Source organism: Sphingomonas sp. (assembly GCF_036388215.1).
In the GTDB taxonomy this organism is placed as follows: Bacteria; Pseudomonadota; Alphaproteobacteria; order Sphingomonadales; family Sphingomonadaceae; genus Sphingomonas.
Map to the genome: position 1 here is coordinate 1 of NZ_DASVSH010000017.1, position 111,453 is coordinate 111,453.

Sequence of the window (111,453 nt, forward strand, 5' to 3'; positions counted from 1 at the left end):
TGCGACGCCGCTGTTCCTCGCCCTCGTCGGCGCGCGCGCCATCGCGCTCCCTATCTCACCCGAGACGGGCCAGACGACGCGCGGAGTCGGAATCCTCCTGATCGTTCTCAGCGCGATCGTGCTCGTGCTCGCCATTTTCAATTCACAAGGAGCCCCCTGATGCCCCTCCTCCAGGCCCGCAAACAGTATAAGCCGTTCGAATATCCGTGGGCGTTCGAATATTGGAAGCGGCAGCAGCAGATCCACTGGATGCCGGAGGAAGTGCCCTTGGGCGAGGATTGCCGCGACTGGGCGCAGAAGCTCACCGATCACGAGCGCTCCTTGCTCACCCAGATCTTCCGCTTCTTCACCCAGGCCGACGTCGAGGTGCAGGATTGCTACCACGACAAATATGGCCGCGTGTTCAAGCCGACCGAAGTCAAGATGATGCTGACCGCGTTCAGCAACATGGAGACGGTGCACATCGCGGCCTACAGCCACCTGCTCGACACCATCGGCATGCCCGAGAGCGAATACAGCGCCTTCCTCCAGTACAAGGAGATGAAGGACAAGCACGACTATCTCGCGACCTTCGGAGTCGACACGGACGAGGACATCGCCAAGACGCTGGCCATGTTCGGCGGCTTCACCGAAGGGCTGCAGCTGTTCGCCTCCTTCGCCATGCTGATGAACTTCCCGCGCTTCAACAAGATGAAGGGCATGGGCCAGATCGTCAGCTGGTCGGTCCGCGACGAGACGCTGCATTGCGAGGGGATCATCAAGCTCTTCCACACCTTCTGCAAGGAGCGCGACTGCCTGACCAAGGCGGTGCGCGAAGACATCATGGACGTCTGCCAGACGACCGTCCGGCTGGAAGACGCGTTCATCGATCTGGCGTTCGAGCAGGGCCCCGTCCCCGGCATGACGCCCAAGGAGATCAAGAAATACATCCGCTACATCGCCGATTGGCGACTGGGCCAATTGGGCTTCAAGCCGATCTACATGATCGACGAACACCCGTTGCCGTGGCTCGCCCCCCTGCTCAACGGCGTGGAACACGCCAATTTCTTCGAACAGCGCGCGACGGAATATTCGAAGGGCGCGACGCGGGGGGCGTGGAACGAGGTGTGGGACTCGTTCGACAAACGGCAAAAGGCGAAGGCGGGGCCTGTGGCGAATGAGGATGTCGCCGGGGATGGGGTGGATATGTTCGCGAAGGCGGGGATTGCGGCGGAGTGAGCGCGCTCGGCTTCGGATTATTCGGCGGTTCGTTGATAGCCGCCGTCGCGGTTGGGCCCCGCGCATTCCGACAGCCGGGCACCTTCAGCATAATTGTGCTTCTAGCGGGGGTAGCGGGTTGGATCGGCATGCCCGCAAGTATTCCGGGATTTTTTGGTTTTCTCGTGGGACTCGCCGTCATTCCAGCAATCTCGGAACTGACGTTTCAATCACGAATCAGGGAAAAAAACGAGCAGTTCCGCGCAGAACAAGAAAGTCGACAGAATGAGCAGAAGGCGTTGGAAGAGCGGCGAGCTTCAGCACAAGCCGATGTGAACGCTTGGCCTTCCAGTCAGCCAGCTTGGACTCACATTTCCAAAGGCCGCCTTATGCACGTCAAAGGCCAGCCAAAATGCTTCTTCATGCTTTCGGAAAGCAAGGCGCTCCTGCGTATTGTGGAATATAGCGATGATCCGGATTTTGACGTCGCGAGTGAGTTCGGGCTTCCGCTGCAAGCCGTGATCTCGCTTAACACCGCGCAACCTACCGTTACGAAAAAGCGGTCGAAGCAAGTACCTATCACTGCAATTGAGACAAAGAACAAAAGCCCTGTGGCTCGGGGCTTGGTTGGGGGCGCGCTTCTGGGTCCAGCTGGCTTGGTCCTCGGCGCAGCGTCCGGGTTGAACAGCAAGGTCAGCAGTTCCGTGCATTATGAAACAGTGTCCGAAGAATACGACACGCTCGGGGATCCGCAGCTGATTATCGGCACTTCGAACGCAGATCGACCGGTCGTGAAAATTAAGTTCGATCCGCCAAATTTGGCGGACGAATGGCTCTTTCGAATTCAGGGCGCACAGCGGCGCTGATTCCCTCGAATCTAGAAAGACATCTCCGCAAACCCAACCCGTCACCCCGGCCCCGTGCCGGGGCCACCGCGCCGTCCGCCACCATCTCCAGCCCGAACCCCACCGCGAGGTCGATCCACGCAGAGTTCTCCCACTCGATCAAAATTACGCTTCCACTCGCGGCGATGGCGCTTGAGTTGCTTCTCGCGCGCGATGGCCACGTCCATCGTCTCGGCGACTTCGAAATAGACGAGGCGCTTGACGCCGTAACGCTTCGTGAAGCCGCCTAGGCTACCGTCACGGTGCTGCATCACACGGCCGATCCCGAGGTTCGATGTGACGCCGACGTACAGCGTGCCGTTATAGGCGCTGGCGAGGATAGACGCGGGGCGTTATGTCGCTCATTGGGACCATATTTTGCCGCCGGTTGGACCGGCACAAGGCCGGGGTGACGAAGTGAGAGTCACACCGCATTCGCTTCAGGCGTGAAAACACTCCCGCCGGTGCCACTCCAGATACCGCGCATCGGGCCTGCTCACGCCGCCCGGCAGCCGTGCCCGGCCATTGGGATAGATCAGCTTCGACACGCCTTCGATGTCGTTGATTTTGCGCGAAAGCAGGATCGCGCCCTCATCGCTCAGTGAGATCAGGCCTCTGTCGAACATCCAGTGCACCGTGCCCGACAGGGCGATCCCGTTAGTTACCCTGTCGGGGCCGCCCGCCGCCACGCTCTTGATATGCGCCGCCTGGGCTTCGGCCCGCCCCCCGCCGTTGATCAACTTCATTCCCGTCAACGCGCACCGACAATCGTAAACGTCGAGCACGCGCTTGCGGAACTGCCGGTCGCGCACTGTACGGCTGACCAGCATCGTCGCGCGATCGACCGGCCCCTCCCAAGGAATGTGCTCCTCCTGCACCCGCGCCGGCATCGGATCGTCCACCCTTGGCAGAAGGTCCTCGTCCTCGATCAGCCCCAGCCCGACAATGCGATTGAAGTCCTCGTCCGAGATCGTCCGGATTGACTGCACGGCCCGGCCATTGTTGAGCCGTCCGTCCGGGTTGAGCAGTCCGCGCTCGACCGCCTTGCCGTCGAACTGGAAAGCCACGTCGCGCCCAAGCTCCAAATACGAACCCGGCTCGATCACCGCGAGGTACATGCCCTCTGTCGCAGGATCGGGGACGATCCGCTCGACCTTGGCCACGGCGTAATAGCCGCGCGGTCCCGCGCGGCGTGGTTCCTGATAGATGATCCAGTTTCCCGCGATCCGGGACGCATTCGGCAGCCATTGCGGCCCGAACCGATAAAAGCGTTCAGGTTCGTCCTGATAGATCGAATGCGAGCCGACGACGAAAACGCCCTTGCTCGTCCCCGCACGCATCGGCTCGTCGAGCGAACCCGCCCAGCGATAAACGCCGGGCGCGAAAAATTCGAGCAGACCCATATCGCGAAGGTGCTGCAATTCACGGCTCAGTGTCTGGTGCGGCGTCGCGCCTGCCGAGCCGACATCCGCCACGATCGCGTCGAGCTCGGCATCGATCAGCGCCTGACGCGTGAAGGGAGAGCCGGCGGCCGCCACGTGCCGCCGCACGGCGGCTTCCACAGCTTCAGACCAGCTCGCCAACTACGTCTCCATAATCGCGACAATCTTCTCCGAACTGGAGGATTCAGGCCGCCGCCGGTATTGATGCCCATTCACCGATAGCGGACCGTTCCGCCGGATCGGAGACCGGAATGCATATCACCTTTATATGCGAAACCTGCGGGAGCAAGCTGGTCACACGCGATGCTTGGGCCGCATGGGACGAGGGCTCGCAAGATTGGGTGCTCGGCGCCGCCTTCGATTACGCCTTTTGCCACACTTGCGAAGCCGAGACGCACCTTGAAGAAGTCATCCTAGCAAAAGCATAGCCAGCGCGTTCGCCCGAAAGGCGGCCCCCCCTCACTTCCCCGGCACCACCACCATCGTCCAGTCCTTTTCCGGCCGCAGATATTTCACCGCCAGCGCCTGGATTTCGGCGGGCGTGGTCAGCGCGATATCCTGCGCCAGCGTGTTGATCGCTTCGATCCGCGCGGGATCGCGCGTGCCGCCTTCCACCATCCGCATCCAGAACATGTTGCCGCTCGATTGGCGCAGTAGCTGCTGCTTGAGCGGGGTCAGCGCGCGGTCCAGTTCGTCGGCTTCGATGGGCTTTGCCGCCAGGTCCGCCGCGATGCCGCGGGCGAGCTGGAAGAAGAATGCGGTCTTTTCCGGCGGCACCATGCCGAGCGCGATCAGCTTGCCGCCCGATGCCAGGCCGACGGGCCAATCGCTGGCGACGTTGGGCGAATAGCTGATCCCGGCCTGGCTGCGGAGCTGATCGATCAGCCGATCGCGGAAGACCGCGGCGAGCACGTCGAGCTTGCGGCTCTCGGTGATCCCGGCGCTGCCCCCGCCCGTGGGCCATGCGATCGCGGCCGCCGCCTGATCCTTCTTGCCGCTATGCGTGCGCACCACCGGCGCCTTCACGTGCGCGGGGAATTTCACCGGCGGCGCGGGCCGCGCCGAAACGGGCCTGGGAGCCAGCGCGCCGAACGTCGCGGTCACGGCATCGACGGTGGCGTTGGCGTCCATGTCGCCGAAGATCGAGATTTCGATCGGCCCGCTGGCGAGAAGGGGCTCCCAGAACTTGCGGAACGATGCCGGCGTGATCGCCTCGATCGCGGCGCGCGGCGGGATGCCCCAGCGCGGATCGCCCGAATGCGTCAGCGCCTCCAGGTCGCGCGACAGCACTGCATCGGGCGATGCGGAAAGCCCGGCATAAGCCGAAAGCGTGGCGGCGCGGGCGCGGATCACCGGATTGGGGTCCCATCCCGGCGCGGCCAGCTTCGCGGCGAACAGCTTGAGCTGGTCGGCAAGGTCCGCCTTGGTCGTCTGCGCGCCGAGCACGAAGGCGTCCTCGTCGATGCTGAAGTCCAGCCCGATCTGGCGGCGGCCGGTAAGCGCGTCGAGCTCCTCCTGGCCATAATTGCCGACTCCGCTCGCCATCAGCGCGGGCTCGGCCGCCCAGGCGGGAGTCTGCCGATCGGCGGGCAGCGCGTTGATGCCGCCGCCAAAGCGCACGCGCACATAGACCTTGCCGGTCTCCGCCTGGTCCTGCCGCATCAGCAGCTTCACGCCATTGGCAAAGGTGACCTGCTCGATCTGCGCGGCTTCCAGCACCGTCTGGCGCAGCGCCACCACGCCGGGCGCGCCCAGCTTGGGCAGCGCGTCGAAGCTTACGTCACCGACCAGCTTGCGATTGCCCGCCGCGACGACATTGGCCGATAGCGCGGCTGCGACCTTGGTCGTCACCGCGGGATCGGGCTTGTGGATATTGACCAGCGCGCGCGTCGCCGTGCCCTCGAAAACCTTCCTAGATGCGGCGAGGACCGACTCGGGCGTGAAGAATTTCGCGTCCACCGCGGTCTTGAAGATATCGTAGCTCGCCTCGGGCGTGGTCACTGTCTCGTTGATGTCCACGGCCTCGACCAGATCCTCGGCGATCTTGGCGCCGGCCTCGACAGGAGCGGTGTTGATCCGCTGTTTCATCGAGGATTCGATCTCGGCGAGTTCGCGGTCGATCTCGGCCTGGGTCGGCGGAGTCGTCTGCGCGTCGGCGATCACGGCGCGAACGTCGCGCAGCGCGGTTTCCCAATCGTCGCCCGCCGGCAGCACCTGCACCGTGGTCACATTGGCGGAGCGCGCTGTGTCCGAAATATCGGCCCCGGCTGCGAGGAAGGTGCCGCCCGATCGCGCGCGCGTCTCCAGCCGGCGGTTCATGATGCGGATCGCGACCAGATCGACCATGCGCTTCTGATTGAAGATCACCGTGTCCGAAAAGACCGTCCAGGGGCGAACGGTGGTCATCAGCACCAGCGGCGGGATGGCGGGCTCGACGATGCTGGAAGCGACCGGGTGGCCGGTGCTCGGCTTGCCGAAATCGGGCGTCACAGGCGCTGGGCCGGCGCCCTTCCACGCCGAGAAATGCTTGGTTACCATTTCTTCGAGCACAGCCGGCTCCATGTCGCCGATCACGATCACGGTGGCCCGCTCGGGCCGATACCAGCGGTCGTGGAACGCCTTGACGCTGTCGGCGGTCGCGCCGGTGAGCGTCTCGAGCGTGCCGATTGGCTCGCGCTGGGCCACCGGCTGGCCGGCAAAGGTCATGTCGAGCATCGCATCCTGCAACCGCACCTGCGGCCCCGGCTGCTCGCGCTGCTCGGCGAGCACCACCGGGCGCTCGGCGGTGAGCGCCGCGCTGGTGATCGCGGGGCCGGTCATCATACCCGACAGGATCTTGAAGCTCTCATCCAGGCCGGCGCGCGTCGCCATCGGCAGATCGAGCTTGTAAGTGGTGGCGGTGAAGGTGGTCGTCGCGTTCGAATCCGATCCGAAGGTCACCCCCAGCCGCTGCCAGATGCGCTTGGATTCGCCATCGGGAACATGCACAGAGCCGCGAAAGGAAAGATGCTCCAGCAGATGCGCGAAGCCGCGCTCGCTGTCCTGCTCCATCAGCGAGCCCGCATCGATCCGCACGCGCACCGAGACCTGGCCCGGCGGCACGCCATTCTTGCGCACGGCATAGCGCACGCCGTTCGGCAGCCGGCCGAATTTCCACGCGTCGTCATGAACGAGATCGCTGCCCTTGTAGAGCCAGGGATCGTCGGCGGTCTGGACCGGCCGTGATGCGGCGGCGGTCTGCGCCTGGACCGGCGAAAGCGTGGCGAAAGCAAGCGAGGCGAGAAGCGGCAAGCGCAAAAAAGAAAGCATGAAACCCCATCTAGTGGCGATCCCCCGCCCATGCCAGCGCATACCTGTCTGTCAGGTGTACGCGCTGTCAGGTGTACACGCGCGCTTGATCCGCATGCTCCCAAGCGCCACATGCACTTCATGCTGATCGAGACCGAACCCACGCCCAATCCGGCGACGCTAAAATTCCTGCCCGGCCGCGCCGTGATGGAAGCGGGCACGCGCGACTTCGCCACTCCCGAGGACGCCGAGGCCTCGCCGCTCGCCGATGCATTGTTCGGCCTTGGCGACGTTACGGGCGTGTTCTTCGGGCGCGACTTCATTTCGGTGACCGCGGCGCCCGGCGTCGAGTGGCCAGGGCTCAAGCCCGATGTGCTGGGCATCCTGCTCGATCATTTCAGTGCGAACATGCCGCTCTTTCGTCCGGGCTCCGCCGCGGGCATTTCGGTGCCGGCCGAGGCCGCGGACTATGGCGACAATCCCGAGGACGCCGAGATCGTGGAGCAGATCAAGGAGCTGATCGAGACCCGCATCCGCCCCGCGGTCGCCAATGACGGGGGCGATATCGTCTATCGCGGCTTCGATGCGGGAAAGGTCTATCTCCAGATGCAGGGTGCCTGCGCCGGTTGCCCGTCGTCGAGCGCTACGCTCAAGAACGGCATCGAGCAGTTGCTTAAATATTATGTCCCCGAAGTCACCGAAGTAAGGGCGGTCTGATGGCTGCTCCGCTCAACGACGAGGCGCTCGACCGCCTGTTCCGCACCGCGCGCACCGCCAATGGCTATAGCGACGAGCCGGTAACCGAGGCAGATATCCGCGCCATCTACGATCTGCTCAAGATGGGGCCTACGTCGGCCAACCAGCAGCCCGCGCGCTTCATGTGGCTGATCAGCCAGGATAACAGGGAGAAGCTGGCCGAGCTTTCGAGTGGCACGAACGGAGCCAAGATCCGCAAGGCGCCGGCCGCGGTGATCATCGGCATGGACCTAGCCTTCAACGAGCAGCTGCCCTGGCTATTCCCGCACGCTCCGACCGCAAAGGACTGGTTCCCCACCGAAGAGGCGCGCTACACGCACGCCTTCCGCAACTCCTCGCTTCAAGGCGGTTATTTCATCATGGCCGCGCGCGCGCTGGGCCTCGATACCGGTCCGATGTCGGGCTTCGACAACGCCAAGGTTGACGCGGCCTTCTTTGCCGACCAGCCCAACGTCCGGTCCAACTTCATCTCGACGATCGGGCATGCCGACCCATCCACTATCTTCGAGCGCCTTCCCCGGCCGGAGTTCGAGCGCTTTAATCGCGTTCTCTAGCCGCTTGCGCACACTCGTCATCGAAACCGCCACCGCCGCCTGCTCGGTCGCGCTGATCGAGGACGGGCGCGTGGTGGCCAATGCGCACGAGTTGGTGGAGCGGGGGCATGCCGAGCGGCTGATTCCGATGATCGGCGCCTTGCCCGATCAGGGCCGCAGCCCGCATATCCTGGTCGATGTCGGCCCGGGCAGCTTTACCGGCGTGCGAGTTGGGCTGGCCGCCGCGATCGGGCTCTCGATCGGGTGGGGCGCGGAGGTGCGCGGCTATTCCTCGCTTGCGCTGCTTGCGGCCGCCGGCTTCGCCGCTGACGCCGATCTCGCGAACCTTGCCGTCGTCCTCGAAGGCGGGCACGGTGAGGTCTTCATGCAGGCCTTTCATGCAGCCCCTTTCGGAGAGGACGCCCCCCTGCGTTCGCTCTCCCCCGCCGCGGCGCTGGAGGCGCTGGCCGGAATGCCGGCGATTGGCAGCGGAGTGCGTCGTCTGGCCGCGCTCGCTCCCAGTCACACGCTTGCCGAGGCCCTGCCCGACGCCGCAGATGCCAGGTTGCTGCCCAGCGCGTTCACCGCGCTTCCGCCCCGCCCGATCTACGGCCGCGCACCCGACGCCAGGACCCTTGCCGAGCGGGGGCTGGCGTGAGCGGCACGCTCAACCTGACCGAACTGCGTGAAGGCGGCATCCATGATCTGCCGCGCGTCGCCGCGATCATGCAGGAAGCATTCGATGCACGTTTCGGAGAGGCATGGACCAGCGCGCAGTGCATGGGGATGCTGTCGCTGCCTGGCGTCTGGCTGGTGATCGCGAGCCTGGCCGGCGCGGACACGGGCTTCGCGCTCGCCCGATCCACGGCCGACGAATCCGAATTGCTGCTGCTGGCGAACCGCCCTGCCGCCCGCCGTCGCGGCATCGGCGGGGCATTGCTGCGGGCCGTGATGGCCGAGGCGCGGGAGCGCGGAGCGGTGCGGATTCATCTGGAAGTGCGATCCGGAAACGACGCCGCCCAACTGTATCGTCGCGAAGGTTTCGACAAGGTCGGCGAGAGACGAGACTATTACCGGGGCAAGGCCGGCCAGTTGTTCGACGCGCATACTTATGCTCGCGACCTGCCCTGAATTAGGGCTATTCGTAATATTCCTTCCAACTGAGCCTTAAGCGCTTGCCATTTGTGGGCAACGGATCGATAGGGCGTCGCCAGACGACAGCCATAGTCGCTCAAATTGGGTCGAAAGGAATAGCATGGATACGATGTCCGACATTCAGGAAACACTGGTCACGCTCACCGCGGATATTGTTGCGGCGCATGTCAGCAACAATAGCGTCGCGGTTTCCGATCTTCCGGTTCTCATTCAGAACGTTCACGGCGCGCTGGCGGGTCTTGGCGTCGCTGCCGCCCCCCCCGAAGTGAAGCAGGAGCCGGCGGTCTCGATCCGTTCGTCGATCAAGCCAGATTTCATCGTCTGCCTCGAAGACGGCAAGAAGCTCAAGATGCTTAAGCGCCACTTGATGACGCATTATCAGATGACGCCTGACCAGTACCGCGCGAAATGGGGCCTGGCCGCCGACTATCCGATGGTGGCGCCCAATTATGCCGAGCAGCGCCGCACGCTGGCCAAGAAGATCGGCCTGGGCACCAAGCGCCGCAAGCGCTGAGCAAGCCATCAAGCTGAGCTGACAAGCGCCGGCCCGGGCAAATGCCAGGGCCGGCGTTTTGCATTTCAGTGCCCTTCCCCCTTGCGGGCAATGGCGTTACATCGGCCGGCATGGCACGCAAGATAGACCTCGAAGCCCTTTGCCACGAAAAGGGCCTGCGCATTACCGAGCAGCGCAAGGTGATCGCGCGCGTGCTTTCCGACGCCGAGGATCATCCCGATGTCGAGAAAGTCTATGAGCGCGCCTCCGCCATCGATCCGGGCATTTCGATCGCCACGGTCTACCGCACCGTCCGGCTGTTCGAAGAGGCCGGCATCCTAGATCGCCACGATTTTGGCGACGGCCGCGCCCGATACGAACCCGCTCCCGAAGCGCATCACGATCACTTGATCGATGTCGAGACCGGCCGCGTGATCGAGTTCGTCGATCCCGAACTCGAACTGCTCCAGAAGCAGATCGCCGAACGCCTCGGCTTCCGCCTCGTCGACCACCGCATGGAGCTGTACGGGGTTGCCCTCGATCGGAAGTCGTAGCGCTGTTGCGCGGAGACTCACAAAAATTGGCTGACCGGCGCGAAGAAGCGGCTGCGGGCCAGCCTTATAAGCTGACCTTCATAGAGCGCCTGCGCGTCACAGGCCGCGTGTTCCTGCTCTTGCTGCTGATCCTTACGCACGTGCCGATGCACTACCTCTGGCGGCTGCTGCATTTGCCGTCCGCCTGGCCGCGCTGGTTTCTCGGACGCGTCGGCTGGGCCGCGGGCGCCCGGGTCGAGAAGATCGGCGTGCCGCTGCGCCGGGACGTCTTCTACGTATCCAATCATTTGAGCTGGATCGACATCCTTGCTCTGGGCGGCGCGAGCGGCACGGCGTTCATCGCCAAGGCCGAACTCGCCACCGCGCCGCTCGTGGGCTGGCTCGCGGGTCTGAACCGCACCGTCTATGTCAAGCGCGAGAACCGGCTGGGCGTGGCCGAGCAGATAAACGACCTGCGCCTGGCGCTCGAAGACAATTGGGCGGTCACGATCTTCCCCGAAGGCACCACCACCGACGGACACTCGCTCCTTCCGTTCAAGACCCCGATGCTGCGCGTGCTGGAGCCGCCCCCCGCGGGGGTGATGGTCCAGCCGGTGCTCCTCGATTACGGCGCGGCGGCCGAGGAGATCGGCTGGATCGGCGATGAAAGCGGCCTGACCAATGCCAAGCGCATCATGGCGCGCAAGGGACATTTCCCGCTGCGCATCCACTTCCTCGAACCCTTCCTGCCGGCCGACTTTCCGGGCCGCAAGGCGATCGCGGCCGAGAGCCGGCGGCGGATCGAGGAGGCCTTGATCGAGGCGCTGGGCAAGCCGCTGAGGCCGTTTACTTATGCGGTCGAGGCCGTGCGCTATGAAGCCAAGCCCGCCGATCCTATCCAACCCTGATCGGGCATCCCGGGGAAAGCGGGCGTCCAGGTTACTCCGCGATGTCATCCTGGCTCTGGGCCCCGGCTTTCGCCGGTGTGACGGCTGGTGTAGAGGCCCGCCCATCATGAACGCTCAAAAAAATCCCAGGACCTTCCACGTCAAATCGTTCGGCTGCCAGATGAACGTCTATGACGGGGAGCGCATGGCCGAACTGATGGCAGCGCAGGGCATGACCGCGACCGAGGATGCCAATGCCGCCGATCTCGTCGTGCTCAACACCTGCCACATCCGCGAGCGCGCGACTGAAAAGGTCTATTCGGACATCGGCCGCATCCGGAAACACGCCTTGCGTGATCATGATAACGCCCCGATGATCGCCATCGCCGGCTGCGTCGCCCAGGCGGAGGGCGAGGAAATCGTGCGCCGCGCGAAGGTCGATGTCGTGGTCGGCCCGCAGGCCTATCACAATCTCCCAGCGCTGGTTGCGCAGGCCGCGCGCGGCGAATCCGCGCTCGATACGGATATGCCGCTCGCCAGCAAGTTCGGCGCACTCCCCTCTCGGCGAAAGGTCGGCCCCTCGGCCTTCCTCACCGTGCAGGAAGGTTGCGACAAATTCTGCACCTATTGCGTCGTGCCCTATACGCGCGGCGCCGAAGTCAGCCGGCCGTTCGACGCGATCGTCGACGAGGCCAAGGCGCTGGTCGACGCCGGCGCGCGCGAGATCACGCTGCTCGGCCAGAACGTCAACGCCTGGGACGACGAGACAGGCACCGGCCTGCATGGCCTGATCGCCGCGCTCGACAAGATCGATGGCCTTGCCCGCATCCGCTATACCACCAGCCACCCCAACGACATGCGCGAGGGCCTGATCCGCGCGCATGCCGAAGTCGAGAAACTGATGCCGTTCCTGCATTTGCCCGTGCAATCGGGCAGCGACCGTGTGCTCAAGGCGATGAATCGCAGCCACAGCCGCGATTCCTATCTGCGCATTCTCGACCGGGTCCGTGCGGCGCGGCCGGATATCGCGCTATCGGGCGATTTCATTGTCGGATTCCCGCACGAAACCGAAGCCGAATTTGCCGAGACGCTGAGCCTGGTCGATGCGGTCGGCTATTCGCAGTGCTTCAGCTTCAAATATTCGCCCCGCCCGGGGACGCCGGCGGCCGAGATGATCGAAGGCTTCGTCCCCGGCCAGGTGATGGACGACCGTCTCCAGCGCCTGCAGACCGCGCTCAACCGCCACCAGGCCGCGTTCAACGCGGGGACCCTCGGGCGAACCTGCCAGGTGCTGATCGAGCGCAAGGGCAAGCTTCACGGCCAGATGCTGGGCAAATCGCCCTGGCTGCAATCGGTGCATGTGATCACCGATGCGGCGATCGGAGAAATGGTGGAGGTCGAGATCGTCCGCGCCGATCCTAATTCCCTTGCCGGCGTTGAACGGGTGCGCGCAGCCGCCTGAGAAAAAATCACGCGAAGCGCTGAAAGGGCGTGGAATCGTTCCTATCTGATGCGAAACGCCGTTCCTTGGGGGCGACGCCCTAGCCAGATGAATTGAGATCCGATGTCCACCACCGCCAAAGCCTTTGCCGCGCTCGCCGCGGACGCACCCTTTGAACCCTTCGATTTCGAGCGGCGCGATCCCGGGCCGCGCGACGTCGCGATCGATATCCTGTTCTGCGGAGTCTGCCATTCGGACTTGCATACTGCGCGCGGCGAATGGGGCGGCACGCTCTATCCTTGCGTGCCCGGGCACGAGATCGTGGGCCGGGTGCGCGCGATCGGCAGCGAAGTGGCCGACTTGGCAGTAGGCGACCTGGCTGGGGTCGGCTGCATGGTCGATAGCTGCCGCACTTGCCCGGCGTGCCGGGAAGGCGAAGAGCAATATTGCGAAGGCGCCGGCTTCGTCGGCACCTATAATGCGCCGGACAAGCATCTCGGCGGCCACACCTTCGGCGGCTATTCGGACCACATCGTGGTCGACAGGGATTTCGTGCTTCGCATCGGGCACGACGAGAAGGACCTGGCCGCGGTCGCGCCTTTGCTGTGCGCCGGCATCACCACTTATTCCCCGCTCAGGCACTGGAAGGTCGGGCCGGACCAGAAGGTCGGCGTCGTCGGCCTTGGCGGGCTCGGCCATATGGGCGTCAAGATCGCCGCGGCGATGGGCGCAGACGTTTATGTCTTCTCGACATCGCCGGGCAAGCGCGAGGATGCCAAGCGGCTGGGCGCTAAGGACCTGATCGTATCGAAGGACGCCGAAGCGATGGCCGGCCATGTCGGCAGCTTCGATTTCATCCTCAATACGGTCGCGGCCAGCCACGACCTCGATGCGTTTCTGGCGCTGCTCAAGCGCGACGGCACGATGACGCTGGTGGGCGTGCCCGAGGACCCGCATCCCTCACCGAACGTGGCCAACCTGATCTTCCGTCGCCGCGCGCTCGCGGGCTCGCTGATCGGCGGCATCCGCGAGACGCAGGAAATGCTCGATTTCTGCCGCGATCACGGCCTGGTCTCCGATATCGAGATGATCGACGCACGGGAGATCGACGCCGCTTATGACCGGATGGTGAGGAGCGACGTGAAGTATCGCTTCGTGATCGACATGCAATCGCTGAAGCGACCTGCCTGACACGCTGCGGGGCGGGGCTTGCCGGCCCGCCCTCGCCATTTCGGCACCGACCGTGTGCCCTGAAATCCTCACTCCGTAGCCTTTCGCGCGTCGCCGCGAATTGCGCTGTCATTGCACGATTGCGTCTGCCAATCTGCGCTTCGCACATGCGCCACGGAACCACCCGCTTCGCTTCCGGTTACGCCTTGGCGGGCCGCGCACGCACTTCGCTTCACCGCATTCCTCCGCCCGAAAGGATCGCATGAGCCGCAAGCCTGTCCAGGCCCAGTCCAGGGAACGCTCCCGCACCGAGGTGACGTTCGACAAGCCCCAGCTCCTGCCGCAGCTTTTCGGCGAGTTCGACAGCAACCTGCTCGCGCTGGAAGAACGCCTGGGCGTCTACATCCACGCGCGCGGCCAGCGCGTGCAGATCGAGGGCTCGGCCGAGGCCGTCGCGCATGCCCGCGAAGTGCTACAGGAATTGCACAGCCGGGTGATCCGCGGTGAGGATATCGACACCGGGCTGATCGAAGCGGTCATCGCAATGTCGAGCGAGCCGATGTTCACGGGGATCGCCAAGGCGGAGGCAAGCAACGGCGGCAGCCCTCCGGGAATCATGATCCGCACCCGCAAGAAGACGATCGTCCCCCGCTCGGCGATGCAGACGCATTACATGCGCGAGCTGGTCTCGAACGACATGATCTTCGCGCTGGGCCCCGCAGGCACCGGCAAGACCTATCTCGCCGTGGCACAGGCCGTCGCCCAGCTCATCACCGGGAGCGTCCAGCGGCTGATCCTGTCGCGCCCCGCGGTAGAGGCTGGCGAACGGCTGGGTTTCCTGCCCGGTGATATGAAGGAGAAGGTCGATCCCTATCTTCGCCCGATCTACGACGCGCTGTATGATTGCCTGCCCGCCGAGCAGGTCGAGCGGCGTATCGCTAGCGGAGAGATCGAAATTGCGCCGATCGCCTTCATGCGCGGCCGCACGCTGGCCGATGCCTTCGTCATCCTCGACGAGGCGCAGAACACCACGCCGGCGCAGATGAAGATGTTCCTCACTCGCTTTGGCCAGAACAGCCGCATGGTGATCTGCGGCGATCCAAACCAGACCGATCTTCCCGGCGGCCCGGCCGCCAGCGGCCTCAACGACGCTGTGAACAAGCTGGAGGGGATCGAAGGAATCTCCACCGTGCGCTTCTCCACTGCGGATGTGGTGCGTCATCCGATCGTGGGGCGCATCGTCATGGCCTATGAGGGGGCCAATGCTTGATCTGCTTTTTGCTCCCCTCCCTGCAAGGGAGGGGCTGCGGGTGGGTACGCGCCCCGTAGGGACGCGCTTTACCGCAGCCGGTAAAGGCTCGCTTCGCTCGCACCCACCCCTAACCCCTCCCTTGCAGGGAGGGGAATAGTAGGATGCTTGACGTTGCCGCGCTTCACGAAGCACCTTGGCCCGATCATGACTGGGAAAACCTCGCGATCCGCGCGGCGGAGGCCGCAGTGCGCCAGACGCCGTATCTCGAGTGGATCGACCACGACGCGGTGATCGAGATCGCGGTTCGCTTGACGAGCGACGCCGAAGTCCATCTTCTCAACAAGCAATATCGCGACAAGGACAAGCCGACCAACGTCCTCTCCTTTCCGATGGTCCAGCCAGATCTGCTCGAAACCGTCACGCAGAACAGCGATGATGGCGAAGTGCTGCTGGGCGATATCGTCCTGGCGCACGGCGTGTGCGCGGCAGAAGCATTGGAGCGACAGGTCAGCATCGAGGATCATGCCACGCATCTGATTGTTCACGGCGTGCTGCATTTGCTAGGCTATGACCATCAGGGAGACACAGATGCCGAGGCGATGGAGGAAATGGAGCGCGCCGCGCTCGCCTCGCTCGGGCTGCACGACCCCTATTCGATACGCGAGGACTGAACGACACTCATGCCCGAGGGCCAAAGTAGCACCGCCGCCGCCGACACCGCGGAGGAGTCCAGCAACAGCGGCGGGATATGGCGATCTCTCCGCACGCTCTTGTTCGGCGATGCCGAAGAGGAGACGCTGCGCGACAGACTCGAAGACGCCATCGACGAGCATGAGGAAGATGGCGGCAAGGCCCCTGCAGGCGACCTCGCGCCTATCGAGCGCCAGATGCTGCGCAACCTGCTCCATTTCGGCGAGCGCGACGCGGGCGACGTGGGCGTGCCCCGCGCGGACATCACCGCGGTGGACGAGACCACCAGCTTCGCCGACCTGGTCAGGCTCTTCGCCGAGGCCGGGCACAGCCGTCTGCCAGTTTACCAGGGCGCGCTCGATACCGTCATCGGGATGATTCACATCAAGGACGTATTCGCGATCCTGGCGACGGGCGCGACGCACCCGCCGACGCTCGCCGGGCTGATACGCCAGCCGCTCTATGTGCCCCAATCGATGGGCGCGCTCGATCTGTTGGCGCAGATGCGCTCGAGCCGCACGCATCTGGCGATGGTGCTCGACGAATATTCGGGCACCGACGGCCTGATCACGATCGAGGACCTGATCGAGGAGATCGTCGGCGAGATCGAGGACGAGCATGACGAAGCGCCGACCGCGTTGCTGATTCCGATCGACGGCGGCGGCTGGGATGCCGATGCCCGCGCCGAACTCGAGGATGTCGGCACGACGGTCGACCCCCGGCTCGCCGAAGTCGAGGAGGATGTCGAGACGATCGGGGGGCTCGCTTTCGTTCTGGCGGGGCATGTGCCGCGCCCGGGGGAGTGTCTCATGCACGATAGCGGGTGGATGCTGGAGATCGTCGCGGCGGATGCGCGCCGCGTGACTCGCCTGCGCCTTCATCCGCCCGAGGAATTCGCGGAGATCGAAGAATGAAACACTGGCTCAGGATCACACTGATCGCGCTCGCCTTGCTGATCGTCGTCGGCGGAGGGCTGTTATATTGGGCGAGCCGGCCCGATATCGCACAAGTCAGCGAGCTCGACGGCACTGGCCGGGCGCCCAAATTCACCCAGACCCGCACCCAGAATTTCCCGACCATAGCCGTCGCCAAGGCAGTGGGCTGGGCCGGCGGAGCGAAGCCCGTCGCGGCTGCGGGACTCCAGGTCACGGCCTTCGCCGACAGGCTGGATCATCCGCGCTCGCTCTATCGCCTGCCGAATGGCGACGTGCTGGTCGCCGAGGCGAATTCGCCGCCGCGCGAAGGCGGCGGGATCACCGGCTGGGTGATGGGCATGATGATGAAGAAAGCCGGAGCGGGCGTGCCCTCCGCCAATCGCATCACGCTGCTGCGCGACACAAATGGGGACGGCGTGGCCGATCTGCGCTCGGTCTTGCTCGCCAATCTAAATTCGCCCACCGGAATGGCGCTGGTCGGCGACTGGCTTTACGTCGCCAATACCGATGCAGTGGTCCGTTATCCGTTCAAGCCGGGCGAGACGCAAATTACCGCCAAGCCCGAAAAGATCTTCGCTCTGGCCGGTGGTGGCAATCACTGGGCGCGCAACCTGGTCGCGGCGGCGGATGGCAAGAGCCTGTACGTCGCAGTCGGTTCGGCGTCGAACATCGCGGAGAACGGCATCGAGGCCGAAGGCGAAGCGCTCTACGCGACCCGAGGAAGGCCTTCGGAAATGGCCAGCCTTGGCGGCGGCACCAAGGGCGCGCGCGCGGCGATTCTCCAGATATACCCCGATACAAAGAGCGGCCGCGTCTTCGCCTGGGGCCTGCGCAATCCGAACGCGATGGCCTTCGAACCCAGCTCAGGCGCCTTGTGGACCGTCGTCAACGAGCGCGACATGCTCGGATCGGATATGCCTCCCGATTATCTCACCCAGGTCGACCTGGGCGCCTTTTACGGGTGGCCGTGGAATTATTGGGGCGGCCATGTCGATAAGCGCGTGACTCCCGAGCGGCCCGATCTGCGTCAATATACCAAGCGCCCCGATTTCGGGCTGGGCGCGCACACCGCGCCCTTGGGATTGACCTTCGCCTCCGAGGCCAAGCTTGGCGCGAACTATGCCAGGGGCGCATTCATCAGCCTGCACGGCTCATGGAATCGCGAGCCCCCCTCGGGTTACAAGATCGTCTTTGTTCCCTTCGGCGACAACGGCTTCCCGGCGGCGAACGCCAGGCCTGTCGATTTGCTCACCGGCTTCCTCGGCAAGGACGGCAAGACCGCGCAGGGGCGGCCGGTCGGGGTGATCACCGATGCGACGGGGGCGCTGCTGGTGGCCGACGATGTCGGCAACACGATCTGGCGGGTGAGCGCGGCCACGAAATGAGGGTCGCCCGTCCCGGTTATTTGAGCAGCTTGGTCGCCCCGCTCGCCAGCTTTTCGCGAATCTTGCTTGCGAAAAGCGCAAGCATGGGCGGAAGGTCGATTTCAGCGTGCACCTTGTCCTCGAACACGTCGAGCCGGCAGCCCACCTTCTGGCCCATAGCGGCCACTCCAAAATGGAGCGTATCGCCTTCCCATCGTTGATCTACGGTCCCCCCGCCCGGGATCATTTCGGCGAGCTTGCCGACCCCTCCCGCGATCCGCGCCCGCGCCGCATCGCGGCCCAGCTTGTGGGGAATGTCTACCTTGACCGGCTCAGCCATCAGCTTGCGAACAAATTTGCATCATCGGCAAACGCCTTGAACTCCAATGCGTTGCCGCTGGGGTCCTGAAAGAACATCGTCGCCTGCTCGCCGATCTGCCCCTTGAACCGCACATGGGGCGCGATGCCGAAGGGAACCCCGGCCGCCTCGACGCGGGCGGCCAGAGCCTCCCAGTCGGGCATCGTCAGCACCACGCCGAAATGCGGGACGGGCACATCATGGCCGTCCACGTCGTTCGCGACTGCAAGCGGCTTCGCCGCCGGATCGAGATGCGCCACGATCTGGTGGCCGAACAAGTCGAAGTCGATCCAATGATCGGACGAGCGCCCCTCGGGGCAGCCAAGCACGCCGCCGTAAAAGGTTCGCGCCGCCGCCAGGTCATGGACCGGAAAAGCTAAATGGAAGGGTCTCAGTGTCATAGCCTCGCCTTAGCCGATCGGCTAAGCGCCGGCCATGCTCCGCTACCCCCTCGCCATCGCCCTCGCAGCCGGCCTGATCTCGGCGACCGGCTTCGCGCCGCTGTCGCTCTGGCCGCTCGCGCTGATCTGCTTCGCGCTATTGCTCTGGCTCACCCACGAAGCGCCCAGCCTGAAGAGCGCTATGCTCCGCGGCTGGGTGTTCGGCGTCGGGCATTTCACGATCGGCAATAACTGGATTCAGCACGCCTTCGACTTTCAGGACAAGATGCCGCCGGCTCTGGGCTATCTGGCGGTCGTCCTGCTTGCATTGTACCTGGCCATCTATCCGGCGATGGCATGCGGGCTGGCGTGGCGATTCAAGGGTGCGGCACCGGACCTGCCCTTCATCCTCGCCGCCGCCGCCGCCTGGATCGCCACCGAGTATCTGCGCGCCACGATGTTCACCGGCTATCCGTGGAATCCGCTCGGCGTAGTCTGGGTGGCTGTGCCCGGAGTGGCGCAATTGGCGGCGTGGATCGGCACTTATGCGCTTTCGGGCGTCACTATCGCGATTGGCGGTGCGCTGTATCTCGCCGGCTTGCGTCGCTTCCGCCCGTTGGCCGGTGTGACCCTTGCGTTCGGCGCACTGGCGCTGTTCCTCCACCCACGCACGCTCGATGCCGATCCCAGCCGGCCCCATGTCCGCGTCGTCCAGCCAAATATCGGCCAGGAAGGCGTCGGCGCTCTCGACTATCCGCAGCGCGCACTCACCAGGCTGATCCAGCTCAGCGGCGCGCCGGGCCCAGCCCCCCGGCTGATCGTCTGGCCAGAGGGGATGGTGAATTACTATGTCGAGGATAATTACCCGGACGCCCACTTCTATTTCGCCGGCGATCCGCGCTGGGTGCGCGGCAACATCGCGGCGACGCTCGGGCCGAAGGACATGGCGCTGATCGGCGGCAACGCATTGTTCTTCGACAGTGCCGGCAAACTCAGCGGCGCGGGCAATTCGGTGTGGCCGATCGACCCCTCGGGCACGCTCGGCAAGCGCTACGACAAGGCGCATCTGGTGCCGTACGGCGAATATCTGCCGATGCGAACATTGCTGGCCCCGCTCGGGCTCGCGCGCCTAGTGATGGGCGATGTGGATTACGTCCCCGGCCCCGGGCCCGCCGCGATTCCCGTGGCCGGCTTCGGCAATGTCGGCGTAACAATCTGCTACGAGATCATCTTCTCGGGCTCGATCGTGGATCGCGCGCATCGCCCCGATCTGCTGTTCAATCCTTCCAACGATGCGTGGTTCGGCAAATGGGGCCCGCCCCAGCACCTCGCCCAGGCGCGAATGCGCGCGATCGAGGAAGGGCTGCCGATCCTTCGCGCCACCCCCACCGGCATCTCGGCGGTGATCGACGCGAAGGGTCAATTGCTCGGCACGATCCCTCTTGGCCAGCAGGGTGCGATCCAGGTTCCTCTGCCCGCGCCGCTGCCGCCGACGCTGTTCGCACGGTTGGGGAACTGGCTCGCGCTTGGGCTGGCTCTGCTGTTCGTCGCTTCCGCCGTTGCGCTGCGCCGCCGCAACCGCTAGGGCACATATAAGGAAAGCTTTATATGGCATGGCAACGGCCGGCTTTCCCCCGCCTATCTTAAAGGAATATCATGCGTTCCAATTATCTCTTCACGTCCGAATCGGTCTCCGAAGGCCATCCCGACAAGGTTTCGGACCAGATTTCCGACGCTATCGTCGATCTGTTCCTGTCCAAGGATCCGGAGGCACGCATCGCCTGTGAGACGCTGACCACTACGCAGTTGGTCGTTCTCGCCGGTGAGATTCGCGGCAAGGGCATCATGGACGAAGCCGGCAACTGGGCTCCCGGCGTGCGCGACGAAGTCGAGAAGACCGTCCGCGATACCGTCAAGCGCATCGGCTATGAGCAGGAAGGCTTCCACTGGAAGACGCTCCGCTTCGAGAACAATCTGCATCCGCAGTCGGCGCATATCGCGCAAGGCGTGGACGCAGGCGGCAACAAGGACGAAGGCGCCGGCGATCAGGGCATCATGTTCGGCTATGCGGCCAACGACACGCCCGACCTTATGCCGGCGACGCTCTATTACAGCCACAAGATCCTCGAGCAGATGGCGGCCGACCGCCATTCGGGCGCAGCGCCGTTCCTCGAGCCTGACGCCAAGAGCCAGGTGACCTTGCGCTACGAAGGCAGCAAGCCCGTCGCAGCCACCGCGATCGTCGTCTCGACCCAGCACGGCAAGGGCTATGACGAAGGCGACAAGGAAGCCGAGCTCCACGCTTATGTGAAGAAGGTCGTTGCCGGCATTCTCCCCGCCGAATTGCTCTCGGACGCGACCGAGTACCACATCAATCCGACCGGCAGCTTCGAGATCGGCGGCCCGGACGGCGACGCCGGCCTCACCGGCCGCAAGATCATCGTCGACACCTATGGCGGCGCGGCCCCGCACGGCGGCGGCGCGTTCAGCGGCAAGGACCCGACCAAGGTCGATCGGTCGGCGGCATACATCACGCGCTATCTGGCGAAGAACATCGTCGCGGCCGGCCTCGCCCAGCGCTGCACGATCCAGCTGGCCTATGCGATCGGCGTCTCCAAGCCGCTGTCGCTCTATGTCGATACGCACGAGACCGGCACCGTGGGCGACGACAAGATCGAGGAGGCGATCATGGGAATCGCGAAGCTGGGCGGGCTCACTCCTCGCGGCATCCGCACTCATCTGGCGCTCAACAAGCCGATCTATGAGCGGACCGCCGCTTATGGCCATTTTGGCCGCAAGGCCGAGGGCGACTTTTTCCCTTGGGAAAAGACCGACTTGGTCGAGGATCTGAAGGCCGCGCTAGCCTGAACCTGACTGCGACGAGAACGACGGGCCGGGAGAGCAATCTTCCAGCCCGTCGTTCAGCGCTTGCCGCGTCTTCCGGTGTTCGCGGTCATCGCGCTCGGCTTGCGCGGGGGCTTCCACCCCGCGGGACGCGCCGGTGTCGGGTCCCGATCCCCATCGCGCCCGGTTGCTGCCGCGTGAGGCCCGAATAATCCGCGCCAGCAGCGCCTTCGCCACCGGCTTGCCGCAGGACAAGCCATTCGTTGCGCAGTGCGGCCGCAGCCTCGAAATCGCCGCGCTCGGCGGCAGTGAGCATCGCCCGCTCGACCGCTTCAATAGCTTTCTGACTCACGTGAGCGCCTTCACTACGCCGTTCACAACGGCTTCACTCGCCAGCCCGATCGCTGCGCCCGCAGCGACATCGCTCGGGAAATGTGCGCCAGTCAAAGGCTGGGCCAGCGCAATCAGAGCTACCGCCCCGCCAACCACTGGCGTTGCGGCGGGATATTCGCGCGCCAATGCCCGGCCGACCGCGAAGGCCCCCGCGGTGTGCCCGGAGGGAAAGCTGTTCCATGGGCCCCGATCCTTGTCGCCATTCCGGTCACGCTGCCGCGAATAGCGCCCGTCCGCGAGCATTTTCCCGGGCCGCTTTCGCGCGACATGATGCTTGACCAGCGCCTTGGCCCCGGTCGCCACGATTTCGCTCGCCAGCATGCGCAGTCCGGTGCGGAGGAGTCGGGGCTTGCGCAATGCCGCCCCGACCACGGCGGTTACGGCACCGATCGCGATGAGCGGTGGCTGATCGGCGATCTCGGCCAATCTGCCGAATCCGCCAACCAGCCGCGTGTTCCGGTATTGGGCCGCCGCCGCACCCAGCGCCGCGTCGGCCCGCTCCAGGCGCCCTGCGCGCTTTGCTCCGCGCGGTGCCGTCATTTCAGCCGTCATTGCCCTGACAAACTCGTACCAAGTGCGAAATTACCGCACCCGGATCGCTTCGATCCGGTCGATGTGGCGCTGGATGATCGGCACCGCGGTGGCTGCCGCGCGGCGCAAGGCCTGCGCGTTCCCGCGCTCGGAAAAGTTCATGTGCAGCTGCAGTGCTTCCTGGTGCGCGGTACGCTGCTGGTCCAGAAATGCCCGGTCGAAGCCGCCCCGTCCGGTGCGGTTGAGTTCGTTGATCATCGCGCGCTGGTGCGGCTCCAGCATCGGGGGCATCGGACGCAGGCGGTCGCGTCGCGCGGCGGCGGTCACGTCGCGCGTCGTCATCTGGTGGTGGCTGATCAGCATGGTGGCTAGGGCCCGCACTTCCCTGTTGCGCGACTTCTGCAGCGCAATTCGCGACGACCGTATCTCATACAGGTCGCTGGCGCCGGCCTTCATCACATATGCCCTCGCGTGCTCGGGAGTGGGGTCCATGGCGCGGCTAGGCGCGTGATGAGTCTGCGCCGCCACGGGGGCGGCGAGCACGGGCGCGGCAAATGTCGCAAGAATCGCAAGTGCAATCTTCATGATTTTCCTCCTCTGTTTCAGCCTCAACCCCGCTCCACAGCTTCCGTTCCCCGGCTTAACTATTGTTAGGAAAGAACAAATTCCGGCGGTTCACAGCCGATCCGCGCTCGGCTACCGCTCCGCCGCATGAGCGATCCGACCACCATTCGCCGCCTTTATGGTCGCAGCATCGGCCGCAAATTGCGCATTGGCCAATCCGCGCTCGTGGAGGACTTGTTGCCCCTGGTCAGCGTGCCGGAGATCGGCCCGATCCACAGTCAGGCGCTGTTCGGCAGGGATTGCCCGCTCGAACTCGAAATCGGCTTCGGCGCGGGCGAGCATCTCGCCGGGCAGGCCGCAATGCGGCCGGATCACGGCTTTATCGGATGCGAGCCTTTCCTCAACGGGGTTGTCGGCGCGCTCATGCATATCCGCGAGCAGGGGCTGGAGAATGTACGGCTCCATATGGGCGACGCGCTCAATGTTCTCGAGCGGCTGCCCGATCAAAGCCTCGAACGGCTTTATCTTCTGCACCCCGATCCCTGGCGCAAGGTGCGTCACGCCAAGCGGCGGATGGTCAATCACGGCCCGCTCGACCTGATCCACGCCAAGTTGAAGCCCGGCGCGGAGTTCCGCCTGGGCACCGACGACCCGACCTATTGCCGCTGGACGATGATGGTCATGAACCAGCGCCGCGATTTCGACTGGCAGGCACAGGCGGCGGTCGATTTCCTCACGCGCCCCGCCGATTGGCCCGAAACCCGCTACGAGCGCAAGGCGCGCGCCGCCGGGCGCGAGGTTTGGTATTTTCGCTACTTGCGGGTCTGATCGGCGAGTTCGATCCACACCGGGGCGTGATCGCTTGTCTTTTCCCAGCCGCGCACGAAGCTGTCGACCTGCGCGTTCTTCAGCCGCTTCGCTGCTGGCTTGTTGAGCAGCAGATGATCGATCCGCAGCCCCGCGTTGCGGGCATAGGCATTCCGGAAATAGTCCCAGAAGGTGTAGATCGTCTCGCCCGGATTCAGGTGTCGCAGGGCATCGGTCCAGCCCTGATCCAGCAGCCGGAAGTACGCCGCCTTCGCCTCAGGCGCGAACAGCGCGTCCTCCAGCCAGCGCTCGGGTTTGTAAACGTCCAGATCGGTCGGCATTACGTTATAGTCGCCGGCCAGAACCACCGGCGCGTCCATGCCGATCAGGCCCTGGCCATGCTCGATCAGCCGCTCCATCCATTCCAGCTTGTATTCGAACTTGGGCCCCGGCTTGGGGTTCCCGTTGGGCAGATAGAGCCCGCCGACCAGAACGCCGTTCACCGCGGCTTCGATATAGCGGCTCTGCGCATCGTCCAGATCGCCGGGCAGACCCCGCCGCGTCTCCACCGGCTCGCAGCCCCGCGCGAGGATCGCGACTCCGTTCCAGCTCTTCTGCCCATGCCATATCGCGCCATAGCCCGCATCGCGAAGCGCGGTTTCGGGGAATTTCTCCTGCGGGGCCTTGAGCTCCTGCAGGCAGACGATGTCGGGCTGCGTTTCGGCCAGCCAGCGCAGCAGCACCGGCAGTCGGCCATTGACGCCGTTCACATTATAGGTCGCGATGCGCATGGGGCTTGATGCTCGGGCGGGGCTTTCGGTTCCGCCGGACATCCCGATTGGTTAGGCAATTCTCAAGCCTTGGCCGCTAACCCATTGGGTCAGGTGAGATGACAGGGTTTTGATGAGCGCTTTCGGACGACGCAGCGGAATGGGGGGCGGCGGCAATGGCGGCCGGCCCGCTTTCGGCGTAGCGCGCCCCATGCAGGGAGGCGGCAGCGGCCCGCGTCCGGCCGATTCGTCCCCGCTGGGCGGCGAGCAATTCCCTCCGATCAACGTGCCCCTTCCCGGTGCGGGGCCCGCCCCCGATCCGATGGAGCAGCGCGATCCCGCCAGCGGAAGCCTCGCCAATTCCGACGCGCTTCAGCGCCTCGCGGACCGCCAGGCGACTTCGGGCGAGGCCGGCAACAGCCGCAGCGAAGGCTTCGAGGCATCGATTCACCGCATCAAGGAACAAGTGCTTCCGCGCCTCCTCGAACGCGTCGATCCCGAAGCTGCGTCGACGCTCACCAAGGACGAGCTGGCCGAGGAATTCCGTCCCATCATCGGCGAAGTGCTCGCCGAGCTGAAGCTCACGCTCAATCGCCGCGAGCAGTTCGCGCTCGAAAAGGTCCTGGTCGATGAGTTGCTCGGCCTCGGGCCGCTGGAAGAATTGCTCTCCGATCCGGCTATCTCGGACATCATGGTCAATGGCCCCGAGCAAACCTATATCGAGCGCAAGGGGAAGCTCGAGCTCGCCAACATCCAGTTTCGCGACGAGGAGCATCTGTTCCAGATCGCGCAGCGCATTTGCAACTCGGTCGGCCGCCGCGTCGATCAGACCACGCCGCTCGCCGACGCCCGCCTCAAGGACGGCAGCCGCGTCAATGTGATCGTGCCGCCGCTCAGCTTGCGCGGCACCGCCATTTCGATTCGTAAGTTTTCGGCCAAGCCGATCACCCTCGACATGATGGCGCAGGGCGGATCGATGTCGACCAAGATGGCGACGATGCTCAAGATCGCCGGCGCCAGCCGCTTCAACATCGTCATCTCGGGCGGCACCGGCTCGGGCAAGACGACGATGCTCAATGCGATCTCGAAGATGATCGACCCAGGCGAGCGCGTGCTGACGATCGAGGACGCCGCCGAGCTTCGCCTGCAGCAGCCGCACTGGCTGCCGCTCGAAACCCGCCCGCCCAATCTCGAAGGCCAAGGCGAGATCAGCATCCGCGATCTCGTCAAGAACGCGCTGCGCATGCGCCCCGATCGCATCATCCTCGGCGAAATCCGCGGTTCCGAGTGCTTCGACATGCTCTCGGCAATGAACACCGGCCACGACGGCTCGATGTGTACGCTTCACTCCAACAGCCCGCGCGAGGCGCTGGCGCGCATGGAGAACATGGTGATGATGTCGGACATCAAGGTGCCCAAGGAGGCGATCTCGCGCCAGATCGCCGATTCGGTCGATCTGATCATCCAGGTGAAACGCCTGCGCGACGGCTCGCGCCGCATCACCAACATCACCGAAGTGATCGGCATGGAAGGCCCCGTCATCGTGACGCAGGAGCTGTTCAAGTTCGAATATCTCGACGAGAGCGCCGATGGCAAGATCATCGGCGAATACCGCTCGATGGGCCTGCGCCCCTATACGCTTGACAAGGCCAAGCAATATGGCTTCGACCAGGCAATGCTCGAGGCCTGCCTGTAATCGCCGAAATTCGCTAGGCTGGCGGCATGTTCGCGCTGCTGGCCCTCGTCCTCGCCCCCCAGGAACCGGTCCTCACGCCCGACGCCGAGGCGCGTTGGGTGCCGTTCGAGCTGACCGCATACAACCAGATTCGCTTCACGATGCAGGCAGGCGGGCGCGACGCAACTGCGATCCTCGATACGGGCATCAGCCACACCGTGATCGCGCGGCCCTTCGCCTCCGTCCTCGGCCTCAAGCGTCAGGGTAGCGGACGCGCGTCGGCAATCGGCGGCACGATCGCCATGCGATGGGCCGCTGCCCCGCAATTGGTCGTGGGCGGGCTCAGCCGCAGCGGAGGTCGGGTCGCGGTGGCCGAGATGCCCGCCCGTCCGGGCCAATCCGCCGATATCTATGTGGGAGCGGATCTGCTCGGCTGCTGCGCACTCGATATCGATTATGCCGCGCGCCGCTTTCGCATCCTGCCGAGCGGACGCATGCCCTTCACGGGCGACCGCGCGCCGCTCTCCCGGATGCGCGGATCGGGGGTTTTCGTCACCGAGCTGACGATCGGCGGGCACAGGCTGCGCCCCGTCCTCGTCGATACCGGAGACGGATCGTGGCTGACGCTGACTCGCGAGGCCTGGGCAGCGGCGAGGCCGCCGGCTGCGCGCGTGACCACCACGCTCGGCTATGGGGCGGGCGGCGCACTGATAAGCGAGGCGGCGATCCTCCCTTCGGTAATGCTGGGCAATAGCGCCGGCGTGGAGGCCGAAGTCAGGATCGAGGCCGCAAACGGTTTTTCGGCCGGCACCGGCACGGCCGGGCGCATCGGTTCCGGATTGTTGATGCGCTATCGCGTGCTGCTCGATCCCCGCGCCGGCCGCATGATGCTCCGCGCAGGGGAAAGCGCAGATGCGCCGGTGCTGCGTTCCACCAGCGGGCTGCTCCTCGATTACGACCAGGGCGCGCTCAAGGTTCTCCATGTCATGCGCGGCTCCCCTGCCGAGGAGGCCGGATGGAAGGCGGATGACCGAATCTGCTCGGCGGACGGGGTCTCCGCGCGCGACGATGTCGAGAGTGACGGAAAGGTCGACTGGGCGGTGGGCGCCCCCGGCCGCACCGTACGTCTCGGCGCCTGCGACGGCCGTGAAATGCCGATTACCCTCCGGAAATTCTATTAGCGCAGGTTCAGCGCGACGCTCGCCAGCACCAGCGCCATCAGGATAGCGAGCACCTGTACCAGCGGCCATGGCATCAGCCCGATCCGGTCCATGTCGGCACGGCGCTTGCGCCGGCGTTCCCCGAGCCCGGCGATCAAGACCACGAGCAGCGCCACGCCCACGCTGGTCCACAATTCCTGTTGCATCTTCCGCCCGTTTCCCCGCACCTTGCGGACAATATCTAGGGAGAGAAAATCGATGCGCCAGCCTTTCGCCCTGATGGTGCTCGCCAGCCTCGCCGCCTGCACGACTTCTGACTACCGCCCCGCGCTCGATGCCAGCGTCGCCGCCCCGAGCCGGTCGGCGGCGAATATCGCGCGAGATCGCTATCGTCACCCGGCTGAAACGCTGGCCTTTTTCGGCGTGAAGCCCAGCGATACGGTGGTGGAAATCTGGCCCGGCGGCGGTTGGTACACCGAGATCCTGGCGCCCCTCACTAGGGCGAGGGGCAAATATTATGCCGCCGCGCTCTGGCCGGAGGGGCTGAAGGCGGTGCAGGCGCTCCAGGCCAAGGACAACGCCACTTATGGCCATGTGCAGGTCGCGGCCTTCCCCGCTGGGCAGGGGCAGCCGCGCGTAGCCGACGGATCAGCCGATGTCGTGCTCACGTTCCGCAATGTCCATAACTGGCGAATGGGCTCCCGGCGCCAGGGAGTGGATTACTCGCTGGAGGCATTCACCCAGATGTTCGCCATGCTCAAAAAGGGCGGCGTGCTCGGGATAGAGGACCACCGGCTGCCCGAGAATGCCAGCAGTGAGCGCGAAAAAACCAGCGGCTATATGAAGGTTTCCACCGTGCGCGCGCTGGCCGAGGCCGCCGGGTTTCGCTTTGTCGCTTCCTCCGAAATCAACGCCAATCCGAAGGATACCGCCGATTGGCCCGATGGCGTGTGGACACTCCCGCCCACCTACCGCCTCAAGGATGTGGACCGCGCGAAATATTCGGAGATCGGCGAAAGCGACCGGATGACGCTCAAATTCGTCAAACCCTGACGCCAAGCGCCTGACCTGACGCGGCTCTCCACGCGGCGTTAACCATTTTCCGCCTAGCTTGCCGAATGCCGCGCCGCATCCGCTCCCTGCTGTCCGTCCTCCGCGAGGAAGTCGACAGCTATGCGGCCCGGAGCGAGGAAATCGCAACGCGCACCAATTTGCTTGCGCTCAACGCCGCCATCGAAGCTGCCCGCTCGGGCGAGGCCGGACGCGGCTTTTCGGTGGTGGCGCAGGAAGTGAAGGCCCTAGCCCAACAGGCGCGCGGCGCATCGCATGCCTTCCGCTCCGAAGTCGGGGAACGCCTCGCAATGGGCGCCGGCATCGCCGATGAGATGGTGGATGAGATCGAGGGCAGCCGTCTGGTCGAGCTCGCCCAGGCACTGATCCAGAACGTCACGCGCCAGCTTTATGGCCGCAGCCTCGATCTGCGCCTGATCGCCTCGGACGCCGAAGTCGTGGCCGCCACGCTCGATCCAACGTCGGAGAATGTCGCGGCTGCACAGGGCCGCGTCGAATTGCTGACCGATATCTCCCCTTATTATGTGACGGCTTTCGTCGTCGATGCTTCGGGGCGGATCATCCTTTGCTCGAATCCGAACGCACGCGTCCGTCAGACCAATCTTTCCGATGCGCCGCAATTCAGGAAAGCCATGGCGAGCCAGTATCGCGAGCAATGGTTCACCGATGAGGTGTGGCAGAATCCCTGGTCCGATCACCGCGCCGTATTGGTGTTCGTAACCGGCGTCCGGGCGCGCGGATCCGAAGGCGCGCCCGCCGGCGCTTTCTATCTGGAATTCGACTGGGAAAGCCACGTCCAGGCCATGATCTCGGACAAGTCGCTATTCGGAGACCGCGACTGGGCCCGCACCCGCATCAGCATAGTGGATCAGTCGGATCGCGTCGTCGCGGATTCGTCCGGGTCGCGCTATGGCGAGATGGTGCCATTGCCCGCAAAGGCTGTGCGAGGCGCGGAAGTACGTGGCGACGCCACGATCGCCTTCGCCACCGCACAGGATTATCTGGGTTTCGACGGCCTTGGGCTGCGCTGCGTGATTGAGCAGAAGATGCTCAGCGCCAATGAGATCGAGGCGGCATTGGGTGGCCTGCGGGTGCGGACTGCCCGAGGATAACGCTCTTACTTCGCGAGCTTCTCGATCTTGTCCTGAAGCCTTGCAAGCTCGGCCTTCAGGGCCGCAACGTCGTCCCCGCTCTCCGCGTCAGGAGCTGCATTCGCCGGCGTGCCGGCTGCACCCGTTTCGCCCGGCTTGAATGCACTGGCGGCGGCTTCGAACATCGCCAGGTTGCGCTTCGTCATTTCGGCGAAGGGCGAATTGGCGAATGCGCCCTCCACTGCTGTCTTGAACTGTTCCTGGTTGCGCCGGAAGCTTTCCATCGAAGCTTCGAGATAACCCGGCACCATTGCCTGCATCGAATCGCCATACAGCGAGATGAGCTGGCGCAGGAAGTTGACCGGCAGCATCGAAGAGCCGCGCGATTCCTCTTCCATGATGATCTGCGTCAGCACATTGTGCGTGATGTCGTCGTCGGTCTTTGCGTCGACGACCTTGAAATCGCGGCCCTCGCGCGTCATCGCCGCCAGATGGTCAAGCGTGATGTAAGACGAGGTTTCGGTGTTGTAGAGGCGACGGTTCGCATATTTCTTGATGATGACCGGACCGCTGCCTGGTGCTGCTTTCTTCATGGGACCCCGCCAAGTGACTGAAGGCCATCTAGCATCGTTTCATGCCGCATCGCAACACGGCCCGCGCCCCCTGCCGCTGTTTCTTTCCTTGCTGCGCAGCGAAACCGCAGCATCGCCGGAGCAAAGGCATGCCGCCCTCGCCGGCCTGAAGGCATATCAGGAGGCGGAGCGCCCGCCCGCGCGCGAATTGGCGCCCGCCATTGCCCGATCTGGACGCGCCCGGCTGCTCGATTATGGGGGGGCAGGTCCCCCCGTCGTCTTCGTCCCCTCGCTCATCAATCCGCCGTTCGTGCTGGACCTGGAGGAGGGAAATTCCCTGCTGCGCTGGCTCGCTACCCAAGGCCTCCGCCCGCTGCTGGTCGACTGGGGAACGCCGGGGCGGGAGGCGCGCCACGAGGGCCTGGATTACCATATCGAGCAACTCATGCTGCCCCTGATCGACTCGCTCGGCGAGCCGCCGCTGCTCACCGGCTATTGCTTGGGCGGCACGCTCGCGCTGGCTGCGGCCATGCTTCACCCGGTGCGCGGAGTGGCGACGATTGCTGCGCCGTGGCGCTTCTCGCGGTACGGGCATCTCGCACGTGCAGCCATTGCGGCGCAGTGGAATGCGGCGCGGCGGGGGTGCGAGTCGCTGGGACTGGTCCCCATGGAAGTGCTCCAGGCAGGCTTTTGGCAAATCGATCCCGCGCGCACGGTCTCCAAATATGAGAAATTCGCGAGCACTGAGCCGGGAAGCGCCGCTGCACGAGCGTTCATCGCGCTGGAGGATTGGGCCAATAGCGGCGCGCCGCTTACCTTTGCAGCCGGGCAGGAGATGTTCGACAGCTTCTTCGCGGGCGACCGGCCGGGCGCGGGCCGGTGGTGGGTCGGCGGCAAGCGCATCCTGCCCGCCCGCCTCACATGCCCCGCAGTCGAGTTCATATCGGCGACCGACCGAATCGTCCCCGCCGCCAGCGCCGCGGGCCTGACCGAACAGCGGGTGTTGCATTCGGGCCATGTCGGCATGGTCGTGGGCGGACGCGCACAGGCCCAATTATGGGAGCCGCTGCGCGACTGGCTAATTGCCGCAGCGCACATTAGATAACCGCCAACTATCTCTGGAGCCTCAATCTCATGACCGATATCGTCATCACCGCGGCTAAGCGCACCCCCGTAGGCAGCTTCCTCGGCGCCTTCGCCTCCACCCCCGCGCACGAGCTGGGCCGCATCGCGATCGAGGCCGCGCTTAAGCAGGCGGGCGTGAGCGGCGAGGAGGTTAGCGAAGTGATCCTGGGCCAGGTGCTCACCGCCGCGCAGGGCCAGAACCCCGCGCGCCAGGCCTCGATGGCGGCCGGCGTCCCCAAGGAAGTGCCCGCATGGGGCGTCCAGCAGGTCTGCGGCTCGGGTCTTCGCGCGGTCGCCCTTGCCTATCAGGCGGTCAAGACCGGCGACGCGACGATCGTCGTCGCCGGCGGGCAGGAGAGCATGTCGATGAGCACCCACGCACAGTCGCTGCGCCCGGGCACCAAGATGGGCGATCTCAGCCTGGTCGATACGATGATCAAGGACGGCCTGACCGACGTGTTCAACGGCTATCACATGGGCATCACCGCCGAGAATCTCGCCGAGCAATATCAGGTCACCCGCGGCGAGCAGGACGATTTCGCGGTGGCCAGCCAGAACAAGGCCGAAGCCGCCCGCGCCGCCGGGCGCTTCAAGGACGAGATCGCACCGGTGACGATCAAGGGCCGCAAGGGCGACACTATCGTCGAGGATGACGAATATATCCGCGCGGGTGCCACAGTGGACGGCGTCTCGGGCCTTCGCCCCGCTTTCAAGAAGGACGGCACCGTCACCGCCGCCAACGCATCCGGCCTCAACGACGGCGCCGCCGCTTTGGTCGTAATGAGCCGCGAAGAGGCCGAGCGGCGCGGCAGCCCGATCCTCGCCGTGATCAAGAGCTGGGCCAGCGCGGGCGTCGATCCCTCGATCATGGGCATCGGCCCTGTTCCCGCGTCCAAGGCGGCTCTGGCCAAGGCCGGCTGGACCGTGGCGGATCTCGACCTGATCGAAGCCAACGAAGCCTTCGCCGCACAGGCACTGTCGGTCGGCAAGGAACTCGGCTGGGACGCCGACAAGGTGAACGTGAACGGCGGCGCGATCGCCATCGGCCATCCGATCGGCGCTAGTGGCGCGCGTGTGCTGACCACCCTCATCTACGAAATGCAGAAGCGCGACTCGAAGAAGGGCCTCGCCACCCTCTGCATCGGCGGTGGAATGGGCATCGCCATGTGCCTTGAGCGGGATTGATCCCTGATCCCCTTCCTCTCGCGGAAGGGGACTATCGACTCCGAGCTCCCCTGTCGGCCTGCCCCTTCGCTATCCGAAACCTGCCGCTCGTTCGGCGCCCGCTTCAGCTTGTAGGAGCCGAAAGCAGAATCGCTCCCACCCGGGCGTCGGCTTGACAGTCATTGTGGACCCTTCCACCACCGTCGCTGGGCCTCCCCTTTTCTTTTGGGACGACGAGACATCCCGAAGGATTAGCGATGGCGACTTCTGACCCGGCACCTATCGTCCTGATTGTCGAAGACGAGATGATCCTGCGAATTCGCGCCGTGGATATCGTCGAAGACGCCGGGTTCGTACCGATCGAAGCCGTGAGCGCCGATGAGGCCATCCGCATTCTCGAATCGCGCGATGACATATCCCTGTTGTTCACCGATATTCAGATGCCGGGAAGCATGGACGGACTGATGCTTGCGCACGCGGTGCACACGCGCTGGCCGCATATCAAAATCGTCCTGGTCTCCGGGCAAATCGCGGTCACGGATGCCGACAAACCCGCCAATAGTCGCTTCTTCCCCAAGCCGCTCGAAATCCAGCAGATGATTGTCGAGCTCCAGGCAATGATCGGCAAGGGTTCGCTGAAGGTCATGCCCTCACTGATTGCTGCGGACGATTCGCTGACCGCAGAGAATGAAGACCTCCGCCACCGGCTTCAGCAAGCGGGAATCGATGCCAAGGCCCTGCTGCTGAAGACTGTGCTCGAGACGGAGAAGCAGCAGCTCATCATCAATGAGAACCAGCCCCTTCAAGACGCCCTCACGACCGAGAACGACAGTCTCAAATTGGCGCTGGAGCAGGCAGGCATCGACGCCACCGCGCTCCTGGTCCAGGCTGGGATCGAGGCCGACGAACGCGAGGCTGCCGACAAGTTGCAGCTTCTTATCCATGCGGAGTTGCACCACCGGATCAAGAACATACTGGCCACGGTCGGTGCGATTACCCATCAGAGCCTGCGCACCGCGACTAGCGTGGCCCATGCAAGCGCCGCCATCGATGGGCGGTTCGCGGCGCTGGGGCGCGCCCATGATCTCATTACGCGGGCGAGCTGGGAAAACGCAACGATCGACAGCACCATTCGCGATGCGATCGAGCCGTTCGACCAGGGAGGTGGCCATTTCATCATTTCCGGCGAGAATATCCGGATCACGGCGAGTTCGGTAATCGCATTCGCAATGACCCTGAACGAGCTTTGCACCAACGCGACCAAGTTCGGAGCCCTGTCACTTCCCGAGGGTCAGGTTCGCCTTACCTGGCGAGTGAACGATGAGCTTTTTCACTTTGAGTGGGTCGAAACCGGTGGCCCCATCGTGGGCGAGCCGTCGCGCAAGAGTTTCGGGACGCGCATGATGTCATCGCTAGGTCAGCAATTGAAGGGCAAGGTTGAGCTTGACTATCAGCCTAACGGATTTGTCTACACGCTGGATGTGCCGCTCGAGGCCCTGACCATCAAGCCGAAGAGCGGCGGGATCGAAGGCCCTGGCCTGGCCTAGGTTCCGGACCCAGTATCGTCAGAGCCCCGAAGTTGCCGCCCGGGAAAACCGCCAGTAGCGGACCCTCACCACCATTGCGGCGGCTTACTCCCAAACCCGGTCGAACCGCGGCCCCAGCCCGGTAATCAGCTCGTATTGCGATAGCCCGCTCAGCGCCGAAGTGTCGGGCAACGCATAATCCAACGATACCCAATCGCCCTCCCCTAGCCCCGGCATCGCATCCACATCGATGGCGACGAGATCCATCGACACCCGCCCGATCACGGGCAACGCGATGCCGTCCACCCGCGCGATGCCCTTGCCGGAGAAGCACCGCAGATACCCGTCGGCATAGCCCAGATTGAGTACCGCCACTTCCATGTCCCGCGGCGCAGTGAAGCTGGCGTTATAGCCTACGATCTCCCCGGCCGGCACACCGCGCCGCTGCACGATCTGCGCCTCGGGCGTGACCACTTGGGCGATGCCCTCATGCTCCGCCCGCTGCCGCCCGCCATAGATCGAAATCCCCGGCCGGGTCAGATCGAAAGCATAGTCCGCCCCGAGCCCGATCCCTCCCGAATTGGCGAGGCTCATCCGCCGCGCATTCGTCCGGCCCCTCAGCCCCGCAAAGGCGTCGCGCTGCCGCGCATTGAGCGGAACATCCTCATCGGCGCAGGCGAGGTGGCTCATCAGCGTATCGATCGCGAGCCCGCCGAGTGAACCCACGTCCGCCAGCGCGATCCCCAGCCGGTTCATGCCGGTATCGACCATCGCATCGCAAGGCGCTCCGTTCCCGCCCGCCAGCCACAGCCGTATCTGCGTCTGCGAATTGAGCACCGGCCGTGCATTGGGCGGGCGCTCGCCGGCCATGTCCTCCTTGCGCACTCCGTGCAGAACCGAGATCGAAACCCCCAGGTCCGCGATCGCCCGCGCCTCGGCCCAGCTCGCGACGAAGAAATCGCGGCACCCCGCCGCCGCCAGCCGCGCCACTACCTCACGCGCGCCCAGCCCATAGCCATCGGCCTTCACCGCCGCCCCGCAAGCCGCACCGCGGCCCATGCCGGCAAGCAGCTTCCAATTGGCGACGAGCGCGCCGCCATTCAGGCGAAGGCGGAGGGGGGAGGGGGACGTCACCATCGCGCCCCTATGCCGGGCCATGGGGGATCGCAACCCGCTTCAATAGCAGTCCCAGCTATAGGCGATACGGGTCCAGTCGCGTCGCCGCAGGTCTTCCGCGCGGATAAGGAACACTGCCTCTCCCACATTGCCCCATTGCAGAAATTCGTCCGAAGTCAGCCGCAACAGGCAATGGTCATAGTCGCGATATTCGCCGCGCCGGAAGTCTTGCTGCGTGAACACCGGGTGGCCGCCGCTATGGTGGACCGGGCGCGGCGCATCCGGTCCTTCTGCCAGCCTGTCCTCCAGCGCGCGGAAACCCGGACGCTTGTAGATGGCGCCGGTGCGCGCCTCGACGCGTGCGTCGCTCCACGAAGGGTGCTGGACTGCCGCCCTCCCCACCAGCGCCACGCCCGCGGCGCGGGCATCGTCCTTCATCCACGGCGAATGGCGCGATTCATCTCCTAGCTCCGGAGGCGCGACCAACTGGCCTGCGCCCTCGATCGTCTCGCGCCAGCGCGCTGCGAAGTCGCTTGCGGAGGGGTCGTCAAAGTCGGCTCCGAACCCATCATCGGTGCCGATGAAGAACTGCAGGATCCCCCTCGTCGGAAAATCGGGCAAAGCGGGCAATGTCGCGAAGTCGATCTGCGCCAGGAATTCCATCGGCCTGCCCTGGCGGTCATTCGGCCAATCCTCACCCCCGACAAGCCATACCGGCCCGCCCAGTCGCGTTCCGCCGGGGTAGATCGTCGCATCCGGATCCGGGTGAAGCTCGACCGCGGGCAGCGCCAGGCTGACCAGGAATTTCTCGAACTCGCGGACTTCTCCTTCGGTCAGCGGCGGCCCTTCTTCCTCCAGCCCCCATGCCGGGGCTTCCATTGCCTGCCGCTCGCGCCGCCGGACGACGCCCTTCCAATAAAAATACAATAGCCACGGCACCACCGCGAACGCGGCAAGCAGCGCGAGCGCGAAATCGGTCACGAAGTGCCTGAGGGCTCGCGCAGCCCCCACATCGTCACCACCAGCGCCATCGCCACCACCGCCATCGTATACCAGAGCCCTGCATAGGGATCGCCCGTCCCCACTACGATCGATTGGCTGATGAAGGGCAGGAAACCGCCGAAATAACCGGTGCCGATATGATAGGGGATCGACATCGAACTGTAGCGGATGCGCGGCGGAAACATCTCGGAGAGCAAAGCCGCGACCGGGCCATAGGTTGCGCCCGAAAGCGCCATCAGCACGATGATCGCAGCCATGATGATCGCGATGCTCGATGCGGGGGGCGTTATCGGCTTGAGGTTGTATCCCGCCGCCGCCAGCGCCGCGTCGAGCCCGGCCGGGCTTGTGTCGCCCACATGTCCGCCGCCTACCGACACGTCGATCGCGGAAGCCTCGGCCTTGGTATAAGGGACGCCCTTCTTCGCGAAATATTCGAGCACGCGCCCGCATTCGTCCTTTTGCCTGGCGGCAAACGGATCATAGGCGCATTGCGGGCCCGATACAACCACCGGGGCCCGCTTGGCGGCCGCCGCCAGCGCCGGATTCGCCTGGCTTCCGATCACCCAGAACATCGGGAAGAGCAGCAACAGCGTGAGCGCATAGCCCCAGACGATCGGCTTCTTGCGACCGATCCGATCCGACAGCGATCCGAAATAGATGAAGAACACAAGGCCGGCGAGCGCCGATCCTCCGGTGATCAGCTGCGCCGAGGTGGCGTCCACATGCATCTGGCCCTGGAGGAACGACAGCACGGAGAACATCGCCGTATACCAGATCACCGTGAGCCCCGCGGCAATGCCGAACAAGGCGACGAGCAGCCGCTTCCAGTTGCCGGGATAGGTGAAGCTCTCGGTGAACGGGTTCTTCGCGGTCTCCCCGGCTTCCTTCATCGCCTTGAACACCGGGCTCTCGGAAAGCTTCAGTCGCATCCACAGCGAAATGGCGAGCAGCACGACGGAGAAGAGGAAAGGCGCACGCCATCCCCAGGCGTCCCACACGTCCGCAAGCGCCATCTTGAAGAGCAGCACCACGGCCAGGCTGAGGATGAATCCGCCCACTACGCTCGCCTGGATGAAGCTGGTGTGAAAGCCCGATCGCCCCTGGGGCGAATGTTCGGCGACATAGATCGCCGCCCCGCCATATTCGCCGCCCAGCGCCAGGCCCTGCGCGATGCGGAGCAGCAGGATCAGGATCGGCGCGGCGACTCCGATCGCGGCATAGCTCGGCACCAGCCCGATGCCCGCGGTCGCCAAGCCCATCAGCGTGATAGTCACCAGGAATGTATATTTGCGCCCCAGCCTGTCGCCCAGAAAGCCGAACAGCACTGCGCCGAGCGGGCGGAAGCCGAACCCGATCGCGAAGGTCGCCCAGGCGAGCAGATCGCCCAGCACCGGATTGTCCGCCGGAAAGAAGGTCCGCCCGAGGATACCGGTGGTGGTCAGCGTTCCCCAGATGAAGAAATCATACCATTCGAAGATCGTGCCGAGCGACGACGCGCCGATCACCAGGCGCATTTCTTTTCCGCTCGGTTCGGCTGCATGCGACGCCATATCTGCCCTCCCCTTGGCATTTCGGGACCTTAGCGCCTCGGCGCGGGGCGGCAAGACTGACAATCCGTTCAGCATTGGTGCAGCAAATCACCAGCACACCTGCCAAAGATCGGACACAAGCCGGCCAAGGGGAAATCAGGGAATGAACCGCGCGCTCGCATTGGCAGGCACCGCAATCGCCATCTGGCCCTCGCTCGCCTTCGCGCAGGACGTGGCGGCTCCCGAAACTGGCCCCGTGCCGGCCAGCGCCGACTCCACGCAGACCGGCGTGCTTGTCTACCCCACCGAATTCTTCGCCAGCTCGCGCCCCAACACCGCGTTCGAGATGATCCAGCGCGTCCCCGGCTTCGGGCTGGAGACCGGCAATTCCGAATCGCGCGGCTTGGCGGGCGCGGCCGGCAATGTGCTGATCGACGGCAGCCGCCCTTCGTCGAAGACCGACAATCTCTTCGAGATCCTGCGCCGCATCCCTGCCGCGAGCGTCGAGCGGATCGAACTGATCCGCGGCGGCGCGCCGGGCATCGACATGCAGGGCCGCTCGGTGATCGCCAATGTCGTGCTCAGGCGCACCGCGACCACGCAAATGGTGCTCGAGACCAATATCTATTTCTACCGCGACGATTATGTGGGGCCCCTGCTCAAGGCCCAATATTCGCGCCGCGAAGGCGAAAGCCAGACCGAAGTCGCCTTCTCGGCTACGACCGACCGCACCGGAGGCACGGCGTCGGGCCACCGCACCCGCAGCGATGCCGCGGGCCTCCCGTTTCAGGAAGCGGACCTCGATCTGTGGGATCGCTACCGCAACGCCAGCCTTCGCGGCTCGATCCAGCGTCCCGTCGGCGGGGGCAAGCTGCGGCTCAACGCGCTGCTCGATTACACCAATTTCAACAACTCGCAGGATATCACGATCCGGTCCGGCGCCGGGATGAACGATCACAATCAGGATGTGTCGCACGCCTGGAGCGGCGAATTCGGCGTCAATTGGACCCGAGCCCTCGGCCCGCGTACCGAGCTCAACCTGATCGCGCTCCAGCGCGGCTCGCGCAACCGCTACGATTCCTCCACCCTCAACGGCGGCGGCGCCGCCTCGGAGTTCGACATTGCCTCTACCGGGGGCGAAAGCGTGTTGCGCGGCACGCTTAAATATCGCGACAGCGACCGCTGGGCGTTCGAAGGCGGCGGCGAAGTGGCGTACAACTTCCTCGATACCGCCACGCGCTACAGTCAGAACGGCACCGCGGTCGCCCTCCCTAATGCCGAAGTGCTGGTCAGCGAACTACGTGGCGAGGCTTTCGGCCAGGCCACCTTCCGGCCCGGCCCAAAGCTCACTTTGGAGGCAGGGCTGCGCATCGAGAAATCGACGATCAGCCAGTCGGGCGATACCGACGCGTCCAAGTCGTTCGTCTATCCCAAGCCGCGCTTCCAGCTTACCTGGGCGCCCGGCGCCGGCCATCAGATCCGGCTGCGCGCCGAAAAAACGGTCGGTCAGCTCAATTTCGGCGACTTCGCCGCATCGACCGAGATCAACCTGGGCACGGTCGCGGGCGGAAACGCAGATCTCGAGCCGCAAAAGTCGCTCACGTTCGAAGCCGTCTATGAGCGCCGCTTCTGGGGCAAGGGCGCGCTGGAGCTGTCGGTGGCGCATTCCCGGCTGGACGATGTGATCGATATCATTCCGCTGGTCGGCGGGTTCGATGCGGTGGGCAATATCGGCAAGGGGATTGTGAATTCGGCCCAGGCCCGGCTGACCCTGCCCTTCGACAGGATCGGCCTCAGCAACGCGCTGCTCCAGTTCCGCGCGGTCCTCCAGCGTTCGCAAGTCACCGATCCGCTGACCGGCGAGAAGCGCCGGCTGGCTCGCGAAATCCCCTTCGGCTGCGGGATCGGCTTCAGTCAGGACCTCAAGGGCGGCCGCTTCTCCTACGGCTTCGAACATGGCTGCAACCGCGACATATTCACCACCTACCGCGTCCGCGAGCTCCGCACCTTCGACAATGAGCCGTTCGTCAACATCTATGGCCAGTGGAAGCCTAATCCCAAGCTCACCGTGCGGGTCGATCTCGGCAACGTCACCGATTATCTGTCGATCAACGGGCGCGAGGTCCATTCCGGCCCGCGCAACACTACGCCCCTGGTGTTCAGCGAAAAGCGCGCCTTGCGCCGCGACGGTCAGTTCCTGTTCGTTCAACTCCGCCACGTGCTCTGAGCTAGAATTCCGCCATCAGCATGGGGATTTCCCCGGGTAGCTCGCGCCCGAGAAAACCGAGCGGCCCGATCCGCTCGGTCAGCCGTCTGCCGGCCTCGCCGTGCAGCCACACGCCCCAAGCCGCGGCGATGCGGGGCGCGGCGCCGCGCGCAAGCAGCCCGGCAATGCCGCCCGCGAGTACATCGCCCGATCCGCCCGTGGCGAGGCCCGGCCCGCCGCCAGCGAAATGCAGCGTCGGCTCACCTTGTTGTGCAATCCATGTCTCGGCGGTCTTGAGCACGATCGTCGCGTCGAATCGCTCGGCTGCGCGCTCGGCCAGTTCGGGCGAGGCGTCCTGTTCGTCGCAATCCATCAGCGCCGCCATCTCGCCCGGATGCGGGGTCAGGATCAGCCGTCCCTGCCAGCCGCGGACCGCGGCCTCGCGCTTGCCCGCTTCCGGGATCATCGCCGCATCGAGCACCAGCGCGAGATCGTCGCGCGGATGCGCGAGCACCGCATCGAGGATCGCGCCGGCATCGGCGTCCTTGCCCATGCCCGGTCCGATCACGCAAGCGTCGCACCGATCGAGCATCCGCGCGATCGTCGCGCCAGTATCCGTGCTCAATTCGCCCGCCTCGTTCAGCCTGGCCTCAAAGACGGCAGCCTCGGGCATCTTCAGGCCGATCGCCGCGGGGGACGGGCTGACCAGCTGCACCTTGCCCGCGCCGGCCCGGAACGCCGCCTCTCCGGTGAGCAGCAATGCTCCGGGCACCGTTGCCGATCCGCCGGCGGCGAGCACGCGCCCGCGCTTGTTCTTGTCGGTGTCGGCGCCCGGTTGCGGCAGCGGATTGGCCGCCAACCATTCGCGATCCAGTGCGATCATCCGCGCGCCGCGACCATCGCATCGGGCGCGCTGGTCACCCGGGCGGCGGGATCGTCCTCCATCGGCGCAGTGACGTTGTATCGGACCAATGCCAGCCCGCCATCCTTTCCCGCCTTGGGGTCGTGCGCATATTCAGTGATCGAGCAATTGGCGACATCGCCTTCGCGGTCGATCGCCAATATCTCCTCCTCGCTCAGATTCTCCAGGATGTAGCGCAGGCACAGCACCACCACCTGGTGCGCGACGATCATCACCTCGCGCCCGGCATAATGGAGCGAGACCGTGTCGAGCAAGGAGCGCAGGCGGAAGATCACATCGCACCAGCTCTCGCCGCCCGGCGGCCGATGATAGAATTTGCCGAGCAGCCGGCGGAACTCGGCCTGGTCGGGCTCCTCGGCGCGGATGCCGGCAGTGGTCAGCCCGTCGAGCACGCCGAACTCCTTCTCGCGCAGCCGCTCGTCCATGCAGATCGCCTCGTCGGGCTCCGCGCCCCCCGAATCGCGAAAGATCCGTCCGGTCTCCCGCGCCCGCAGATAGGGGCTGCACAGGATCACTTCCGGGCGGCCATTGCCCTTGCCCTCGCCAAACCAGCGGCCCAGCGCCTGGGCCTGCCGCTCGCCCTGCCTGGACAGCGGCACATCGACGTCGCGGATATCGAGCGCGATCCGGTGCGCCCCGGCCTGATGCGCGGCATCGCGCGCGACGTTGCCCGCGCTCTGCCCATGCCGCACGATCCAGAGCCGCGCGGGCCAGCGGGATTGTTTCGCATTCGTCATCGACGGAGACAATGCGGGAGAGCGGGCGGCGTTCCCCTGTCGAAAGCTAAACTCCGGCTTTAACCGAGCGACCGCGCCTTCACTGCGCGGTTTCCTTGTTGTCCATCGCATTCACGTCGATCGCCGCCGCCGCTTCGTCGAGCTGGCGCGCCTCGCCTCGGCTCAGCCCGCCCTGCGCGGGATCGCTCGATCCGCAACCGGACAGGGCCAGCAACAAGAGCAGGGGCGCGGCGCGCGGCATCACTCCATGATCTCGTTCGCGTCGCCACCGGCCGAGCCTTCGGGCACTTCGGCATAGCTGTTTTCGGCCGCGCCGAACGCGGCATTCTCGGCGGCGTTCACGTCGGTGACTGCCTCGCCCATCGTATTGCTGTCACCGCTCACTGATTCATTGGCCTCGGCGGCTTCGTTGGCGGCCCTCTTGCCGCATGCCGAGAGACCGAGCACCGCGATCGCGGCGAGGGGAAGGAAGAAAGCCTTGCGCATGGTTTCCCTTTCAATTCTGCATTGCCCCTGCGCTAACCGACCCGGCTCCGCCAGCGCAACCCCGATGCTGCGTTGACCTGATATAAAGATATCTTTATATCTATATCCCGATCGCATGACTCAGGCCCTCACCATCTTCCGCGCACTCGCCGATTCCACGCGGCTGCGTATCCTCGCGCTGCTCCGCTCGATGGAACTCAGCGTGGGGGAGCTCGCCCAGGTCTTAGGCCAAAGCCAGCCACGGGTGAGCCGTCACGTCAGGATCCTGTGCGATGCCGGCTTGGCCGAGCGCCGCAAGGAAGGCAGCTGGGTGTTTGTTGCCCTGGGCGCCGAAATCCGGGTCAAGCCGATCCTCGCTGCGCTCGATAGCTGGGACGAAGCCGATCACTGGACGATCGCGGATGAAGCCCGCCTGGCCGCGGTTCGCGCCGATCGCGCCAGCGCCGCCGCCGAATGGTTCGAGGCGAATGCCGCGCAATGGGATGCGATCCGTTCGCTTCATGTCGCCGACAGCGAAGTCGAAGCGGCAATGGCGCGCGCGCTGGGCGATGCGGCGATCGGCAGCCTGATCGATATCGGCACGGGCACCGGGCGGATGCTCGAATTGTTCGCGCCCCAGGCCCGCCATGCGCTGGGAATCGATCGCTCGTCCGAAATGCTCCGCCTTGCCCGCGCCAAGCTCTCGGAGCGCGGTCTGGGCAATGCCGAACTGCGCCAGGCCGATCTATATGCATTGCCACTGCCCGATGGCGGGGCGGACGCCGCGATCCTCCACCATGTCCTTCATTTCGCCCAGCAGCCGGGGGCCGCGGTCGCCGAAGCGGCGCGCGTGCTTTCTCCGGGCGGACGACTGCTGATTGCCGATTTCGCACCGCACGACCGGGAGGAACTGCGCTCGCGCGACGCGCATACGCGGCTGGGCTTTTCGGACGAGCAGATGCTCGGCTGGTTCGCGGCGCATGGCCTCGGCCCGGTACAGGTCGAGACGCTCGAGGGCGGCGAACTGACAGTGAAATTATGGCTCGGCCGCAAGGTTGGCGAGTCTCGCAAGGAAGCAAAAGCGGCATGAGTAATAGCCTGCACCCCAAAGACGCGCCGCTCTTCGCGGACGTCGCGGGCGATATCGACGTGTCGTTCGAATTCTTCCCGCCCAAGACCGAGAAGATGGAAGAGACGCTCTGGGAATCGATCCAGACGCTCTCGCCGCTCGGCCCCCGTTTCGTGTCGGTGACATATGGCGCGGGCGGCACCACGCGCGAGCGCACGCACAACACCGTGGCTCGCATCGCTGCCGAGACCGGCATCCCGGCCGCCGCCCATCTCACCTGTGTCGAGGCGACGCGCGAGGAGATCGACGCGGTCGCCGATGATTATTGGAATGCCGGCGTCCGCCATATCGTGGCGCTGCGCGGCGATTCCCCGCGCGCGGGCGAAAAATACGCCACGCATCCCGGAGGGTATGAGAACGCCGCCGATCTAGTCGCCGGGCTGCGCAAGCTCCATCCCTTCGAAATCTCGGTGGCCGCTTATCCCGAATGCCACCCCGATTCGCCCGACGCGACTGCCGATCTCGACAATCTCAAGGCCAAGATCGATGCCGGAGCCACGCGCGCGATCACGCAATTCTTTTTCGAGCCCGACACCTTCTTCCGCTTCCGGGACGACGCCGCCGCGGCCGGGATCACCGCCGAGATCGTGCCCGGCATCATGCCGGTGATGAGCTTCGCCGCGGTCCAGAAGATGTCGAAAATGTGCGGGACGGATGTGCCCGGCTGGATGGGGCGCCTGTTCGAGGGGCTCGACGACCACCCCGCCGCGCGCCAGCTCGTCGCCGCCACCCTCGCCGCCGAATTGAGCCGCAAGCTCTATGCCGGCGGCGTCCGCCAGTTCCACTTCTACACTCTCAACCGCGCCGAGCTCAGCTACGCGATCTGCCACCTGCTCGGTGTGCGCCCGAAGGAAGCCGCATGACCGCTCGCGAGAAACTGCTGGCCGAAGCCGCCAAGCGCATCCTGATCACCGACGGCGCCTTCGGCACCGAGATCCAGAACTGGAAGCTGGCCGAGGCCTGCTATGCCGGCGATCTGGGCCTGACCCACGACCAGAAGGGCAATAACGACATCCTAGCGCTGACCAAGCCCGAGGTGCCCGCGTCGATCCACCGCGCCTATTTCGAAGCCGGGGCGGACATCGCCGAGACCAACACCTTCTCCGCGAACCGCATCAGCCAGGCCGATTACGGCGCCGAGCATCTGGTGCGCGAGATCAATATCGAGTCCGCCAGGCTGGCGCGCAGCATCGCCGACGAGTTTCAGGCCAAGGACGGCCGGCCACGTTTTGTCGCCGGCGCGCTCGGGCCGACCAACAAGACGCTTTCGCTCAGCCCCGACGTCAATGATCCCGGCTATCGCGAGATCGACTTCGATTATCTGAAGGACGTGTACCGCGAGCAGATCGACGCGCTGGTCGAAGGCGGGGTGGACTTCATCCTGATCGAGACCGTGTTCGACACGCTCAATGCCAAGGCCGGCGTGATGGCCGCGATCGAGGCCGGCGAAGCGCTCGGCCGCGACTTGCCGATCATGATGTCGATGACGCTCACCGATCTTTCGGGCCGCAACCTCTCCGGCCACACGGTCGAGGCGTTCTGGGCCGCGATCCGCCACGCCAAGCCGGTCACCATCGGGCTAAACTGCTCGTTCGGCGCCGAGCAGCTCCGCCCGCACGTCAAGACGCTCTCCGCGCTCTGCGACACGCTGATCATGGTCTATCCCAATGCCGGCCTGCCCAACGAACTCGGCGCCTATGACGAGATGCCCGAGACGACCGCGGCGCTCGTCAAGGAATGGGCCGATGCCGGCCAGGTCAACATACTCGGCGGCTGCTGCGGCTCCACCCCCGCACACATCGCCGCGATCGCGGAAGCGGTGAAAGGCCTCGAGCCGCGCCGCATCGCGGTGCCGGAAGTGCGCACGCGGCTTGCGGGGCTCGAACCATTCACGATGGCGGCCTGACTCGATCCTCCCCGGAACGGGGAGGGGACCGCGACGCGAAGCGGCGTGGTGGAGGGGGCTCTCCACCAGCGGATCGGAATGAGGAGAGCCCCCTCCACCATGCTTCGCATGGTCCCCCTCCCCGTTCGGGAGGATCGAAAGAAAAATTGATGACCACCGCCTCCTCCACCTCCTTCGTCAATGTCGGCGAGCGCACCAACGTCACCGGATCGGCGGCGTTCAAGAAGCTCATCATGGCCGGCGATTACACCAAGGCCGTCGAAGTCGCGCGCCAGCAGGTTGAGAACGGCGCGCAGGTGATTGACGTCAACATGGATGAGGGCCTGCTCGACGCCTATGAGGCGATGACCACCTTCCTCAAGCTCATCGCCGCCGAGCCCGATATCGCCCGCGTTCCCGTTATGATCGATTCGTCCAAATGGGGCGTGATCGAAGAGGGCCTGAAATGCGTCTCGGGCAAGCCGATCGTCAACTCGATCAGCATGAAGGAAGGCGAAGCGCAGTTCCTGGAGCAGGCGCGCAAGTGCATGGCCTATGGCGCCGCGGCGGTCATCATGGCGTTCGACGAGACCGGCCAGGCCGACACCCAGGCGCGTAAGGTCGAAATCTGCGAGCGCGCGTACAAGCTGCTCGTGGGCATCGGCTTCCCGCCGGAGGACATCATCTTCGATCCCAACGTCTTCGCGATCGCCACCGGCATCGAGGAGCACAATAATTACGGCGTGGATTTCATCGAGGCCACGCGCGAGATCAAAAGGCGCTGCCCTCACGTTCACATCTCGGGCGGCCTGTCGAACCTGAGCTTCAGCTTCCGCGGCAACGAGACCGTCCGCAAGGCGATGCACTCGGTATTCCTATATTATGCGATCCCCGCGGGCATGGACATGGCGATCGTCAACGCCGGCCAGCTCGACGTCTATGATACGATCGAGCCCGAGCTGCGCCAGGCGTGCGAGGACGTGATCCTCAACAGGGATCCCGATGCGGGCGATCGCCTCGTCGCGCTCGCGGAGAAGTTCAAGGGCACGGACGCCGTCGCCGAAAAGCAGATGGCCGAATGGCGCGGCTGGGATGTCGCCAAGCGGCTCGAGCACGCTCTGGTCAAGGGCATCGATCAATATGTCGTCGAGGATACCGAGGAGTGCCGCCTCGCCTTCGCCCGCCCGATCGAAGTGATCGAAGGCCCGCTGATGGACGGCATGAACGTGGTCGGGGACTTGTTCGGCAGCGGCAAGATGTTCCTGCCCCAGGTGGTGAAATCGGCCCGCGTGATGAAAAAGGCCGTCGCCCACCTCCTGCCCTATATCGAGGCCGCTAAGGAGCCGGGCGCCAAGGGCAAGGGCAAGATCATCATGGCCACCGTAAAGGGCGATGTGCACGATATCGGCAAGAATATCGTCGGCGTCGTCCTGCAATGCAACGGTTTCGATGTGGTCGATCTCGGCGTGATGGTCCCCTGGTCGAAGATCATTGAGGCGGCGAAGGAGAATGACGCTGACATGATCGGCCTCTCCGGCCTGATCACTCCATCGCTGGACGAAATGGTCACCGTCGCGGAGGAGATGCAGCGGCTCGGCATGACGATGCCGCTGCTCATCGGCGGCGCGACCACCAGCCGCGTCCACACCGCGCTGCGCATCGAGCCCGCATATAAGGGTCCCGTCGTCCACGTCCTCGACGCCAGCCGGGCGGTGGGTGTCGCCACCACCCTGGTCTCCGATACGATCCGCGACGACTATGTCGCCAAGATCGCCGAGGAGTATGAACAAGTCCGCCAGGCCCGCGCCGGCCGCGGCCAGAGCGAGCTGGTCCCGCTCAACAAGGCGCGCGACAATGCGTTTGAAGCGGACATGAGCCTGAAGCCCGGCAAGCCCCGCCTGCCCGGCGTCCACCAATTCCCCGATTGGGACCTTGAGGACCTCCGCCAATATATCGACTGGACGCCCTTCTTCCGCGCCTGGGAGCTCGCCGGCAATTACCCGGCGATCCTCGAAGACGAAATCGTCGGCGAAAGCGCGACTTCGCTCTTTGCCGATGCCCAGGCGATGCTCGACAAGGTCATCGAGGAAAAATGGCTCACTGCGCGCGGCGTGGTCGGGCTCTGGCCGTGCCGCCGCCAGGGCGACGACGTGATCGTCCATGTCGAGGACGAAGTGCATTACACGCTGCCGATGCTGCGCCAGCAGATTCAGAAGCGCGAGGGCCGGGCCAACATGTGCCTCGCCGATTTCATCGATCATGACGGCGACTGGATCGGCGGCTTCGCAGTGGGGATCCACGGCATCGAACCGCACCTCGCGCGCTTCAAGAACGCGATCGACGATTATAGTGACATCCTGCTCAAGGCCCTGGCCGATCGCCTCGCGGAAGCCTTTGCCGAGCGCCTGCACCTCTATGTCCGCACCGCGCTCTGGGGCTATGCCGAAGGCGAGCAGCTCACCAACGATGCGCTGATCCGCGAGCAATATCGTGGAATCCGTCCCGCGCCGGGCTATCCCGCCTGTCCCGAGCACAGCCTGAAGCCCATCCTGTTCAAGATGCTCGACGCCCACCACGCGACCGGCATCTCGCTCACCGAGAATTTCGCGATGCTGCCCACCGCAGCGGTCTCGGGCTTCTATTTCGGCCATCCGCAGGCCGAATATTTCGGCGTGGCTCGCATCGGGCAGGACCAGGTCGAGGATTATGCGGCACGGCGTGGGATCAGCCTCGAACTCGCCCAGCGCTATCTGCGGCCGAACCTGGACTAACCTATTTCGGATCTATCTTGGTCAGCGCGTCGATCGCGGCCTTGATGCCGGGATATTCCGGCCCGATCGGCTTGGTGTCGCCGCACGCGAAGCCGGACAGATAGCCTATGGCGCCCCCTTCCGCAGGTTTCCACTCGGTAGGCATCCAGGTGTCGATGAAGAAGATTCCGTCCCGCGTGATCTGGCGCGAAGCGACCCACCGCCATGTGCGGGCCACGCAGTTGAACTCCCAGTCGTTTTCGGAGCCGACCTTGATTCCGTGGAAGGCGGGCGCCGAGTTGGCGAGCATCAGCATCTTCAGCTTCCTGAGCTCGGGCTTGCCGGCCACCCGCGCCGCGGGATCGACCAGAACGAGGAAGCTTTGCGCCGCGGTCTGCGCCGCCACCGTCCATCGCGCCTTGGCTTGAATCCGGGCCTGGTCCTCCTGCGCCCCCACCGCGGTCAGCGCCCCCAACATCGCCGCGATATGCCAGAATCCGCCCATGCTGCCTCCTGCTGCGCCGGAGGTTAACGGGCTTCAGCCGCCGCCGCTACGTCGTAAATTACGCGCCGGCCGTCGCGAACCCTCCGCTCTGCTCGAGATGCAGATACCGCTCGTTGAAATCCGCCGCGCCTGGCCGCCCCAGTCCCTCACCTTGATCCGGCGCTTGTCGCGCGTGATCAGCCCCTCCTGTTCGAGCATTTTGAGTACTGGGTTCACATGCACCGGAGTCAGCCCCATCGCGTCCCTCAATTGCTCCTGCGTCATCGGCAGCTCATATTCGATCTCGCCGGCGCGTCCGATAACGCGCAGCCGGGCATGGACCAAGATATGGTCCACATCGCCGCGGCCGCTTCCAGGGATAACGTCGAACGGCGTCAATCCGCTGCAAACCCAAGCGGCGTAACTCCGCTCTCGCGTTCGCTCATCACCAGCGCCCGTCCCGCCGGGGGCGCCGATCGCTGGGGGCAGTCCACGCGCGTACAGGCCCGGCACCCCAAGCCCACCGGTGTTGCGCGCCCGCGCAAATCCATCCCCCGCGCGGCCGCCAGTGTTCCTGCCTCCGCAGCATCGAGCCCCAGCGCGATCGCGAACCGCGCCTGCACCTGCCCCGTCCCCTGCGGCGTCACGCACCGCGCCAAGGTGAACCAGCGGCCGCCATCCTCGGTCTCCACCAGATCGGTCACCGCCACGTCCGCACGTGCAAACGCCGCAAACACATCCCATAACGGACAAACCCCCGGCCCCTCGGCCAGCGGCGATCCGCTCGCCCCGGCATAGCGCTTGGAGACCTGCCCCGCCCGGTCCACGCGCAGCATGAAAAACGGCAGCCCGCGCGCGCCCACGCGCTGCAAGGTGGTCAGCCGATGCGCCACCTGGCTGAAGCTGGCGCCAAAGCGCCGCTGGAGGATGTCCGCATCATATCCCGTCGCCTCGCACGCGCGCAGGAAGCGGGCATAGGGCATCATCACCGCGGCGGCGAAATAGCCGGTGAGATGCCGGCGAAACAGCCGCTCGCTCATGCGCTCCAGCCCGGCGCCTCGCACCAGCGCGTCGATCTGCTCGCGCGCCTCCCATGCCAGTTGCTCGGCGAGCGCGAACACGCGCGCGCTCGCATCCAGCATTTCCGAAAGCTGGAGCTGGCGCGCATGCATGTCGAGCCGCTTGAGGTTCCCGCCAAGGACATCGGCGGGCAGGATGCGCACCGATAGCTGATGCTTGACGCGCAGCCGCTCGGCCATCGCGCCATAGGGATCGCCCGCGCCCATCCGCAGTTCGTCCGCCAGTGCTTCCGCGGCGACGTCCAGATCGGCGAAGTGATTGCGCCAGCGCTCGATTTCGCGGCGCACCTGGCCGTGCGGATCGGGCATCCCGCTCTCTTCCGCCGCGCCGGCCCCGATCCGGTCATAGGCGCGGGCAAAGGCCTCCGCTCCGCCCGGCGCGCCCGCCAGCCACTCCTCCATCTGGTGCCGGTCGATCTCCAGATCGGCGAAGATCGGATCGGCCAGCCGCCGCCGGATTGCCTCCGCCCCGCCGCCCGGCTCGCTCGCGGAGAGGGTGCGCGGATCGAAGTCGAATGCCTCGGCCATGCGCAGCAATACGCTGGCGGTCAGCGGCCGCTGATTGCGCTCGACCAGGTTGAGATAGCTCGGCGATATCGCCAGCATCTCGGCCATCGCCGCTTGAGTCAGCCCCGCCCCGCGCCGCAACCGGCGCACTGCATGTCCCGCGAAGAGCTTTCGATCAGCCATGTAAATTATATTACATGATGACAGCCTGATGCCAAGGTTCGCCCGACAGGCCCACTGTAATTTCCCAGCTCGAAGCTATCCGTCGTCCACGCTCGCGCATTATCGCGATCACGAACTGTAAAGGGCCTGACAATGATTACGAGCTTCGAAGACTTGATCCCCGCCCCCACCGGCCGCTTCGACGGTATCGTCCGCCCCTATTCGGCGGATGACGTGGCCAAGCTGCGCGGGTCGCTGGCGATCGAGCACACCCTGGCCCGCCGCGGCGCGCTCAAGCTTTGGGAACTGCTGCGCAACGAGGATTACATCAATGCCCTTGGCGCGATGAGCGGCAATCAGGCCATGCAACAGGTCCGCGCCGGCCTGAAGGCGATCTACCTTTCGGGCTGGCAAGTCGCCGCCGATGCCAACACGGCCGGCGCGATGTATCCCGATCAGTCGCTCTATCCCGCCAATGCCGGGCCCGAACTGTGCAAGAGGATCAACAACGCCCTGCAGCGCGCCGATCAGATCGAGCATAGCGAGGGGGGGGCCGAGCGCGACTGGTTTGCCCCGATCGTCGCCGATGCCGAAGCTGGCTTTGGCGGCCCGCTCAATTGCTTCGAGATCATGAAGGCCTATATAGCCGCAGGCGCCGCCGGGGTGCATTATGAAGACCAGCTCGCATCGGAAAAGAAATGCGGGCACCTCGGCGGCAAGGTTCTGATCCCGACCCAGGCGCACATTCGCAATCTGGACAGCGCTCGCCTGGCCGCGGACGTCTGCGGCGTGCCCACGGTGATCTGCGCCCGCACCGACGCGGAATCGGCCAGGCTGATCACGTCCGACGTGGACGAGCGCGACCATGAATTCCTCACCGGCGAGCGCACCGCCGAGGGCTTTTATCGCCTCAAGGAAGGCACCGGCGTCGATCACTGCATCAAGCGCGGCCTGGCATTCGCCAGCCATGCCGATCTGCTCTGGTGGGAGACGAGCAAGCCCAACATGGGCGACGCCCGCCGCTTCGCCGAGGCGATCAAGCGTGAGCATCCGGAAAAGATGCTGGCCTATAATTGCTCGCCCAGCTTCAATTGGGAGAAGAATCTGGACAAGGACGATATCGCCCGCTTCCAGCGCGAGCTGGGCGCGATGGGATACAAGTTCCAGTTCGTCACCCTGGCGGGCTTCCACCAGCTCAATTTCGGCATGTTCGAGCTGGCGCGTGGCTATCGCGATCGTGGCATGGCGGCCTATTCGGAGCTCCAGCAAGCCGAGTTCGCGGCCGAGGCCAACGGCTACACCGCCACACGTCATCAGCGCGAAGTCGGCACCGGCTATTTCGATCTGATCGCCCAGGCCGTGGCCGGCGGCGACAGCTCTACCACTGCCTATGCCCAATCGACCGAGGCCGACCAGTTCAACAAGCAAGCCGCGTAACAGGAGTATCGATCATGACCACCGAACCGCAGCCCAATACCCCGCCCAATACCCCGCAGCGCAGCCGCGCTGTCTTCTCGACAGAGGATTTCCGCCTCATCCGCGAAGCCGTCGGCACGCACCTCCAGGCAGTTAAGGACAGCCCGGAATCGATCAAATACGCCAATCTCTTCCACCGCCTCGGCCGCGTCGGCTGAAGCGAAAGCGTTTCCTGGGGAGGAAAGGATGCCCGCCGCGAGCCCAGCTCGCGGCGGGCATTTACTTGATGTGTTGCCTGAACCAGTCGGTGAGGGCTTCGACCGTCAATTCGCCCGCAGCCAGTGCGAGGAATGTCGTGACCAGCTCGACATCGTCGCAGTCAAGCCGATAGCCGTTAAGCAACAGAAAGGTTTCGCTGACGACCGCCGAGGTCCGCTTGTTACCGTCCACGAAAGGGTGGTTGCGCGCGATGCCGAATGCGTAGCTGGCCGCCAATTCCGCCACATCCGGATCGCCATAAGCGACAAGGTTGAGCGGCCGCGCCATTGCGCTCTCTAGCATGTTATAGTCGCGTACCCCTTCCGCGCCGCCGTGTTCGGCAAGCTGTTCTCCGTGGGCCGCTACGGCCACGGCCGCATCGACCCAAATCCAACTCATTTTATTTGGCGAGTTCGCGCAGCGCGTTGCGCCGGCGCGCCATCATTTCGCGCGCAGCATTCATCTGCGTTTCGAAATCGGGATCGTGGCGAGTCAGCGTGAAACCGCCGGGAACTTCGGAAAGGCTGAGCTCGTCGCCCAGTTCGACGCGCAACCGAGCCATCAGTTCTCTCGACAGGATTACACCTGCCGAATTGCCGATGCGCACGACCTTGAGGGATTTGGCGGGTTTGTTCATACGTGTGTTATAACACACCTTCGCGCGCTCCGCCACCCTCCGCCAGCGCCGCGACGCGCGCCAGATGCTCGGCCTTGCCGAATGGAAAGCGCGTGTAGAGCAATGCCGCCGCGAGCCCGAAAACCGCATAGAGCGTGATGAATACGATAGTCAGCCGGTCGATCGTCGCCACGGGCACCATCCCCGGCTTCGCTCCGGTGGGGAAGCCGACCATGTCGACGATGATCCCGCTGGCCAGGATTCCCAGGCCGCTGCAGCATTTCTGGACGAAGAACGCTCCGGCGAAGAATACCCCCTCGTCCCGCCGCCCGGTCCGTGCCTCCGAATGCTCGACGACATCGGCCATCATCGAAGCGCCGAGGATCGTGGAGGAAATGCCGCACACGCCGTTCACGGCGAAAATCGCGAACAGCAAGGGCCGCATCGCGGGACTGTCCACATCGGGGAACCAGCCGGCAAGCCGGAGCACATAAGGCAGCGAAATCAACACCACCGCCGCGCCCATGAACCCCATCGCCGCGGCGCGCTTGCCCGTCCGCCGCGCGACGATCGGCGCCACGATGAACGCGGTTATCGCGCCCGCGAACAATGCGAGCCCCAGCATCGTGAAACCGTGTCCCTCCAGCCGCCAGACATGGGCATAGAGATAGGAGGAAAGCGCGAAGCTGATCCCCTGCGCCGAATAATAGCAGATCCCCGCTCCCATCAGGATCAGGAACGGCCGGTTGCGCACGGTCTGGAGGAGTTCTCGAAAATGCCCGCCGATCGGCGCGGGCGCGCTCTCATGCTTGGGAAGCCGTCCGATTTCGCGGTGCGTGCCGATGGCTGAGACCAGGATCGCAACCACCATCAGGATCGCTCCGGCAACGGCGAAGCCGGGATAATTGGCGCGGACCAGCTGCCCGTTGGGCTGATCGGCAGTGCCCTGCAGCAGCCAGCCATAGGACAGGATCATCATCGCCATCCCCCCGAACCAGCCGAACAGATAGCGATAGGCCATGATCCGCGTGCGCTCGTCATAGTCTGCCGAAAGCTCCGGGCTGAGCGCCTGGGACGGCACCTCATAGACGCTGACCGCCGCGCGCACGATCACCGACATCACGAAAACCCAGGCGAGCATCGCCTCCTTGCCTAGCTCAGGCGGGTTCCACAGCAGCAGCCACCCGACCGCGATCGGCAGCGCGGAGGCATACATCCATGGATGCCGCCGCCCCCATCGGCTGCGCGTGCGATCCGAAAGGAAGCCGATCGCCGGGTCGATGAAGGCGTCGAGCAGCAGCGCGCACATGATCGCCAGCCCCACCTGCGTAGCCGGTAGGCCGACGACCTGATTGAAGAAAAACAGCAGGAAGGTCGCAAAGCCGAAGTCCTTGACGCCGTAGGCCACCGTGCCGAAGCCGTATGTCAGCATCACCGGCGTGCGGATGCGGCGGATCGGGGGTATGGCGGGAGCATTACCGGCTGTCATGGGGGCCAGCATAAGAGGGGCGATTTTCACGTCAATGATATGCTATTGGAAGATCGGGTACGGCTTGTCCGATCCCTTGGCCGCGCTATAGCTATTCGCCTTTCGAACCAAGGGCACGGCATGGCACTCGATCCGGAAATCTTCGATACGTTGATCGAGACGATCCGGCGCTTTGTGGCCGAGCGGCTCCGCCCGCTCGAGGGCGAAGTCGAGGAAGCCGACGCGATCCCGGCGCATATCGTCGAAGAGATGAAGGCGCTCGGCCTGTTCGGCCTTTCGATCGCGGAGGAATATGGCGGCCTCGGCCTGACGATGCTTGAGGAATGCAAGGTCGCGGTCGAGCTGGGCCGGACCACGCCCGCTTTCCGGTCCGCTTTCGGCACCAATGTCGGCATCGGCAGCCAGGGCCTGGTAATGGCCGGCACGCCCCAGCAAAAGGCCGAGTGGCTGCCGAAGATCGCCAGCGGCGAAGTGGTCGCCAGCTTCGCCCTCACCGAACCCGATGTTGGATCCGACTCCGGCGCCGTGAAAACCCGTGCGGTCCTCGACGGCGAGGTTTACCGTCTCACCGGCACCAAGCGCTTCATCACCAATGCCGACAAGGCGCATGTCTTCACCGTGATGGCGCGGACCGGCGAAGAGCCCGGTGGGCGCGGCGTATCCGCCTTCCTCGTGCCGCGCGCGCTTGCAGGGATCAGCATCGGCGAGCCTGAAAAGAAGATGGGGCAAAAGGGCGCGAAGGTCGCCGATGTCGTGTTCGACGACACTCCGGTCCCCGTATCGCTACGCCTGGGCGCCGAAGGGGAAGGCTTCAAAATCGCCATGCAGGTCCTCGATCGCGGGCGGCTGCACATATCCGCCGTCTGCGCCGGCGTCGCCGAGAGGCTGATCGCCGATTGCGTGGCCTACGCATCCGAGCGCAAGCAGTTCGGCAAGCCGATCGCCGAGCACCAGCTCATCCAGGCGATGCTGGCGGATTCCAAGACCGAAGCCCTCGCCGCGAAGGCGCTTGTCATGGAAACCGCGGCCCGGAAGGACGCCGGCGAAAACACCACGATGGAAGCCGCCGCCGCGAAGTATTTCGCCAGCGAGATGGTCGGCCGCGTCGCGGACCGCGCGGTCCAGATCTTCGGCGGCGCTGGCTATATCGCCGATTACGGCATCGAGCGGCTCTACCGCGACGTCCGGCTGTTCCGCATCTACGAAGGCACCAGCCAGATCCAGCAGCTCATCATCGCGCGCGAGACGATCAAAAGAGGAGGATAAATCCCCCTCCCGCTTGCGGGAGGGGTTAGGGGAGGGGCTGTCCTCCTCGACGACCTTCCCGGATTTTTGACACGCCCTCCCCCTACCCTTCCCGCAAGCGGGAGGCGAGCAGAAGGAAGTAGAAACATGGACACCAGCACACTCTTCCGCCTCGATGGCCGCGTCGCTTTGGTCACCGGCGGGTCGCGTGGCATCGGCCGGATGATCGCCCAGGGTTTCATCGCTTCCGGCGCGAAGGTCTATATCTCCGCCCGCAAGGCTGATGCCTGCAATGCGACGGCAGCCGAACTCGGCCCTAACTGCATCTCGCTGCCGATGGACGTCTCGAGCGTGGAAGGCTGCAAGGCGCTGGCCGCCGCGATGGCGGAGCGCGAGGGATCGCTCGACATCCTCGTAAACAATGCGGGCGCGGCCTGGGGCGTCCCCTTCGATGAATTCCCGGAAAGCGGCTGGGACAAGGTGATGGATCTCAACGTCAAATCGCCCTTCTTCCTCACCCAGGCGCTGCACGGCCTGCTCAAAGCCGCTGCCAGCGAGGACCGGCCCGCCAAGGTCATCAACATCACTTCGATCGACGGCCAGCGCGTCAATCCGTGGGAGACCTACAGCTATCAGGCGTCGAAGGCCGCGTTGATTCACCTCACCCGCCGCATGGCGGCGCGGCTGATCCAGGACCGGATCGTCGTTTCCTCGCTCGCTCCCGGCGCCTTCCCCAGCGACATGAACAAGGCCGCCCGCGATCATGCCGAAGGCGTGGCGAAGCGCATCCCCTCGGGCCGCATCGGCGTCGCCGAGGACATGGCCGGCGCCGCGATCTACCTGGCGAGCCGCGCCGGGGACTATGTCGTAGGCGAAACGCTCACCGTGGACGGCGGCATCGTCAATGCGGGAATGGGCGGCAGCATCGACGGCTAACCATAAAAGTGATCAACTTCGGATACGGGTGGTAGCGGTCCGCTCACAACAAGATGGCTAGACGCACACCGCCTTATTCTACAAACGAACCTTATTCGATAATAGCTTGAGCCTGCGACTTCCATCACACCGCCACGCAAGAACGACCACCTGTATCGTGGCGCGTTTTTGTACTTTTTCTGAGTCGCGATAGCTGACGATCTGTCGAAACGAGACGTTCTCGCCCGGTGCTATCTCTCGGGTTCCTGCGACGCGAGGTGGTGGCGGAAGTCCGCTTCCAAACTTCCCGTTTATCTTAATGCCCTTATGAGGCGAACTATCGTTTTCGATTAGGTCCTTATGTAAACACAGGCTGCTGGATAATGTGTTTATTATTGATAGATGACCCACGAGCACCGACCGCTGCGAAGCCGGTTCCTTTTCCTCTATAATCGACAAGACTAGTTTCGGGGCCCTGCCGCTTTCGTGGTCGGCTGCCATTGCCGCATTTATGAGCCAGATCGATGCTGTAAGCCAAGCTGCAAATCGATATCTCATTGCTTCATTGTGTCAGCTCAGTATCGAAACCGCAACCGGGTGGGAGACAGGCTCCGCGCCTCCTAGCGCGCAATCCCCCCCGCCGCGAGCACCGCCAGCGTCACCAGCTCGCTCGCGGTCGCGGTCATCGGGGCGATCTGGACGGGTTTTTCCATCCCGATCAGCATCGGGCCGATCGTCGAATCCCCGCCCAGCTCGCGCAGCAATTTGGCCGAGATATTCGCCGATTGCAGGCCCGGCATGATCAGGATGTTCGCTGGGCCTGAAAGCCGCGCGAAGGGGTAATTGGCGAGCTGCTTGGGGTTAAGCGCCACGTCGGGCGACATCTCGCCTTCATATTCGAACTCGACTCCCCGCGCGTCGAGCACCTTGATCGCGCCGCGGACATTGTCGAGCCAGCGCCCTTCCGGATTGCCGAAATTGGAATAGCTGAGAAACGCCACGCGCGGCTCGTGTCCTAGGCGCCGCGCCACCTGGGCCGTGCCTTCGGCGATATCCGCCAGCTCCTCGGCATTCGGGCGTTCGTTGACGGTCGTGTCCGCGATGAACACCGTATGCGACTGGCCGACCATCACATGCACGCCAAAAGCGGTCCGGCCTTCCTGATAGTCGATCACGCGGCGCACCTGGCGCATCGATTCGGCATAGGTGCGTGTCACGCCGGTGATCATCGCATCGGCCTTGCCGAGCTGGAGCAGCAGCGCGCCGAAGATGTTGCGGTCGCGATTGACCATGCGCTCGGCATCGCGGCGCAGATAGCCGCGCCGCTGGAGCCGGCCATACAGGAACTCGACCATCTCGGGCACCAGCGGGGAATTGACGCTATTGTGCAGCTCGAAATCGTCGGGATTCGCGCCGAGCGCGCGCAGGCTGTCGGCCACGCTCTCGCGCCCCACCAGCACCGGTGTGCCATAGCCCTCTGCCCTGAATGCGATCGCCGCGCGCAGCACGACTTCTTCCTCCGCCTCGGCGAAGATCACGCGCTTCGGGTTCGCCCGTGCGCCTTCATCGGCAAGGCTGAGCACCGAAGTGGTGGGATTGAGCCGCGCGCGCAGTTGCTGGCGATATACCGCCATGTTCGGGATCGGCCTGGTCGCCACGCCCGAATCCATCGCCGCCTGCGCGACGGCGGCGGGGACGATTTCCATCAGCCGCGGATCGAAGGGCGCCGGGATGATATAGTCCGGCCCGAACGTGTGCTTGACGCCGTAAGCCGCCGCTACTTCCTCGGGCACCTGCTGGCGCGCGAGTTCGGCCAGCGCGGTGGCGGCGGCGATCTTCATCGCGTCGTTGATCGTCGTCGCGCGCACATCGAGCGCGCCGCGGAAGATGAAGGGGAAGCCGAGCACGTTGTTCACCTGGTTCGGATAATCCGAACGGCCGGTGGCGATGATCGCATCGGGCCGCGCGGCCTTGGCGACGGGCGGGCTGATCTCGGGGTCGGGATTGGCCATCGCGAACAGGATCGGCTTGGCCGCCATCGTCTTGAGCAGCTCGGGGGGCAATGAATTGGCCGAGGCGAGCCCCAGGAACACGTCCGCCCCGTCGAGCGCATCGGCCAGGCTGCGCCGCGTGGTGTTGACCGCGTGGGCCGACTTCCACTGGTTCATGCTTTCCTGGCGGCCCTGATAGATCACGCCCTTCTGGTCGAGCATCAGCAGGTTGTCGTGCGGCAGCCCCATCGCCTTGATCAGCTCGGCGCAGGCGATCGCCGCCGCACCCGCGCCCAGCACGACCACGCGCGTCTGCTTGATATCGCGCCCGGTCAGGTACAGCGCGTTGATTAGCCCCGCGGCGGCGATGATCGCGGTGCCGTGCTGATCGTCGTGGAAGACGGGAATGTTCATGCGCTCGCGCAGCGTCTGCTCGATTACGAAGCATTCCGGGGATTTGATATCCTCCAGGTTGATGCCGCCGAAGCTCGGCTCCATCAGTTCGACTGCGTCGATGAAGCGGTCGACATCCTCGGTCTTCAGCTCGATATCGATTGAATCGACATCGGCGAAGCGCTTGAACAGCACCGCCTTGCCTTCCATCACCGGCTTGGACGCCAGCGCGCCGAGATTGCCGAGCCCTAGGATCGCGGTGCCGTTGGAGATCACCGCGACCAGATTGCCCTTCGCGGTATAATCATAAGCCAGCGCCGGATTCTCGGCGATCGCCAGCACCGGCACCGCGACGCCAGGCGAATAAGCCAGCGCCAAGTCGCGCTGCGTCGCCATCGGCTTGGAGGCGATGATCTCGATTTTCCCGGGCCGGCCCTCGCTATGATAAAGCAGCGCCTCGCGCTCCGAGAATTGGACGCTGCTGTCTTCGGCCATTCTTGTCTCTCCGGTCTATGTCGGTCTCTTAGGGCGGCTCGCCCGCGAAGGGAACCGGCGCTTGTCGCGATAGCGCGCCTTTCCTTATCCCCAGCATCTTGGGCGCTCGCCCCATCGCCCCGGTTGCATTGGGGCAAGGTTGCGGTAGCCATCCGGGCTGATGTCGTCCGCCGCGCCCACCCCGATGATGGCCCAATATCTCGCCCTTAAGGCGGAGGCCGAAGATTGCCTGCTCTTCTACCGGATGGGCGATTTCTTCGAATTGTTCTTCGACGACGCCCGGATAGCGAGCGCGGTGCTCGATATCGCGCTTACGGCGCGCGGAGAGCATGAGGGCGAGCGCATCCCGATGTGCGGCGTGCCGGTCCATGCAATGGACGGCTATCTCGCGCGGCTGATCAAGGCCGGCCACCGCGTCGCCATCGCCAACCAGATCGAGACCCCCGAACAGGCCAAGGCCCGCGCCGGCTCCAAGGCGCTCGTCGCCCGCGAAATCATCCGCGTGGTCACCGCGGGCACGCTTACCGAAGAGGCATTGCTGGACAGCCGCGCCGCGAATTGGTGCGCCGCCATCGGCGAGGCGGGCGGCCAGGTCGCCATCGCCTGCGCCGACATTTCCACGGGCGTCTTCCACGTCATCGAGACCGACGCCGCGCGCGCCGACGCCGAGATCGCGCGCCTTTCGCCCGCCGAGACGATCGCGTGCGAAGCATCGGACTTCGCCAGTCTGGCGACTGCCTTCCGCCCGAAGGTGGATTTCGACAGCGCGAACGGAGAGGCGCGCCTCAAGCGGCTGTTCGGCGTCGCGACGCTCGACGGTTTCGGCCAGTTCTCGCGCGCGGCGCTGGCGGCCGCCGGCGGTCTGGTCGCCTATCTCGATCACACCGCCAAGGGATCGCTCCCTTTCCTCCGCCCCCCGCGCGTCAGCCGCACCGAAGCGGCCATGGCGATCGACGCGGCCACGCGCGAAAGCCTTGAATTGTGCCAGACCGCAAGCGGCGCGCGAAGGGGGAGCCTGCTCGATTGCATCGATCGCACGGTCACCGGCGCTGGCGCGCGCATGCTGGGGCAGGATTTGGCCGCGCCGCTGATGGACCGGCCGGGCATCGATGCACGGCTCGATCTGGTCCAGCGCTTCCATGACGAGTCCGCTCTTCGAGAGGGAGTGCGCGCAAATCTGCGCGCGCTCCCCGATATCGGCCGCGCGCTCGGTCGTCTTGCGGCCGGCCGGGGAAGCCCGCGCGATCTCGGCCAGCTTCGCGACGGACTGGACGGCGCATGGCGATTGGGCGAGCGGCTCGGCGCGATCCCCCAAGTCCCCGCGCTCCTCGCTGGGCTCGCGCCGCAACTGCGCGGCCACGGCGCGCTGATCGATTTGCTCTCCCGCGCACTCGTCGCGGAGCCGCCGATCGACGCCGGCAAGGGCGGCTATATCGGCGAGGGCTATGACGCCGCACTCGACGATCTGCGCGATGCGGGTGCGGGCGGTCGCCGCGCCATCGCCGCGCTGGAGGCCGAATATAAGGCGCGCACGGGCATCGCCAGCCTCAAGATCCGCCATAACGGCGTGCTCGGCTATCATATCGAAGTTGCCGCCAAGAATGCCGATCCCCTGATGGTGCAGGACAGCGGCTTCACGCACCGCCAGACCCTGGCCGGTGTCGTCCGCTTCAACGCGCCCGAACTGCACGAAGTCGCGATCAAGGTGACGCAGGCGGGGGCGCATGCGCTCGCCGCCGAAGCCGCGCATCTGGAGGATTTGACCGAGGCCGCGCTCGCCAACCGCGAAGCCGTGGCCGCCACCGCCGACGCGCTGGCCCGCATCGACGTCTCCGCCGCGCTGGCCGAGCGCGCCGCGGAAGGCGGCTGGGCGCGGCCTTCGCTGGTCGGTCACGCCTGTTTCGAAGTCGAAGGCGGGCGGCATCCGGTGGTCGAGGAAGCCGTGGGGCGCTCGGGCGGCCGCTTCGTCGCCAATGATTGCTCGCTCTCCGAAAGCTCGCGGCTGTGGCTTGTCACCGGCCCCAATATGGGCGGCAAATCGACTTTCCTCCGCCAGAACGCGTTGATCGCGGTGCTCGCCCAGGCGGGCAGCTACGTCCCCGCCACGCGCGCGAAGCTCGGCCTCGTCGATCGCCTGTTCAGCCGCGTCGGCGCCTCGGACAATCTCGCGCGCGGCCGCTCGACCTTCATGGTGGAGATGGTCGAGACCGCCGCCATCCTGGCGCAGGCCACTCCGCGCAGCTTCGTCATCCTCGACGAAGTCGGCCGCGGCACTTCCACTTATGACGGCCTCGCCATCGCCTGGGCGGTGGTCGAGGCGATCCACGAGGACAACCGGTGCAGGTGTTTGTTCGCGACGCACTATCACGAGCTCACCCGCCTCGCGGAGCGCTGCGACGCGCTCACGCTCCACCATGTCCGCGCGCGCGAGTATAAGGGCGATCTCGTGCTCCTCCACGAAGTCTCCGAAGGCCCCGCGGACCGCAGCTTCGGCATCGCCGTCGCCCGTCTCGCGGGCCTGCCCCCCGCCACCCTCAAGCGCGCCAAGGCGGTGCTCGACAAGCTGGAGGCGGGCCGTGCCAAGACAGGAGGACTCGCGGCGGGGCTGGACGATTTGCCCCTTTTTGCCGCGGCCGCGGCCGTCGAAGAGGAAGTGATTGACGCCCTGCGCACCGAATTGGCCGCCATCGACGTGGACGCGCTCTCCCCCCGCGAAGCGCTGGAGGCGCTATATCGGCTGAAGGGCTTGGCCGGGGATTAGCCCGTTCGAGTCTGCTCCACGGCGGGGCGGGCGACCACGTCCCGCGGATGGACGGGCTCGCTGCATTCGGAGCAGACAAGGACAGAGCGGAAGTCGTGGCCGCAAGCCATGTGCTGGTGGAGGACGGGTGGGCCGCTCGCATCGGCGTAGAAATTATCTCCCCAATGCACCAGCGACAGGATCACCGGGTAAAGCGCGAGCCCCTTCTCGGTCAGGCGATATTCAAAGCGCTCTGGCCGGCCCTGATAGGCGACACGTTCGAATATGCCGTCGTCGCTCAGGCTGGCCAGGCGCTCCGCCAGAACGCGGCGGGCAATGCCGAGCCGGCCCTGGAACTCGTCGAACCTGCGCACGCGCAGGAAAGCCTCGCGCAGGATCAGCAACGACCAGCGGTCGCCCACCACGGCGAGCGCGCGGGCCAGCGAGCAAGGTTCGGCTGCGAGTTGATTCCAGCGCATTGTCGCATTCTGGCATTGACATGGTTTTATTTCAAGACTTAGTTAGTCTTGTTTTAAAACGGAGCAGGGCAGATGAACGAAAAGGGCAGTGTCGCGATCGTCGGCGCGGGGGATTTCATCGGGGCTGCCATCGCGCGGCGTTTCGCCGCTGAGGGCTATGCCGTTCATGGCGGGCGCCGTCAGGGTGACAAGCTCATACCGCTGGAGGCGGAGATTGCGGCTTCCGGCGGCAGCTTCGTGGGTCACAGCCTGGATGCGCGCAGCGAGGAGCAGGTTTGCGCATTCCTCGATTCCGCCCAGGCTTCGGGGCCGTTGCGGGTCTGCGTGTTCAACATTGGCGCGAATGTCAGCTTCCCGCTCCTCGAAACGAGCGAGCGCGTCTTCCGCAAGGTCTGGGAAATGGCTTGCTATTCGGGCTTTCTTACCGGCCGTGAGGCAGCGCGCAGGATGCTCGGGCACGGCAGCGGCTCGATTTTCTTCACTGGCGCCAGCGCCTCGCTCCGCGGCGGCAAGGGCTACGCCGCCTTCGCCTCCGCCAAGGCGGGCCTGCGTGCGGTCGCCCAATCGATGGCTCGCGAGCTCGCGCCACAAAACATCCATGTCGCGCATCTCGTGATAGATGCCGGCGTCGATACGGCGTGGGTGCGCGAGCGGATCGCGGCTGCCAGGGGCGCGGAAATCGCCGCGGCGCTGCCCCCTGACACGCTGATGGACCCTGCATCGATCGCCGAGACCTATTGGCAGCTCCATCGCCAGCCCCGAGACGCATGGACTCACGAACTGGACTTGCGGCCCTATGGCGAGAATTGGTGAGGAACGCTTCCATGCAGCCCATTTTCTATTTCGATTTCGGCAGTCCCAATGCCTATCTGGCCCATCGGGTGCTGCCTCGCATCGAACTCCAGACAGGGTCGAGATTCCGTTATGTGCCGGTGCTGCTCGGCGGCTTGTTCAAGCTCACAGGCAACCAAGCCCCGATGCTGGCCTTCGCCAATGTGCCCGCGAAGCTCGCTTACGAACGCCGCGAGATGGAGCGTTTCATCAGCCGCAACGGCATCACGAAGTTCCGCATGAATCCCTTCTTCCCGGTCAACACGCTCCAGCTGATGCGCGGAGCCGTGGCCGCCGAAAGCGATGGACTGCTCACGCCCTATGTCGAGGCGATGTTTCATTTCATGTGGGAAGACCCCCGCAAGCTCGACGACCCCACGGTCTTCTCGCAAAGCCTGAGCGATGCCGGGCTGCCCGCCGAGCGCCTGATCGCGCATTCCCAAATGCCCGAGGTCAAGGATCGCCTTGCCGCCAATACCCAAGCCGCTTTTGGCAATGGAGTCTTCGGCATCCCGTCATTCATGGTCGATGACGAACTCTATTTCGGCAAGGATCGCTTGGGCGAAGTAGAGCGCGAGCTTGCCGTACAGGGGATGATCGATCGGGTCGCGGATGCCAGCACCGGCAATGCCGCCGGGCAATAAGCCCCGGATTTTCGCGTGCCAAAACGAAGAAGGCCGCCGGAACCCTTTCAAGGATTCCGGCGACCTCCGACATGGTCAGCGGCCGGAGAGCTCCAGCCCGGGAGACCAGGCGGACCGCTTTGCTGCAGCGGGCGGGCGTTGTCTGGAGGAGGATACCTCCCGCTCGCCATACGGATGGAGGGCTTCCATCCGCGCTTCAGCTCAGCGGCGCGTCTCCCGAACGAACTGAACCGACCCCATTGCTGAACCATGAGACATCGGATCACCTCCTTTCGCTAGTTGAAACACCGTGCCTCGCGGGCACATCGACTGTTTGAATCACCGCGAGTCCCAGCACAAGTCTTGTTTTGAAAATTTGTTCCGGCTAATCGTGGAGGTCTGCCCGCGTCACCCGCGGCAATCCTCCGCAACGCGCAATATCTCGGGCCAGGCCGGCAGCACCAGGTCCGCGCCGCCGCCCTGCACGACGAAGCGCCCGCGGCTGAAACCGATCGCATCGACTATCGGATCGCGCGGCATCAGCTCGACTGCCGCATAAGCGGGCACGCCGCCGGTCGGCAGCGCGTTCAGCGTCTTGAGGTTGGTTGATGTGCGGATCGTCAGCGTCGCCGCCGCATCCGCCCGCCGCGACAGAAACAGCCGCCCCCGCGCCCGATCGCATCGCAGCGTCAGTTCCGCATCCGCCCCCGCGCGGCCATAAAGCGCAATGCTGCCCCGCCCGTCCTGCCGATAGGCCCAGGTCCCCGCCGTCACCGGCCAGTCCCGCCAGTCCGATCCCGTCGGCGTCGGCATGGGCAACGGCGCGCGGGTCGGCATGGGCGCGGGCGCTGGAGCCGGCGGCGCAGGCTGGGGCGCGACTTCGGGCATCGAGCACGAAGCAAGCGCAAGCAGCGCGGACGAAGCAAGGAACAGGCGGCGCATCGGCAGGCCTATGGGGGAAGCGGCCGCGATGCTCAACCGCGCACGGCGGGATCAGGCTGCGCGAGGGACGATCCGGTCCAGATCGCCGTTAAGCGCCCGCTTGGCTTCCTCGAGATCAAAGTCGAGCTGCAGCCCCAGGAAGAAGCCCTCCGACATCCGCAGATAGCGCGCGAGCCGCAAATCCGTGTCGGCGTCCACGGCAATTTTGGACGCGAGCAGACGCTTTAGCTTATCGGCATCGATCCCCGCCCCCGAAGCAACCTCAGCGAGGGGAATCTCCGAGCCGATCAGGAAATCCTCGCGCAGAATGTCTCCCGGATGGACGTTGTCCAACCGGCTCTCATCCGCGATGGTAATCCTCGATCCGGACATCGTCCGCGCCTCCGTCAGACCAGCGGAAGGTGATTCGCCACTGGTCGTTGATCCGGATACTATATGTCCCCTTACGGTTCCCCTTCAACTCCTCAAGACGATTGCCGCGCGGTTCACGCAATTCGAGCGGCTCGCTGACTCGGTTGAGCTGACGCAACTTGCGGCGCGCGGTCTGCTGAATGTCAGGCGGCAGCTTGCGGCTGCGCTCGCCGCCGAAAATGCGCGCCGTTTCGGCATCGGCAAAAGTTCGGATCATTGCGCGCGCAATAATTCTAAGCGCTTCCAACCCCCATCGATTGGTCGCTTGGCCTCCCAAAAGCGTAGGCCGTTTACGTTCGTACCTGTGATTGCTGCAGCAGCGGCGGAAGGGCTGTTGTGCTCACGGCCCTGGTCGTCAAGCCATCGATCGCCTCTTATACGGGCGTTGTATTCTCGCTGTTTGTATCGCGCTCTAAGTATAGTGCCATCAGGGAGATGAACGCCGCGGGAGAAAAAACCTTGTAGCCCGATTGGACGGGATAAAATGTCGGCAGCGGCCTGCAACGCAGACTCGATCTCTGGTTCTTGGATCGACTCAAGTTTCAAAAGATCACGGAGCACATCGTTATATGAATGGCCCTCGTTCTGCCGAAGGGCTGTTAGGGCCTTATAAACCTCGAAGTCGATGTCGATATGCATGGCAGTAGCCCTATTAAGAAAAATAGTAGCTATAGCACTATTAGTCGCTCGTCAATGCGGCGGCGTTGAGTTGCCCTACCGCCCAAACTTCGTCTTGCTCTGCTTCCCATAGCGCCCCTTGCGCGTACCCGGCTTGCCTTCGTTGCTCCGCCCCATCACCGGGGCCTTGCGCTCGTCCACCGGCAGCCCAAGCTCCTCGGCCTCCAGGCTCCGGATCTCGTCGCGCAGCCGCCCCGCCTCCTCGAACTCCAGATTCGCCGCCGCATCGCGCATCTTCTTCTCGAGCGATTCGATATACGCCCGCAGATTGTGGCCCACCATGTGCGGCCGGTCCTCGTCGATCTCCACCGTCACCTGGTCGCGCGACGCGACATGCGCGATGATGTCGCCGATATTGCGCTTGATCGTCGTCGGCGTGATGCCGTTCGCCTCGTTATACTCCACCTGCTTGGCCCGCCGCCGGTCGGTCTCGGCGATCGCGCGCTCCATGCTTCCCGTCATCCGGTCGGCATAGAGGATCACGCGCCCCTCCACGTTGCGCGCCGCGCGGCCGATCGTCTGGATCAGCGAAGTCTCGGAGCGCAGGAACCCCTCCTTGTCCGCATCCAGGATCGCGACCAACCCGCATTCGGGGATGTCGAGCCCCTCGCGCAGCAGGTTGATGCCGATCAGCACGTCATAGACCCCCAAACGGAGATCGCGGATCAGCTCGATGCGCTCCAGCGTCTCGGTATCCGAATGCATGTAGCGGCACTTGATCCCCGCCTCGTGCATATATTCGGTCAGGTCCTCCGCCATCCGCTTGGTCAGCGTCGTGACGAGCGTGCGGTATCCCATTTCGGTGGTCTTGCGGCACTCGACGATCAGGTCCTGCACCTGCTCCTCGACCGGCTTGATCTCCACCGGCGGATCGATCAGCCCGGTCGGGCGGATCACTTGCTCGGTGAATACGCCGCCGGTCTGCTCCATCTCCCAATTGCCCGGGGTCGCGGAGACGTACGCCGTCTGCGGCCGCATCGCGTCCCATTCGTTGAAACGCAGCGGCCTATTGTCGATCGCGCTCGGCAGCCGGAAGCCATATTCGGCCAGCGTGATCTTGCGCTTGTGATCGCCCCGCGACATGCCGTTGATCTGGCCGATGGTCTGGTGGCTCTCGTCGACGAAAAGCAGCGCATTCTCCGGCAGATATTCGAAGAGCGTGGGCGGCGGCTCGCCGGGCAGGCGCCCGGTCAAAAACCGCGAGTAATTCTCGATCCCCGCGCAGCTCCCCGTCGCCGCGATCATCTCCAGGTCGAAGTTCGTGCGCTGCTCCAGCCGCTGCGCCTCCAGCAATTTGCCCTCCGCGTGCAGCTCCTTCAGCCGCTCGCTCAACTCGTGGCGGATCGCGTCGCCCGCCTGCTTGAGCGTCGGCCCCGGCGTCACATAATGCGAGTTGGCGAACACGCGGACATAATCGAGGCTGGCGACCTTGCTCCCGGTCAGCGGATCGAACTCGACGATCTCCTCGATATCGTCGCCGAAGAACGAGATGCGCCACGCGCTGTCCTCATAATGCGACGGGAATATCTCCAGACTGTCGCCGCGCACCCGGAAATTGCCGCGCTGGAAGGCCTGGTCGTTGCGCTTGTATTGCAGCGCGACCAGCTTGCGGATGATCTCGCGCTGATCGACCGTCTGGCTCTTCTTCAGGTCGAAGATCATCGCCGAATAGGTCTCGACCGATCCGATGCCATACAGGCACGAGACCGAGGCCACGATGATCACATCGTCGCGCTCCAGCAGCGACCGCGTGGCGGAATGCCGCATCCGGTCGATCGCTTCGTTCACCGAGCTTTCCTTCTCGATATACGTATCCGACCGCGGCACATAGGCCTCGGGCTGATAGTAATCGTAATAGGAAACGAAGAACTCGACTGCGTTGTCGGGGAAGAAGCTCTTCATCTCGCCATAAAGCTGCGCCGCCAGGATCTTGTTAGGCGCCAGGATCAGCGCCGGCCGCTGGGTGGCCTCGATCACCTGCGCCATCGTGAATGTCTTGCCCGAACCGGTGACGCCCAGCAGCACCTGATCGCGCTCGCCCGCATTTACGGCTTCCACCATCTCCTTGATCGCAGTCGGCTGATCGCCCGCGGGGATATAGTCCGAGACGATCTTGAACCGCCTGCCGCCTTCGAGCTTGTCGGGACGGTTGGGACGATGCGGGACGAAGTTCTGATCGGTCTCGGGCTCGGCGAGCGAGGTGCGAATCTGGATGGCCATCGCGGGGGAATATGGGGAGCGATGGGAGGGGGTGCAATTGCGCCACAAGTGAAGCGGACGGCTACTCAGGTCCACCTCGGCCATCGCGTGCAGGGGCTGCGATATACATTGGCCTAAACATGGCGGAGGATAGCGTCTTGGAAGCTATCCGCGACAGTTAGCAGTAGCTCCGATGCAAATTCGATGTGGGACGTCGCGTCAACCGCTGTTAGATCAGGTGGGTCGCCGTGAGCAACGCCGTGTCGCCACCCTACAAGCTCCTTGTCAATTCTAAGCCGACGGATTTGAAAGGGTGCTATTTCTAGCGCCAGAAGGAGAAAGTTAGAGGAAAGCTTGTCAAAATCTAGATTTGAGCGCGCCATCACGACCGAGCGATCAAAATTATCGAAGCCGCAAATCAACCGATCTCTAAGATTTGCTACGAATTCACGCTTGGCTGTGTCTGAGTGATGCCGGTCACGCAGGCTGTTAAAATCGGCGCTCATTAAGCCCGCCAACAATAGCCAATTCGCATCGGCAACTTTTATTCCGCTTTGCTGGAGGAAGTCCAAATATATTCTTACGCACTCGTTATAAAAGCCTTCCCAAGCAGCGTAGCTGAGAACTACGACAGACTTCGAACCGATAGCCAACGGGTCAGAACGGGATATCGCCAAGAATGTCCGTTTGATCTCCGACAGCTCTCTAGCTCTTTGTATCCGCGCACTATCGATGGCATCAAAAAAATCGTCAGGCGCCGGCATTGGGATTGAACCACGCGGCGCCGAACGGAACGCTCCGCTGGATCCGAACCGTACCTCGCAGACCAGCAGCACTCATCTCTGCCACCTCAGGCTGCTGCCAAAATGTTGCGACGCGCTGCCTGATAAACTCGTCAGAATCGCTCAACGCTTCGATTGCAGCGCGATTGCGCGCGATTCCGACAACGATTCCTTCCAGCGCGCGCAGAGAAAAACGGGGTGCGATGCCCTCTTGGCGTTCATCGGGGGGTATAAGTGCATCGGCGTTCAAGGCGCGATGCAAAGCAGTGACGGTCCATTCCGCAGTTTCTAGCGCAACGGCCGCACCAGGCTCAGCGAGAACGCGGAGAATGCCGTGGTCCAGAAACTCTTGGACGTCGGTCCCACGTGGCAGGTCACTAGACGTGTGAACGATTACTCGAACGAGATAATCTAGGTCGCGTTGCACTTTCCGCTGTTCATCGGTCAGTCGAAAGATAGCACCAAACGCCGGTGTAACGCAAAACTCACGCATTAGCCGTGTCACTTCGGCATTGGCGAGCACCATTGAGCAAGTTCTTACTTCTTGCTCGTTCGCGTAGGCTCCTCCGCGGTTTAGCCTCTGGAAAAGGTCGAACTTAGTTTTCGGGTCGCTGGGATGTTTAAGGATTTGAAAGTCGATGCGGCTGCGGCGAAAAAATAGCTGGAGCGCGGTATCAAGGGCAGGCTCATGGTCGTTTTGTGCCTTCCAGACCATACCATCAAGCGACGGGAGGTATTTAGTCCGGATCAGGCGAGAACGCTTCAAGGCGCCCGTGTCGGGGTCCCGCAGAAGCCCCATAAACTCCAAAAGAGTTGAGATGCGCTGGAGGCCGTCGATTAATTCCCAAGTGCCATTATCGTTCTCGTAGGCAAATGCGGGGGGGACCGGAATGCCGATCAAAATCGATTCTATAAAGTTCGATTTTCTATCGTCAGACCACCTAAAAAGGCGCTGAAATTCCGGGAGAATGTTCAACTCGTTTGCCGCGTACATGCTGGCAATTTCACCAACAGTAATAGCTACTGTGTCAGTCGTGACTGCCCGCTTAGCATCCTCAATCTCGTCTCGTAGCATACAATTCCCCGCTCGCTTTCTCCGGCAAATAGCATATTCGCGAACTAGGATAGCGCGATAATTCGCTGAATCAGTAGTGAGAACAGAAACAAACCACGCGTCACCGGGAGCGGCCCCGCCGCTCCCGCCCGCATCCCTCACAGCCCATCGGCACTCTTCGAAACCAGCACATTCACCGCCACGCGGCGGTTCTGCGCCTTGCCATCGGTGCAGTTGTCGCCCGCGGGTCCGCCATAACCCTCGCCCAGCGGCCTACCCACGTCGTTCAGTCCCCTTCCTCCGCCAACCCCTCGATCACCTCCTGTCCTCAATCGCCACCGCCTCGCCGGGAGCCGCATCGTCCGCGCCCTCCCGCGCCTCGCTCTGCCCGCGCGCCGGTTCGGTCCACGATCCCCTCGTCTCGGGAATGACTCGCTCCTCCGGGCCTGCATCCGGCCCGGTCCGTTCGAAGGGGATTTGCGCGGGGCCGGCGCCCGTATCTTCCGGCTAGCGATAGCCAATATAGGCCTGGGAATAGTCGGCGCGCGCCACGGTCGGCACGGAGACCGGGATGGCCTCCGGCGCGCTGGGAACGCTGATCGGATAGGTCGCCGTCTCGCGATTGTAGAATGCGAACGAGCCCGATTCGGCATAGCTCGCGAGCGAAAAACCCGAATAGGCCCGCGAGCGTGAGCGCCCCGCTTCCAAAAGCCAGCACCATCATCGGGTTTCGCGGCATAGGACTGACCCAGCTATTGCTGCCAAGCATAACCTATGTTGGCGGAAGCGGTCCGCTGCGCGCTTCCCGCTCAGCGCCGCTTGCAATGTAGGATTTCACCTGCTGACATCGGGCGCTGGTGCCTGATCGCCCATGCTCGCTCTTTCAGATCGTCGAAACCCGCTCCCGCAACGGCGCACGAAAGCGCCGTTGCGCATGATTCAATTTCAGCAACAAATATCGAAGCCAGGCGCCCTCCCGCGTATCCGGCACCGCGCATCGCTCTGGATTTTGTCCGAACTTCCGCGCCGCGCGAAACCCCATGGTCAGTGCGAACATTAGGGAACATTCGCCCGCCGCCCGCAAAACGCAGCCCGAATTTCCCTTGCCTAGCCCAGCTTTCCGCGCGCCGCGCTCTCAGGAACATCCGCACCTTGGCCTAACCTTTTGTAACCTTCCGCGGGCCGCTCAGTCGATATCCCGCCGGCGAAGCCACCAGAAGGTCCGTCCGGTCAGCCGGGAGCGGCCCACACCGCTCCCGGCTCGCATCCCTCAAAGCCCGTCCACACTCTTCGAAACCAGCACGTTCACCGCGACACGGCGGTTCTGTGCCTTGCCTTCCTCGGTGTCGTTGCTCGCCAGCGGGTCCGCCGTGGCCATGCCCGTGGGGGTCAGCATGCGATAGGGCTTCCAGCCGCATTTCTGCTGCAGGAAGTTGATCACGCGGCTGGCGCGTTCTCGCTGAGCTCCTGATTGATGTCCTCGGTTCCGGTCGAATCGGTATAGCCAACGACCAGGATCAGGGCATTGTCCGTGCTGTTTGCCGAAGCCGCCGTGGTGCAGAGCTCGGCCTTGCCCTCAGGCGACAGGTCCGCCTTGCCGGTCTCGAAATGCACGTTCGTCGTGGCCTTGACGTTATACTTGTCGATATCGGCCACGCGGCCGCGCAGCGCCTCGGTCGCCGCGGTCTGCTCCTCGAAGCGCTGGTCGGTGCCGTTGCGTATCATCGAGGCGAATTTCAGGTCGTTCTTCTTGAAGCTGATCTGGCTCGCGAGCAGGTCGCCGCCCGAGCCATCGGCCGTTTGCAATGTCTTCGCGGTGATCGGCAGCCCGTTGAGCAGCGAGTCCGCGGCCAGCTTGCTGCGGCTGCTGAACAGCCCGCCGCCGGCCCGGATCCGCGTGGCGTCGTTGATGGCGATGATCACGCTGCCGCCATTGTCGGTCCTGACCTTGATCCTGTCGCCGTTGCGCGCTGAGATGACGCCCTTGACCTGGGGCCCCGGGACCATCGCCGAAGCGTCGGGCGCGGGGGCGCCGGTTACGACGATATCGGAATTCGGCTGGGACTGCTGCTGTGCAAGCGCGCTGCCGGGCGCGGACAGGGCAAGTGTGGCCAGCACGAAGCCGATTGCAGGCTTTTTGGATATGACACGCATCAAGCAACTCCAATTATAACGCCCCGGTCGCGGGACTGCGTGTTCGGAGCAACCTGTCTGCCGGATGAACACCCCCGGCAATCCGGCCGGAAGAGCGGATGTTTCGAGCGCATCGTGCGGCGAACCGATATCGCTGCTATCGTTCGGGCAAGCCGTCCAAGGGGAGCCACGCCATGATCGATCGTCGGACCCTGCTCGCCGCCACCGCCCTGCTCGCCGCCGCGCCGGCGATGGCGCGGGGCTGGGCGCGGCCGCTGCGGGTGTTGATCATTGACGGATATGGCAATCACGATTGGCGGCTCACCACGCGACTGTTCCGCGCGATCGTCGAGCCGACGGGGCTTTTCCATGTCACCGTCTCCACCGCCCCCGAAACCGCGGCCGATCCGCGCTGGGCGGAATGGCGCCCGGCCTTTGCGGGGCACGATGTGGTCGTCCAGACGACCAACGATCTCGGCGGGCGCCCGACCTGGCCCGCGAGCGTCCGGGGCGATTTCGAGGCATTCGTCCGGAATGGCGGCGGCGTTCTGTTCCTCCATTCCGCCAACAATGCCTTCGCCGATTGGCCGGCCTATAACCGGATGATCGGCCTGGGTTGGCGGTCGCTCGATTTCGGCCCCTCGATTGAGATTGTCGGCGGAAAGCCTCGGCTGATCCCAGCCGGAGTTGGCGAGAAGACCGGCCATGGCGCGCGCAGCGATGCGCTGGTCACGCGGATCGGCGATCATCCGATCCATCGCGGCCTTCCCCGAAGCTGGCGGACCGCCGATGTCGAGATCTATCGCTATCCGCGCGGGCCGGCGCGCGTGAAAATCCTGTCTTATGCCCATGATGCGAAAACCGGGCGCGATTGGCCGATGGAGTGGACCACGCGCTTCGGTCGCGGGCGATGCTATACCGCCAGCTACGGCCACGTCTGGAAAGGCGATGTGGACCCGCCCACGTTGCGTAGCGCGGACGTCCAGACTATCCTGATCCGTGCGCTGCTATGGCTGGGAGGGCGGACGCCGCCGTCCGCGGCGCCCGCCGATTTCCCGGGCAAGGACGCGGTGTCGCTGCGGCCCCCGCTCGCAATGTAGGATTTTAGCTACTTGGCTCGGCGGGCGGCGGCTCCAACCGGCCGCGGGCTCTTTGAGCTTCAACTCAGTTGATATCCTGCCGCCGAAATACCCAGAAGGTCAGCGCCACCAGCCCGGCGATCCACGCGATCAGCGCCACCGCCGAGACCGCCTGCGAATAGGCCACCACGGCCCCGCTCGCCAGCTTCACCTGGTGCCCCACACCCTCCTGCATCCAGCTCGTGAGATTATCCAGGTGGTAGCCCGGCAGCACGCGATAGGGGGCCGCCAGCCACTCGAGCCCGAAGGCGCTCATCACGCTCATCAGCTTGCCGAATATCTCGTCGATCGTGATGAGCACCAGCGAGATGATGAACGCGGCGAGCGTCGAGCGGGTCAGCACCGCAGCAATGCTCGCATATGCCGCCGCGAGCAGCAGCGGCGCAATTCCCAGCGCGATCGCGGTCAGATGCCCGTCGAGCAGCGTCGCGGCGGTGACGCCCTCGGGTATGGCGATCCCCGTCACGACGGCCTTCGCCCAATTGAGCAGCAGGGTGATCGCCGCCGTCACCAGCCAGGCCGAATAGAGCAGCGCCAGCGCCACGGCATATTTGGAGGCGATCAGTTTCCAGCGCGCGGTGTGCGGCACCACCAGCTTCCAGGTGTTCCAGCCATATTCCCCCGCGAAGACGAGCGCGAAATAGGCGGCGATGAAATAGCGTCCCAGCGTCAGGCCCGCGATCTGCCAGACTCGCACGGTATAATCGATCCAGACTTCGGCGGGCATCGGCGCCTTGGGCTTGCCCGCCGTGAAGATCGCGAGGGTCAGGATCACTGCGAAGGCGATCGGATAGATCCACACCAGCAGCCAGGTGCCCTTGTGCGGCAGCAGCTTGGTCCATTCGGCGGAGAGGGTGTTACGCATCGGCCGTCTCCGTTTGAGTGATGGCGAGAAAGGCTTCCTCGAGCGAGCGCTCGTGCGGCGCGAGGCTGAACAGCTCGACTCCGGCCGCCAACAGCCGCCGCGCGATCTCCGGCGCATCCGCCTTCGCGGCGCGCACGTTCAGCGCAGCGCCCACGATCTCGCAGGTCCAGTTCGGGGCAAGCGCCGCGTGCGCAGCCTCGATCGGCGTAGCCACGATGCGCAGAACGTCATGCTCGTGCAGGATGCCTGCCACCGTGTCCTCGCGGATCAGCACGCCATGGTCGATGATCGCCAGCCGGTCGCAGGTCTGTTGCACTTCGTTGAGTAAGTGGCTCGACAGGAAGACGGTTTTGCCCTGCTCCTCGGCCAGCGAGCGGATAAGCGCGCGCATCTCCTGGATGCCCGCCGCGTCCAGGCCGTTTGCCGGCTCGTCCAGGATCACGAGATCGGGATCGTTGAGCAGCGCGGCCGCCACGCCCAGCCTTTGCCGCATGCCGGTCGAATAGCCCTTCACCTTGCGCACCCCGTCGCGCTCCAGCCCCACCTGAGCCAGCAGCGCGTCGAGGCGGCTGCCGTCCAGGCCCTGCGTCCGCGCCAGCACGTCCAGGTTTCGGCGCCCGGAAAGGAACGGATAGAATGCCCCGCCATCCACCAGCGAGCCTACCTTGCGCGGCGGCTGCCCGTGGCGAAGGTCCTGCCCGAACAGCTTGATCGCGCCCGCGCTCGGCGCGATCAGGCCCAGCAGCATCCGGATCGTAGTGCTCTTGCCCGCGCCATTGGCGCCCAGAAAGCCATAGACTTCCCCGGCCCCAACGGTGAGCGTCACATCCTGCACCGCGCGCACCCCACCGCCCCGCCCGCCATAGGTCTTGCTGAGGCCGGCGATCTCCAGCACCGGCTCCCCGCGCTCACTCATCCGTTCCATTGAAACCCCTCACGACGCGTTCTGGGATGTGTATTAGTTACATAGCACAGCAACGCAAGAGGGCGTTTTGCGTCCTCATCCGCATTTCGGATTGCCTTTTACTCGGAATCTCGGATGTGTCGGCATTGGGCGTTTAGTGGGAGTCGAACATGCGCAAGCTGCTGCTGATGATGAGTGTTGGCGCGGCGCTGGCCGGCTGCGACAAGGGGCCCTCGACTGCCGAAAGCGCAGCCAAGACCGGCGATATCCGCCTGGAGAACGCCACTGCCGAGGAAGTGATGAAGCAGGCCGCGGCGGCGCAGGACAAGAACAAGATGCAGCCCGGCGAGTGGGAAAACACCGTGCAGTTGGTCTCCGCCGAAATGCCGGGCGTGCCCGAAATGCTCCGCAAGCAGATGGAGGCGGAAGCCAAGAAGCCGCCCGAGACCAAGAAGGAATGCAAGAAGGAGGAAGATTCCAAGGCGATCGACTTCACCAAGCTCGCTCCCGCGGCACAGGGCTGCACTTTCCCCAAATATGTCGCGGCGGACGGCAAGCTCGATGCGGAGATGGAGTGCAAAGGACCCTTCGGCCCGGTCAAGATGACGATAAGCGGCAGCCAGTCTTCTACCAGCTACGGCATCACCATGACTCAGGCACAGTCAATGCCCGGCCAGACCGCGCAATCGAAGATGACGATCCGCGCCACCGGCAAGCGCATCGGCGCATGCAAGGCGTAAGCTAGGAGCGCAGTGGTGAAAGCCCGATCAAGGGCCTGACCCAGCCGATCCGCGCGCCGATCGCATAGACCGCAAGGCACGCCGCCAGCGTGCCGCCAAGCAGTAGCGCGAACTCGGTTGCGGGGCCAAGATCAAGGGGCAGCGTGTACCAGGCGATCAGCACGATCGCCGGATGGTGGACGATGTAAAATGGAAACACTGCCTCGGCGAGCGGCTTGCGCCATTTGTGGTCGTGGTTCCATGCGCTCTCAGCGAGATGGAACAGCCCAAGGATCATCCCCCAGGCCATCGCTATGCGGCAGGACCGGTCCAGCGCCATCACTTCGTGGGGCGGCACGGCGCTCCCCGGCCAGGTCATCTCCACGACCAGCACCGGCATGCCCGCCAGCACCGCGACGATCAGCGCGGGCTTCCACGCCCGCTGGATCGCGCTCCAAAGCTGCGGCGCGCCCGCGAGCGCGAAGCCGAACAGGAAGACCGGCAGATATTGCGCATGACCGCTCCAGTCGCTGGTCAGCCCCTGCCGCTCGGGGACTACAAACAGCAACGCCAGCCGCATCGTGGCGAGGACGCAGATCGGGACCCACAGCAACCGCGCCCCGGTGGCCAGCCAGTCGGCGGTGCGCTCCATGGCGGCCAGCACTCGCTCGCCTTGCCAGGCCAATGCACCGGCCAGCACGAAGCTGTAGGCAGCAAGGTAGGCGACGAACCACAGATGCTCCCAGCTGGGAAACTCGCGGCCGTAAAATTCGCCCCAACGCCAATAGTCGCCGGCCCAGAAGTGAAGATAACCATCCGGGTAGCCGGTCTCCATCACGCGCACCCACATCTCCAGCGGGACGATCGCCGCCATGCCGAAAGCGAGCGGGATCAGCAGCCGATTCGCGCGCGACCGTGCAAAGTCTCGGGGGCTGGAGGCGCGATCGTAGAGCTTGCGCGACGCATAGCCCGAAACCGCGAACAGCAAGGGCAGCCGCCAGGGCGTGACCAGCGCCATCGGCGGAATCAAGGCGGCATAGCTGCGCGGGGTGTGGATCACCCACTCCCACGGCGCGAACACCATCCCGACATGGTAGATGATCAGCAGCGCGAACGCGGCAATGCGCAGCCAGTCCATCCCATAATGGCGCTGGTGGACGCGTGCGTGTGCAGCGAGGTTTGGGTCGTGCTGCAAGGTTGGCGCTGTCCCGTTCAGATAGACTCCGCTCTGCCACGCGTGCGTTAGCATCGCGTAAACCGTCGGCTTCGAATGCCTTCACGCTTTTGCAAGGCATTTGCCCCAGGCTTGGGTCGGAGGGGAATTGAAGATGACGGCAAACCCGCTCGCGGGCTTCCTCGGCGCCGGTGCGCCCGGCGGATCGCAAGTCGATGCGATCCTGGATGCGATGCGCCAGCATCTCGGCATGGAAATTGCCTTCGCTTCGCGCTTCGAAGGCGACCGGCGTATCTTCACCCATATCCGTACCGACATTCCGGTGCCGTCCAGTCCCGGCGATTCGGAGCCGCTCGACGGCACATTCTGCCACCACATCATGGCCGGGCGCTTGCCCGAGTTGATCCACAACGCCGCCGACTATCCGCTCGCGCAGACGCTGCCGATCGCCAGGCTGCTGCCGGTCGGCGCGCATCTCACCGTGCCGTTGCGACTCAGGGACGGCAGCCTCTACGGCACCTTCTGCTGCCTCAGCCGCACCGCGGATTACAGCCTGACCGAGCGCGACGTGTGCACGGTGCGCGCTTTCGCCGAGCTTGCTTGCGCCCAGATCGAGTTCGAGATGGACGCCGCCAGCCACCGCGACATGCTGACCCGCCGCATCGAAGATGCGATCAGCCGCGGCCAGCCGGCAATCTTCCTCCAGCCGATCCATCGGCTCGACACCGGCCGCAGCACAGGCGCGGAGGCCCTGGCGCGTTTCACCGACGCGAACGAGCGCCCGCCCAACCTGTGGTTCGACGAAGCATTCGAAGTCGGGCTGGGCGTCGAGCTCGAGCTCGCGGCGATCGGCAACGCCCTGGCGGGGGCGGCTTATATCCCCGCGGATCACTACCTTTCGGTCAATCTTTCGCCCGAGACCGCTTTGTCGGACCGCCTGGGGCCGATGCTGGAAGCGGCAGCCGTGCCCAATCTGGTGCTGGAGCTGACCGAACATTCGGGCGTCAAGGATTATGCCGCGCTGGGCAACGCGCTGGGCGAGCTGCGCCGCCATGGCCGAATCGCGATAGACGATTTCGGGGCGGGCTATTCGAGCCTGCGCCACATCATCGCCTTGGAGCCCGATATCCTCAAGCTGGACATGAGCCTGGTTCGCGGTATCGATCGCGATCCCGCGCGCCGCGCGCTTGCCGGGGCTATGGTGGGATTTGCCGGCCGCATGGACGCGAGCATCGTCGCCGAAGGGGTCGAGCGCGCGGAAGAACGCGCGGTCCTGTGCGATCTGGGCGTCGATTATGGCCAGGGCTATCTGTTCAGCCGGCCGATGCCGCTCGTCGCGGCGCAGCAGCATATGCTGGGCGGCCAGCGAAGCCGAGCCCATGCCGGCCCAGCCGGCACGCCTGCGCCGCGCCGCAGGCTGAGCCCTGCCTTTATTTGGCAACCTTGCAGGGCTATAAGGCTGCCATGTCCTTAAGACCCTGGCGCGACATCGCGCGCCGCACCAGCCGCCAGATCATGGTGGGCAACGTTCCCGTAGGCGGCGACGCGCCGGTGACGGTGCAGACGATGACCAACACGCCGACTTCCGACGCCGGGGCTACGATCGACCAGATCCGCCGCTGCGAGGATGCCGGCGTCGATATCATCCGCGTATCCTGCCCGGATGTGGAGAGCACCGCCGCGCTCAGGCAGATCGTCCGCGCCAGCCGCGTGCCGATCGTCGCGGACATCCATTTCCACTATAAGCGCGCGCTCGAGGCGGCGGATGCGGGGGCTGCGTGCCTGCGGATCAATCCCGGCAATATCGGCTCGGCCGCGCGGGTGAAGGAAGTGGTCGAGGCCGCCAAGGCCAATGGCTGCGCGATCCGCATCGGCGTCAACGCCGGCAGCCTTGAGAAGGACCTGCTCGAAAAATATGGCGAGCCCTGCCCCGAGGCTCTGGTCGAGTCCGCGCTCGACCATATCAAGCTGCTCCAGGATCATGATTTCCACGAATTCAAGGTCGCGGTGAAAGCCAGCGACCTGTTCTTGGCGGTCGCCGCCTATCAGCAGCTTGCCGAGCAAGTCGATTGCCCGCTGCATCTGGGGATTACCGAGGCGGGCGGTTTTGTTGGCGGCACGGTCAAGTCCTCCATCGGCATCGGCAGCCTGCTCTGGTACGGGATCGGCGACACGATCCGCGTCAGCCTCTCGGCGGAGCCGGAGGAAGAAGTCCGCGTCGGCTTCGAGATTTTGAAGGCGCTCGGCATCCGCAACCGCGGCGTCCGCGTCGTCTCCTGCCCCAGCTGCGCGCGGCAGGGCTTCGACGTGATCCGCACCGTCCAGGCGCTGGAGGAGCGGCTCCAGCATATCCGCACGCCGATGAGCCTGTCGGTGCTCGGCTGCGTCGTCAACGGCCCCGGCGAGGCGCGCGAAACCGATATCGGCATTACCGGCGGCGGCGCCGGCAAGCACATGGTCTATCTGTCGGGCGTTACCGACCATCATGTCCAGGATGCCGACATGGTCGATCACATCGTCCGCCTGGTCGAGGCCAAGGCCGCCGAGATCGAGGCCGCCGCTGAGGAAGCGGTTCAGGCCGCGGAGTGACCTGCGCGCAAGCGTTGTAATCCGCTCGCCTTGCCGTCAATGGGCTGGCCATGACTGCCGCCCGCCCCACGCCCCTTCCGATTGCCTTCGCGGCCGGCACGCTCGGCATCGCGCTCTTCTCGGGCATGGACGCGGTGATGAAGGGCATGACGATCGCGATGGGGGTGTACAACGCGATGCTCTGGCGGTTCGCGGCGATCTTCGTGATTACGAGCCTGATCTACCTGGCGGGACGCCCGTCACTTCCGGGGCGCGATGCACTGCGCTTCCACGTGATCCGCGGGTCGGTAACCGTCGTAATGGCGCTGTCGTTCTTCTGGGGTCTCGCCCGCGTGCCGATGGCCCAGGCGATCGCGCTTTGCTACATCGCGCCGCTCCTGGCGCTGGCGCTGGCGGCGATGCTACTCAAGGAAAAAGTCGGTCGCGAAGTGATCGGCGCGTCGCTGCTGGCAGTCGCCGGGGTCGGCCTTATCCTGCTCGGCCAGGCCCGGGCGCAGATGGGCGAGGAAGCGCTGCTCGGCACGGCGGCCATCATCGGATCGGCGGTCTGCTATTCGTACAACATCATCCTGATGCGCCAGCAGGCCATGGTCGCCGGACCGGCCGAGATCAGCTTCTTCCAGAGCTTCATCGTCGGCGGCTTCCTGTTGCTCGCCGCCCCTTGGCTGGCGGCGTTGCCTCCAGCGGGCCAGATCGCGCCGATCCTGCTCGCAGCCGCGCTCGCCACCGCGTCGCTGTTTCTGATGTCCTGGGCTTACGCCCGCGCCGAGGCCAGCTACCTCGCGCCTACCGAATATACCTCGTTCGTCTGGGCCGCATTGTTCGGCTGGCTTGTGTTCGGCGAGCATGTCTCGTCTTATACGCTGGCGGGGGCCCTGCTGATCGTCACCGCTTGCGTGCTCGCCGCGCGGCGCAAGCCGGGGCTGGTCGCGCGTGATACGGAGGCCGCATTGCCATGATCGCAATTCGAAACGCGGGTCCGGAGGATGTGCCGCAAATCCTTCATTTCGTGAAGGAGCTCGCCGAATATGAGCGCGAGGCGGACAAGGTCGTTGCGACCGAGCAATTGCTTCTCCAGGCCATGTTCGGCGACGAACGCCCGGCCGCCGAAGCCGTGATCGCCGAGCGCGACGGCAAGCCCGTGGGGATGGCGCTGTTCTTCCACAATTTCTCGACCTGGACGGGCTGGCGAGGGCTGTATCTCGAAGACCTGTATGTGACGCCCGAGGCTCGCGGCGCGGGCGTGGGCAAGGCGCTGCTCCAGCACCTGGCGGGTACCGCGATGGACCGCGGCTGCACGCGCTTCGAATGGGCGGTGCTCGATTGGAACGTCGATGCCCAGGCATTCTACCGGTCGCTCGGCGCCCGGCAGCTGGACGATTGGCGGATCAATCGCGTCACCGGCGATGCGCTTGCCAAGCTGGCGAGGCGCGGCTGATGGCGTTCGATGCGGGATTGGTCGATTGGGCGACCGAAGCACTCGAACAGATGGGCACGGTCAGCTTTCGCAAGATGATGGGCGGTGCGACACTCTATTTCGATGGCACGATCTTCGCAATCGCATCCGGCGACGCGCTCTGGTTCAAGGCCGATGCGCAGAGCAACGCGCTCTGGGACGAAGCCGGCTGCGAGCGCTTCAGCATGACCTTCAGCGACGGCAGGGTCGATACGATGAACTATCGCCGCGCGCCGGCAGACGTTTACGACGATCTCGATGCGATGCGCGAATGGGCGGCGCTCGGCATAGCCGCAGGCCTGCGCGCGCCAAAGAAGAAGCCGAAGAAGGGCTAACGCCCCAAAACGTTGATCGTGAACGCGATCACGCCAAGATTGAACACGAACGCCGCCAGGCTGTGCAGCGTCACCGGGCGTCGCAGCCGCCCCTGAGTCACTTCGACATCGCTGGTCTGGAAGGTCATGCCCAGGCAAAAGGCGAAATAGACGAAATCCCAGTAATTGGGCTCGGGCGTGTCGGGAAAGCTGAGCCCGCCCGCGTCGGAGCCGCTCTCGTCGGAGTAAAACAGATGGGCGTAATGCAGCGCATAGATGGTGTTGCTGAAGGTCCAGCAGAGCATCAGCGTGCCGATTATCAGCGGCAAGGACCACCAGCGCGGCGATTCCTGCTGCATCAACTCGCTGGCGACCGCGGCAAGCACCACGAGCGACACGCCCAGGGTTATCAGGAGCAGAAACAGTCGATTGGCATCGTTGCGCCGCGCCGCTTCGCGCATGTCTCCGGGCACGTGCCGCAGCATCGGCAGGCAGGATATCAGGAAGGCCAGTGCGCCCACATCGAAGCTCAGCATCGCACCATAGCGCATGCCGAGCGGTGGAATGGAGAATACGGCCGCAACCACGGTCATGGCGATGAAGAGCAGGAAGCGCGGCGGAGCGATCCGGTTGCCGATTTCGCTGCGCAGCTTGCTCATGCCCCGGGGGCGGCGCGCATTGCCAAAGCGGGCCGGGCCGCTCCGATCAAAGCCACGATCAGCAGCGCGCCCCAGCCATAGGAATGCGCCTTCATCATCGCGGGGGCGTGCGGGTCGTTGAGCAGGAAGAACAGCGAGGCGAGTCCGCCCGCCAGCATCAGCCCCGACGCGATCTTCGCGGGCAAAGGCCCCCGCCAGAGCAGGGCGGCTAGCAATATCTCGCCGACCCCCAGCAGAGCGAACTTCGGGCGCACGGTCCAGAACAGCGCGTCGTAATATGCCTGCGTCCCGGGCATGGCGCCGAGGATCTTGAACAGCACCAGCCCCTCGATCTCGTCGAAGGCGCCGGCCAGCAGGAACACGCCCATCGCCGCCAGCGCGAGCGCCAGCCCCGAGCGCCGGAGCGCAAACGCCCCCAGCGACAGGAAGGCGGTATAGGCCGGAATGAACACGAGCATGTCGAGCCACAGCGCCTCGCGCTGCGCCGCGATCAGCCGGCTGGTGCAGGGCTCGCTGCCGAACAGCGCCAGCACTTGCTCAGCGGTGCGCACCAGTTCGAAGGCTATGACCGGCCCCGCGCCGCCGCTGGGCCCGCACGCCGCCAGCCCGGCGATCCGCCCAAACGCCATCGACGCCGCGAGGGTAGCCGCCCCCGCCAGCACCGTGGCGCGCCAGGCGAAAGCGGGGCTCAGGCCTTTTCCTTCGCCGCGGCTTCGATCGCTTCCAGCAGCACGCGCTTGGCTTCCTGCGCGTCGCCCCACTGGCCTATTCGCACCCACTTTTCGGATTCCAAATCCTTATAGTGTTTGAAGAAATGCTCGATCTGCTGGAGCACGATCGAGGGCAGATCACCACGCTCGCCGATATCCGAATAATAGGGAAAGGTCGTATCGACCGGCACGCAGATCAGTTTCTCGTCGCCACCCGCCTCGTCCTCGAGCTTGAGCACGCCGATCGGCCGCGCGCGGACGACGCATCCCGGCACGAAGGGCGAGCGCGCGATCACCAGCGCGTCGAGCGGATCGCCATCGGGCGAAAGCGTATGCGGGATGAAGCCGTAATTCGCGGGATAGCGCATCGGCGTGTGCAGGATGCGATCGACGAACAGCGCTCCGCTTGCCTTGTCGAACTCGTACTTCACCGGCTCGCCGCCGACGGGAACTTCGATGATGACATTTACGCTGTTTGGCGGATCGTCGCCGACGGGGATGAGATCAATACGCATGACTGCCCTGTTGGTTGGCTACCCGTCCGTCTCAGCGGGGCTGGAGCAGCTTGTCGAGACCGGCCTCTCCCTCGCCGATCTTTTCGAGGTGCGGATAGCGCAGGCCCCCATGATAGTCGATGGCCACGTCGCGGTAATGGTCGCCGCTCTTGAGCAGCAGCCGGATCGGGTCCTTGCCGCCCTTCGCCGCGACCACCGCCGCCTTGAGCCGATCATTGGTGTAGCTCCGGCCATTCACCGCGACGATTTCGTCGCCAAGGTCGATGCCGGCCTTGAAGGCGAGGCCATTCCACATGACTTGCGAAATGCCCGTCGCGCTCATCGTCAGCCCCAGCGAATACATCAGGTCGAGCCCGGTCTTGGGCGTCGCCTTGTTGGGCTTGTCGGTGTAGACGAGCTTGTAGCCATTGCGCTCGAAGCCCTGGAGCGGGGCGTGATCGGCCACCCGATTGACCTGCTCGTCGAAAAGCTTGCGCCAGTCATAGGGGACGATCCGGTTGAGCGTGCGCACGATCTCGTCGATCGTGAAGGGCAGCTCGCCATAATCGCCATCGCGCATGCCATAGAAAGCGCGGTCGTAATCGTCGATCGACTTCGTGCCCCCGCTCTTCTCGCGCAGGATCGAATCGACATTCATCCAGGTGATCAGCCCATCGACATAATAGTCCTCCGAGCGCTGCCAGCTCACCCAGCCCTTCGGCGCGCGCGCAGTGATGATCGGATCGTTGGTGGTGTCCAGCATCGGCCGCCACTGGCGCCCCGGGCGCGTGTCCTGGAGCGCGGCATTGGCCGCCAGCACTTCCAGCGTGTCTTCCTTGGTCATCAGCCCGGCGCGCGCGCCCAGCACATAGCCGATGAACTGGTCGTGCCCCTCATAGGCCCAGAGCAGGGAATTGCGCATCGGCGTGCGGAAATCGGGGGTCCATTGATCGGCCCCACGGCGATATTTGCCCACCCAGCTATGGGTATATTCATGCGCCAGCAGGTTGCGCGAAGTGCCGTTGTCGTCCCATTTGGCGAAATAGCCCAGGCCGGTGCCATTTTCCGAGCTGCGGTGATGCTCGACGCCGATGCCGCCCATCTCCGCGCTGATCGCGAACAGGAATTCGTAGCGGTCGTAATGCTCGGCGCCGAACAGCTTGATCGCCTGAGTGACCAGGTTCCGGTGCTTCTCGATATGCTCGTCCTTCGCCTCCAGCTCTTCGGGCGAATCGGCGAAGACGTTCAGATCGACCCTGGGGCCCAGGTTGAACTCACGATAATAGCGCCCCGCGAAGACGGGGGAATCGACCAGCACTTCGTAATCGACCTTGTCATAGGTGTAGGTGGAGTCAGCCGCCTTTGCGGGGATCGCCGATGCCGCGGTCCAGCCCTTGGGATAGGTCGCGCTGGCCTGCACCGGGATGCGGCGCGTGTAATAGCCCGCCGGATAGAGGCTCAGCGAATACCATTGCAGGTTTAGCATGCTGGGCGCCATCACGATCCGCCCTTGGTCCGCCTTGGTCGCCGACACGAACTGAAACTCGATATCGAGCGCCTTCGCGCCCTTCGGCACATCTAGGTGGAACGCGAAGACATCGACGGGATCGCGCTTCCAGTCCAGCCGGCGGCCGTTGGCGCTGATCTGAAGCCCGGCCAGCTTCTCGATCTCGCCGCGCGGCCCGTGCTTGCCCGGAATCCACTTCGGATAGAGCAAAACCATGTGTCCGCTTTTCGCGACCGGGATAGACTGCTTCACGCGGAAGATGCCCTGCTGCACATCGCTCGCATCGACATGGAGCGTCATCGTGCCCGGATAGGCTACATCCCGGGCCCTGGGGATGGTGTCGGTGAACGGCACCGGCCTCGGCGCGGAATTCTGCGCCAGCGCGGGCGCGGCGGCGGCGAGCAGGACGGCGATCGATAGCGCACGGATCATTGGGGCGGCCTTCAAGCAAAAAATCAGGGATGACGGGCACATAGCGGCGGTGATTGGACGAGGTAAAGCACTGCATCCTTCACCGCTCGCTAACCATTGCCCCCTAGATATTTCGGCCATGTATCACGATCCCGCATTGGCAAAAATCGCGGCGATAGCCGATCCGCGCCCCCGATCGGCGGTCAGCGCCGGCGTAGGCTTTGCCGGGCTCGCCGGGATGGCCGCCTGGATCATGTTCGCACATGTCTATCATCTCGACGGCCCCTATTCGGCCCTGGTCAACGTCGCCGCCTGCGCGATCCCGATGATCCTGTGGTCGCTGTTCGTCGATAAGGTCCATCGCAGCCCTTCGACCGGCATCGACTGGAGCAATGTCCGCCCGTGGCGCCAGACGCTGGAAATCTCGATCACCAAGCTCACCGGCCTATGGCTCACCTGGGGCGGGATCGCTGCGATCTATGCGCTGTTCCGGGTCTGGTCCGACACGCGTTTCGCCAATTTTCCGTTCGCGATGTGGTGCTTCGAAATGGTCGCGCCGGCGATGTTCGCGCTTTCGATTCCCTATGTGCTGTGGATGGATCGGCGCATGATCGAGCCGCGTGACGGCGCGTGGCATATGGGCGCTTGGCTGATGGGCCTCGATGGCGTGGACCATCATGCCATCCACAGCCATTTGCGCAGCTGGGCGGTGAAGGGCTTCTTTCTCGCCTTCATGCTCTCGATCGTGCCGCCGGGCTTTGGCGAGTTCGTCCGCTGGAACACGGCAGGGCTGCTCGAGAATCCCGTGGCGCTGGCGCATTACTGCATCACCTTCATGTTCGTGATCGACGTCGCCTTCGCGACCGCGGGCTATATCCTCACCTTCCGTCCGCTCGATTCGCACATCCGCAGCGCCAATCCCTATGCGGCGGGGTGGACCGCGGCGCTGATCTGCTATCCGCCCTTTCTGCTCATGGGCGACGGCGGGCCGCTCGATTACCATCCCGGCAGCGCCGACTGGACCTATTGGTATGCCGGGCATCCCTGGGTTCTCGGCGCCACCGGCGCGGTGCTGGTCGCGCTCACCGGCATCTATGCCTGGGCGACGATCGCCTTCGGCATTCGCTTCTCGAACCTCACGCACCGCGGCATCCTGACCCACGGGCCCTACGCCTTCAGCCGCCACCCGGCCTATCTTTCGAAGAACCTGTTCTGGTGGCTGTCCACGATCCCCTTCCTTGCTACCAGCAACTGGCAGGATGCGATCCGCAACACCGTGGTGATGGCCGCCGTCAGCGGCGTCTATTACTGGCGCGCGCGGACCGAGGAGCGGCATCTGGGGCTGGACCCCGCCTATCAGGAATATAGCGCCTGGATGGCGCGCAACGGCATGGTCCCGCGCTTCTTCGCCCGCCTCCGCGAACTGCTGGGCGGCAAATAGGCCGGGCGCTCAGCCCTCGGCGATTCGCCCGCTGATCTCGCCGGAATTGAACGCATCGGTGTGGACATTCAGGATCACGAGACCGCCGCGCATAGCCGCGACGAAATCCTCGAAGGCAAGGCCGGATTTCAGCAGCGCCGCGCCGGCGACATAGTCATAGTCTTTCGTAGTGACGCGAAGTCCACGCTCGGTCGCACGGTAGTCGGCTCCGTACGGCAAAGGCAGGGCGAGCGCTGAAGCCCCGCCGGCGGCACTGGCGTATTTGTGGAAATGCACGGGGCCGATCGGCGCAGCGACCAGAGTATCCCAAAGCGCGTCGATCCTGATTCCGTCGACTTCCAGGTCCACGGATACCGTTTTCGCTGCAGTGTCCACGGTAACTCGTGCCGTGCCGGTCGCGGCGGAGCCGGTAGGATTGTCGCCATATTTGCCGTCGAGCTTGGCGTGGAACGTGAGGGTCTGCGCCCCCGCCGGCGCTGCGCTCAGGCACGCGGCCAGCGCGAAGGCGCCGAGCAACTTGTTGTGAACGCGCATTTTCATCTCCCCGCTTCGTCGCGCCGAGAGTGCGCATCATCGACCTGGATGTAAAGCGGTCAGAATTTGGCCTCTTCGTAGACGCGTGAGATGTCGCCGGCCCATTCGCCGTTGAAACGGTCTAGCAGGATTTGTGCCGGCACCTTGCCAGTGCGGACGATCTCGCGCAGCTCATCGAGGAAGCCGCTCTCGTTATCGCCCGACGTATTGAGCCGCGCGCGTGCATTCAGCCCCGCCGCAGAGATATCGAGCACCTGTCCCGCAATATTGCGCAGCTTGCCGCCGCCCGGCAGCGGCGCATCGAGCGCGAGCCGGGGCACCGCATCGCGCAGCGCCTGGCGCTGGGCTATGTCCCAATCCTTTACCAGGTCCCACGCCGCATCGAGCGCGCCCTGATCATAGAGCAGCCCCACCCAGAATGCCGGCAGCGCACAGATCCGCCCCCAGCGCCCGCCATCGGCGCCGCGCATCTCCAGGAAGGTCTTTAGCCGCACTTCGGGAAAGGCAGTGGAAAGGTGATCCGCCCAATCGTCCATGCTGGGCTTCTCGCCGGGCAGGACCGAAAGCTCACCTTTCAGGAAATCGCGGAAGCTCAAGCCGGCCGCGTCGATATACCGGCCCTCGCGGTAGACGAAGTACATCGGCACATCGAGCGCATAGTCGGTGTAGCGCTCATAGCCGAAGCCGTCTTCGAATACGAAGGGCAGCATCCCCGTGCGCGCGGGATCGGTGTCGGACCAGATATGGCTACGATAGGAAAGCATGCCGTTCGGCTCGCCTTCGGTGAAGGGCGAATTGGCGAACAGGGCAGTCGCCAGCGGCTGGAGCGCAAGTCCGACGCGAAACTTCTTCGCCATATCGGCCTCGGACGAATAGTCCAGATTCACCTGGATCGTGCAGGTGCGCAGCATCATGTCGAGCCCCATGCTGCCGACGCGGGGCATATGATCGAGCATGATGCGGTAGCGCCCCTTGGGCATGATCGGCAGCTCGGCGCGCGCCTTGTCGTGCCACATGCCCAGGCCCAGGAAGCCGATCCCGAGCTTGTCGCCCACGGCCTTGACCTGCTCCAGATGCCGCCCTGTTTCCGCGCAGGTCTCGTGCAGATTGTCGAGCGGCGCGCCCGACAATTCGAACTGGCCCGCGGGCTCCAGGCTGATCGCGCCGTCCGGCCCCGAAAGCGCAATGATGTTTTCGCCTTCGTAGACCGGCTTCCAGCCGAATTCGGTGAGGCCGATCAGCAGCGCATGGATGCCGCCAGGCTCTTCGTACGAAGGCGCGCGGTGGTCGGGCGTCTTCCAATAGACGAATTTCTCGTGCTCGGTGCCGATCTTCCAGCGCTCGACCGGCTTCTCGCCTCGCGCGAAATAGCCGATCAGCTGGTCCCGGCTTTCAATGACCGCTGCGTTGCTGTTCGAAACGGTTTTCGTGCTCATCTGCGCCCCTTACTCTCGGGGAAGATGGGACGCCAGAGGCGACGCTACCAGTCCCCGGCTGCCGCCATCCACAGCGAGACAGCCGCAGCGGCAGCCGTCTCGGCACGGAGGATGCGGGGACCGAGCGCAATGCCTACAGCCTGGGGCTGGGCGCGGACCGCTTCGCGCTCCTCAGGATCGAAGCCGCCTTCTGGCCCGATCAGGATCCCGGCGGGGCCGGGCCGGGCGCGCATCGCTTCCAGCGCGGGGGCCCCGCCGCTTTCGTCGGCGAAGAACAATGCGCGCCCTTCCGGCCAGTCGCGCAGCAATGCCATGAGCTTGATCGGCTCCTGAATCGAGGGAAGCGCGGTCCGCCCGCATTGCTCGGCCGCCTCGATCACGTGACTGCGCAGCCGCTCGAGATTGAGCCGGTCGATCACCGTTCGCCGCGTCAGCACGGGCACGACGCGATCGACGCCGAGCTCGCATGCCTTTTCAACAGCCCAGTCGATGCGCGCTTTCTTAATGGGCGCGGCGCATAACCAGAGATCGGGCACCGCCTCCCGCTCGCGAAGGTGGCGGGCAACATCGAGGGTGATGTCACGCTTGCCGATGCTGGCCGCGATACCGAGCCACTCGCCGGTCCTGTCGTCGAACAGTTTGACCGGATCGCCCGGCTTCATCCGCATCACTTGCACCAGATAATGCGCTTGCGGCCCCTCGATCCGCAGCGGCCCGAGCGCAAGTTCGGCTTCTACGAACAGCCGGGGAGTCGATTGCGGCGGCCAGGCGGGAGTTGCGGGCATGCACCTGCTCTAAACGCAGGCACGATGCGCGTCACCCCGCGCCGTCAGCGCATCCGGTGCCAGTGCTGGGTCTTGCAAACCAGTCCCAGCAATGTGCAACCCGACACGCGGATCAGGATATCGCTGAGTTGAGTTACCGTCCCCGATGCGTTGGCATTGATATCGGGGATGAAGACCCGGCCCCGCCAGGTGGCCTGACCGCTGGGCTTCAGATCGCGCAGCAGGACGCTGCCCACCAGTTCCTTGCCGCTGCCCTTGCGCGCGTCGGCGCGTTGCTGATTGCCGGCCCAGGTCACTGTCCCGCACAGCGCATTTCCGCACGGCCTGAGGCGCAGATGCACAGTGTTGTTGGTATTGCGCCACTCCCCTGTCAGCCCCTTCGCGGCGGGAGCAGGTACGGCGGCTCCGAGGGCCAGGAATGCGGCGCAAATGCTGAGCGAGCGAATAAACATGGGTTCCAATTCCAGGGGTGGCTCGCCACATCGGGAGCCATCGCGCCGTTTCAAGGGCCTAATCATGGCCATATGTGGCTGAACCGCAGCTTGCGGGCCTGCCGTACGAGGCGATAGGGCATGCCCATGAGCGATCCGGCCGACGCCGTTCCCGATACCGAGCATCGCGGCCTGATCGGCCTGCTGCCCGCAGCCGCGCGGCCTTATGCCCTGCTCGCGCGCTTCGATCGCCCGATCGGTTGGTGGCTGCTCTTCTGGCCAGGAGCCTGGGCAGTCGCGCTTTCGGGCAACGCAGCCGCGCGCTGGGATATGCTCTTGTGGTTCTTGCTGGGCAGCATCGCGATGCGCGGCGCGGGCTGCGTCTATAACGATATCGTCGATCGCGATCTCGACCGGCAAGTGGCGCGAACCCGCGGCCGGCCGCTGGCGAGCGGCGCCGTGAGCCTGCAGGCGGCATGGATATGGCTGGGGTCGCTCTGCCTGGTGGGACTGATCGTCCTGCTCCAGCTCCGTCCGCTCGGCGGCGGAATTGCGATGGCCAGCCTCGCCCTGGTCGCGGCCTATCCCTTCATGAAGCGAATCACCTGGTGGCCTCAGGCATGGTTGGGGATGGTCTTCTCCTGGGCTGCCCTGGTCGGCTGGGCGGAGGCCGCCGACATGGCCTGGGCGCCCGGCCTGTTCCTCTATGCCGGCGCGATCTTCTGGGTGATCGGCTATGACACGATCTATGCATTGCAGGACGTGGAGGACGATTCGCTCGTCGGCGTTCGCTCGTCGGCGCGGGCATTGGGCTCTCGCGTGAGGCCAGGCGTCGCGGGCTTCTATGCGCTCGCGCTCGCTTTGTGGATGGCGGCCATCTGGCAGCTCCGCCCCGATCCCCTCGCGCTCGCCACATTGCTGCCGGTCGCCCTCCATCTCGGCTGGCAAGTGCTGACCCTCGTCCCCGCCGACGGCGCCAACGCCCTCGCCCGCTTCCGCAGCAACCGCAATGCCGGCCTGCTGATGTTCGCCGCCTGCTTCGTGATCGGCCAGACCCTTTGACCTTCACGTACCGGCTCCCTAGATCGCGCCGATGCTGACAATCGACCAGGCCTGCGAGCGCGCCGCCGATATCGTCGCGCGCGCACGCGCCGCCGGGGCCGACGCCGCCGACGCGGTGTTTGCCGCCGATCGCTCGCTTTCGGTATCCGTCCGGATGGGAGCGCTCGAGGATGTCGAGCGCTCGGAAAGCGCGGAACTCGGCTTGCGCGTGTTCCTCGGGCAGCGCTCGGCCAGTGTCTCCACTTCCGATATGAGCAGCCAGGCGCTCGGCACGCTGGTCGAGCGCGTGCTCGCGATGGCGAAGGAAGCGCCCGATGACCCCTGGGCCGGCCTCGCCCCGCAGGATCGCCTGCTGCGCGGCAGCCCACCCCTGCTCGACCTCGACGACGGCGCCGAGGTTTCTCCCGAGACCCTTAAGGCCCGCGCGCTCGCAGCCGAGGATGCGGCGCGCGCCGTGCCCGGCGTCACCAACAGCGAGGGCGGCAGCGCCGGCGCGTCGAGATCGGTGATGGCGATCGCCACCAGCCACGGCTTTGCCGGCGGTTATGCCCAGACCGCCCACGGAGTTTCGGCCAGCGTGCTCGCCGGCAATGGCGCCGAGATGGAGCGCGACCATGCGCATCATTCGGCGCGCCACGCCGCGGCACTGCAAGCGCCCGACGCGATCGGGCAGATCGCGGGCGAGCGCGCCATCGCCCGGCTAAATCCGGTCCGCATCTCCAGCGGGGCGATGCCGATCGTGTTCGATCGCCGCGTCTCTTCGGGGTTGCTCAGCCATTTGCTCGGTGCAATCGCGGGTGCGGCGGTCACGCGCAAGACGAGCTTCCTGCTCGATGCGCTCGGCACGCAGATCTTCTCCAAGGCAGTGACGATCCGCGACGATCCGCATCGTCCGCGTGGGCTGCGCTCGCGGCCTTTCGACGGTGAGGGACTGCCGGTGCTTGCGCTCAAGCTGGTCGATCAGGGCATGCTCGAGACCTGGCTGCTCGAAAGCGCCTCGGCGCGCCAGCTTGGGCTGGAGCCAACCGGCCACGCGTCGCGCGGGATCGGCGGCGCACCCGGGGTCAGCCCCAGCAATCTCTACATGCAGGCTGGCAGCACACCGCCCGAGACACTGATCGCCGAGATCGAACACGGCGTGCTAGTCACCGAGCTGATCGGCCAGGGCGTCAACGGCGTTACCGGCGATTACAGCCGCGGCGCGGCCGGCTTCCTGATCGAGAAGGGCGAGATCACGCGCTCCGTCTCGGAGATAACCATCGCGTCCAATCTCAAGGAAATGTTCCTGACCCTCACGCCGGCGAACGATCTGGAATTCCGCTACGGGATCAACGCGCCCACGCTCCGCATCGACGGAATGACGGTGGCCGGTGACTGAGCTCGCCCAGCAGGTAGCGGCGATCGCAGCGGAAGCCGGCCGCCTCGCGATCGACCGCTGGCAGACCGATTTCAAGCGCTGGGAAAAGGTGGCGGGAAGCCCCGTCTGCGATGTGGATCTCGAAGTGGACAGGCTGCTCTATCGGCAATTGAGGGCGCTCGTACCCGAAGCCGGTTGGCTGTCCGAAGAGACGATCGACAACACCGCGCGCCTCGGCAATTCCAGGCTCTGGGTCGTCGATCCGATCGACGGCACGCGCGATTACCTGCGCGGGCGGCCCGGCTGGGCGGTATCCGTCGCGTTGGTCGAGGACGGGCGCCCGCTGATCGGCGTGCTCGATGCGCCCGCGCGCGACGAGAAATGGATCGCCGAGGCCGGCAAGGGCGCCTTTCGCAATGGCCGGCGCTTGTACGCCGGCAACCGCACCCGCCTCGCCGGCGCCCGCGTTCCCGCCGACCAGCTTCCCCGAGTCGACAGCGACCTCAAGATGGTCGCCAAGCCCAATTCGATTGCCCTTCGCATCGCGATGGTCGCCGCCAACGAAGCCGATCTGCTCGCCACGATCCGCTGGGGCAACGAATGGGACATCGCCGCCGCGGTGCTCATCGCTAGCGAGGCCGGTGCGACGGTAAGCGACGCCCTCGGCCGCCCCCTCGATTTCAACACCCCTGCCGCGGAAGCCTTTGGCGTGCTCGCCACCGTTCCCGGCATCCACGTGGCCGCCGTCGAACGGCTTGCCGAGCGGGCGGCGGCAGGGATCAAGCGCTAGCCTTCCCCGTCACCCTGATATTTGATCTGCAGATAGCGCCCGCGCGTCGCCAGCAGATCGAGGTCGCCCTGCGCGAGCTGCGCGCTCATCTCCGCGATCTCGTCATCGATCACTTGCAGCCCCTGCGCCAGCTGCTGGTCCGGAGTCAGCCCGTTGCGCTCGACGCGGCGGAGCGGCTCCGGCACGCGGGCATAGCCCTTGATCAGTTCGGGCAGTTGCTCGCCGATCAGCTTGCGCACTTCGAACGCGGCCGGTGCCCGCTCGTCGAGCATCGCCAATTGGGGCGCGAGAATCTCGAGCTTCACGCCGATCGAATCGACCAGCCCCTGGACCGGGGCGGGAAGCGCGGGCCGCTGCGCGTCGAGCCAATGCTCTGTGGTGCGCGGCAGTGCCTTGAGCGGCACTTGCCCCAATTGCTCGGCCTCCGGCGCGCTCCCCACGGGCAGGACCGCGAACAGCAAGGTCGCCGCGATCAGCAGCACCGCGACCAGCATCGCCCCCATCACGCCGAGCGGCGCGACCGCCAGCGCGAAGACGATCGCACCGACCAGGATCGCGCCGTCCGCCGCCGCAATCCGCCCGACACGGCGCAAGACTTCGCTCTCCCGGCGGCGGCGCATCCTCTGCTCGGCAGGCGTGGCGGGTAGCTGCGCACGCGTGCGCTCGATCAGCTCGCTGGCGCGCGCGCTAAGGCGATCGACATCGGTCACTGGCTTACATGGCCTCCAGCTTGAAGGTTTCGGCCGATCCGCCCAGCTGGTTCTGCGCCGCGCCCTCGGCCCGCGCTATATAGCCCTTCGATTTCTCTACTTCGTTCGAAAGCGTGTTGACCGTGGTCTTCATGCTGTCGAGCGCCTTCAATTTGAACGTGTCGATCGCATCCATCGTGTCATAGATGTTCTGGAAGGCGCGCTGGAGGGTCTCGACCGGGATGGTGGAAGACGCGGCCTGTTCGTGGATCGCCGCCGACTGGCTCTTGAGCAGCGCGCCGGTCGAATCGATCAGTCCGGCAGTCGTCGTATTCAGCGCAGTCACCTGATCGAGCACGAGCTTCTGATTGGTCAGCGCCTGCGCCACCGTAACCGCGGTGCGCAGTGCCGAAACCGTCGTGGTCGATGCGCGGTCCACGCCCTTCACCAGCTCGACATTGTTCTTCTTGACCAGGTCGAGCGCGAGGTAGCCCTGCACGGTCACCGCCATCTGGGTAAGCAGGTCCTGCGTGCGCTGCCGGACATAGAAGAGCGCGGTCTCCTTGATTGCCTTGGACTTGGCCGGATCGGTCGCTTCCAGTTCCAACGCCTTGGCCTCGAGCTTCTCGTCCATTGCCTTGGAGAGATAGATCATCTGCTCCAGCCGCCCCATCGCATTCCATAAATTGGTCCGCTCGGTGTCGATCGCGGCATTGTCCATCAGCAGCTCGTCCTTGCCGTTGGACAGGCTCTTGAGGATGCCGTTGATGTGGGTCTGCGAGCTTTGATACTTGCGGAAATAGCCGGTCAGCCCGGTGCCGAAGAGCTTCTGCAAAAAGCCCCCGCCGCCGCCGATCAGCTTGCCGTTCTTGCTCGGGTCCAGGTCTTCGACCGTCTTGCGCAGCGCCAGCAGGTCCGCGCCGACGCCGGTTTCCTGGCCCATTGCCTTGACCGGTCTGTCGAGGAAGCGGTTCGATTGCCCGGCCGCCTCGCGGATTTCCTTTTGGCCCATCGCCGCGATCGCATCCACGCGCTTGCCGAATTCGGGCGAATTGACGTCCTGCGCGACCAGATCGTCGATGAACGTATCGACGCGCGCCTCGAGCTCGGTCTTCTTGGCGTCCTCCACCGGCACCAGCCCCGTCGCCTTTGCGGGCGCAATGGCCTTCACCGGCTCGGGCGGTGTCAGCACCAGATCCTGTTCGGCCGTCATGGTCTCGGTCGCCATTATCGTCTTCTCCAAAGCTGCCAGCCTTCAATAGGCGCAATGCGGCAGCTATCCAACTGTGTTGCTCACATAGGGCACCAGAGAACGCCCCGCCAAGTGTGACATTTCCTGATAACGTCTTTGCGCGGGACCGATCCGGTGTCACTTTGCGCATGTGTTCAGATGGGGGGCTTCGGCATGCGATACCGGAAATTGCTTGGGATCGCGCTTGTCGCGCTCGCCACGGCGGTCGGGGGCCCTGCGCTTGCGCAGTCGCCGGATGCCGAACTGGCCGCGAAAGAGCAGGCGGTGCAATCCGCGACGGCGCGCCCGGCCACCTGGGCTGTCCGGGCTGGGGAGTTCCGCAAATGGCTCGCCGGGGCGACCGACGCAGAGCGCAAGCCGCTCGATGCCGCGGCGCGCGCGGGTCACGTCACCGACCAGATCCACACGGTCGACAAGGAGCTCCAGCGCGCGGCGAGCATCTATCCCGCCCCCAGCGTGTTCGCGATGCTTGGCGACCAATGCCTCGCCAGATGGCTGAGCATGGATTGCCGGGTGCCCATGAACGGCGCGCTGCGCGATCCCGACGGCACGCATATCCTCTGGCAGCTCCAGGCGGGCTCCTCCGAAGAGGACGGCATCGGCATGGGCGCGATGCTGTGGGATGCAAGCGGCCACGCCGAACCCCGACTGATCGGCTGGACGTTCGAAGGCGTGTGGATGGAAACCCCGCGCTACAGCCCGGAACATCAGCTCCTATGGGTCAGCGGCAGGAGGGCGGGCACCGGCAACGGCAATGCCGACATGCTCTTCCAGCGCCGGGGCGGCAAATGGGTCGAGATAGAGCTGGAGAGCTGGCGCGACGATCTCGATCGCCGCCTGCCCAAAGGCTATGGCGCCTGGCACGGCGTGGAGTACGATCTGACGAGCCTCGCCGCCGCGACCGAGCTTTGGAAGGACGGCGACCCGAATTGCTGCGCCGGGGGCGGCCGCGCCGATCTGCGCTTCGAGATCGCCGGCACCAGCCTCAAGCTAAAGGACCTCTCGGTGCAGCTCGGCGGCCCCGACAAGGCGTGGAAGGACTATTGATGGCGATATTGCGAGGCCTGCTGGCGGCCGCCCTGCTCATGCCCGCGGCGCAGGCGCAACAGGCGCCGCTGCTCGATGCACCGGCCTGCCCGATCGTCTACTCTATCTATCGGCTGAAAGGCGCGCCGGAATTCACCGCCGGGTTCGGCCAGCGCGCACACCCCATGGCGACATCGGACCTGATGTTCTGGGTTCGCACGCCGAAGCGCGTCTATTGGTTCGAATTCCAGTCGCCCAACGGCTATGGCGGCACCTGGATCACTCCCTCGGTCCGGCCCCAGCTGCACGACGCCGAAGACAAGCGCGAAGACGGCGAGCCGCCCCAGGCGATCAAGGACTGGAAGGAATCGAGCGCCGCCGCGGCCGAGGCGAACGATCCGCTTCAGGACATCACCTTCGATGCGTTCAAGCCCGATCTCGAATCGTTCGCCAGTCCGCCCCAGTCGAGCGACGCGGCACCCGCTCGCATCTTCATGCGCGGGCTTGGCCAGGCGCTCTGGTATAGCGCGACCTGGGCGGCGGCAGGTGACAGGACTGCCGAGCAGGAATCCGTCCCCACGGCGATGTGGGAACCGGCTGGCTGCGCGAGGTGATGTGACGGCAGAGCGTCCGCATACTCTTCCCGCAGCGCACAAATTGCGCTAAGGGCGCGCCCGAACCGCATTCCAGCGGCATCCAGGACAGATTCATGAATCTTCGCAACGTGGCGATTATCGCCCACGTCGATCACGGCAAGACCACGCTCGTCGACCAGCTCTTCCGCCAGTCCGGCACCTTCCGCGACAATCAGCGCGTCGAAGAGCGCGCGATGGATTCGAACGACCTCGAAAAAGAGCGTGGCATCACGATCCTGGCCAAGTGCACCTCGGTCGATTGGGAGGGCACGCGGATCAACATCGTCGATACGCCTGGCCACGCTGATTTCGGCGGCGAGGTCGAGCGCATCCTCTCGATGGTCGATGGCGTGATCCTGCTGGTCGATGCCTCCGAAGGCGCAATGCCGCAGACCAAGTTCGTCACCGGCAAGGCGCTCGCGCTCGGCCTGCGCCCGATCGTCGTGGTCAACAAGATCGATCGTCCCGACGAGCGCATCCAGGAAGTGCTCGACGAAGTGTTCGACCTGTTCGTCAGCCTCGAAGCCAATGACGAACAGCTCGACTTCCCCGTGCTCTATGCATCCGGCCGCAATGGCTATGCCAACGTCGATCCCGATCTGCGCGAGGGCACGCTGGCGCCGCTGTTCAACAAGATCGTCGAGCATGTGCCGCCGCCCGCGGCCGATCCGGATGGTCCGTTCAAGTTCCTGGTGACCCTGCTCGACCGCGACAATTTCCTCGGCCGCATCCTAACCGGCCTGGTATTCTCCGGCTCGATCCGGACCAACCAGGCGATCCACAGCCTCGACAATGACGGCAACGTGGTCGAGACGGGCCGTGCGTCGAAGATCATGACCTTCCACGGGCTGGAGCGCGTCCCGACCGACGAGGCCCAGGCGGGCGACATCATCTCGATCGCGGGCCTCACCCACACCACTGTCTCGAACACGATCTGCGATCCCAGCGTGACCGATCCGCTCCACGCCCAGCCGATCGATCCGCCGACGCTGAGCATGCGCTTCGCCGTGAACGATTCGCCCATGGCGGGCCGCGAAGGCACCAAGGTGACCAGCCGCATGATCCGCGACCGCCTGTTCCGCGAAGCCGAGAGCAATGTCGCAATCAAGGTCACCGAAGCCGCCGACCGCGACAGCTACGAAGTCGCCGGCCGTGGCGAACTCCAGCTCGGCGTGCTGATCGAGACGATGCGCCGCGAGGGCTTCGAGCTCGGCATCAGCCGCCCGCGCGTGCTGTTCGGGGAAGACGAGCAGGGCAACAAGACCGAGCCCTACGAGACCGTCATAATCGATGTGGACGAGGAATATTCGGGCACGGTCGTCGAGAAGATGAACATCCGCAAGGCCGAGCTTACCGACATGCGCCCCTCGGGCGGCGGCAAGACGCGCATCACTTTCTCGGCACCCAGCCGCGGAATGATCGGCTATCACGGCGAATTCCTGTCGGATACCCGCGGCACCGGCATCATGAACCGGCTCTTCGAGAAATACGGCCCCCACAAAGGCAAGATCGAAGGCCGCAAGAACGGCGTGCTGATCTCGAATGGCGCGGGCGAATCGAATGCTTATGCGCTCGGCCCGCTGGAAGAGCGCGGCATCCTGATGGTCGCGCCGCAGGAGCAGCTCTACGAAGGCATGATCGTCGGCGAGAACGCCAAGCCGGACGACCTGGAAGTCAATCCGATGAAGGCCAAACAGCTCACCAACTTCCGCGCTTCGGGCGGCAAGGACGACGCGATCCGCCTGACTCCGCCGTGGAAGATGACGCTGGAACAGGCGATCGCCTATATCGACGATGACGAGATGGTGGAGGTCACGCCCAAGTCTATCCGGCTGAGGAAGCGGTATCTGGATCCGCACGAGCGGAAGAAGGCTTCGCGGGCGAAGGTTGCGGCTTAAGCGGTTTCTGTGCTTCCAGCGGCAAGCTTGGCGAGAACTACCTGGGACTCGATGGGAATGTAGCTGTCTCCGATTCCTCGCTTGAACTGCACCAGCTCGGTGTCCCGCGGCAGATCGAATCGTGACAAAATCTTCCATGCCTTCGCCCCGAGAGCAATCACGCGCTTGGGACGTAGCGCGACGATTTGCGGTTGGGCGGACAAGCGCCATGCAGTTTGCAACGTCTCGGCCGGGGCAATCGCGTCCATGCGAGTCCGAAACGGCAGGATGTTCATGAACGCTAGCTGGGTAACGGACTCGCCCGTCGCATTTGCGATTGGCCCGATGATTCGCCAAATATTGTGTCCCTGTTGAAGTCCCGACCAGATATTCGATTCGCTGCGAAACGCGCGTGCTTGCGCCTCCTCTCCCACCGCATCTCTGAAAGTGCGCAATGCCCCGTACAGAAGATCATCGGTAGGGTTTCTTTTGTAGCTATCGCCGCCTCCCCCCGGATTGATGCCGACGAGTAGCGTCCCACGGTTCCACTCGGCGCCCACCCAGCCAGGAGCAGCTGTTTCAGCATCCGCGGGCGCGGTGATCGGAGTCAGCACAGCATTAGAGAACAGGTCGGATCGCTTGAGTTGCGCGGTATCATGAAATGCTTTGACGACCGCGGAGGGGATCATAGCTGAGCTTTCTCCAACAGCACCTTCCACTCCTCATCGCGCACCGGCGTCACCGACAGCCGCGATTGGCGCAGGACTTCGATGCCGGCGAGCCTGGGCTCGGCCTTTATGTCAGCGAGCGTCACCGGCCGGGCCAATTTCTCGACCGGCTTCACCGCGACGCTGGCCCATTTGCCGTCCTCGCCGTCGGGCTGCCAGGCGCGGGTGATCTCCATCACGCCCACCGCGGCCTTTTCAGTGTTCGAATGGTAAAAGAGTGCGCGGTCCCCGGGCTGCATCTCCTTCAGGAAGTTGCGCGCGGTATAATTTCGCACGCCATTCCATTCGGTGCCGCCGTCGCGGACCAGATCGTCCCAGCCATAGGCATCGGGTTCGGAGCGGAGGAGCCAATATCGCATGGGATCGACCTACCCAGCTAAACCACTGCTTAACAGTCAGTTCCGCGGCCATTCAGGCGTGCTCGACTAGGAATGCATCCTCAGCGGCCGACTCGCGTTGATGAGAGACCGGGTCAGGGCGCAGGTTTTGAGTGAGGAGTATGTCATGACCAATCTGATCAAGAAGGCCGTTCTCGGCGTCACTCTCGGCGCCAGCGTGCTTGTCGCTGTCGCGCCGGCCGCCGAAGCGCAACGCTATCGCCGCCATCACCGCGATGACGGCGGCGCCGCGATTGTCGCCGGGATCGCCGGCATCGCCATCGGGGCAGCGCTTTCGGGCGACCGCCGCTATGATTACGACCGCCGCTATTATCGCCAGCGCGGCTACTACCCCACCGACGGCTATTACTACCGCGAGAATTATCGCCGGTATCGCGGCTACAACAACTGCACCGTGCGCCGCCATTACGACCCGTATCTGGGCCGCAGCGTGCGCGTCCGCTATTGCCGCTAAGGATAGCAAGCTAACAAAGGAAGGGGCGCGGAGACTGGTCTCCGCGCCCCTTTTTCTTGAGGAGAATAGCGGCTAGGGCGCTCGCATGAGCGACACTCCCCCGGACCGGCTTTCGGTCAATCAGAACAGCCCCTATTTCAACCAGCCCGTGCTGGAGCGTGGGATCGGTATCCGATTCAAGGGCGCTGAGCGGCGCGACGTGGAGGAATATTCGATCTCCGAGGGCTGGATCAAAGTCGCTCTGGGTAACAAGGTAGATCGCCGCGGTCAGCCGCTGACGATCACGCTCAAGGGCGTGGTCGAGGCATGGTTCGAGCGCCCCGCGGAGGGCGAAGGCGAAAGCGAAACCGGCGCGGGAGCCGAAGCCTAGGCAAACGCGGCCCGCGCCGCATCCTCGAACGCCTTGAGGGCGAGCATGTGGGGGAAGGGCCCATGGCTTATCCGCGCGACGCCGGCGGCGGCCACCGCCTCGGCCGAGGGCGCACCGGGGAATGCCATGAAATTGACCGGCAGCGGCACTGCCTTGCAGACCTTCTCCAGCAGGCGAAGATCGGCGAGGCCGGGGACGAAAAAGCCATGCGCCCCGGCATCGGCATAAGCCTTGCCCCGTTCGATTGCGGCATCCGCCATCGCCTCGGTATGCGTGTCGGCTTTCGTGATCAGGAACAGATCGGTTCGGGCGTTTACGAAGAAATCGGGGGCCGCGCGGGCGATCGCTGCAATCCGCGCGCATTGGTCGATCACGTCGTGCATCGCCCGCTCGGGCGTACCATGCGTGGCGATGATCTGGTCCTCGAGATTGCAGCCCACCGCACCGGCCGCCGCCAGCCGCGCGACATTGGCGGCGGTCTGTTGCGGGTCGGTCGAATAGCCGCCTTCGAAGTCCACGCTAACCGGCAGCGACGTCGCGCCGACGATGCGCTCGGCATTGGCGAGCGCGAGATCGAGCGGAAGTTCCTCGGCATCGCTGAAACCGTGAGCCTTTGAGACCGAGGCGCTGCCGGTTGCGATGGCCCTGGCCCCTGCCCGCTCGGCCGCCTGCGCGCTGCCGGCGTCCCAGACATTGAACAGGATAAGCGGATCGCCGGGCACATGAAGCGCGGCGAAGGTCTCGAACTTGCTGGTCACGGCACACTCCCCTTGCTAGAAATGTTGCCTATATGTTCTCGTTCGTCAATGGCGCCCCGCGCCTGCCTTCAGTGAACGAATCTGGCGACTACGTCCCGATACGAGCGGCTGACCTTCACGCTGGCGCCGGAATCGAGCACCAGGAAGCATTCGCCATTGGTGTGCGGCTTGACCTGCTTGACCAAGTCGAGATTGACGATGGTCGAGCGGTGGACGCGCTGGAAGCGGCGCGGATCGAGGCGCTTTTCCAGATCCTTCATCGTCTCGCGCAGGATCAAGGTGTTGTCGCCAGTATAGATGCACATGTAATCGCCCGCGGCGTCGATGCGCTCGATCGTATCGACATCGACGCGGAAAATCTGGCCGCGATCCTTGATGTTGATGAGCTTTTCGAAGCGGTTCGAAGCCATTTCGCCCCCGTCCGCCGCCGCCATCTCGTCGGCCGCATTGGGCGCGACTTCGGCGAGCACTTCCTTGAGTTTCTCGACTTCCTCGACGCCGCGCTTCTCGGTCAGGCGTTGGCGGACGCGATCGAGCGTGTCGGCTAGGCGTGAGGGCTCGACCGGCTTCATCAGATAATCCATCGCCTGCGCTTCGAACGCGCGGATGGCGTGGTCCGAATAGGCCGTGACGAACACAAACAGCGGCGGCTCGACTTCCATCAGCCCCTGGACGACCGAAAAGCCGTCGAAGCCGGGCATCTGGATGTCGAGGAAGACGAGGTCGGGCTTATGCGTTTTGATCGCGCGTATCGCCTCACGCCCGTTCGAGCATTTGTCGATGATCTCGACGTCTTCGTGCTCCTGAAGGCGCAACTCAAGCCCCTGGATTGCCAGGGGTTCGTCGTCGACGAGGATGGTACGGATGGTCATGCGGCCTCTCGGTTCGGTTCCTCGATCTGGAACGGTATCTCGATTTCAACGCTGAACCCATGCCCCGGGTTCGATTGCGAAACGAAACGGTGGTCAGCCCCGAAGGACTGCGCCAGCCGTTCCCTTATATTGGCGAGCCCCACGCCGGTTGAAAGGGTCGGCCTCGGTTGGCGTTCGATCAATCCCGGTCCGGTATCGGATACGGCGATCTGCACCCGTTCCCCGGCGAGCCGAGCCGTGACGGTGATATCCGCCCCCTCTTCCTGCGGCGTGACGGCATATTTGATTGCGTTTTCGACCAGCGGCTGGAGCAGCAGCGAAGGCAATCTCGCCTTGGCGACGCGTGGATCGATATCGAAATGCGGGCGCAGCCGCTCGTCGAAACGCATCTTCTCGATCTCAAGATAGAGCTGCAACGTCTCGACTTCCTGCGCGAGCGTGACGTGCGCGGTGGGCTCGTTGGCCAGCGTATAGCGCAGGAACGAGCTGAGGCGGCTCAGCATGATGTTGGCACGCTCGGTTTGCTTCAAGAGGACCAGCGTCGAAATCGAATTGAGCGTATTGAACAGGAAATGCGGGTTGAGCTGGTAGCGCAGCATTGCGAGCTGGGCGTGGCTTGCCTGGCTTTCCAGCGCCTGCATCTGCCCGATCTGCTGCTCCACGATCAAATAGAAGTTGATGCCGAAATAGAGCGCCGACCAGCCCGCGAGCACCGTGAAATTGAGAAACAGCGCCGCAACGACTAGCGGGACGTTGATTCCAGGCTCGCCGATCCTGATGAAGGAAATCGTGAAGGCGTCGATAACGGCATAGATGACCGTCGCGATGGCAAGCGTCGCCAGCGTGAGAAAAATGCCGGTGATCCGCGGCAGGCGGCGATAATAGCCGTAGAGCGTGGAGAGCAGCAAAGTCAGGCAATAGCCCACGATCGATTCGATGATAGCCGCGATGACGCGCTCGACCGAGAGCTCGTTCGAAACCGACGAGACGGTGCGCAGCAGCAGATAGCCCGACCAGCCCGCCGCCTGGAGCCGCCAGAAGGCGCGCGCCTTATCTTCGAAGAACGGGCGCGAGAGCAGGCCGGGATCGCGAATGGGCGCCGGCATCAATCGCCGCGCGGATTTGACTGCGTTCGCCACGGGCCCGCCTCTAACACCGCTGGGAAGGCGCGGCAAAGAGGGTTAGGCTGTGTGAAAAGCAGGAGAGGCCCGGTGCAGGACAAAATGCAGGATGGGGGCGAGCGCGCGAAATTCACGGCGATGGCCAAGGGCACGCAGGAAGACTGGAGCATCATCGGCGGCCAGTTCATGGGCTATGCCCGCGGCCTGGCGGACCGGGTGCTCGCGCACCTGAAGCTGCTCGACGGCGATTTCGGCGGCTTTCCGATCGACCGGTTGCAGCATTCTCTCCAGACCGCGACCCGCGCGCACCGCGACGGGCGGGGCGAGGATTATGTCGTGATGGCGCTGCTCCACGACATCGGTGACACGCTGGGCAGCTACAATCACCCCGATATCGCTGCGGCGATCTTGAGGCCCTTCGTCAGCGAAGAGCTGCACTGGATCGCCCAGCAGCACGGCGCTTTCCAGGGCTATTATTTCTTCCATTATCTCGGGCTCGACCGTGACGCGCGCGAAGCGTTTCGCGGGCACCGCTATTTCGATGCGTGCGCGGAATTTTGCGAGAAATACGATCAGGCCGCGTTCGACCCCGCTTATCAAAGCGAGAGCCTCCAATTCTTCGAGCCGATGGTCCGCCGCATATTCGCCCGGCCGATCAACTCGATCTACGCCAAGATAGAGGCGGCATAGCCTCAAACGACCGCTGTGAGGCGGTTACGAGAGGATCGACCCACCACCCGCTCACCCTGAGCCTGCCGAAGGGCTCTATCCGCGGGCGCTGGGTCAAGAGGATGGCAGCCCTTCGACAGGCTCAGGGTGAGCGGGAAGAGTGGTCTCACTTATCGTAACCGTGCGTTAGTGTGGCGCGCGCGCCAGCCCTACAAACGAAAACCGCCGCTCCATCGCCGGGGCGGCGGCTTCGTTTGCAGTCCGTTCGCCGAGCTTTAGAAGCCCACTACCAGCGAACCCATCACGGTGCGCGGATAGCCGATCTGGACGTTCAGCGGGAAGCCATAGCTCGTAACCGCGGTGCCCGTGGTGTTGAACGCCGGGCCCTGGTTCAGCGCGCCGTTGCCGCTGTTGATGCTGCCGACCCACAATTCGTCGAAAGCGTTGAGCACGTTCACCTGGAAATACGTGTTCTTGTTCAGGCCGGCCCAGGTAAGATCGACCCGCGCGTTCAGATCGACCAGCGTGTATGCCGGGGCCTTGGCGCCATACACCTGCGTCGAGACTCCCGCGATGAAAGCACGAACCGGCTCGTTGGTGTCGTAGATGTAACGCTCACCCGTGCGCTTCACGTTGAAGCCAGCGCTGATCATGCCGAGATCCAGCGTGGCGCCGCCGCCGAAGGTATAGACCGGAGCATTCGATTCACGCTTGCCGGCCGTAGGGGCATAAACCGGGGAGCCGATCGGACCCAGCGGACCCGCCACGCTGGTGCGCCCTACCACGACATCATCCTGAATCTCCGAATGGAGATACGAGCCGAACCCATAGATGCTGAGTTGCCGAACGGGCTGGAAGGCGATGCTGCCGTCAAAGCCGTACTTCTTCACGCTGCCCAGGTTCCGATAGACCGTCCTGTCCAGCTCGGGATCGTAGGACGAAGCCAGCCGGTTCTTATAGTCGGTGAACCAGCCCGAGAACTGCGCCTGGATGCGCGACGAGCGGAAGCGCAGGCCGGTGTCGAAATTGTTCGTCGTCTCAGGCTCGGGATTGGCGGCCGTCGCCGCCCGTGGGAAGTAGAACGAGTTGTAAAGATTGTCGGTGCCGGGGACCTGCAGGCCCTGCGAAAAGTTGCCGAACAGGGTAAGCTGCGGGGTCAGGTCCGCAGTGTAGCCGATATTCGGCAGCACCTTGCTGTAATTGAAGACACGCTGCTGCGGCCCCTGAGTGGGGAAGGTGCAAACCGAAGGTGTCCCCGTGCACGTCGCGCCGTTCGCCGTAGCCACCGCCGCGATCACCGTCTGGGTAGGCACGCCCGTCAGGAACGCATTGAGACCCGCGGTGTCGTCCGTAAAGCACTCGACGAAGCCTGCGGCGCTCGACGTGGCGCAATAGTTGGTAAGGTTGCGCTTGAAGAACGGAGCTCGCACGCCCGCCGTCACCGTCAGCTGATTATCGAAGAACTCGCCGCGATACTCGCCAGCCACCTGCTGCAGGATGGCAAACGACAGGCGATCGCGCTTCTGGAGGATGCGTCCGTTGGCGTCGGCGAGGCCGGCATTTACCGGGAACACATCCGTGGGCGTGCCATTGGTTTCGAGGAAGTTGGTTTCGCCGGTCTGGCGATGGCGGGCTCGGTCATAAGTATAAGCAAGGCGCAGGCTGTGATTGTCGCTCAGATCGTAACGCAGCGACGAAATCAGCACGATGCGGTGCGTCTGCGTCTGGCTCGGCGCCAGCACGCGGATCGTATCGAGCAGATCGCCGTCCCCGTTCAAGTCGCGGCCATAATAGGGAACGCCGCCGATATAGCCCACCTGGCAGCTCACGGTCGCCGAGTTAGGCGTGGTGTTGCAATTCGATGCGCCACCCGAAGGGAACACGTCACGGCGTGCTTCCTGGCCCACTACGGTGCCGCCGCCATTTGCCTTCGTGTACTGATAGCTCGGATCGAGCGCCAGGACGAGGCCATCGGCAAGCGTGAAGCGGCCGGCGACGCGGACGTTGCCCGTGTTCGAAGGGTTGAAGCGCTGATCGAACACCGAGCCACAGGTGTTCGCTGTCTGGGCGCCGGGACCTGAGGTCCTGTTGATCGTGCACGGCGCGATCGTGTACTGGCGCTCGGCGCGCGTGATCGGGAAGCGGCTGGGAACCAAGAGACCGCCCGCGGTATCGGTGCGCAGCGAGACCGAGCCCTGGAAATTGTTGCGGTTCTGGTTGTAATGGCCTGAGAGCGAGATGAAATCGCCCGAACCGCCGAGCGGTTGATAGATGCGCGCGTTATATTGCTGCTTTTCGATCTGCGAATCTTTGTTGAACGGCGAATGGTTCCGCGCCGTGCTGGCTGAGATGAAGGCGCGCGTGCCCCAGCTGGTGAATTCGCCGGTATCGACCATGCCGAAGATGCGCATGAAATCGAACTGGCCAACCGAGCCGACGAGCTTCACGCCGAAATCCTGGCCCGGCAGACGGGTGCGGTAGTTGACGGTGGAGCCGGTTGCGGCGGCAGTCGGGCTGTCGACGTCGGTCGTGCCGAGGTTGACGTTTACCTGCTGGATCAGCTCGGGATCGAGTTGCTGGTTGCCATAAATGGCGTAGTTGCCCGAATCGTTGAGCGGAATGCCGTCAAAGGTCTGGCTGATGCGCGAAGCATCGAAGCCGCGAATGTTCATCGAGCCGCCCGATGAGCCATAGGGATCATTGTTCTGGTAGCTGACACCCGGAAGCTGGTTGATCAGGTCGTTGACCGACTGGCCCGGCGACTGGCGCTCGATGAATTCCTGGGTGAGGACGGCCTTGGCCTTCGAAGTATCGGGGACGACGATGCCGCTGACGCCATCATCGAGGCGGCTGCCGGTCACGACGATCTCGGTGCCCTCTTCGGCGTCGATCGTCCCGGTCGACTGCGCGAAGGCGCTCGCCGGAATCATCAGCGCGGCAAAAGCCACGCCTGCAAAAAGCTTGGTGCGCATTGGTAGTCCCCTTAGGTGCTCTGGTGCACTGAATCACGCGGTGCGGTTCACCGTATGGGCCGCCCATGAAACTCATTTATGGCTAGCTTGTGACAGTCAATCGGAGTCCGTGTCGATCCTGTTGTTAACTTATGATTCATTTTGCTGCGTTGCAAAAAAGCATCACCGACCAGCGTGCGCGGCAGAGACGATCGCGGCCCATTCCTCCTCCGAAATGACGCGAATCCCGAACTCGGCGGCCTTTTTGAGCTTCGATCCAGCGCCGGGCCCCGCGATCACCAACCCGGTCTTTGCCGAGACCGATCCGGCGACACGCGCGCCCAGCGATTCGGCCTGCGCCTTGGCCTCGTCGCGGCTGAGCGACTCGAGGCTGCCGGTGAACACGAGGGTGAGCCCGGTAACTTCGGATTCGCGGCTCTCGACCAGGAAAGGCGGCGGCGCCACTTCCCTCAGCAGATCGTCCCAAAGCTGCAAATTGTGCGGCTCATGGAAAAACGCCCCGAGCGTCGCCACCACTATGGGCCCCACGCCTTCGATGGTGGCGAAATGCGCGAGCGCTTCGGGATCGCCGGCATGGGCCGCCTGCGCCGCCTCGCGCAGCGCAGGCAGCGTCGCAAAGCGCTTCATCAGGTCGCGCGCGGTAATCTGGCCGACATGGCGGATGCCCAGGCCGAAAAGCAGCCGCGCCGCATCGGGCTCGCGCTTCGCGTCGATCGCCGCCAGCAGCGCATCGACGGACTTCGCCTGCCACCCTTCCCGCTCGAGCAACGCCTCGCGGTGCGGCCGCAGCCGGAAGATATCGGCCGGTTCGACGATCCAGCCGAGGTCCAGCAGCTCGACCAGCGTCTTTTCGCCGAGCCCGTCGATGTCGAGCGCGCCGCGGCTGACGAAATGCTTGAGCCGCTCGAGCCGCTGGGCGGGACAGATCAGGCCGCCGGTGCAGCGGACATCCACTTCGCCCTCTTCCGCCACCGCCTCGGAGCCGCAACGCGGGCAATGATCTGGGAATGCATAGGCGGGACGGCTCTCGTCGCGGGTAAGATTCTCCACGATCTGGGGGATCACATCGCCGGCGCGCTGGAGGATGACGCGGTCGCCGGGGCGAACGCCCAGCCGGGCGATTTCGTGCGCATTGTGCAGCGTGGCATTGCGGACGACGACGCCGCCGACGGTGACCGGCTCCAGCTTGGCGACGGGGGTGAGCTTGCCGGTCCGGCCGACCTGGATCTCGATATCGTTGAGTATCGTCTCGGCGCGTTCGGCGGGGAATTTGTGCGCGACTGCCCAACGGGGCGCGCGCCCGACGAAACCGAGCCGCGCCTGCCAGTCCAGCCGCTCCAGCTTGTAGACCACGCCGTCGATATCGAAGGGCAAGTCCGCGCGCTGCTTCTCGATCCGGCGATATTGGGCGAAGGCATTGGCGGGTATGCCCCTGGTCAGCAGGTCCGAGACAGGAAATCCCCAGTCCCTGATGCGCTGCATCGCCTCGAACTGGCCGCCCGAGGGTTCTTCGGACACCTCCCCCCAGCCCCAGGCAAGGAAGCGCAACGGACGCGAGGCGGTCACGCCCGGGTCCTTCTGGCGCAGCGAACCGGCGGCGGCGTTGCGGGGATTGGCGAACTGGCGGGCCTTTGCCGGGTCCTCCGCCTCGGCGAGCAGGCGGGCATTGAGCGCGGCAAAGGCCTGCTTGGCCATATAGACCTCGCCGCGCACTTCGAACACGTCCGGCGCGTCCGCGATCGTCGCCGGAATATCGCCGATGGTGCGCACATTGGCCGTCACATCTTCGCCGATCTGGCCGTCGCCCCGGGTGAGCGCCTGGACGAGTTGGCCTTTCACATAGCGCAGCGAACAGGAGAGCCCGTCGATCTTCGGCTCGGCCGTAAGCATCACTTCCGCGTCTTCGGAGAGCTTGAGGAAGCGGCGGACGCGGCTGAGGAAATCGGTCACCTCCTCCTCGCCAAACGCATTGTCGAGGCTGAACATCTGCCGGGCGTGCGCCACCTTGGCGAGGTGCCCCGCGGGCGCTGCGCCGACCATCTTCGAGGGCGAATCGGCGCGGACCAGTTCGGGGGAAGCCGCCTCGATCGCCGCGTTGCGCCGCATCAGCGCGTCATATTCGGCGTCGCTGATCTCGGGCGAATCATCGGTGTGATAGAGCCGGTTGTGGCGCGCTATCTCTGCGGCCAGCCGTTCGAGTTCGGCGGCTGCCTCGGGCGAAGTCTGCGGAAGCGCGGTCATCGGGCCTGGAGTTAGTTTAGGCCGGGCGCAGGGATCAAGCGGCTTGATCGCAGCGGCTCGCGCCGCGACAATGCGCGATGCGTTTCGTTCGGGCCGGCGGGGCCTTCCTTTTGTGGACAATCGTCGTCCTTTGCCTGGCGGCGACGGTCGTGCCGCATTTCCTCGACCGCATCTATTATCGCGGGCCGGTGAGCAGCCATTTCGACGGCGCGCATTTCTTCAATCCCGACGGCGACGACGACCGCTTGAAAGTGAGTGGCGCGGGCAGCCGCGCCAGTTTCCTCTGGAAGCAGGCATTCGGCGATCCGGCGCGCCCGGTGTGGCCCGAAACTGTCGCAATTAGGCGCGCCAAGCCGCCAGCGAGAGTCAGCGACGGGCGAATGGTAGCGACCTGGGTGGGACATGCCACCATGCTGGTTCAGGCGGATGGGATGAATATCCTGACCGATCCGGTCTGGAGCGGGCATGCGGGGCCCTTTGGAATGGGACCGAAGCGCGTCGCCGTACCGGGAATCGCGCTCGAGGATTTGCCCAGGATCGACTTGGTACTCGTCAGCCACAATCACTATGATCATATGGACCTGACCACACTCAAGCGGCTGTGGGAGCGCGATCGGCCGCTGATCGTCACTTCACTGGGCAATGATGCGGTTATCGGCGGCGCAGGAGTACGCGCGCGGGCGCTCGACTGGGGGCAGCGGATCGCAGTGAGGCCCGGCATATGGGCCGCTGTGACTCGCAGCCACCATTGGGACAGCCGCTGGTTCAGCGACCGTAACCGGGCGCTCTGGTCCAGTTTCGTCGTCGGGCTGCCGAGCGGCAATTTCTTCTTCGCGGGCGACACCGGGCTCGGCGACGGCCAATGGCCTGCCGAGGCCGCCGCTTTAGGGCCGATCCGGCTGGCGGCTATCCCGATCGGTGCGTTCCGCTTTGAGGAAGGGCAGATGGCGAGCGGCAGCCATATCGGACCGCGCGACGCGATCCGCGTGTGGGATGGGCTGGGACGGCCGCAATCGATCCCGATTCATTGGGGCACGTTCCGGCTTTCGTGGGAGGGCTTTGACACCCCGCCCCGGATGCTCGCGGACATGCTCGGCTGCGCGGGCGCCGCGCCCCAGCGCTTCGCGGCGGCTCGGATCGGTCAGATGGTCGAGGTGGGGCCGCTAAGCGCGCCTCCGCCGCCGCCCGACATGGCCGGGCTCGCCGCGTGCGAGGCGGCGGGGCGCTTCGCCGCCCTACGCTGAGGCGTATCAAAACGGCAAATCCCTCGCGATTCGGCCTGTTGCGGTAAGTTCCTGTTAGGCATATGTTTCATGGCCTGGGGTTGGGGAGCCTGAGTCCGTGAACGAACGCGCCATGCGCGCACCGCGCCGTTATGAGATTTCGATCGACCGCGCCGGGCTCGCACTCGGCGTCGGAAGCGTGCTCGCGGGTGGGATCGTGCTCGGGCTGCTCCTCCTCGGCGGGCAGCGCGATCCGCTTGCTCTCGCCAGCGGCTGGATGATCGGCAGCGTCTTCGCGGGGATCGCGCTTACCGCCGTCGGAGGGCCGCTCTGGCTGGTCATGCACGTCGCGGGATTGCGCCGCCCCCGCCACGCCGCGCTCGTCGGCGCCGTCACCGCGATGGCGATCTTCGTCGGCGCGCAGACCTATGGCTTCGGGATGTTCGAAATGCCGCCGATGGACAATAGCGCCTGGCTCTATCGCTGGCTGAGCGCGCTCGCCTCCAGCGCAGTGCTCGCCGTGATCGCCGCGATCATCGGGGTGGTGATGTGGCGCGTGGCGTACCGACGCGAACCCTGAGCGCTGCTGGCTGCTGGCAAGCACGGAACCTTCTGCTAGGGCTGCGCATCCTCCCGTTGGAGTGCCTGGATGCGCCTGATCCCCTTGTTGCTTGGAGCCTTGCTGATGCCGCTTTCCGCCCATGCGCAGGATAAACCGCGCTGGACTCTCGTAATTCACGGCGGGGCCGGGATCATCGAGAAGGACAAGATCAAGCCCGAGCAGGAAGCGGGGGTGCGCGCCGGGCTCGAAGCGGCGCTCGCAGCCGGATCCAAGGTGCTCGCCGAGGGCGGCGACTCGCTCGATGCGGTGCAGGCGGCGGTGCAAGTGCTGGAAGACGACCCGCACTTCAATGCGGGCCGCGGCGCGGTGTTCACCTGGGACGGCCGCAACGAGCTCGACGCCGCGATCATGGAGGGCGCGACTCGCAAGGCCGGCTCGATCGCGGGCAGCACCACCACGCGTCATCCGATCGCCCTGGCGCGCAAGGTGATGGAGGCGAGCCCCCACGTGATGCTCTCGGGCGCGGGTGCGGACCAGTTCGCGCAGGAGCAGGGACTCGAGCAGGTCGAGAATAGCTGGTTCGCCACGCCCGAGCGCCGCCGCCAGCTCGACAAGATGAAGGCCAACGACAAGCTCGGCTGGTTCGATGTGGATCTGAAATACGGCACGGTCGGGGCTGTGGCTATGGACAGCAAAGGCCATGTCGCCGCCGCGACTTCGACGGGCGGGCTCACCGGCAAGCGCTGGGGCCGGATCGGTGACGCCCCGATCATCGGGGCCGGCACCTATGCCGACGACCGCGCCTGTGCCGTCTCCGCGACCGGCGCGGGCGAATTCTTCATCCGCGAAGGCGTGGCGCACGAAATCTGCGCGCGCGTCCGCTTCAAGGGCGAAAGCCTCAAGGCCGCGGCCGACGCAGTGATGGCGGAGACCAAGGCGCTGGGCGGATCGGGCGGCGTGATCGTGACCGGCCCCAGCGGCGAAATGGCCTGGAGCTTCAACACGCCGGGCATGTATCGCGGCCGCGCCTCCTCGGCCGGCGAACGCATCGTGGCCTTCTATGGAGACGACAAATGAAGCGTTTCCTGCTCCTTTTCGCCGCGTTGACCGGCTTC

At 64.7% G+C, this 111,453-nt stretch carries 112 protein-coding genes and 2 pseudogenes (1 of these 114 only partly in view); 58 read left to right on the top strand and 56 right to left on the bottom strand.

What is annotated here, in order from left to right; all coding sequences use genetic code 11:
* Positions 1-159 precede the first annotated feature (159 nt).
* Together VF617_RS07880 and VF617_RS07885 are read left to right on the top strand one after the other, a co-directional pair.
* Positions 160-1,218 (top strand): ribonucleotide-diphosphate reductase subunit beta, encoded by a 1,059-nt coding sequence (locus VF617_RS07880; RefSeq protein ID WP_331014325.1) that lies wholly within the window; start codon positions 160-162, stop codon positions 1,216-1,218.
* Positions 1,215-2,063: a hypothetical protein gene (locus tag VF617_RS07885; protein ID WP_331014326.1), complete on the top strand. Its 849-nt coding sequence runs from the start codon at positions 1,215-1,217 to the stop codon at positions 2,061-2,063. Before VF617_RS07880 ends, VF617_RS07885 begins: the two co-directional genes overlap by 4 nt.
* Before the next feature lie 41 nt (positions 2,064-2,104).
* On the opposite strand, the gene VF617_RS07890 is transcribed toward VF617_RS07885, so the two are convergent.
* The 3 genes from VF617_RS07890 to VF617_RS07900 form a co-directional block, all read right to left on the bottom strand.
* Complete coding sequence (locus VF617_RS07890) at positions 2,105-2,422, bottom strand: GIY-YIG nuclease family protein (RefSeq protein WP_331014513.1); 318 nt, start codon at positions 2,420-2,422, stop codon at positions 2,105-2,107.
* A gap of 99 nt (positions 2,423-2,521) precedes the next feature.
* Entirely contained in the window at positions 2,522-3,664 is a 1,143-nt protein-coding gene (locus tag VF617_RS07895; protein ID WP_331014327.1) for an HNH endonuclease, read from the bottom strand.
* Between the two features lie 318 nt (positions 3,665-3,982).
* A complete protein-coding gene (locus tag VF617_RS07900) occupies positions 3,983-6,832 on the bottom strand; it encodes a M16 family metallopeptidase (protein ID WP_331014328.1) in 2,850 nt (949 codons plus the stop codon).
* Between the two features lie 120 nt (positions 6,833-6,952).
* Between VF617_RS07900 and VF617_RS07905 the strand changes: the two genes are divergently transcribed.
* From VF617_RS07905 to VF617_RS07965, 13 genes are all read left to right on the top strand, one after another.
* Positions 6,953-7,528, top strand: a complete 576-nt coding sequence (locus VF617_RS07905) for a NifU family protein (RefSeq protein ID WP_331014514.1) — start codon at positions 6,953-6,955, stop codon at positions 7,526-7,528.
* Positions 7,528-8,121, top strand: coding sequence for a malonic semialdehyde reductase (locus VF617_RS07910; RefSeq protein ID WP_331014329.1), 594 nt, complete (start codon positions 7,528-7,530; stop codon positions 8,119-8,121). The genes VF617_RS07905 and VF617_RS07910 overlap by 1 nt, the downstream gene beginning before the upstream one ends.
* A 4-nt stretch (positions 8,122-8,125) precedes the next feature.
* Entirely contained in the window at positions 8,126-8,758 is a 633-nt protein-coding gene (gene tsaB, locus VF617_RS07915) for a tRNA (adenosine(37)-N6)-threonylcarbamoyltransferase complex dimerization subunit type 1 TsaB (protein WP_331014330.1), read from the top strand.
* Complete coding sequence (locus VF617_RS07920) at positions 8,755-9,231, top strand: GNAT family N-acetyltransferase (protein ID WP_331014331.1); 477 nt, start codon at positions 8,755-8,757, stop codon at positions 9,229-9,231. The genes tsaB and VF617_RS07920 overlap by 4 nt, the downstream gene beginning before the upstream one ends.
* A gap of 124 nt (positions 9,232-9,355) precedes the next feature.
* On the top strand, positions 9,356-9,769 hold the full coding sequence (locus VF617_RS07925; RefSeq protein WP_331014332.1) for a MucR family transcriptional regulator: 414 nt from the start codon (positions 9,356-9,358) through the stop codon (positions 9,767-9,769).
* 110 nt (positions 9,770-9,879) lie between these two features.
* Entirely contained in the window at positions 9,880-10,302 is a 423-nt protein-coding gene (locus VF617_RS07930) for a Fur family transcriptional regulator (RefSeq protein WP_294098850.1), read from the top strand.
* A gap of 26 nt (positions 10,303-10,328) precedes the next feature.
* Complete coding sequence (locus VF617_RS07935; RefSeq protein WP_331014333.1) at positions 10,329-11,189, top strand: lysophospholipid acyltransferase family protein; 861 nt, start codon at positions 10,329-10,331, stop codon at positions 11,187-11,189.
* Positions 11,190-11,295: 106 nt separating this feature from the next.
* Positions 11,296-12,630, top strand: a complete 1,335-nt coding sequence (miaB, locus tag VF617_RS07940; RefSeq protein ID WP_331014334.1) for a tRNA (N6-isopentenyl adenosine(37)-C2)-methylthiotransferase MiaB — start codon at positions 11,296-11,298, stop codon at positions 12,628-12,630.
* A 102-nt stretch (positions 12,631-12,732) separates the two neighbouring features.
* A complete protein-coding gene (locus VF617_RS07945) occupies positions 12,733-13,800 on the top strand; it encodes an NAD(P)-dependent alcohol dehydrogenase (RefSeq protein WP_331014335.1) in 1,068 nt (355 codons plus the stop codon).
* Between the two features lie 241 nt (positions 13,801-14,041).
* Entirely contained in the window at positions 14,042-15,049 is a 1,008-nt protein-coding gene (locus VF617_RS07950) for a PhoH family protein (protein ID WP_331014336.1), read from the top strand.
* A gap of 143 nt (positions 15,050-15,192) precedes the next feature.
* A complete protein-coding gene (gene ybeY / locus VF617_RS07955; protein WP_331014337.1) occupies positions 15,193-15,702 on the top strand; it encodes an rRNA maturation RNase YbeY in 510 nt (169 codons plus the stop codon).
* Positions 15,703-15,711: 9 nt separating this feature from the next.
* Complete coding sequence (locus tag VF617_RS07960) at positions 15,712-16,635, top strand: hemolysin family protein (protein WP_331014338.1); 924 nt, start codon at positions 15,712-15,714, stop codon at positions 16,633-16,635.
* Positions 16,632-18,041, top strand: a complete 1,410-nt coding sequence (locus VF617_RS07965) for a sorbosone dehydrogenase family protein (RefSeq protein ID WP_331014339.1) — start codon at positions 16,632-16,634, stop codon at positions 18,039-18,041. The genes VF617_RS07960 and VF617_RS07965 overlap by 4 nt, the downstream gene beginning before the upstream one ends.
* Positions 18,042-18,057: 16 nt before the next feature.
* On the opposite strand, the gene VF617_RS07970 is transcribed toward VF617_RS07965, so the two are convergent.
* Both VF617_RS07970 and VF617_RS07975 read right to left on the bottom strand, forming a co-directional pair.
* Complete coding sequence (locus tag VF617_RS07970) at positions 18,058-18,360, bottom strand: polyhydroxyalkanoic acid system family protein (protein ID WP_331014340.1); 303 nt, start codon at positions 18,358-18,360, stop codon at positions 18,058-18,060.
* Complete coding sequence (locus VF617_RS07975) at positions 18,360-18,779, bottom strand: VOC family protein (protein WP_331014341.1); 420 nt, start codon at positions 18,777-18,779, stop codon at positions 18,360-18,362. Before VF617_RS07975 ends, VF617_RS07970 begins: the two co-directional genes overlap by 1 nt.
* Positions 18,780-18,813: 34 nt before the next feature.
* Here VF617_RS07975 and lnt point away from each other — a divergent pair, with 34 nt between their 5' ends.
* Positions 18,814-20,343, top strand: coding sequence for an apolipoprotein N-acyltransferase (gene lnt, locus VF617_RS07980; RefSeq protein ID WP_331014342.1), 1,530 nt, complete (start codon positions 18,814-18,816; stop codon positions 20,341-20,343).
* Positions 20,344-20,414: 71 nt separating this feature from the next.
* Positions 20,415-21,626: a methionine adenosyltransferase gene (gene metK, locus VF617_RS07985; protein WP_331014343.1), complete on the top strand. Its 1,212-nt coding sequence runs from the start codon at positions 20,415-20,417 to the stop codon at positions 21,624-21,626.
* Between the two features lie 85 nt (positions 21,627-21,711).
* Here metK and VF617_RS07990 read toward each other — a convergent pair whose 3' ends face one another.
* The 3 genes from VF617_RS07990 to VF617_RS08000 are packed head-to-tail and all read right to left on the bottom strand — an operon-like array spanning position 21,712 to position 23,111.
* The gene (locus VF617_RS07990; protein WP_331014344.1) at positions 21,712-21,954 is read right to left on the bottom strand and encodes a UvrB/UvrC motif-containing protein; all 243 of its coding nucleotides are present in this window, start codon (positions 21,952-21,954) and stop codon (positions 21,712-21,714) included.
* On the bottom strand, positions 21,951-22,535 hold the full coding sequence (locus VF617_RS07995) for a phosphatase PAP2 family protein (protein WP_331014345.1): 585 nt from the start codon (positions 22,533-22,535) through the stop codon (positions 21,951-21,953). Before VF617_RS07995 ends, VF617_RS07990 begins: the two co-directional genes overlap by 4 nt.
* Positions 22,536-22,577: 42 nt before the next feature.
* Complete coding sequence (locus tag VF617_RS08000; RefSeq protein ID WP_331014346.1) at positions 22,578-23,111, bottom strand: DUF4142 domain-containing protein; 534 nt, start codon at positions 23,109-23,111, stop codon at positions 22,578-22,580.
* Between the two features lie 126 nt (positions 23,112-23,237).
* Between VF617_RS08000 and trmB the strand changes: the two genes are divergently transcribed.
* A complete protein-coding gene (gene trmB / locus VF617_RS08005) occupies positions 23,238-23,918 on the top strand; it encodes a tRNA (guanine(46)-N(7))-methyltransferase TrmB (protein WP_331014347.1) in 681 nt (226 codons plus the stop codon).
* Here the strand turns inward: trmB and xth are convergent.
* Entirely contained in the window at positions 23,903-24,688 is a 786-nt protein-coding gene (gene xth / locus VF617_RS08010; protein WP_331014348.1) for an exodeoxyribonuclease III, read from the bottom strand. The genes trmB and xth overlap by 16 nt on opposite strands.
* Before the next feature lie 112 nt (positions 24,689-24,800).
* Between xth and VF617_RS08015 the strand changes: the two genes are divergently transcribed.
* Together VF617_RS08015 and VF617_RS08020 are read left to right on the top strand one after the other, a co-directional pair.
* A complete protein-coding gene (locus tag VF617_RS08015) occupies positions 24,801-26,363 on the top strand; it encodes a CpaF family protein (RefSeq protein ID WP_331014349.1) in 1,563 nt (520 codons plus the stop codon).
* Positions 26,364-26,389: 26 nt separating this feature from the next.
* Positions 26,390-27,523, top strand: a complete 1,134-nt coding sequence (locus VF617_RS08020; protein ID WP_331014350.1) for a retropepsin-like aspartic protease — start codon at positions 26,390-26,392, stop codon at positions 27,521-27,523.
* Here VF617_RS08020 and VF617_RS08025 read toward each other — a convergent pair.
* Positions 27,520-27,708, bottom strand: coding sequence for a hypothetical protein (locus VF617_RS08025; protein ID WP_331014351.1), 189 nt, complete (start codon positions 27,706-27,708; stop codon positions 27,520-27,522). The two genes, VF617_RS08020 and VF617_RS08025, sit on opposite strands and share 4 nt — an antisense overlap.
* Positions 27,709-27,760: 52 nt before the next feature.
* On the opposite strand from VF617_RS08025, the gene VF617_RS08030 reads away from it, so the two are divergent.
* Both VF617_RS08030 and VF617_RS08035 read left to right on the top strand, forming a co-directional pair.
* Complete coding sequence (locus VF617_RS08030) at positions 27,761-28,555, top strand: class I SAM-dependent methyltransferase (protein WP_414713989.1); 795 nt, start codon at positions 27,761-27,763, stop codon at positions 28,553-28,555.
* 65 nt (positions 28,556-28,620) lie between these two features.
* Positions 28,621-29,685 carry a methyl-accepting chemotaxis protein gene (locus VF617_RS08035; protein WP_331014352.1) on the top strand — a complete coding sequence of 355 codons (1,065 nt, stop codon included), beginning with the start codon at positions 28,621-28,623 and terminating at the stop codon, positions 29,683-29,685.
* 5 nt (positions 29,686-29,690) lie between these two features.
* On the opposite strand, the gene phaR is transcribed toward VF617_RS08035, so the two are convergent.
* Positions 29,691-30,257, bottom strand: coding sequence for a polyhydroxyalkanoate synthesis repressor PhaR (gene phaR, locus VF617_RS08040; RefSeq protein ID WP_331014353.1), 567 nt, complete (start codon positions 30,255-30,257; stop codon positions 29,691-29,693).
* A 13-nt stretch (positions 30,258-30,270) separates the two neighbouring features.
* Between phaR and VF617_RS08045 the strand changes: the two genes are divergently transcribed.
* The 3 genes from VF617_RS08045 to VF617_RS08055 all read left to right on the top strand — a co-directional run bounded on the left by VF617_RS08045 (position 30,271) and on the right by VF617_RS08055 (position 34,072).
* A complete protein-coding gene (locus VF617_RS08045; protein ID WP_331014354.1) occupies positions 30,271-31,341 on the top strand; it encodes an alpha/beta hydrolase in 1,071 nt (356 codons plus the stop codon).
* 29 nt (positions 31,342-31,370) lie between these two features.
* Positions 31,371-32,546, top strand: a complete 1,176-nt coding sequence (locus VF617_RS08050) for an acetyl-CoA C-acetyltransferase (RefSeq protein ID WP_331014355.1) — start codon at positions 31,371-31,373, stop codon at positions 32,544-32,546.
* A gap of 236 nt (positions 32,547-32,782) precedes the next feature.
* On the top strand, positions 32,783-34,072 hold the full coding sequence (locus VF617_RS08055; protein ID WP_331014356.1) for a sensor histidine kinase: 1,290 nt from the start codon (positions 32,783-32,785) through the stop codon (positions 34,070-34,072).
* A gap of 84 nt (positions 34,073-34,156) precedes the next feature.
* Here VF617_RS08055 and VF617_RS08060 read toward each other — a convergent pair whose 3' ends face one another.
* Genes VF617_RS08060 through VF617_RS08070 form a run of 3 tightly spaced genes read right to left on the bottom strand, consistent with a single transcriptional unit; the run spans position 34,157 to position 37,719 of the window.
* Positions 34,157-35,209 (bottom strand): alanine racemase, encoded by a 1,053-nt coding sequence (locus VF617_RS08060; protein WP_331014357.1) that lies wholly within the window; start codon positions 35,207-35,209, stop codon positions 34,157-34,159.
* Between the two features lie 18 nt (positions 35,210-35,227).
* On the bottom strand, positions 35,228-36,148 hold the full coding sequence (locus VF617_RS08065; protein WP_331014358.1) for a YwqG family protein: 921 nt from the start codon (positions 36,146-36,148) through the stop codon (positions 35,228-35,230).
* A complete protein-coding gene (locus tag VF617_RS08070; RefSeq protein ID WP_331014359.1) occupies positions 36,145-37,719 on the bottom strand; it encodes an MFS transporter in 1,575 nt (524 codons plus the stop codon). The genes VF617_RS08065 and VF617_RS08070 overlap by 4 nt, the downstream gene beginning before the upstream one ends.
* Positions 37,720-37,861: 142 nt before the next feature.
* Between VF617_RS08070 and VF617_RS08075 the strand changes: the two genes are divergently transcribed.
* Positions 37,862-39,925: a TonB-dependent receptor plug domain-containing protein gene (locus tag VF617_RS08075; protein WP_331014360.1), complete on the top strand. Its 2,064-nt coding sequence runs from the start codon at positions 37,862-37,864 to the stop codon at positions 39,923-39,925.
* A gap of 1 nt (position 39,926) precedes the next feature.
* Here VF617_RS08075 and VF617_RS08080 read toward each other — a convergent pair whose 3' ends face one another.
* The 4 genes from VF617_RS08080 to VF617_RS08095 all read right to left on the bottom strand — a co-directional run bounded on the left by VF617_RS08080 (position 39,927) and on the right by VF617_RS08095 (position 42,049).
* Complete coding sequence (locus VF617_RS08080; RefSeq protein ID WP_331014361.1) at positions 39,927-40,787, bottom strand: NAD(P)H-hydrate dehydratase; 861 nt, start codon at positions 40,785-40,787, stop codon at positions 39,927-39,929.
* Positions 40,784-41,563 (bottom strand): histidine phosphatase family protein, encoded by a 780-nt coding sequence (locus VF617_RS08085; RefSeq protein WP_331014362.1) that lies wholly within the window; start codon positions 41,561-41,563, stop codon positions 40,784-40,786. Before VF617_RS08085 ends, VF617_RS08080 begins: the two co-directional genes overlap by 4 nt.
* Positions 41,564-41,642: 79 nt before the next feature.
* On the bottom strand, positions 41,643-41,804 hold the full coding sequence (locus VF617_RS08090) for a hypothetical protein (RefSeq protein ID WP_331014363.1): 162 nt from the start codon (positions 41,802-41,804) through the stop codon (positions 41,643-41,645).
* Positions 41,804-42,049 carry a hypothetical protein gene (locus tag VF617_RS08095; protein WP_331014364.1) on the bottom strand — a complete coding sequence of 82 codons (246 nt, stop codon included), beginning with the start codon at positions 42,047-42,049 and terminating at the stop codon, positions 41,804-41,806. The genes VF617_RS08090 and VF617_RS08095 overlap by 1 nt, the downstream gene beginning before the upstream one ends.
* Positions 42,050-42,164: 115 nt before the next feature.
* Here VF617_RS08095 and VF617_RS08100 point away from each other — a divergent pair, with 115 nt between their 5' ends.
* The 4 genes from VF617_RS08100 to metH all read left to right on the top strand — a co-directional run bounded on the left by VF617_RS08100 (position 42,165) and on the right by metH (position 47,813).
* The gene (locus VF617_RS08100; protein ID WP_331014365.1) at positions 42,165-43,118 is read left to right on the top strand and encodes a metalloregulator ArsR/SmtB family transcription factor; all 954 of its coding nucleotides are present in this window, start codon (positions 42,165-42,167) and stop codon (positions 43,116-43,118) included.
* Positions 43,115-44,020 (top strand): methylenetetrahydrofolate reductase, encoded by a 906-nt coding sequence (gene metF / locus VF617_RS08105; protein ID WP_331014366.1) that lies wholly within the window; start codon positions 43,115-43,117, stop codon positions 44,018-44,020. The genes VF617_RS08100 and metF overlap by 4 nt, the downstream gene beginning before the upstream one ends.
* Complete coding sequence (locus tag VF617_RS08110) at positions 44,017-45,063, top strand: homocysteine S-methyltransferase family protein (RefSeq protein WP_331014367.1); 1,047 nt, start codon at positions 44,017-44,019, stop codon at positions 45,061-45,063. Before metF ends, VF617_RS08110 begins: the two co-directional genes overlap by 4 nt.
* A gap of 149 nt (positions 45,064-45,212) precedes the next feature.
* Positions 45,213-47,813: a methionine synthase gene (metH, locus tag VF617_RS08115; protein WP_331014368.1), complete on the top strand. Its 2,601-nt coding sequence runs from the start codon at positions 45,213-45,215 to the stop codon at positions 47,811-47,813.
* Between the two features lies 1 nt (position 47,814).
* Here metH and VF617_RS08120 read toward each other — a convergent pair whose 3' ends face one another.
* Genes VF617_RS08120 through VF617_RS08130 form a run of 3 tightly spaced genes read right to left on the bottom strand, consistent with a single transcriptional unit; the run spans position 47,815 to position 50,045 of the window.
* A complete protein-coding gene (locus VF617_RS08120; RefSeq protein WP_331014369.1) occupies positions 47,815-48,297 on the bottom strand; it encodes a hypothetical protein in 483 nt (160 codons plus the stop codon).
* Positions 48,298-48,330: 33 nt separating this feature from the next.
* Positions 48,331-48,633 carry a helix-turn-helix domain-containing protein gene (locus tag VF617_RS08125; RefSeq protein WP_331014370.1) on the bottom strand — a complete coding sequence of 101 codons (303 nt, stop codon included), beginning with the start codon at positions 48,631-48,633 and terminating at the stop codon, positions 48,331-48,333.
* 38 nt (positions 48,634-48,671) lie between these two features.
* Entirely contained in the window at positions 48,672-50,045 is a 1,374-nt protein-coding gene (locus VF617_RS08130) for a helix-turn-helix domain-containing protein (RefSeq protein ID WP_331014371.1), read from the bottom strand.
* A 132-nt stretch (positions 50,046-50,177) separates the two neighbouring features.
* On the opposite strand from VF617_RS08130, the gene aceA reads away from it, so the two are divergent.
* Together aceA and VF617_RS08140 are read left to right on the top strand one after the other, a co-directional pair.
* The gene (gene aceA, locus VF617_RS08135) at positions 50,178-51,461 is read left to right on the top strand and encodes an isocitrate lyase (RefSeq protein ID WP_331014372.1); all 1,284 of its coding nucleotides are present in this window, start codon (positions 50,178-50,180) and stop codon (positions 51,459-51,461) included.
* Positions 51,462-51,475: 14 nt separating this feature from the next.
* Entirely contained in the window at positions 51,476-51,658 is a 183-nt protein-coding gene (locus VF617_RS08140; protein ID WP_331014373.1) for a hypothetical protein, read from the top strand.
* Positions 51,659-51,719: 61 nt separating this feature from the next.
* On the opposite strand, the gene VF617_RS08145 is transcribed toward VF617_RS08140, so the two are convergent.
* From VF617_RS08145 to VF617_RS08155, 3 genes are read right to left on the bottom strand one after another with little or no spacing between them, the layout of a single operon-like run.
* Positions 51,720-52,097 (bottom strand): type II toxin-antitoxin system death-on-curing family toxin, encoded by a 378-nt coding sequence (locus VF617_RS08145; RefSeq protein WP_331014374.1) that lies wholly within the window; start codon positions 52,095-52,097, stop codon positions 51,720-51,722.
* Position 52,098: 1 nt separating this feature from the next.
* A complete protein-coding gene (locus VF617_RS08150) occupies positions 52,099-52,335 on the bottom strand; it encodes an AbrB/MazE/SpoVT family DNA-binding domain-containing protein (protein ID WP_331014375.1) in 237 nt (78 codons plus the stop codon).
* A 7-nt stretch (positions 52,336-52,342) separates the two neighbouring features.
* Positions 52,343-53,803, bottom strand: a complete 1,461-nt coding sequence (locus VF617_RS08155; RefSeq protein ID WP_331014376.1) for an MFS transporter — start codon at positions 53,801-53,803, stop codon at positions 52,343-52,345.
* Between the two features lie 120 nt (positions 53,804-53,923).
* On the opposite strand from VF617_RS08155, the gene VF617_RS08160 reads away from it, so the two are divergent.
* Together VF617_RS08160 and VF617_RS08165 are read left to right on the top strand one after the other, a co-directional pair.
* Entirely contained in the window at positions 53,924-55,069 is a 1,146-nt protein-coding gene (locus tag VF617_RS08160) for an acyl-CoA dehydrogenase family protein (protein WP_331014377.1), read from the top strand.
* Positions 55,070-55,195: 126 nt separating this feature from the next.
* Positions 55,196-55,984, top strand: coding sequence for an SDR family oxidoreductase (locus VF617_RS08165; protein WP_331014378.1), 789 nt, complete (start codon positions 55,196-55,198; stop codon positions 55,982-55,984).
* 599 nt (positions 55,985-56,583) lie between these two features.
* On the opposite strand, the gene VF617_RS08170 is transcribed toward VF617_RS08165, so the two are convergent.
* Positions 56,584-58,842, bottom strand: a complete 2,259-nt coding sequence (locus VF617_RS08170; RefSeq protein WP_331014379.1) for an NADP-dependent malic enzyme — start codon at positions 58,840-58,842, stop codon at positions 56,584-56,586.
* Positions 58,843-59,026: 184 nt separating this feature from the next.
* Between VF617_RS08170 and mutS the strand changes: the two genes are divergently transcribed.
* Positions 59,027-61,603 carry a DNA mismatch repair protein MutS gene (mutS, locus tag VF617_RS08175; protein ID WP_331014516.1) on the top strand — a complete coding sequence of 859 codons (2,577 nt, stop codon included), beginning with the start codon at positions 59,027-59,029 and terminating at the stop codon, positions 61,601-61,603.
* On the opposite strand, the gene VF617_RS08180 is transcribed toward mutS, so the two are convergent.
* On the bottom strand, positions 61,600-62,061 hold the full coding sequence (locus VF617_RS08180; RefSeq protein ID WP_331014380.1) for a helix-turn-helix domain-containing protein: 462 nt from the start codon (positions 62,059-62,061) through the stop codon (positions 61,600-61,602). The genes mutS and VF617_RS08180 overlap by 4 nt on opposite strands.
* Positions 62,062-62,133: 72 nt before the next feature.
* Here VF617_RS08180 and VF617_RS08185 point away from each other — a divergent pair, with 72 nt between their 5' ends.
* Together VF617_RS08185 and VF617_RS08190 are read left to right on the top strand one after the other, a co-directional pair.
* Complete coding sequence (locus tag VF617_RS08185) at positions 62,134-62,874, top strand: SDR family NAD(P)-dependent oxidoreductase (RefSeq protein ID WP_331014381.1); 741 nt, start codon at positions 62,134-62,136, stop codon at positions 62,872-62,874.
* An 11-nt stretch (positions 62,875-62,885) separates the two neighbouring features.
* Positions 62,886-63,536 (top strand): 2-hydroxychromene-2-carboxylate isomerase, encoded by a 651-nt coding sequence (locus VF617_RS08190; RefSeq protein WP_331014382.1) that lies wholly within the window; start codon positions 62,886-62,888, stop codon positions 63,534-63,536.
* 387 nt (positions 63,537-63,923) lie between these two features.
* Here the strand turns inward: VF617_RS08190 and VF617_RS08195 are convergent, their stop codons facing one another.
* The 10 genes and pseudogenes from VF617_RS08195 to VF617_RS08240 form a co-directional block, all read right to left on the bottom strand.
* On the bottom strand, positions 63,924-64,457 hold the full coding sequence (locus VF617_RS08195; protein ID WP_331014383.1) for a hypothetical protein: 534 nt from the start codon (positions 64,455-64,457) through the stop codon (positions 63,924-63,926).
* 51 nt (positions 64,458-64,508) lie between these two features.
* On the bottom strand, positions 64,509-64,829 hold the full coding sequence (locus VF617_RS08200; RefSeq protein WP_331014384.1) for a HigA family addiction module antitoxin: 321 nt from the start codon (positions 64,827-64,829) through the stop codon (positions 64,509-64,511).
* On the bottom strand, positions 64,798-65,085 hold the full coding sequence (locus VF617_RS08205; RefSeq protein WP_331014385.1) for a type II toxin-antitoxin system RelE/ParE family toxin: 288 nt from the start codon (positions 65,083-65,085) through the stop codon (positions 64,798-64,800). The genes VF617_RS08200 and VF617_RS08205 overlap by 32 nt, the downstream gene beginning before the upstream one ends.
* Positions 65,082-65,507, bottom strand: coding sequence for a DUF2924 domain-containing protein (locus VF617_RS08210; RefSeq protein ID WP_331014386.1), 426 nt, complete (start codon positions 65,505-65,507; stop codon positions 65,082-65,084). Before VF617_RS08210 ends, VF617_RS08205 begins: the two co-directional genes overlap by 4 nt.
* A 75-nt stretch (positions 65,508-65,582) precedes the next feature.
* Positions 65,583-67,766: an excinuclease ABC subunit UvrB gene (gene uvrB, locus VF617_RS08215; protein WP_331014387.1), complete on the bottom strand. Its 2,184-nt coding sequence runs from the start codon at positions 67,764-67,766 to the stop codon at positions 65,583-65,585.
* A 113-nt stretch (positions 67,767-67,879) separates the two neighbouring features.
* Complete coding sequence (locus VF617_RS08220; RefSeq protein WP_331014388.1) at positions 67,880-68,509, bottom strand: MAE_28990/MAE_18760 family HEPN-like nuclease; 630 nt, start codon at positions 68,507-68,509, stop codon at positions 67,880-67,882.
* A complete protein-coding gene (locus tag VF617_RS08225; protein WP_331014389.1) occupies positions 68,496-69,602 on the bottom strand; it encodes a DUF262 domain-containing protein in 1,107 nt (368 codons plus the stop codon). The genes VF617_RS08220 and VF617_RS08225 overlap by 14 nt, the downstream gene beginning before the upstream one ends.
* A gap of 137 nt (positions 69,603-69,739) precedes the next feature.
* Positions 69,740-69,829 (bottom strand): annotated as a pseudogene (locus VF617_RS08230) (OmpA family protein); the annotation flags it as partial.
* Positions 69,830-70,088: 259 nt separating this feature from the next.
* Positions 70,089-70,289: a hypothetical protein gene (locus tag VF617_RS08235; protein ID WP_331014390.1), complete on the bottom strand. Its 201-nt coding sequence runs from the start codon at positions 70,287-70,289 to the stop codon at positions 70,089-70,091.
* Positions 70,290-70,851: 562 nt separating this feature from the next.
* Positions 70,852-71,735 (bottom strand): annotated as a pseudogene (locus tag VF617_RS08240) (OmpA family protein).
* A gap of 173 nt (positions 71,736-71,908) precedes the next feature.
* Here VF617_RS08240 and VF617_RS08245 point away from each other — a divergent pair.
* On the top strand, positions 71,909-72,814 hold the full coding sequence (locus tag VF617_RS08245) for a ThuA domain-containing protein (RefSeq protein WP_331014391.1): 906 nt from the start codon (positions 71,909-71,911) through the stop codon (positions 72,812-72,814).
* Positions 72,815-72,878: 64 nt separating this feature from the next.
* Here the strand turns inward: VF617_RS08245 and VF617_RS08250 are convergent, their stop codons facing one another.
* Both VF617_RS08250 and VF617_RS08255 read right to left on the bottom strand, forming a co-directional pair.
* The gene (locus VF617_RS08250; RefSeq protein WP_331014392.1) at positions 72,879-73,718 is read right to left on the bottom strand and encodes an ABC transporter permease subunit; all 840 of its coding nucleotides are present in this window, start codon (positions 73,716-73,718) and stop codon (positions 72,879-72,881) included.
* Positions 73,711-74,643 carry an ABC transporter ATP-binding protein gene (locus VF617_RS08255; protein WP_331014393.1) on the bottom strand — a complete coding sequence of 311 codons (933 nt, stop codon included), beginning with the start codon at positions 74,641-74,643 and terminating at the stop codon, positions 73,711-73,713. The genes VF617_RS08250 and VF617_RS08255 overlap by 8 nt, the downstream gene beginning before the upstream one ends.
* Positions 74,644-74,792: 149 nt before the next feature.
* Here VF617_RS08255 and VF617_RS08260 point away from each other — a divergent pair, with 149 nt between their 5' ends.
* The gene (locus VF617_RS08260) at positions 74,793-75,362 is read left to right on the top strand and encodes a DUF3617 domain-containing protein (protein WP_331014394.1); all 570 of its coding nucleotides are present in this window, start codon (positions 74,793-74,795) and stop codon (positions 75,360-75,362) included.
* Between the two features lies 1 nt (position 75,363).
* Here VF617_RS08260 and VF617_RS08265 read toward each other — a convergent pair whose 3' ends face one another.
* A complete protein-coding gene (locus tag VF617_RS08265) occupies positions 75,364-76,536 on the bottom strand; it encodes an acyltransferase family protein (protein ID WP_331014395.1) in 1,173 nt (390 codons plus the stop codon).
* Between the two features lie 133 nt (positions 76,537-76,669).
* Here VF617_RS08265 and VF617_RS08270 point away from each other — a divergent pair, with 133 nt between their 5' ends.
* The 5 genes from VF617_RS08270 to VF617_RS08290 are packed head-to-tail and all read left to right on the top strand — an operon-like array spanning position 76,670 to position 80,895.
* Entirely contained in the window at positions 76,670-77,989 is a 1,320-nt protein-coding gene (locus VF617_RS08270; RefSeq protein WP_331014396.1) for a sensor domain-containing phosphodiesterase, read from the top strand.
* On the top strand, positions 77,980-79,104 hold the full coding sequence (gene ispG, locus VF617_RS08275; protein ID WP_331014397.1) for a flavodoxin-dependent (E)-4-hydroxy-3-methylbut-2-enyl-diphosphate synthase: 1,125 nt from the start codon (positions 77,980-77,982) through the stop codon (positions 79,102-79,104). The genes VF617_RS08270 and ispG overlap by 10 nt, the downstream gene beginning before the upstream one ends.
* 50 nt (positions 79,105-79,154) lie before the next feature.
* On the top strand, positions 79,155-80,063 hold the full coding sequence (locus VF617_RS08280) for a DMT family transporter (protein WP_331014398.1): 909 nt from the start codon (positions 79,155-79,157) through the stop codon (positions 80,061-80,063).
* Positions 80,060-80,542 carry a GNAT family N-acetyltransferase gene (locus VF617_RS08285; RefSeq protein ID WP_331014399.1) on the top strand — a complete coding sequence of 161 codons (483 nt, stop codon included), beginning with the start codon at positions 80,060-80,062 and terminating at the stop codon, positions 80,540-80,542. The genes VF617_RS08280 and VF617_RS08285 overlap by 4 nt, the downstream gene beginning before the upstream one ends.
* On the top strand, positions 80,542-80,895 hold the full coding sequence (locus VF617_RS08290) for a TfoX/Sxy family protein (protein WP_331014400.1): 354 nt from the start codon (positions 80,542-80,544) through the stop codon (positions 80,893-80,895). Before VF617_RS08285 ends, VF617_RS08290 begins: the two co-directional genes overlap by 1 nt.
* On the opposite strand, the gene VF617_RS08295 is transcribed toward VF617_RS08290, so the two are convergent.
* Genes VF617_RS08295 through VF617_RS08310 form a run of 4 tightly spaced genes read right to left on the bottom strand, consistent with a single transcriptional unit; the run spans position 80,892 to position 84,676 of the window.
* On the bottom strand, positions 80,892-81,533 hold the full coding sequence (locus VF617_RS08295) for a DUF1345 domain-containing protein (RefSeq protein WP_414713991.1): 642 nt from the start codon (positions 81,531-81,533) through the stop codon (positions 80,892-80,894). The genes VF617_RS08290 and VF617_RS08295 overlap by 4 nt on opposite strands.
* Complete coding sequence (locus VF617_RS08300; protein WP_331014401.1) at positions 81,530-82,195, bottom strand: hypothetical protein; 666 nt, start codon at positions 82,193-82,195, stop codon at positions 81,530-81,532. Before VF617_RS08300 ends, VF617_RS08295 begins: the two co-directional genes overlap by 4 nt.
* Before the next feature lie 26 nt (positions 82,196-82,221).
* On the bottom strand, positions 82,222-82,758 hold the full coding sequence (gene ppa / locus VF617_RS08305; protein WP_331014402.1) for an inorganic diphosphatase: 537 nt from the start codon (positions 82,756-82,758) through the stop codon (positions 82,222-82,224).
* A gap of 31 nt (positions 82,759-82,789) precedes the next feature.
* A complete protein-coding gene (locus tag VF617_RS08310; RefSeq protein ID WP_331014403.1) occupies positions 82,790-84,676 on the bottom strand; it encodes a M61 family metallopeptidase in 1,887 nt (628 codons plus the stop codon).
* A gap of 118 nt (positions 84,677-84,794) precedes the next feature.
* Here VF617_RS08310 and VF617_RS08315 point away from each other — a divergent pair, with 118 nt between their 5' ends.
* A complete protein-coding gene (locus VF617_RS08315; protein ID WP_331014404.1) occupies positions 84,795-86,096 on the top strand; it encodes a methyltransferase family protein in 1,302 nt (433 codons plus the stop codon).
* A gap of 9 nt (positions 86,097-86,105) precedes the next feature.
* On the opposite strand, the gene VF617_RS08320 is transcribed toward VF617_RS08315, so the two are convergent.
* The 4 genes from VF617_RS08320 to VF617_RS08335 are packed head-to-tail and all read right to left on the bottom strand — an operon-like array spanning position 86,106 to position 89,303.
* Entirely contained in the window at positions 86,106-86,630 is a 525-nt protein-coding gene (locus VF617_RS08320) for a CHRD domain-containing protein (protein ID WP_331014405.1), read from the bottom strand.
* A gap of 59 nt (positions 86,631-86,689) precedes the next feature.
* Positions 86,690-88,066 (bottom strand): glutamate--cysteine ligase, encoded by a 1,377-nt coding sequence (locus VF617_RS08325; protein ID WP_331014406.1) that lies wholly within the window; start codon positions 88,064-88,066, stop codon positions 86,690-86,692.
* A gap of 44 nt (positions 88,067-88,110) precedes the next feature.
* Positions 88,111-88,851 carry a 16S rRNA (uracil(1498)-N(3))-methyltransferase gene (locus VF617_RS08330; RefSeq protein WP_331014407.1) on the bottom strand — a complete coding sequence of 247 codons (741 nt, stop codon included), beginning with the start codon at positions 88,849-88,851 and terminating at the stop codon, positions 88,111-88,113.
* Positions 88,852-88,895: 44 nt separating this feature from the next.
* Positions 88,896-89,303 carry a DUF2147 domain-containing protein gene (locus tag VF617_RS08335; RefSeq protein WP_331014408.1) on the bottom strand — a complete coding sequence of 136 codons (408 nt, stop codon included), beginning with the start codon at positions 89,301-89,303 and terminating at the stop codon, positions 88,896-88,898.
* A 120-nt stretch (positions 89,304-89,423) separates the two neighbouring features.
* Between VF617_RS08335 and ubiA the strand changes: the two genes are divergently transcribed.
* Genes ubiA through VF617_RS08350 form a run of 3 tightly spaced genes read left to right on the top strand, consistent with a single transcriptional unit; the run spans position 89,424 to position 92,491 of the window.
* Positions 89,424-90,344, top strand: a complete 921-nt coding sequence (gene ubiA, locus VF617_RS08340; RefSeq protein WP_331014409.1) for a 4-hydroxybenzoate octaprenyltransferase — start codon at positions 89,424-89,426, stop codon at positions 90,342-90,344.
* Between the two features lie 31 nt (positions 90,345-90,375).
* The gene (locus VF617_RS08345) at positions 90,376-91,722 is read left to right on the top strand and encodes a TldD/PmbA family protein (protein ID WP_331014410.1); all 1,347 of its coding nucleotides are present in this window, start codon (positions 90,376-90,378) and stop codon (positions 91,720-91,722) included.
* The gene (locus tag VF617_RS08350; RefSeq protein WP_331014411.1) at positions 91,715-92,491 is read left to right on the top strand and encodes a 3'(2'),5'-bisphosphate nucleotidase CysQ; all 777 of its coding nucleotides are present in this window, start codon (positions 91,715-91,717) and stop codon (positions 92,489-92,491) included. Before VF617_RS08345 ends, VF617_RS08350 begins: the two co-directional genes overlap by 8 nt.
* Here the strand turns inward: VF617_RS08350 and VF617_RS08355 are convergent.
* Positions 92,488-93,201 (bottom strand): hypothetical protein, encoded by a 714-nt coding sequence (locus VF617_RS08355; RefSeq protein WP_331014412.1) that lies wholly within the window; start codon positions 93,199-93,201, stop codon positions 92,488-92,490. The genes VF617_RS08350 and VF617_RS08355 overlap by 4 nt on opposite strands.
* 4 nt (positions 93,202-93,205) lie before the next feature.
* Positions 93,206-94,408, bottom strand: a complete 1,203-nt coding sequence (locus tag VF617_RS08360) for a toxic anion resistance protein (RefSeq protein WP_331014413.1) — start codon at positions 94,406-94,408, stop codon at positions 93,206-93,208.
* 177 nt (positions 94,409-94,585) lie between these two features.
* Here VF617_RS08360 and VF617_RS08365 point away from each other — a divergent pair, with 177 nt between their 5' ends.
* The 3 genes from VF617_RS08365 (at position 94,586) to typA (ending at position 97,991) form a co-directional block, all read left to right on the top strand.
* Positions 94,586-95,479, top strand: coding sequence for a hypothetical protein (locus VF617_RS08365; protein WP_331014414.1), 894 nt, complete (start codon positions 94,586-94,588; stop codon positions 95,477-95,479).
* On the top strand, positions 95,479-96,072 hold the full coding sequence (locus tag VF617_RS08370; protein WP_331014415.1) for a hypothetical protein: 594 nt from the start codon (positions 95,479-95,481) through the stop codon (positions 96,070-96,072). Before VF617_RS08365 ends, VF617_RS08370 begins: the two co-directional genes overlap by 1 nt.
* Positions 96,073-96,167: 95 nt before the next feature.
* Positions 96,168-97,991, top strand: coding sequence for a translational GTPase TypA (gene typA, locus VF617_RS08375; protein WP_331014416.1), 1,824 nt, complete (start codon positions 96,168-96,170; stop codon positions 97,989-97,991).
* Here typA and VF617_RS08380 read toward each other — a convergent pair.
* Positions 97,988-98,659 (bottom strand): hypothetical protein, encoded by a 672-nt coding sequence (locus VF617_RS08380; protein WP_331014417.1) that lies wholly within the window; start codon positions 98,657-98,659, stop codon positions 97,988-97,990. The two genes, typA and VF617_RS08380, sit on opposite strands and share 4 nt — an antisense overlap.
* Entirely contained in the window at positions 98,656-99,057 is a 402-nt protein-coding gene (locus tag VF617_RS08385) for an EVE domain-containing protein (protein ID WP_331014418.1), read from the bottom strand. Before VF617_RS08385 ends, VF617_RS08380 begins: the two co-directional genes overlap by 4 nt.
* Before the next feature lie 145 nt (positions 99,058-99,202).
* On the opposite strand from VF617_RS08385, the gene VF617_RS08390 reads away from it, so the two are divergent.
* Both VF617_RS08390 and VF617_RS08395 read left to right on the top strand, forming a co-directional pair.
* A complete protein-coding gene (locus tag VF617_RS08390; protein ID WP_331014419.1) occupies positions 99,203-99,550 on the top strand; it encodes a hypothetical protein in 348 nt (115 codons plus the stop codon).
* A gap of 85 nt (positions 99,551-99,635) precedes the next feature.
* Positions 99,636-99,920: a DUF3297 family protein gene (locus VF617_RS08395; RefSeq protein ID WP_331014420.1), complete on the top strand. Its 285-nt coding sequence runs from the start codon at positions 99,636-99,638 to the stop codon at positions 99,918-99,920.
* Here VF617_RS08395 and VF617_RS08400 read toward each other — a convergent pair.
* The 3 genes from VF617_RS08400 to VF617_RS08410 all read right to left on the bottom strand — a co-directional run bounded on the left by VF617_RS08400 (position 99,917) and on the right by VF617_RS08410 (position 102,656).
* The gene (locus VF617_RS08400; protein ID WP_331014421.1) at positions 99,917-100,678 is read right to left on the bottom strand and encodes an isocitrate lyase/phosphoenolpyruvate mutase family protein; all 762 of its coding nucleotides are present in this window, start codon (positions 100,676-100,678) and stop codon (positions 99,917-99,919) included. The two genes, VF617_RS08395 and VF617_RS08400, sit on opposite strands and share 4 nt — an antisense overlap.
* Positions 100,679-100,746: 68 nt before the next feature.
* Positions 100,747-101,550 carry a LytTR family DNA-binding domain-containing protein gene (locus VF617_RS08405; protein WP_331014422.1) on the bottom strand — a complete coding sequence of 268 codons (804 nt, stop codon included), beginning with the start codon at positions 101,548-101,550 and terminating at the stop codon, positions 100,747-100,749.
* Positions 101,547-102,656 (bottom strand): sensor histidine kinase, encoded by a 1,110-nt coding sequence (locus tag VF617_RS08410; protein ID WP_331014518.1) that lies wholly within the window; start codon positions 102,654-102,656, stop codon positions 101,547-101,549. Before VF617_RS08410 ends, VF617_RS08405 begins: the two co-directional genes overlap by 4 nt.
* 117 nt (positions 102,657-102,773) lie before the next feature.
* Between VF617_RS08410 and VF617_RS08415 the strand changes: the two genes are divergently transcribed.
* Positions 102,774-103,361 (top strand): HD domain-containing protein, encoded by a 588-nt coding sequence (locus tag VF617_RS08415; RefSeq protein ID WP_331014519.1) that lies wholly within the window; start codon positions 102,774-102,776, stop codon positions 103,359-103,361.
* 254 nt (positions 103,362-103,615) lie between these two features.
* Here the strand turns inward: VF617_RS08415 and VF617_RS08420 are convergent, their stop codons facing one another.
* Positions 103,616-106,312 carry a TonB-dependent receptor gene (locus VF617_RS08420; protein WP_331014423.1) on the bottom strand — a complete coding sequence of 899 codons (2,697 nt, stop codon included), beginning with the start codon at positions 106,310-106,312 and terminating at the stop codon, positions 103,616-103,618.
* A gap of 162 nt (positions 106,313-106,474) precedes the next feature.
* Entirely contained in the window at positions 106,475-108,553 is a 2,079-nt protein-coding gene (gene ligA / locus VF617_RS08425; protein WP_331014424.1) for an NAD-dependent DNA ligase LigA, read from the bottom strand.
* 77 nt (positions 108,554-108,630) lie between these two features.
* Between ligA and VF617_RS08430 the strand changes: the two genes are divergently transcribed.
* The 4 genes from VF617_RS08430 to VF617_RS08445 all read left to right on the top strand — a co-directional run.
* The gene (locus VF617_RS08430) at positions 108,631-109,797 is read left to right on the top strand and encodes an MBL fold metallo-hydrolase (protein ID WP_331014425.1); all 1,167 of its coding nucleotides are present in this window, start codon (positions 108,631-108,633) and stop codon (positions 109,795-109,797) included.
* Between the two features lie 97 nt (positions 109,798-109,894).
* A complete protein-coding gene (locus VF617_RS08435) occupies positions 109,895-110,356 on the top strand; it encodes a hypothetical protein (RefSeq protein WP_331014426.1) in 462 nt (153 codons plus the stop codon).
* Between the two features lie 105 nt (positions 110,357-110,461).
* Positions 110,462-111,415 (top strand): isoaspartyl peptidase/L-asparaginase, encoded by a 954-nt coding sequence (locus tag VF617_RS08440; RefSeq protein WP_331014520.1) that lies wholly within the window; start codon positions 110,462-110,464, stop codon positions 111,413-111,415.
* Positions 111,412-111,453 carry the beginning of a S1/P1 nuclease gene (locus VF617_RS08445; protein WP_331014427.1) on the top strand. The gene runs 816 nt beyond the window's last position, so the window shows 42 of its 858 coding nt (coding positions 1-42); the start codon lies at positions 111,412-111,414; the stop codon falls past the right edge of the window. The genes VF617_RS08440 and VF617_RS08445 overlap by 4 nt, the downstream gene beginning before the upstream one ends.

What these genes read in the sequence shown, in the direction of transcription:
- VF617_RS08060 (WP_331014357.1), bottom strand. Translation starts at nt 35,209, where the DNA reads ATGGCCCGGCATAGGGGCGCGATGGTGACGTCCCCCTCCCCCCTCCGC.
- VF617_RS08310 (WP_331014403.1), bottom strand. Translation starts at nt 84,676, where the DNA reads ATGATCCGTGCGCTATCGATCGCCGTCCTGCTCGCCGCCGCCGCGCCC.
- VF617_RS08190 (WP_331014382.1), top strand. Translation starts at nt 62,886, where the DNA reads ATGCAGCCCATTTTCTATTTCGATTTCGGCAGTCCCAATGCCTATCTG.
- VF617_RS08365 (WP_331014414.1), top strand. Translation starts at nt 94,586, where the DNA reads ATGCGATACCGGAAATTGCTTGGGATCGCGCTTGTCGCGCTCGCCACG.
- VF617_RS08025 (WP_331014351.1), bottom strand. Translation starts at nt 27,708, where the DNA reads ATGCAACAGGAATTGTGGACCAGCGTGGGCGTGGCGCTGCTCGTGGTC.
- ybeY (WP_331014337.1), top strand. Translation starts at nt 15,193, where the DNA reads ATGCTTGACGTTGCCGCGCTTCACGAAGCACCTTGGCCCGATCATGAC.
- VF617_RS08200 (WP_331014384.1), bottom strand. Translation starts at nt 64,829, where the DNA reads ATGTCCGGATCGAGGATTACCATCGCGGATGAGAGCCGGTTGGACAAC.
- VF617_RS08055 (WP_331014356.1), top strand. Translation starts at nt 32,783, where the DNA reads ATGGCGACTTCTGACCCGGCACCTATCGTCCTGATTGTCGAAGACGAG.
- VF617_RS08085 (WP_331014362.1), bottom strand. Translation starts at nt 41,563, where the DNA reads ATGACGAATGCGAAACAATCCCGCTGGCCCGCGCGGCTCTGGATCGTG.
- typA (WP_331014416.1), top strand. Translation starts at nt 96,168, where the DNA reads ATGAATCTTCGCAACGTGGCGATTATCGCCCACGTCGATCACGGCAAG.
- ppa (WP_331014402.1), bottom strand. Translation starts at nt 82,758, where the DNA reads ATGCGTATTGATCTCATCCCCGTCGGCGACGATCCGCCAAACAGCGTA.
- VF617_RS08315 (WP_331014404.1), top strand. Translation starts at nt 84,795, where the DNA reads ATGTATCACGATCCCGCATTGGCAAAAATCGCGGCGATAGCCGATCCG.
- VF617_RS08205 (WP_331014385.1), bottom strand. Translation starts at nt 65,085, where the DNA reads ATGATCCGAACTTTTGCCGATGCCGAAACGGCGCGCATTTTCGGCGGC.
- VF617_RS08335 (WP_331014408.1), bottom strand. Translation starts at nt 89,303, where the DNA reads ATGTTTATTCGCTCGCTCAGCATTTGCGCCGCATTCCTGGCCCTCGGA.
- ispG (WP_331014397.1), top strand. Translation starts at nt 77,980, where the DNA reads ATGTCCTTAAGACCCTGGCGCGACATCGCGCGCCGCACCAGCCGCCAG.
- VF617_RS08015 (WP_331014349.1), top strand. Translation starts at nt 24,801, where the DNA reads ATGAGCGCTTTCGGACGACGCAGCGGAATGGGGGGCGGCGGCAATGGC.
- VF617_RS08225 (WP_331014389.1), bottom strand. Translation starts at nt 69,602, where the DNA reads ATGCTACGAGACGAGATTGAGGATGCTAAGCGGGCAGTCACGACTGAC.
- VF617_RS08380 (WP_331014417.1), bottom strand. Translation starts at nt 98,659, where the DNA reads ATGATCCCCTCCGCGGTCGTCAAAGCATTTCATGATACCGCGCAACTC.
- VF617_RS08405 (WP_331014422.1), bottom strand. Translation starts at nt 101,550, where the DNA reads ATGACCATCCGTACCATCCTCGTCGACGACGAACCCCTGGCAATCCAG.
- VF617_RS08195 (WP_331014383.1), bottom strand. Translation starts at nt 64,457, where the DNA reads ATGCGCCGCCTGTTCCTTGCTTCGTCCGCGCTGCTTGCGCTTGCTTCG.
- VF617_RS08050 (WP_331014355.1), top strand. Translation starts at nt 31,371, where the DNA reads ATGACCGATATCGTCATCACCGCGGCTAAGCGCACCCCCGTAGGCAGC.
- ubiA (WP_331014409.1), top strand. Translation starts at nt 89,424, where the DNA reads ATGCCCATGAGCGATCCGGCCGACGCCGTTCCCGATACCGAGCATCGC.
- VF617_RS08430 (WP_331014425.1), top strand. Translation starts at nt 108,631, where the DNA reads ATGCGTTTCGTTCGGGCCGGCGGGGCCTTCCTTTTGTGGACAATCGTC.
- VF617_RS08320 (WP_331014405.1), bottom strand. Translation starts at nt 86,630, where the DNA reads ATGCGCGTTCACAACAAGTTGCTCGGCGCCTTCGCGCTGGCCGCGTGC.
- VF617_RS08245 (WP_331014391.1), top strand. Translation starts at nt 71,909, where the DNA reads ATGATCGATCGTCGGACCCTGCTCGCCGCCACCGCCCTGCTCGCCGCC.
- VF617_RS08325 (WP_331014406.1), bottom strand. Translation starts at nt 88,066, where the DNA reads ATGAGCACGAAAACCGTTTCGAACAGCAACGCAGCGGTCATTGAAAGC.
- ligA (WP_331014424.1), bottom strand. Translation starts at nt 108,553, where the DNA reads ATGACCGCGCTTCCGCAGACTTCGCCCGAGGCAGCCGCCGAACTCGAA.
- VF617_RS08255 (WP_331014393.1), bottom strand. Translation starts at nt 74,643, where the DNA reads ATGGAACGGATGAGTGAGCGCGGGGAGCCGGTGCTGGAGATCGCCGGC.
- phaR (WP_331014353.1), bottom strand. Translation starts at nt 30,257, where the DNA reads ATGAAGAAAGCAGCACCAGGCAGCGGTCCGGTCATCATCAAGAAATAT.
- VF617_RS08095 (WP_331014364.1), bottom strand. Translation starts at nt 42,049, where the DNA reads ATGCGCAAGGCTTTCTTCCTTCCCCTCGCCGCGATCGCGGTGCTCGGT.
- VF617_RS08110 (WP_331014367.1), top strand. Translation starts at nt 44,017, where the DNA reads ATGACCGCTCGCGAGAAACTGCTGGCCGAAGCCGCCAAGCGCATCCTG.
- VF617_RS08260 (WP_331014394.1), top strand. Translation starts at nt 74,793, where the DNA reads ATGCGCAAGCTGCTGCTGATGATGAGTGTTGGCGCGGCGCTGGCCGGC.
- VF617_RS07905 (WP_331014514.1), top strand. Translation starts at nt 6,953, where the DNA reads ATGCTGATCGAGACCGAACCCACGCCCAATCCGGCGACGCTAAAATTC.
- metK (WP_331014343.1), top strand. Translation starts at nt 20,415, where the DNA reads ATGCGTTCCAATTATCTCTTCACGTCCGAATCGGTCTCCGAAGGCCAT.
- aceA (WP_331014372.1), top strand. Translation starts at nt 50,178, where the DNA reads ATGATTACGAGCTTCGAAGACTTGATCCCCGCCCCCACCGGCCGCTTC.
- VF617_RS08070 (WP_331014359.1), bottom strand. Translation starts at nt 37,719, where the DNA reads ATGGCGTCGCATGCAGCCGAACCGAGCGGAAAAGAAATGCGCCTGGTG.
- VF617_RS08360 (WP_331014413.1), bottom strand. Translation starts at nt 94,408, where the DNA reads ATGGCGACCGAGACCATGACGGCCGAACAGGATCTGGTGCTGACACCG.
- VF617_RS08220 (WP_331014388.1), bottom strand. Translation starts at nt 68,509, where the DNA reads ATGCCGGCGCCTGACGATTTTTTTGATGCCATCGATAGTGCGCGGATA.
- VF617_RS07965 (WP_331014339.1), top strand. Translation starts at nt 16,632, where the DNA reads ATGAAACACTGGCTCAGGATCACACTGATCGCGCTCGCCTTGCTGATC.
- VF617_RS07925 (WP_331014332.1), top strand. Translation starts at nt 9,356, where the DNA reads ATGGATACGATGTCCGACATTCAGGAAACACTGGTCACGCTCACCGCG.
- VF617_RS08285 (WP_331014399.1), top strand. Translation starts at nt 80,060, where the DNA reads ATGATCGCAATTCGAAACGCGGGTCCGGAGGATGTGCCGCAAATCCTT.
- VF617_RS08390 (WP_331014419.1), top strand. Translation starts at nt 99,203, where the DNA reads ATGACCAATCTGATCAAGAAGGCCGTTCTCGGCGTCACTCTCGGCGCC.
- VF617_RS08290 (WP_331014400.1), top strand. Translation starts at nt 80,542, where the DNA reads ATGGCGTTCGATGCGGGATTGGTCGATTGGGCGACCGAAGCACTCGAA.
- VF617_RS08250 (WP_331014392.1), bottom strand. Translation starts at nt 73,718, where the DNA reads ATGCGTAACACCCTCTCCGCCGAATGGACCAAGCTGCTGCCGCACAAG.
- VF617_RS08090 (WP_331014363.1), bottom strand. Translation starts at nt 41,804, where the DNA reads ATGCCGCGCGCCGCGCCCCTGCTCTTGTTGCTGGCCCTGTCCGGTTGC.
- VF617_RS08280 (WP_331014398.1), top strand. Translation starts at nt 79,155, where the DNA reads ATGACTGCCGCCCGCCCCACGCCCCTTCCGATTGCCTTCGCGGCCGGC.
- VF617_RS08395 (WP_331014420.1), top strand. Translation starts at nt 99,636, where the DNA reads ATGAGCGACACTCCCCCGGACCGGCTTTCGGTCAATCAGAACAGCCCC.
- VF617_RS08410 (WP_331014518.1), bottom strand. Translation starts at nt 102,656, where the DNA reads ATGCCGGCGCCCATTCGCGATCCCGGCCTGCTCTCGCGCCCGTTCTTC.
- VF617_RS08415 (WP_331014519.1), top strand. Translation starts at nt 102,774, where the DNA reads ATGCAGGATGGGGGCGAGCGCGCGAAATTCACGGCGATGGCCAAGGGC.
- VF617_RS08030 (WP_414713989.1), top strand. Translation starts at nt 27,761, where the DNA reads ATGCGCCAGCCTTTCGCCCTGATGGTGCTCGCCAGCCTCGCCGCCTGC.
- VF617_RS08160 (WP_331014377.1), top strand. Translation starts at nt 53,924, where the DNA reads ATGGCACTCGATCCGGAAATCTTCGATACGTTGATCGAGACGATCCGG.
- VF617_RS08075 (WP_331014360.1), top strand. Translation starts at nt 37,862, where the DNA reads ATGAACCGCGCGCTCGCATTGGCAGGCACCGCAATCGCCATCTGGCCC.
- VF617_RS08330 (WP_331014407.1), bottom strand. Translation starts at nt 88,851, where the DNA reads ATGCCCGCAACTCCCGCCTGGCCGCCGCAATCGACTCCCCGGCTGTTC.
- VF617_RS08000 (WP_331014346.1), bottom strand. Translation starts at nt 23,111, where the DNA reads ATGAAGATTGCACTTGCGATTCTTGCGACATTTGCCGCGCCCGTGCTC.
- VF617_RS08180 (WP_331014380.1), bottom strand. Translation starts at nt 62,061, where the DNA reads ATGCGCTGGAATCAACTCGCAGCCGAACCTTGCTCGCTGGCCCGCGCG.
- VF617_RS08165 (WP_331014378.1), top strand. Translation starts at nt 55,196, where the DNA reads ATGGACACCAGCACACTCTTCCGCCTCGATGGCCGCGTCGCTTTGGTC.
- lnt (WP_331014342.1), top strand. Translation starts at nt 18,814, where the DNA reads ATGCTCCGCTACCCCCTCGCCATCGCCCTCGCAGCCGGCCTGATCTCG.
- VF617_RS08130 (WP_331014371.1), bottom strand. Translation starts at nt 50,045, where the DNA reads ATGGCTGATCGAAAGCTCTTCGCGGGACATGCAGTGCGCCGGTTGCGG.
- VF617_RS07975 (WP_331014341.1), bottom strand. Translation starts at nt 18,779, where the DNA reads ATGACACTGAGACCCTTCCATTTAGCTTTTCCGGTCCATGACCTGGCG.
- mutS (WP_331014516.1), top strand. Translation starts at nt 59,027, where the DNA reads ATGATGGCCCAATATCTCGCCCTTAAGGCGGAGGCCGAAGATTGCCTG.
- miaB (WP_331014334.1), top strand. Translation starts at nt 11,296, where the DNA reads ATGAACGCTCAAAAAAATCCCAGGACCTTCCACGTCAAATCGTTCGGC.
- VF617_RS07960 (WP_331014338.1), top strand. Translation starts at nt 15,712, where the DNA reads ATGCCCGAGGGCCAAAGTAGCACCGCCGCCGCCGACACCGCGGAGGAG.
- VF617_RS08020 (WP_331014350.1), top strand. Translation starts at nt 26,390, where the DNA reads ATGTTCGCGCTGCTGGCCCTCGTCCTCGCCCCCCAGGAACCGGTCCTC.
- VF617_RS08345 (WP_331014410.1), top strand. Translation starts at nt 90,376, where the DNA reads ATGCTGACAATCGACCAGGCCTGCGAGCGCGCCGCCGATATCGTCGCG.
- VF617_RS08295 (WP_414713991.1), bottom strand. Translation starts at nt 81,533, where the DNA reads ATGAGCAAGCTGCGCAGCGAAATCGGCAACCGGATCGCTCCGCCGCGC.
- VF617_RS07910 (WP_331014329.1), top strand. Translation starts at nt 7,528, where the DNA reads ATGGCTGCTCCGCTCAACGACGAGGCGCTCGACCGCCTGTTCCGCACC.
- VF617_RS07950 (WP_331014336.1), top strand. Translation starts at nt 14,042, where the DNA reads ATGAGCCGCAAGCCTGTCCAGGCCCAGTCCAGGGAACGCTCCCGCACC.
- uvrB (WP_331014387.1), bottom strand. Translation starts at nt 67,766, where the DNA reads ATGGCCATCCAGATTCGCACCTCGCTCGCCGAGCCCGAGACCGATCAG.
- VF617_RS08140 (WP_331014373.1), top strand. Translation starts at nt 51,476, where the DNA reads ATGACCACCGAACCGCAGCCCAATACCCCGCCCAATACCCCGCAGCGC.
- VF617_RS07930 (WP_294098850.1), top strand. Translation starts at nt 9,880, where the DNA reads ATGGCACGCAAGATAGACCTCGAAGCCCTTTGCCACGAAAAGGGCCTG.
- VF617_RS08370 (WP_331014415.1), top strand. Translation starts at nt 95,479, where the DNA reads ATGGCGATATTGCGAGGCCTGCTGGCGGCCGCCCTGCTCATGCCCGCG.
- VF617_RS07995 (WP_331014345.1), bottom strand. Translation starts at nt 22,535, where the DNA reads ATGACGGCACCGCGCGGAGCAAAGCGCGCAGGGCGCCTGGAGCGGGCC.
- VF617_RS08080 (WP_331014361.1), bottom strand. Translation starts at nt 40,787, where the DNA reads ATGATCGCACTGGATCGCGAATGGTTGGCGGCCAATCCGCTGCCGCAA.
- VF617_RS07970 (WP_331014340.1), bottom strand. Translation starts at nt 18,360, where the DNA reads ATGGCTGAGCCGGTCAAGGTAGACATTCCCCACAAGCTGGGCCGCGAT.
- VF617_RS07900 (WP_331014328.1), bottom strand. Translation starts at nt 6,832, where the DNA reads ATGCTTTCTTTTTTGCGCTTGCCGCTTCTCGCCTCGCTTGCTTTCGCC.
- VF617_RS08100 (WP_331014365.1), top strand. Translation starts at nt 42,165, where the DNA reads ATGACTCAGGCCCTCACCATCTTCCGCGCACTCGCCGATTCCACGCGG.
- VF617_RS07880 (WP_331014325.1), top strand. Translation starts at nt 160, where the DNA reads ATGCCCCTCCTCCAGGCCCGCAAACAGTATAAGCCGTTCGAATATCCG.
- trmB (WP_331014347.1), top strand. Translation starts at nt 23,238, where the DNA reads ATGAGCGATCCGACCACCATTCGCCGCCTTTATGGTCGCAGCATCGGC.
- VF617_RS08035 (WP_331014352.1), top strand. Translation starts at nt 28,621, where the DNA reads ATGCCGCGCCGCATCCGCTCCCTGCTGTCCGTCCTCCGCGAGGAAGTC.
- VF617_RS08145 (WP_331014374.1), bottom strand. Translation starts at nt 52,097, where the DNA reads ATGAGTTGGATTTGGGTCGATGCGGCCGTGGCCGTAGCGGCCCACGGA.
- VF617_RS08440 (WP_331014520.1), top strand. Translation starts at nt 110,462, where the DNA reads ATGCCGCTTTCCGCCCATGCGCAGGATAAACCGCGCTGGACTCTCGTA.
- metF (WP_331014366.1), top strand. Translation starts at nt 43,115, where the DNA reads ATGAGTAATAGCCTGCACCCCAAAGACGCGCCGCTCTTCGCGGACGTC.
- VF617_RS08120 (WP_331014369.1), bottom strand. Translation starts at nt 48,297, where the DNA reads ATGGGCGGATTCTGGCATATCGCGGCGATGTTGGGGGCGCTGACCGCG.
- VF617_RS08210 (WP_331014386.1), bottom strand. Translation starts at nt 65,507, where the DNA reads ATGCATATCGACATCGACTTCGAGGTTTATAAGGCCCTAACAGCCCTT.
- VF617_RS08385 (WP_331014418.1), bottom strand. Translation starts at nt 99,057, where the DNA reads ATGCGATATTGGCTCCTCCGCTCCGAACCCGATGCCTATGGCTGGGAC.
- VF617_RS08170 (WP_331014379.1), bottom strand. Translation starts at nt 58,842, where the DNA reads ATGGCCGAAGACAGCAGCGTCCAATTCTCGGAGCGCGAGGCGCTGCTT.
- VF617_RS08270 (WP_331014396.1), top strand. Translation starts at nt 76,670, where the DNA reads ATGACGGCAAACCCGCTCGCGGGCTTCCTCGGCGCCGGTGCGCCCGGC.
- VF617_RS07945 (WP_331014335.1), top strand. Translation starts at nt 12,733, where the DNA reads ATGTCCACCACCGCCAAAGCCTTTGCCGCGCTCGCCGCGGACGCACCC.
- VF617_RS08420 (WP_331014423.1), bottom strand. Translation starts at nt 106,312, where the DNA reads ATGCGCACCAAGCTTTTTGCAGGCGTGGCTTTTGCCGCGCTGATGATT.
- metH (WP_331014368.1), top strand. Translation starts at nt 45,213, where the DNA reads ATGACCACCGCCTCCTCCACCTCCTTCGTCAATGTCGGCGAGCGCACC.
- VF617_RS08155 (WP_331014376.1), bottom strand. Translation starts at nt 53,803, where the DNA reads ATGACAGCCGGTAATGCTCCCGCCATACCCCCGATCCGCCGCATCCGC.
- VF617_RS08150 (WP_331014375.1), bottom strand. Translation starts at nt 52,335, where the DNA reads ATGAACAAACCCGCCAAATCCCTCAAGGTCGTGCGCATCGGCAATTCG.
- VF617_RS08185 (WP_331014381.1), top strand. Translation starts at nt 62,134, where the DNA reads ATGAACGAAAAGGGCAGTGTCGCGATCGTCGGCGCGGGGGATTTCATC.
- xth (WP_331014348.1), bottom strand. Translation starts at nt 24,688, where the DNA reads ATGCGCATCGCGACCTATAATGTGAACGGCGTCAATGGCCGACTGCCG.